95 protein-coding genes and 1 pseudogene (1 of these 96 cut by a window edge) are annotated in these 115,343 nt (G+C 63.9%); 50 read left to right on the forward strand and 46 right to left on the reverse strand.

The features are described from left to right. The 5 genes from QX034_RS23350 to QX034_RS23370 form a co-directional block, all read right to left on the reverse strand. Positions 1–1,104 carry the 5' portion of a bifunctional alpha/beta hydrolase/OsmC family protein gene (locus QX034_RS23350; RefSeq protein ID WP_315706283.1) on the reverse strand. It extends 123 nt beyond the left edge of the window, so 1,104 of the gene's 1,227 nt are visible here — the first part of the coding sequence; the start codon lies at positions 1,102–1,104; its stop codon lies off the left edge, out of view. Positions 1,105–1,192: 88 nt separating this feature from the next. Then, on the reverse strand, positions 1,193–1,555 hold the full coding sequence (locus QX034_RS23355) for a hypothetical protein (protein ID WP_315769526.1): 363 nt from the start codon (positions 1,553–1,555) through the stop codon (positions 1,193–1,195). A 43-nt stretch (positions 1,556–1,598) separates the two neighbouring features. Then, on the reverse strand, positions 1,599–2,261 hold the full coding sequence (locus QX034_RS23360; protein ID WP_315762225.1) for a sulfite oxidase-like oxidoreductase: 663 nt from the start codon (positions 2,259–2,261) through the stop codon (positions 1,599–1,601). Between the two features lie 9 nt (positions 2,262–2,270). After that, entirely contained in the window at positions 2,271–3,596 is a 1,326-nt protein-coding gene (locus QX034_RS23365; RefSeq protein WP_316173678.1) for an MFS transporter, read from the reverse strand. A gap of 167 nt (positions 3,597–3,763) precedes the next feature. Beyond that, positions 3,764–4,540 carry an SDR family oxidoreductase gene (locus tag QX034_RS23370; protein ID WP_316190666.1) on the reverse strand — a complete coding sequence of 259 codons (777 nt, stop codon included), beginning with the start codon at positions 4,538–4,540 and terminating at the stop codon, positions 3,764–3,766. A gap of 167 nt (positions 4,541–4,707) precedes the next feature. On the opposite strand from QX034_RS23370, the gene QX034_RS23375 reads away from it, so the two are divergent. Further along, the gene (locus QX034_RS23375) at positions 4,708–5,784 is read left to right on the forward strand and encodes a tartrate dehydrogenase (protein ID WP_316190665.1); all 1,077 of its coding nucleotides are present in this window, start codon (positions 4,708–4,710) and stop codon (positions 5,782–5,784) included. 125 nt (positions 5,785–5,909) lie between these two features. Here the strand turns inward: QX034_RS23375 and QX034_RS23380 are convergent, their stop codons facing one another. From QX034_RS23380 to QX034_RS23390, 3 genes are all read right to left on the reverse strand, one after another. Continuing rightward, positions 5,910–6,821: an NAD(P)-dependent oxidoreductase gene (locus QX034_RS23380; RefSeq protein WP_315706277.1), complete on the reverse strand. Its 912-nt coding sequence runs from the start codon at positions 6,819–6,821 to the stop codon at positions 5,910–5,912. Positions 6,822–7,035: 214 nt separating this feature from the next. After that, positions 7,036–8,286 carry a Zn-dependent hydrolase gene (locus tag QX034_RS23385; protein WP_315729752.1) on the reverse strand — a complete coding sequence of 417 codons (1,251 nt, stop codon included), beginning with the start codon at positions 8,284–8,286 and terminating at the stop codon, positions 7,036–7,038. A gap of 32 nt (positions 8,287–8,318) precedes the next feature. Continuing rightward, positions 8,319–9,248, reverse strand: coding sequence for a LysR family transcriptional regulator (locus tag QX034_RS23390; RefSeq protein WP_315706275.1), 930 nt, complete (start codon positions 9,246–9,248; stop codon positions 8,319–8,321). A 114-nt stretch (positions 9,249–9,362) separates the two neighbouring features. Here QX034_RS23390 and QX034_RS23395 point away from each other — a divergent pair. From QX034_RS23395 to QX034_RS23420, 6 genes and pseudogenes are all read left to right on the forward strand, one after another. Beyond that, a pseudogene (locus QX034_RS23395) lies at positions 9,363–10,182 on the forward strand (putative hydro-lyase). Between the two features lie 85 nt (positions 10,183–10,267). Beyond that, the gene (locus QX034_RS23400) at positions 10,268–11,512 is read left to right on the forward strand and encodes an ABC transporter substrate-binding protein (protein WP_315729750.1); all 1,245 of its coding nucleotides are present in this window, start codon (positions 10,268–10,270) and stop codon (positions 11,510–11,512) included. Between the two features lie 159 nt (positions 11,513–11,671). Beyond that, positions 11,672–12,550 (forward strand): branched-chain amino acid ABC transporter permease, encoded by an 879-nt coding sequence (locus QX034_RS23405; RefSeq protein WP_315706272.1) that lies wholly within the window; start codon positions 11,672–11,674, stop codon positions 12,548–12,550. Then, positions 12,550–13,554 (forward strand): branched-chain amino acid ABC transporter permease, encoded by a 1,005-nt coding sequence (locus QX034_RS23410; RefSeq protein WP_315706271.1) that lies wholly within the window; start codon positions 12,550–12,552, stop codon positions 13,552–13,554. Before QX034_RS23405 ends, QX034_RS23410 begins: the two co-directional genes overlap by 1 nt. Continuing rightward, positions 13,551–14,282: an ABC transporter ATP-binding protein gene (locus QX034_RS23415; RefSeq protein ID WP_315729748.1), complete on the forward strand. Its 732-nt coding sequence runs from the start codon at positions 13,551–13,553 to the stop codon at positions 14,280–14,282. Before QX034_RS23410 ends, QX034_RS23415 begins: the two co-directional genes overlap by 4 nt. Continuing rightward, positions 14,266–14,970, forward strand: a complete 705-nt coding sequence (locus QX034_RS23420) for an ABC transporter ATP-binding protein (protein ID WP_315751103.1) — start codon at positions 14,266–14,268, stop codon at positions 14,968–14,970. The genes QX034_RS23415 and QX034_RS23420 overlap by 17 nt, the downstream gene beginning before the upstream one ends. Before the next feature lie 201 nt (positions 14,971–15,171). On the opposite strand, the gene QX034_RS23425 is transcribed toward QX034_RS23420, so the two are convergent. The 5 genes from QX034_RS23425 to QX034_RS23445 form a co-directional block, all read right to left on the reverse strand. After that, on the reverse strand, positions 15,172–16,074 hold the full coding sequence (locus QX034_RS23425; RefSeq protein ID WP_315706268.1) for an ABC transporter permease: 903 nt from the start codon (positions 16,072–16,074) through the stop codon (positions 15,172–15,174). Continuing rightward, on the reverse strand, positions 16,075–16,998 hold the full coding sequence (locus tag QX034_RS23430) for an ABC transporter permease (protein WP_315706355.1): 924 nt from the start codon (positions 16,996–16,998) through the stop codon (positions 16,075–16,077). Positions 16,999–17,119: 121 nt separating this feature from the next. Continuing rightward, on the reverse strand, positions 17,120–18,412 hold the full coding sequence (locus QX034_RS23435) for a PotD/PotF family extracellular solute-binding protein (protein ID WP_315706267.1): 1,293 nt from the start codon (positions 18,410–18,412) through the stop codon (positions 17,120–17,122). Positions 18,413–18,432: 20 nt separating this feature from the next. After that, entirely contained in the window at positions 18,433–19,473 is a 1,041-nt protein-coding gene (locus tag QX034_RS23440; RefSeq protein ID WP_315706266.1) for an ABC transporter ATP-binding protein, read from the reverse strand. A 421-nt stretch (positions 19,474–19,894) separates the two neighbouring features. Beyond that, the gene (locus tag QX034_RS23445; protein WP_316167980.1) at positions 19,895–20,557 is read right to left on the reverse strand and encodes an aldolase; all 663 of its coding nucleotides are present in this window, start codon (positions 20,555–20,557) and stop codon (positions 19,895–19,897) included. Positions 20,558–20,779: 222 nt separating this feature from the next. On the opposite strand from QX034_RS23445, the gene ltnD reads away from it, so the two are divergent. The 5 genes from ltnD to QX034_RS23470 all read left to right on the forward strand — a co-directional run bounded on the left by ltnD (position 20,780) and on the right by QX034_RS23470 (position 28,168). After that, positions 20,780–21,793: an L-threonate dehydrogenase gene (gene ltnD / locus QX034_RS23450; protein ID WP_315706264.1), complete on the forward strand. Its 1,014-nt coding sequence runs from the start codon at positions 20,780–20,782 to the stop codon at positions 21,791–21,793. Positions 21,794–21,816: 23 nt separating this feature from the next. After that, a complete protein-coding gene (gene otnI, locus QX034_RS23455; protein WP_316167982.1) occupies positions 21,817–22,599 on the forward strand; it encodes a 2-oxo-tetronate isomerase in 783 nt (260 codons plus the stop codon). Continuing rightward, on the forward strand, positions 22,596–23,873 hold the full coding sequence (gene otnK, locus QX034_RS23460; RefSeq protein ID WP_316195849.1) for a 3-oxo-tetronate kinase: 1,278 nt from the start codon (positions 22,596–22,598) through the stop codon (positions 23,871–23,873). The genes otnI and otnK overlap by 4 nt, the downstream gene beginning before the upstream one ends. A gap of 287 nt (positions 23,874–24,160) precedes the next feature. Next, on the forward strand, positions 24,161–26,188 hold the full coding sequence (locus QX034_RS23465; RefSeq protein ID WP_316195850.1) for a HAMP domain-containing methyl-accepting chemotaxis protein: 2,028 nt from the start codon (positions 24,161–24,163) through the stop codon (positions 26,186–26,188). A 288-nt stretch (positions 26,189–26,476) separates the two neighbouring features. Continuing rightward, complete coding sequence (locus tag QX034_RS23470; RefSeq protein WP_315706260.1) at positions 26,477–28,168, forward strand: methyl-accepting chemotaxis protein; 1,692 nt, start codon at positions 26,477–26,479, stop codon at positions 28,166–28,168. A gap of 58 nt (positions 28,169–28,226) precedes the next feature. Here the strand turns inward: QX034_RS23470 and QX034_RS23475 are convergent, their stop codons facing one another. Genes QX034_RS23475 through QX034_RS23490 form a run of 4 tightly spaced genes read right to left on the reverse strand, consistent with a single transcriptional unit; the run spans position 28,227 to position 34,454 of the window. Continuing rightward, a complete protein-coding gene (locus tag QX034_RS23475; protein WP_315706259.1) occupies positions 28,227–30,143 on the reverse strand; it encodes a diguanylate cyclase domain-containing protein in 1,917 nt (638 codons plus the stop codon). Further along, the gene (locus QX034_RS23480; protein WP_315706258.1) at positions 30,140–31,252 is read right to left on the reverse strand and encodes a hypothetical protein; all 1,113 of its coding nucleotides are present in this window, start codon (positions 31,250–31,252) and stop codon (positions 30,140–30,142) included. Before QX034_RS23480 ends, QX034_RS23475 begins: the two co-directional genes overlap by 4 nt. 26 nt (positions 31,253–31,278) lie before the next feature. After that, positions 31,279–33,249 (reverse strand): glycosyltransferase, encoded by a 1,971-nt coding sequence (locus tag QX034_RS23485; protein ID WP_315706257.1) that lies wholly within the window; start codon positions 33,247–33,249, stop codon positions 31,279–31,281. Continuing rightward, the gene (locus QX034_RS23490; RefSeq protein WP_315706256.1) at positions 33,249–34,454 is read right to left on the reverse strand and encodes an HlyD family secretion protein; all 1,206 of its coding nucleotides are present in this window, start codon (positions 34,452–34,454) and stop codon (positions 33,249–33,251) included. Before QX034_RS23490 ends, QX034_RS23485 begins: the two co-directional genes overlap by 1 nt. Positions 34,455–34,928: 474 nt before the next feature. Between QX034_RS23490 and QX034_RS23495 the strand changes: the two genes are divergently transcribed. The 4 genes from QX034_RS23495 to QX034_RS23510 all read left to right on the forward strand — a co-directional run bounded on the left by QX034_RS23495 (position 34,929) and on the right by QX034_RS23510 (position 43,313). Then, on the forward strand, positions 34,929–36,620 hold the full coding sequence (locus tag QX034_RS23495) for a methyl-accepting chemotaxis protein (protein WP_315729080.1): 1,692 nt from the start codon (positions 34,929–34,931) through the stop codon (positions 36,618–36,620). Positions 36,621–37,039: 419 nt separating this feature from the next. Then, positions 37,040–38,725 carry a methyl-accepting chemotaxis protein gene (locus QX034_RS23500; RefSeq protein WP_315706254.1) on the forward strand — a complete coding sequence of 562 codons (1,686 nt, stop codon included), beginning with the start codon at positions 37,040–37,042 and terminating at the stop codon, positions 38,723–38,725. Positions 38,726–38,944: 219 nt separating this feature from the next. Continuing rightward, a complete protein-coding gene (locus QX034_RS23505) occupies positions 38,945–42,127 on the forward strand; it encodes an efflux RND transporter permease subunit (RefSeq protein WP_316195852.1) in 3,183 nt (1,060 codons plus the stop codon). After that, positions 42,117–43,313 (forward strand): efflux RND transporter periplasmic adaptor subunit, encoded by a 1,197-nt coding sequence (locus QX034_RS23510; protein ID WP_315769513.1) that lies wholly within the window; start codon positions 42,117–42,119, stop codon positions 43,311–43,313. Before QX034_RS23505 ends, QX034_RS23510 begins: the two co-directional genes overlap by 11 nt. Positions 43,314–43,403: 90 nt before the next feature. Here the strand turns inward: QX034_RS23510 and QX034_RS23515 are convergent, their stop codons facing one another. Then, complete coding sequence (locus tag QX034_RS23515; protein ID WP_315706251.1) at positions 43,404–44,099, reverse strand: alpha/beta hydrolase; 696 nt, start codon at positions 44,097–44,099, stop codon at positions 43,404–43,406. A 503-nt stretch (positions 44,100–44,602) separates the two neighbouring features. Here QX034_RS23515 and QX034_RS23520 point away from each other — a divergent pair. Both QX034_RS23520 and QX034_RS23525 read left to right on the forward strand, forming a co-directional pair. After that, positions 44,603–45,598, forward strand: coding sequence for an MBL fold metallo-hydrolase (locus QX034_RS23520; RefSeq protein ID WP_316195854.1), 996 nt, complete (start codon positions 44,603–44,605; stop codon positions 45,596–45,598). A gap of 33 nt (positions 45,599–45,631) precedes the next feature. Then, positions 45,632–46,765 (forward strand): J domain-containing protein, encoded by a 1,134-nt coding sequence (locus QX034_RS23525; protein ID WP_315769509.1) that lies wholly within the window; start codon positions 45,632–45,634, stop codon positions 46,763–46,765. A 48-nt stretch (positions 46,766–46,813) separates the two neighbouring features. On the opposite strand, the gene QX034_RS23530 is transcribed toward QX034_RS23525, so the two are convergent. Next, entirely contained in the window at positions 46,814–48,352 is a 1,539-nt protein-coding gene (locus QX034_RS23530) for an acetyl-CoA acetyltransferase (protein WP_316195855.1), read from the reverse strand. 177 nt (positions 48,353–48,529) lie between these two features. On the opposite strand from QX034_RS23530, the gene yghU reads away from it, so the two are divergent. Next, positions 48,530–49,405, forward strand: a complete 876-nt coding sequence (yghU, locus tag QX034_RS23535) for a glutathione-dependent disulfide-bond oxidoreductase (protein ID WP_315706247.1) — start codon at positions 48,530–48,532, stop codon at positions 49,403–49,405. Between the two features lie 377 nt (positions 49,406–49,782). On the opposite strand, the gene QX034_RS23540 is transcribed toward yghU, so the two are convergent. Continuing rightward, the gene (locus QX034_RS23540; RefSeq protein ID WP_315741525.1) at positions 49,783–50,394 is read right to left on the reverse strand and encodes a flavin reductase family protein; all 612 of its coding nucleotides are present in this window, start codon (positions 50,392–50,394) and stop codon (positions 49,783–49,785) included. A 175-nt stretch (positions 50,395–50,569) separates the two neighbouring features. Here QX034_RS23540 and QX034_RS23545 point away from each other — a divergent pair, with 175 nt between their 5' ends. Next, positions 50,570–50,857, forward strand: coding sequence for a hypothetical protein (locus QX034_RS23545; protein ID WP_315741524.1), 288 nt, complete (start codon positions 50,570–50,572; stop codon positions 50,855–50,857). Between the two features lie 69 nt (positions 50,858–50,926). Here QX034_RS23545 and QX034_RS23550 read toward each other — a convergent pair whose 3' ends face one another. The 4 genes from QX034_RS23550 to QX034_RS23565 all read right to left on the reverse strand — a co-directional run bounded on the left by QX034_RS23550 (position 50,927) and on the right by QX034_RS23565 (position 54,766). Then, positions 50,927–51,124, reverse strand: a complete 198-nt coding sequence (locus QX034_RS23550; RefSeq protein ID WP_315741523.1) for a hypothetical protein — start codon at positions 51,122–51,124, stop codon at positions 50,927–50,929. 420 nt (positions 51,125–51,544) lie between these two features. After that, positions 51,545–52,507, reverse strand: a complete 963-nt coding sequence (locus QX034_RS23555; RefSeq protein ID WP_315744806.1) for an IS110 family transposase — start codon at positions 52,505–52,507, stop codon at positions 51,545–51,547. A 408-nt stretch (positions 52,508–52,915) separates the two neighbouring features. After that, positions 52,916–53,758: an alpha/beta hydrolase gene (locus QX034_RS23560; protein ID WP_315741522.1), complete on the reverse strand. Its 843-nt coding sequence runs from the start codon at positions 53,756–53,758 to the stop codon at positions 52,916–52,918. A 228-nt stretch (positions 53,759–53,986) separates the two neighbouring features. Further along, the gene (locus QX034_RS23565) at positions 53,987–54,766 is read right to left on the reverse strand and encodes an SDR family oxidoreductase (RefSeq protein ID WP_315741521.1); all 780 of its coding nucleotides are present in this window, start codon (positions 54,764–54,766) and stop codon (positions 53,987–53,989) included. 171 nt (positions 54,767–54,937) lie between these two features. Between QX034_RS23565 and QX034_RS23570 the strand changes: the two genes are divergently transcribed. From QX034_RS23570 to QX034_RS23580, 3 genes are read left to right on the forward strand one after another with little or no spacing between them, the layout of a single operon-like run. Then, positions 54,938–55,729, forward strand: coding sequence for an enoyl-CoA hydratase/isomerase (locus QX034_RS23570; protein ID WP_315706241.1), 792 nt, complete (start codon positions 54,938–54,940; stop codon positions 55,727–55,729). Further along, a complete protein-coding gene (locus tag QX034_RS23575; RefSeq protein ID WP_315706240.1) occupies positions 55,726–56,712 on the forward strand; it encodes a phosphotransferase family protein in 987 nt (328 codons plus the stop codon). The genes QX034_RS23570 and QX034_RS23575 overlap by 4 nt, the downstream gene beginning before the upstream one ends. A 2-nt stretch (positions 56,713–56,714) precedes the next feature. Further along, positions 56,715–57,095 (forward strand): DUF6285 domain-containing protein, encoded by a 381-nt coding sequence (locus QX034_RS23580; protein ID WP_315706239.1) that lies wholly within the window; start codon positions 56,715–56,717, stop codon positions 57,093–57,095. Between the two features lie 127 nt (positions 57,096–57,222). Here the strand turns inward: QX034_RS23580 and QX034_RS23585 are convergent, their stop codons facing one another. Continuing rightward, complete coding sequence (locus tag QX034_RS23585) at positions 57,223–58,002, reverse strand: enoyl-CoA hydratase-related protein (RefSeq protein WP_315706238.1); 780 nt, start codon at positions 58,000–58,002, stop codon at positions 57,223–57,225. A gap of 181 nt (positions 58,003–58,183) precedes the next feature. On the opposite strand from QX034_RS23585, the gene QX034_RS23590 reads away from it, so the two are divergent. Beyond that, positions 58,184–59,458 (forward strand): acyl-CoA dehydrogenase family protein, encoded by a 1,275-nt coding sequence (locus QX034_RS23590; protein ID WP_315806679.1) that lies wholly within the window; start codon positions 58,184–58,186, stop codon positions 59,456–59,458. Positions 59,459–59,475: 17 nt separating this feature from the next. Here QX034_RS23590 and QX034_RS23595 read toward each other — a convergent pair whose 3' ends face one another. Next, on the reverse strand, positions 59,476–60,351 hold the full coding sequence (locus tag QX034_RS23595; protein WP_315706236.1) for an SDR family oxidoreductase: 876 nt from the start codon (positions 60,349–60,351) through the stop codon (positions 59,476–59,478). A gap of 101 nt (positions 60,352–60,452) precedes the next feature. Here QX034_RS23595 and QX034_RS23600 point away from each other — a divergent pair, with 101 nt between their 5' ends. Together QX034_RS23600 and ppc are read left to right on the forward strand one after the other, a co-directional pair. Beyond that, entirely contained in the window at positions 60,453–61,262 is an 810-nt protein-coding gene (locus tag QX034_RS23600) for a crotonase/enoyl-CoA hydratase family protein (protein ID WP_315762199.1), read from the forward strand. A gap of 99 nt (positions 61,263–61,361) precedes the next feature. After that, positions 61,362–64,166, forward strand: a complete 2,805-nt coding sequence (gene ppc, locus QX034_RS23605; RefSeq protein ID WP_315706234.1) for a phosphoenolpyruvate carboxylase — start codon at positions 61,362–61,364, stop codon at positions 64,164–64,166. 59 nt (positions 64,167–64,225) lie between these two features. Here the strand turns inward: ppc and QX034_RS23610 are convergent, their stop codons facing one another. From QX034_RS23610 to QX034_RS23625, 4 genes are all read right to left on the reverse strand, one after another. Beyond that, on the reverse strand, positions 64,226–65,338 hold the full coding sequence (locus QX034_RS23610) for an SMP-30/gluconolactonase/LRE family protein (protein ID WP_315706233.1): 1,113 nt from the start codon (positions 65,336–65,338) through the stop codon (positions 64,226–64,228). A gap of 131 nt (positions 65,339–65,469) precedes the next feature. Further along, positions 65,470–66,384 (reverse strand): SDR family oxidoreductase, encoded by a 915-nt coding sequence (locus QX034_RS23615; protein WP_315706232.1) that lies wholly within the window; start codon positions 66,382–66,384, stop codon positions 65,470–65,472. Positions 66,385–66,483: 99 nt separating this feature from the next. Next, positions 66,484–67,623 carry a thiolase C-terminal domain-containing protein gene (locus QX034_RS23620; RefSeq protein ID WP_315741516.1) on the reverse strand — a complete coding sequence of 380 codons (1,140 nt, stop codon included), beginning with the start codon at positions 67,621–67,623 and terminating at the stop codon, positions 66,484–66,486. Positions 67,624–67,627: 4 nt separating this feature from the next. Next, a complete protein-coding gene (locus tag QX034_RS23625) occupies positions 67,628–68,041 on the reverse strand; it encodes a Zn-ribbon domain-containing OB-fold protein (RefSeq protein WP_315706230.1) in 414 nt (137 codons plus the stop codon). Positions 68,042–68,266: 225 nt separating this feature from the next. Between QX034_RS23625 and QX034_RS23630 the strand changes: the two genes are divergently transcribed. The 8 genes from QX034_RS23630 (at position 68,267) to alkB (ending at position 75,863) form a co-directional block, all read left to right on the forward strand. Then, positions 68,267–69,514, forward strand: a complete 1,248-nt coding sequence (locus tag QX034_RS23630) for an ABC transporter substrate-binding protein (protein ID WP_315741515.1) — start codon at positions 68,267–68,269, stop codon at positions 69,512–69,514. A gap of 43 nt (positions 69,515–69,557) precedes the next feature. Beyond that, complete coding sequence (locus QX034_RS23635) at positions 69,558–70,484, forward strand: branched-chain amino acid ABC transporter permease (RefSeq protein ID WP_315706228.1); 927 nt, start codon at positions 69,558–69,560, stop codon at positions 70,482–70,484. Beyond that, on the forward strand, positions 70,477–71,397 hold the full coding sequence (locus QX034_RS23640) for a branched-chain amino acid ABC transporter permease (protein WP_315741514.1): 921 nt from the start codon (positions 70,477–70,479) through the stop codon (positions 71,395–71,397). Before QX034_RS23635 ends, QX034_RS23640 begins: the two co-directional genes overlap by 8 nt. Continuing rightward, complete coding sequence (locus QX034_RS23645) at positions 71,387–72,118, forward strand: ABC transporter ATP-binding protein (protein ID WP_315762193.1); 732 nt, start codon at positions 71,387–71,389, stop codon at positions 72,116–72,118. The genes QX034_RS23640 and QX034_RS23645 overlap by 11 nt, the downstream gene beginning before the upstream one ends. Beyond that, the gene (locus QX034_RS23650) at positions 72,108–72,818 is read left to right on the forward strand and encodes an ABC transporter ATP-binding protein (RefSeq protein WP_315741512.1); all 711 of its coding nucleotides are present in this window, start codon (positions 72,108–72,110) and stop codon (positions 72,816–72,818) included. The genes QX034_RS23645 and QX034_RS23650 overlap by 11 nt, the downstream gene beginning before the upstream one ends. A 125-nt stretch (positions 72,819–72,943) precedes the next feature. Continuing rightward, positions 72,944–74,296: an amidase gene (locus tag QX034_RS23655; protein ID WP_315706224.1), complete on the forward strand. Its 1,353-nt coding sequence runs from the start codon at positions 72,944–72,946 to the stop codon at positions 74,294–74,296. Between the two features lie 166 nt (positions 74,297–74,462). Continuing rightward, positions 74,463–75,203: a 2OG-Fe(II) oxygenase gene (locus QX034_RS23660; protein ID WP_316173710.1), complete on the forward strand. Its 741-nt coding sequence runs from the start codon at positions 74,463–74,465 to the stop codon at positions 75,201–75,203. 6 nt (positions 75,204–75,209) lie between these two features. Next, the gene (gene alkB / locus QX034_RS23665; protein WP_316173712.1) at positions 75,210–75,863 is read left to right on the forward strand and encodes a DNA oxidative demethylase AlkB; all 654 of its coding nucleotides are present in this window, start codon (positions 75,210–75,212) and stop codon (positions 75,861–75,863) included. 6 nt (positions 75,864–75,869) lie between these two features. Here alkB and QX034_RS23670 read toward each other — a convergent pair whose 3' ends face one another. From QX034_RS23670 to QX034_RS23695, 6 genes are all read right to left on the reverse strand, one after another. Then, positions 75,870–77,495 carry a thiamine pyrophosphate-dependent enzyme gene (locus tag QX034_RS23670; RefSeq protein ID WP_315769488.1) on the reverse strand — a complete coding sequence of 542 codons (1,626 nt, stop codon included), beginning with the start codon at positions 77,493–77,495 and terminating at the stop codon, positions 75,870–75,872. A gap of 23 nt (positions 77,496–77,518) precedes the next feature. After that, positions 77,519–78,394, reverse strand: a complete 876-nt coding sequence (locus tag QX034_RS23675; RefSeq protein ID WP_315741510.1) for a fumarylacetoacetate hydrolase family protein — start codon at positions 78,392–78,394, stop codon at positions 77,519–77,521. Positions 78,395–78,404: 10 nt separating this feature from the next. After that, positions 78,405–79,943, reverse strand: coding sequence for a 5-carboxymethyl-2-hydroxymuconate semialdehyde dehydrogenase (gene hpaE / locus QX034_RS23680; protein ID WP_316195858.1), 1,539 nt, complete (start codon positions 79,941–79,943; stop codon positions 78,405–78,407). Further along, positions 79,936–80,334, reverse strand: coding sequence for a 5-carboxymethyl-2-hydroxymuconate Delta-isomerase (locus QX034_RS23685; protein ID WP_315741508.1), 399 nt, complete (start codon positions 80,332–80,334; stop codon positions 79,936–79,938). The genes hpaE and QX034_RS23685 overlap by 8 nt, the downstream gene beginning before the upstream one ends. A gap of 38 nt (positions 80,335–80,372) precedes the next feature. Next, complete coding sequence (gene hpaH, locus QX034_RS23690) at positions 80,373–81,179, reverse strand: 2-oxo-hept-4-ene-1,7-dioate hydratase (protein WP_316195859.1); 807 nt, start codon at positions 81,177–81,179, stop codon at positions 80,373–80,375. A gap of 67 nt (positions 81,180–81,246) precedes the next feature. Continuing rightward, positions 81,247–81,411, reverse strand: a complete 165-nt coding sequence (locus tag QX034_RS23695) for a hypothetical protein (RefSeq protein WP_315730972.1) — start codon at positions 81,409–81,411, stop codon at positions 81,247–81,249. On the opposite strand from QX034_RS23695, the gene hpaR reads away from it, so the two are divergent. From hpaR to QX034_RS23715, 4 genes are all read left to right on the forward strand, one after another. Beyond that, a complete protein-coding gene (hpaR, locus tag QX034_RS23700) occupies positions 81,353–81,814 on the forward strand; it encodes a homoprotocatechuate degradation operon regulator HpaR (RefSeq protein ID WP_315741507.1) in 462 nt (153 codons plus the stop codon). The genes QX034_RS23695 and hpaR overlap by 59 nt on opposite strands. A 142-nt stretch (positions 81,815–81,956) precedes the next feature. Further along, entirely contained in the window at positions 81,957–83,042 is a 1,086-nt protein-coding gene (locus QX034_RS23705; protein WP_315706216.1) for a malate/lactate/ureidoglycolate dehydrogenase, read from the forward strand. Between the two features lie 73 nt (positions 83,043–83,115). After that, positions 83,116–83,895 carry an HpcH/HpaI aldolase family protein gene (locus QX034_RS23710; protein WP_315706215.1) on the forward strand — a complete coding sequence of 260 codons (780 nt, stop codon included), beginning with the start codon at positions 83,116–83,118 and terminating at the stop codon, positions 83,893–83,895. A gap of 111 nt (positions 83,896–84,006) precedes the next feature. Further along, a complete protein-coding gene (locus tag QX034_RS23715) occupies positions 84,007–85,530 on the forward strand; it encodes an altronate dehydratase family protein (RefSeq protein ID WP_315729741.1) in 1,524 nt (507 codons plus the stop codon). A 120-nt stretch (positions 85,531–85,650) separates the two neighbouring features. On the opposite strand, the gene QX034_RS23720 is transcribed toward QX034_RS23715, so the two are convergent. Then, positions 85,651–85,848 (reverse strand): hypothetical protein, encoded by a 198-nt coding sequence (locus tag QX034_RS23720; protein ID WP_315706213.1) that lies wholly within the window; start codon positions 85,846–85,848, stop codon positions 85,651–85,653. A gap of 751 nt (positions 85,849–86,599) precedes the next feature. Here QX034_RS23720 and QX034_RS23725 point away from each other — a divergent pair. The 4 genes from QX034_RS23725 (at position 86,600) to QX034_RS23740 (ending at position 93,848) form a co-directional block, all read left to right on the forward strand. Further along, entirely contained in the window at positions 86,600–89,908 is a 3,309-nt protein-coding gene (locus QX034_RS23725; RefSeq protein ID WP_315729740.1) for a transglutaminase family protein, read from the forward strand. Positions 89,909–89,938: 30 nt separating this feature from the next. After that, entirely contained in the window at positions 89,939–92,482 is a 2,544-nt protein-coding gene (locus tag QX034_RS23730) for a circularly permuted type 2 ATP-grasp protein (RefSeq protein WP_315706211.1), read from the forward strand. Then, the gene (locus QX034_RS23735) at positions 92,479–93,357 is read left to right on the forward strand and encodes a transglutaminase family protein (protein WP_315706210.1); all 879 of its coding nucleotides are present in this window, start codon (positions 92,479–92,481) and stop codon (positions 93,355–93,357) included. Before QX034_RS23730 ends, QX034_RS23735 begins: the two co-directional genes overlap by 4 nt. 110 nt (positions 93,358–93,467) lie before the next feature. Beyond that, positions 93,468–93,848, forward strand: a complete 381-nt coding sequence (locus QX034_RS23740) for a hypothetical protein (protein WP_315706209.1) — start codon at positions 93,468–93,470, stop codon at positions 93,846–93,848. Between the two features lie 915 nt (positions 93,849–94,763). On the opposite strand, the gene QX034_RS23745 is transcribed toward QX034_RS23740, so the two are convergent. The 8 genes from QX034_RS23745 to QX034_RS23780 all read right to left on the reverse strand — a co-directional run bounded on the left by QX034_RS23745 (position 94,764) and on the right by QX034_RS23780 (position 103,777). Next, on the reverse strand, positions 94,764–95,273 hold the full coding sequence (locus QX034_RS23745) for a methyltransferase family protein (RefSeq protein ID WP_315706208.1): 510 nt from the start codon (positions 95,271–95,273) through the stop codon (positions 94,764–94,766). Continuing rightward, positions 95,273–96,169, reverse strand: a complete 897-nt coding sequence (locus QX034_RS23750; RefSeq protein ID WP_315706353.1) for an SMP-30/gluconolactonase/LRE family protein — start codon at positions 96,167–96,169, stop codon at positions 95,273–95,275. The genes QX034_RS23745 and QX034_RS23750 overlap by 1 nt, the downstream gene beginning before the upstream one ends. 354 nt (positions 96,170–96,523) lie before the next feature. Next, positions 96,524–98,575 carry a PQQ-dependent sugar dehydrogenase gene (locus tag QX034_RS23755; protein ID WP_316195862.1) on the reverse strand — a complete coding sequence of 684 codons (2,052 nt, stop codon included), beginning with the start codon at positions 98,573–98,575 and terminating at the stop codon, positions 96,524–96,526. A 12-nt stretch (positions 98,576–98,587) separates the two neighbouring features. Beyond that, positions 98,588–99,868, reverse strand: coding sequence for a sodium:proton antiporter NhaD (nhaD, locus tag QX034_RS23760; RefSeq protein WP_315706206.1), 1,281 nt, complete (start codon positions 99,866–99,868; stop codon positions 98,588–98,590). An 88-nt stretch (positions 99,869–99,956) separates the two neighbouring features. Next, complete coding sequence (locus QX034_RS23765; protein ID WP_316195864.1) at positions 99,957–100,547, reverse strand: RNA polymerase sigma factor; 591 nt, start codon at positions 100,545–100,547, stop codon at positions 99,957–99,959. Positions 100,548–100,617: 70 nt separating this feature from the next. Next, positions 100,618–101,277, reverse strand: coding sequence for a ChrR family anti-sigma-E factor (locus QX034_RS23770; RefSeq protein WP_316195865.1), 660 nt, complete (start codon positions 101,275–101,277; stop codon positions 100,618–100,620). After that, complete coding sequence (locus QX034_RS23775; protein WP_315706352.1) at positions 101,274–101,819, reverse strand: sigma-70 family RNA polymerase sigma factor; 546 nt, start codon at positions 101,817–101,819, stop codon at positions 101,274–101,276. The genes QX034_RS23770 and QX034_RS23775 overlap by 4 nt, the downstream gene beginning before the upstream one ends. 230 nt (positions 101,820–102,049) lie before the next feature. After that, positions 102,050–103,777 carry a HAMP domain-containing methyl-accepting chemotaxis protein gene (locus tag QX034_RS23780; RefSeq protein WP_315807333.1) on the reverse strand — a complete coding sequence of 576 codons (1,728 nt, stop codon included), beginning with the start codon at positions 103,775–103,777 and terminating at the stop codon, positions 102,050–102,052. Positions 103,778–104,095: 318 nt separating this feature from the next. Here QX034_RS23780 and QX034_RS23785 point away from each other — a divergent pair, with 318 nt between their 5' ends. From QX034_RS23785 to QX034_RS23800, 4 genes are all read left to right on the forward strand, one after another. After that, a complete protein-coding gene (locus QX034_RS23785) occupies positions 104,096–105,478 on the forward strand; it encodes an ethanolamine ammonia-lyase subunit EutB (RefSeq protein WP_316195867.1) in 1,383 nt (460 codons plus the stop codon). Positions 105,479–105,657: 179 nt separating this feature from the next. Continuing rightward, positions 105,658–107,244, forward strand: coding sequence for a B12-binding domain-containing radical SAM protein (locus QX034_RS23790; protein ID WP_315706202.1), 1,587 nt, complete (start codon positions 105,658–105,660; stop codon positions 107,242–107,244). 7 nt (positions 107,245–107,251) lie between these two features. Further along, entirely contained in the window at positions 107,252–108,082 is an 831-nt protein-coding gene (gene eutC / locus QX034_RS23795; RefSeq protein ID WP_315706201.1) for an ethanolamine ammonia-lyase subunit EutC, read from the forward strand. Positions 108,083–108,325: 243 nt separating this feature from the next. Next, entirely contained in the window at positions 108,326–110,683 is a 2,358-nt protein-coding gene (locus tag QX034_RS23800; RefSeq protein WP_315706200.1) for an efflux RND transporter permease subunit, read from the forward strand. Between the two features lie 181 nt (positions 110,684–110,864). On the opposite strand, the gene QX034_RS23805 is transcribed toward QX034_RS23800, so the two are convergent. Beyond that, on the reverse strand, positions 110,865–111,362 hold the full coding sequence (locus QX034_RS23805) for a hypothetical protein (protein WP_315728559.1): 498 nt from the start codon (positions 111,360–111,362) through the stop codon (positions 110,865–110,867). A gap of 426 nt (positions 111,363–111,788) precedes the next feature. On the opposite strand from QX034_RS23805, the gene QX034_RS23810 reads away from it, so the two are divergent. From QX034_RS23810 to hpnE, 4 genes are all read left to right on the forward strand, one after another. Next, positions 111,789–112,031, forward strand: a complete 243-nt coding sequence (locus QX034_RS23810) for a hypothetical protein (RefSeq protein ID WP_315706198.1) — start codon at positions 111,789–111,791, stop codon at positions 112,029–112,031. A 187-nt stretch (positions 112,032–112,218) separates the two neighbouring features. Further along, positions 112,219–113,097, forward strand: coding sequence for a squalene synthase HpnC (hpnC, locus tag QX034_RS23815; RefSeq protein ID WP_315706197.1), 879 nt, complete (start codon positions 112,219–112,221; stop codon positions 113,095–113,097). After that, positions 113,094–113,933: a presqualene diphosphate synthase HpnD gene (gene hpnD, locus QX034_RS23820; RefSeq protein WP_315706196.1), complete on the forward strand. Its 840-nt coding sequence runs from the start codon at positions 113,094–113,096 to the stop codon at positions 113,931–113,933. The genes hpnC and hpnD overlap by 4 nt, the downstream gene beginning before the upstream one ends. After that, the gene (gene hpnE / locus QX034_RS23825; RefSeq protein WP_315706195.1) at positions 113,933–115,195 is read left to right on the forward strand and encodes a hydroxysqualene dehydroxylase HpnE; all 1,263 of its coding nucleotides are present in this window, start codon (positions 113,933–113,935) and stop codon (positions 115,193–115,195) included. Before hpnD ends, hpnE begins: the two co-directional genes overlap by 1 nt. Positions 115,196–115,343 lie beyond the last annotated feature (148 nt).

Below are 115,343 nucleotides of genomic sequence, written 5' to 3' on the forward strand. Positions count from 1 at the left end.
CACCCGTTCGATCTGATCGATCAGGCCGACCTTGGTCTCGCACTCCGCGCAATCTTCTGCGTGGATCTTGCTGTGCGTCAGCCGCACGGTGACGCGATCGAGCGGCAGGAATTTGCGTTCGGCATAAAGGCGCAACGTCATCGAGGTGCAGGCGCCAAGCGCGGTCAGCAGGAAGTCGTAAGGGCCGGGCCCCGAGTCCTGGCCGCCGGCCGCGATCGGCTCGTCGGCTGTGAGCTGGTGCGGGCCGACACTGATCGTCTGCTGGAATTTGCTGCTGCGGGTCTCGCGCACGACCACTTCGCGCGGGCCCTCATCCGCTGCCGCGGCCGTCGGCTGTGACACCGGCGGTTCGATGTAGCGGCTCGCCCAGCTCGCGACGACGTCTGCGATATAGGTGGCGTCCTGTTTGCTGCTGACGAGATGGTCGGCATGGTCGAGCGAGACGAAGCTCTTCGGGTGCTTGGCGGTGACGAAGATGCGCGTGGCGTTGTCGATACCCACGGTGTCATCGACAGGCGAATGCATGACGAGCAGCGCCTTGTGCAGGTGAACGACCTTGTCGAGCAGACGCTGCTCGGCGACGTCATCGAGAAAGGAGCGGCTGATGCGGAACGGCCGGCCGGCGAGCGAGACCTCGGCCGAGCCTTGGACGCGGATGTCCTCGATCTTGTCCTTGAACAAACCCGCGACATGGGCGGGATCGGAGGGCGCCGCGATCGTGACCACGGCTTTGGCCTCCGGGATCTCCGCGGCCGCGGCGAGCATGGCGGGGCCGCCGAGGCTGTGGCCGATCAGGAGCGCCGGCGCGGCCCGCGTCTCGCGCAGGTGGTCGGCCGCACGGATGAGGTCGGCAACGTTGGAGGAAAAGGCCGTGTTGGCGAAGTCGCCTTCGCTGGAGCCGAGCCCGGTGAAATCGAAACGCAGCACCGCGATGCCGTGGGCTGCGAGCGCCATTGCGATCCGTCGCGCCGCGTGGGTTTCCTTGCCGCAGGAGAAGCAATGCGCAAACAGCGCATAGGCGTGCGGCTGGCCATCCGGCAGATCGAGCGCAGCGGCCAGCTTCTCGCCATTTGCGCCGTCAAACTGGAAACGTTCGGTCGGCATCGTCTGGTCCCCAATCGTTGCGTCTCAACCACCGCTCAAGCCGAGGGCGCGGACGACCTCAGCAGTTTCACTCGCGACACAGCAATGGTCAGTCTCGAGGCGGCAAAAGTTGAATTTCCTGTTCGCCGTTCCGGATCACTGACCGCAGGTCTTGGGCGACGATATCGGAGATCCATCGGACGAGTGCTGGAAGGGCTTCGTCCTTCGCTCGCCGACGAAGTTCGGGCAAGTCCCGCTCCATCGCGGTGCCCACTTTGATGTGGAGACGTTCAAAAGGCACGTGGCCGTTTGGCGGCCAGTATCGTGCATCAAACAGCCGCCTGCCGTGGCTACGAACGAGTTGGACGTGAATTCCGATGTTTGCCTTCGTGAGTGCCTCGACGATGACGGAGGGCTTGAGGAGATAGCCATAGCCTTTCGGGATCTCGCCCGTCTCTGAGGTAAATTCCATGCTCTATCTCCGGCGCTTTTCTTCATGACGAGGCCGCCCCTTGTCACTCCGAATAGCGCTGCTCGGCCCAGGGATCGCCGCGATTATGATAGCCGCGCACCTCCCAATAGCCGGGCGCATCCTTGTCGAGAAATTCGATCCCCTTCAGCCATTTGGCGCTCTTCCAGAAATACAGATGCGGCACGACGACCCTGACGGGACCGCCATGCTCGCCGGTCAAGGGAACGCCGGACCAGCTGTGCGCGAGCAGCGCGTCCGCAGCCGCGAAATCCTCGAGCGAAAGATTTGTGGTGTAGCCATCATAGGAATGCAGCACGACGAAATCCGCCGCGTCGCGCGGCCGGCAGGCGGCGAGCAGGTCGCGTGTCGAAAGCCCTTCCCACTGGTTGTCGTAGCGCGACCAGGTGGTCACGCAATGGATGTCGGAGACGAACTGGCGCTGGTCCTGGGCGAGGAAGGTCGGAAAGTCCCAGTACAGCGGATTTTCCACCGTGCCGTAGACGTCGAGCCGCCAGCGTTCGCGCGAGATCCCGGGCGTGAGCCCGAGATCAAGCACGGGCCAGTCCCGCGTCAGGTGCTGTCCCGGCGGCAGCCGCTGATCCTCGGGCCGCACGATCTTGCCGGTGAGGAACTTGCCTTCGCTGGCCCAGCGCTGCTTGCTGCGGGTGAGCTTGCTCTCGGGCGGAACCTCGTCCCCGTCGGCCATTTCAACACCTCATTCGTGCCGATGCATGGCAGAAGCATGCTTGGTGTCGCGCATCGTCGCATAGATGATCAGCGACAGGAAGATGATGCCGGACAGATAATAATAGAACCAGGTCTCGTGTCCGATGCTCTTGAAATAGAGCGCGATGGCCGGCGCCGTGCCGCCGAAGATCGAGACCGTCAGCGCATAGGGGACGCCGACGCCGAGCGCGCGCACATTGGTCGGGAACAGTTCGGCCTTCACCACCGCGTTGATCGAGGTGTAGCCGGCGGTGAAGATCCAGGCGCCGCAGATCAGGAGGAAGGCGATGAACGGCTCCTTCGTCTCCTTCAGCAATGTCAGGATCGGAATGGTCGCAAGCGTGCCGGCGACGCCGAAGAAGATCAGAAGCGGCTTGCGGCCGATCTTATCGGAGATCGCGCCATAGATCGGCTGCAGGATGGTCGCGAACAACAGCGAGCCGAAGATCACGGTCGTGGTCTGGTCTGCGGTGAGGCCGACCGAAAGCTTCACGAACGTCTGCATGTAGGTGGTGAAGGTGTAGAACGCCGCGGTGCCGCCGGCCGTCAAGCCGACCACCAGCAACAGCTCCCGCGGATATTTGAACAGCTGGACGATCGAGCCGGAGGGACGGACCTTCTTCTTCGCTTCGACGAAGGCTTCGGTCTCTTGCAGGTTCCGTCGCATCACCGCGACGAAGATCGCGAGCCCCGCGCCGATCGCGAACGGAATGCGCCAGCCCCAGTCCTTCAGCTGATCGGGTGTCAGGAACACCTTCTGCAGCAGCAGAAGCACGATGATCGCGGTGAGCTGACCGCCGATCAGCGTCACATATTGGAAGCTCGAATAGAAGCCACGATGCTTGGCGTCCGCGACTTCGCTGAGATAGGTGGCGCTGGCGCCATATTCACCACCGAGGCTCAGGCCTTCGATCACGCGCGCCAGGGCCAGGATGATCGGTGCGGCGATTCCGATCGACGCATAGGTCGGCGTCACCGCGATGATCAGCGAGCCGAAGCACATGCAGAGCACCGAGACCGTCAGCGACAGCCTGCGGCCGAAATGGTCGGCGATATAGCCGAACAGCCAGCCGCCCAAGGGGCGCATCAGGAAGGTGGCCGCGAACACCACGGCGGCATTGAGCTGCTCGACGACCGGGTCCTTCGACGGAAAGAAGGCTGGTGCAAAATACAGCGCGAAAGCCGTGTAGGCGTAAAAATCGTACCATTCGACCAGGTTGCCGGCTGAGCCGATCAGGATCGCACGGATCCGGCGCTCTACATCGACGAACGTTGTCGTTTCTTGTCTTGCAGGCTGCAGCGCCTGGTCTGTCATTTCAAGTCTCCGGGAACGCGATTGTTGGGGCCCTTCTACGGCACGCGACCGGATTGTCAAAATGTCAAAAGTATATCGGTCTGGCCTGCGCCGGGTGCGCTTCGTCAGTCCCGGGTGGCGTCACGGTGCGCCACATCCTCGTCCGCAGCAGGGGCGGAGCAGGGCAGTTACGCCCAGCCGGCGGCTATGCCGCCGTCGACGGTAAAAATCACGCCAGACGTATAGCCGGAGCGGTCGGAGGCGAGAAACGTCATCAGATCGGCGATCTCGCGCGGATGCGCCGGCCGGCCCAGCGGCAGGCTCTTCTGGAATTCCCGGTAACGGCTTTCGTCGCCGAACAGGTCGCGGGCGCGGGTCTTGAGCAGCGTTACGTGGCGGTCGGTCCCGACCGGCCCGGGATTGATGCCGACGACGCGGATGTTGTCGGCAAGGCTCTTGGAGCCGAGCGCACGGGTGAACGCCATCAACGCTGCATTGCCGGCGCTGCCGCAGATGTAGTTGGCGTCGAACTTTTCACCGGCCGCGCCGATATCGTTGACGATCACGCCGTGGCCGCGGGCCTTCATCTGCGCATAGACGAGCCGGGTCAGATTGATGAAGCCGAACACCTTGAGGTCCCAGGCATGGCGCCAGGTCGCCTCGTCGATCTTGTCGAGCGAACCGCCGGGAATGTCGCCGGCATTGTTGACGAGGATGTCGATGTCTGCGGCTTCCTGCGCAAGCCTGGTGACATCTTCCGGCTTTCGCAGGTCGACGACGTGGGCTGCGGTATCGATCTGGTGTTGGGCACGAAGCCGGTCGGCAAGCGCTTTCAGTTGATCGCCGCTTCGCGCGGCGAGGCGGAGATGGCAGCCTTCCTCGGCGAAAGCCTCGGCCGCGGCGGCGCCGATACCTTTGGAAGCGCCGGTGATGAGGATGCGCTTGCCGGACAAATGCAGATCCATGGGATGACTCGGGGGCTGGTGGGGCGGAGAGGTCCGATGAATTTCAAGTGACGAGCCGGCGCGGTCAACATTGCAGTGCAGCGTTGCGCTTCACGTTGCTTTGAGCCATTGCATGGACCGCAGACAGCGGCCGTACCAACCGGCTCGAAGAACAAGGAATCTCATCGATGAGCGTCAAGAAACCCTACCGGATCGCAGTCATTCCCGGCGACGGCATCGGCAAGGAGGTGATGCCGGAGGGGATGCGCGTCATCGAGGCCGCCGCGAAGAAGCATGGCGTGGCTGTGCAGTTCGACCATTTCGATTTTGCCTCCTGGGACTATTACGAGAAGCATGGCGAGATGATGCCGGAGGACTGGAAGGAAAAAATCGGCAAGCACGACGCGATCTATTTCGGCGCAGTCGGCTGGCCGGCGAAGATTCCGGACCACGTCTCGCTCTGGGGCTCGCTGATCAAATTCCGCCGCGAGTTCGACCAATATGTGAATCTGCGGCCCGTGCGCTTGATGCCGGGCGTGCCGTCGCCGCTCGCGAACCGCAAGCCGGGCGATATCGACTTCTGGGTGGTGCGCGAGAACACCGAAGGCGAATATTCGTCGGTCGGCGGCCGAATGTTCCCGGGCACCGAGCGCGAATTCGTCACCCAGCAGACGGTGATGACCCGCACCGGCGTCGACCGCATCCTGAAATTCGCCTTCGAGCTCGCGCAGTCGCGGCCGAAGAAGCATCTGACCTCGGCGACCAAGTCGAATGGCATCTCGATCACGATGCCCTATTGGGACGAGCGGGTCGAGGCGATGGCGAAGAACTATCCGGGCGTGAAGTGGGACAAGTATCACATCGACATCTTGACCGCCAATTTCGTGCTGCATCCGGACTGGTTTGATGTCGTGGTCGGCTCCAACCTGTTCGGGGATATCCTCTCCGATCTCGGCCCGGCCTGCACCGGCACGATCGGCATCGCACCGTCGGGCAACATCAATCCGGAGCGGAATTTCCCGTCCGTATTCGAGCCGGTGCACGGCTCGGCGCCCGATATCGCGGGGCAGGGCATCGCCAACCCGATCGGCATGATCTGGTCGGGCGCGATGATGCTGGAGCATCTCGGAGAGAAGACCGCCGCCAACGCGATCGTCGGCGCGATCGAGCGCACGCTGGCCGAGCGCACTTTGCGGACCCGCGACCTCGGCGGCAATGCCGACACTGTGACGTGCGGGAGGGCGGTTGCGGATATGGTGGAGTAATCACCGCTGTTCGTGTGCTGTCGTAGGGTGGGCAAAGGCGCGCATGCGCCGTGCCCACCACTACATACGAACGCTGCCGGATGGTGGGCACGCTTCGCTTTGCCCACCCTACAAGAAATAACCGTCTATGCCTTCGCCACCCGCCGGCAATGCTCCCAGGCGGCGTCAATCAGGTTTTCGCTCGCTTCCGGCGTGCGGAACGCGGAGTGCGCTGACAGCGTCACATTGGGGATCGTCGTGAGGACATGATCCTTCGGCAGCGGCTCGATGTTGAAGACGTCGAGGCCGGCATGGCGGATGTGGCCTGATTTCAGCGCCTCGATCATCGCGGCCTCGTCGACGATGGCGCCGCGCGCGGTGTTGACCAGGATCACGCCCTTGCGCATCTGCGCGATGCGCTCGCGCGATAGGAAGCCGCGGGTCTCGTCGTTGAGCAGCAGGTGCAGTGAAACGACGTGGCTGCTTGCAAGCAGCTCGTCGAGGTTGACGAAAGTCACGCCCGGATGCGTCTTCGACGTCCGGTTCCAGGCGATCACTTTCATGCCGCTGCCGGATGCGATCCGGGCCACTTCCGCGGCAATACCGCCGAAGCCGATCAGGCCGAGCGTCTTGCCGGTGAGCTGCATGCCGTCATCGCGCAGCCAGTTGCCGGCGCGCATCTCGCGATCCATCTGCGCCAGCCCACGCGCGGACGCCCACATCAGCGCGATGGCGGCTTCGGCCACGGCCGTGTCGCCATAGCCCTTGATCAGGTGCACGGTGATGCCGAGCTCTGCCAGCTCTTCGGGGTTCATGTAGCTGCGCGCGCCTGTTCCGAGGAACACGACGTGCTTCAGCCCCTTGCAATGCTTTGCGACCTCGGTCGGCAGTGCGGTGTGATCGACGATGCCGATCTCGGCGCCGTCGAGAACGGCGGGCCAATCCTCGGGGGTGATGTTGGGATCGAGGTTGACCTTGACCGCGATGTCATCCGGCCTGCGCTGCCGTTCGAAAATCTCCGCAAGCGAGTCATTGGCGTCGATGAAAACTCCGCGCACGTGATATTCTCCTTCAAGAGTGGGCCCGAGCACTCGCGCCAACAAAGGTACGCTCCCTCCCCCCTTGTGGGGGAGGGCCGGGGAGGGGGGTACCCCGTGAAGACTGCCGCTGTGGACCCCCACCCCCGGCCCCTCCCCGCAAGGGGGGAGGGGAGCGCAGCGCGTTCTGCGGCGATCGGCTTGACAGACAATTAGTTCAGCAAGACGACGGAAGTCACGACGCGACGCCGGCGAGCGCCAGCACCGTGTGCATCAGGACATTGGCGCCGGCGGCGCAATCCGTCTGCGTGGCATCTTCCAGCTCATTGTGGCTGATGCCGTCTTTGCAGGGCACGAACACCATCGCGGTGGGCATGACCGTGTTGAGGTTGCAGGCATCGTGCCCGGCGCCGGAGGTGATGCGACGGTGCGAATAGCCGAGGCTTGCAGCGGCATGCTCCACCGCATCGACCAGCTTGGGATCGAAATGCGTCGGCGGCTTGCGCCAGACCAGATCGATGGCGATATCGACTTTGCGCCTGGTCGCGATCTCGGCAGCGGCTGCGCGCAAGCCCTTGTCGAGGGCTTCGAGCGTGTCGGCGTCCTTGCTGCGGCAGTCGATGGTGAAGGCGATCTCGCCGGGAATGACGTTGCGCGAGGGATTCAGGATCACGGCTTCGCCGATGGTGGCGACCGCATTCGGCCCGAGCCTGATTGCGATCTGCTCGAGCGCCAGTGCGAACTGCGACAGCGTCAACAGCGCGTCGCGGCGCAGCGGCATCGGCGTCGAGCCGGCGTGGCTTTCGAATCCCGTGATCCGGCCGTCGTACCAGAATACGCCCTGGCCGGAATCGACCACGCCGATGGTCTTGTTCTCGGCTTCGAGGATCGGGCCCTGCTCGATATGCAGCTCGACGAAGCTTCCGAATTTCTGGGTGCCGACCTTGGTCTCGCCGCGATAGCCTATTCTGTCGAGCGCCTCGCCGACCGTGACACCTTCGGCGTCCTTGCGCGACAGGATGTCCTCGACGGTGAAATCGCCGACATAGGCGGCCGAGGCCATCATCGCCGGCGCGAAGCGCGAGCCTTCCTCATTGGTCCAGTTGACGACGCAGATCGGCGCCTCGGTCTCGATATCAGCATCATTCAGCGTGCGGATCACTTCGAGCGCGCCCAGCGTGCCCAGGATGCCATCGAACTTGCCGCCCGTCGGCTGGGTATCGAGGTGCGAGCCGATCCCGACCGGCGGCTTCGACATGTCGCGACCTTTGCGCAGGCCGAACATGGAGCCGAGCGCATCGACATGCACTTCGAGGCCGGCATCCTCGCAAGCCTTGCGAAACCAGTCGCGCACCTGCCTGTCTTCCTCGCTCAAGGTCAGCCGGCGTACGCCGCCTTTTGCCGTGGCGCCGAACTTGGCGGTCTCGTGAATGGTACCCCAGAGGCGGGCGGAATCGATCTGCAGATTGGTGGTGGCTCGGCTCATTGCATCTTCCATTTCACCCGGCATCGAGGCCTTCAATGGCTCGGCACCAATTCCGCGTCAACCGATGCCGGCGCTTGGCTGCTCATCTGCGCCGTCTGGGCTGCAAGCTCGGCGACGCGCTCGATCGCGATCATCTCGGGCGAGGCGAGCCAGCTTGCGGTGAAGGTGAGCGGCGAGATCCGCATATCGGTTTTCAGCTCCTGCAGGCGGCCATCGGCGAGTTCGCGCGCGACAATCGCGGCCGGGATCACGGCGACGCCGAGCCCTTCGATCGCCATGTGAATCACGGTCGCCAGCGATGCGCTGGCATGCAGCCGGATCGGCGGCAGGTCGGGGCGGTTGAACAGCGAGCGAACGTTCTCATAGGGCTGGGTCTTGCGTGGGAAGGTGATGATGGGAAACTTCGCGATCTCCGCGATCGTCAGCAGCGCACCGCCGAGACCGAGCGCAGGGCTTGCCAGGAAGCTGATCGGGTAGTCACACAGCACGCGGTTACGAATACCGGGCGCCGATGGCGGGCCGAGGGCGAATGCGAGTTCGATCTCCTGCGCCAGCAGCCGGGCATGGAGGTTCGGCGTGACGTCGACCTCGATCTCCAGCGAGAGGTTCGGGTAGCTGTCGTTGACGTGCTTGATCAGCCGCGGCAGCCAGTCATGCACGATGGTTTCGGCGACGCCGAGCCGCAGCACCCCGCGCATGGCCGAGCGATCGCCGACCTCGGCGAGCATCTCGGTGCGCAAGCCGATCAGCTTCTCTGCATACACCAGCATCTGCCGTCCGCTCGGCGTTGGGGAGGCCGCGCGGTGATCGCGGTTGAGCAGCTTCACCCCGAGCTCGCGCTCCATCTGGGCGATGCGCTGGGAAATGGCAGGTTGGGTGGTGTTGAGCCGCTGGGCGGCGCCGCGAAAGCTGCCAAGCTTCACCACCCAGAGGAAAGTTTCGATCGATCGGAAATCCAGCATTGTCACTCGCGTTGGATCAATCAGATTTATCGTTTCCGATTAAAAACGAAGATTAGACTTTATAGCACGGCTGGGGTTGAGTGCGTTTGTCGAGATATTAGGCAAATGGCTCAAATGACTGTTTCGGCGGCAGTGCAGCATGGATGGTAATGAAGTAGGGATTTTGCCCAGCCATCAGGCGCGGCTCGACTATCGGGCAGGCAGGGGCTGGAGCACAGCCGGCGTCGCCAACGGCTTCGTGCAGGGCAATCTTGCGATTCTGCCGGAGCGTTATGCCGGCGCATTTCATCGTTTCTGTCAGCTCAATCCCAAGCCGTGTCCGATCATCGGCATCTCGGACGTCGGTGATCCGCACATTCCCTCGCTCGGCACCGATCTCGACATTCGTACCGATGTGCCGCGGTATCGCGTCTGGCGCGATGGCGAACTCGTCGAGGAGCCGACCGACATTCTCTCGCATTGGCGGGACGATCTCGTCGCCTTCGTGCTCGGCTGCTCCTTTTCATTTGAAGAAGCACTGATGGCGGACGGGCTGCCGATCCGGCACATCGAACGCAAGGTGCGCGTCCCGATGTACCGCACCAACATTGCCTGCCAGCCTTCGGCGCCGTTCGCTGGTCCCATGGTGGTCTCGATGCGCCCGTTCAAACCGGCCCAGGCGATCCGGGCGGTGCAGATCACCACGCGCTTTCCTGCCGTCCACGGCGCGCCGGTGCATCTCGGCCATCCGCATCTGATTGGCATCGCCGATATCAACAAGCCTGATTATGGTGATCCGGTGCCGGTTGCGGCCGACGAGATTCCGGTGTTCTGGGCTTGCGGCGTCACGCCCCAGGCGGTGATAGCAGCGGCAAGGTTGCCGTTCGCGATCACCCACGCGCCCGGGTTGATGTTGATCACCGATCTTAAAAACAAGGACCTTGCCGTGCTTTAATGGGCAGTGTCTGCCGCTTCTTGAGGCTTTACCGACCGCATTAATCGCTTCATCGATGCCAGCCGTTTGATAAGGGAATCTTGCAATGAGCATCACGCGCCGAAATGTCTTGCTGGGAGCTACTGCCGCCGCTGCGCTCGGGCCGATCGCGGCCCGCGCGCAAACGTCCGAGGTGAAGATCGGGATCATCTATCCGTTCTCCGGCGCCAGCGCCCAGATCGGCGTCGACGCGCAACGCGCCTTCGAGACCGCGGCCGAGATCATCAACAACAAGTATGATTTCGATCTGCCGCTCGCGCGCACCGAGGGCCTGCCGGGGCTCGGTGGCGCCAAGGTCAAGCTCATCTTCGCCGATCACCAGGCCGACCCGCAGAAGGGTCGCGCCGAGACCGAGCGCCTGATCACCCAGGAAAACGTCTGCGCCGTCATCGGCTCCTACCAGAGCGCGGTGGCCGTCACCGCGAGCCAGACCTGCGAGCGCTATCAGATCCCCTATATCTCGGCCGACAATTCCTCGCCGAGCCTGCATCGCCGCGGGCTGAAGTATTATTTCCGCGCCGCCCCGCATGACGAGATGTTCTCGCAGGCGATGTTCGACTTCTTCGATGCGATGAAGAAGAAGGGCACCAAGATCGAGACGCTGGCGCTGTTCCACGAGGATACGATCTTCGGCACCGATTCCGGCAACTCGCAGCTCAAGCTCGCCAAGGAGCGCGGCTACAAAGTAGTGGCCGACATCAAATACCGCGCCAACTCGCCATCGCTCTCGGCAGAAGTGCAGCAGCTGAAGGCGGCCAACGCAGACGTGCTGATGCCGTCGAGCTACACCACCGACGGCATCCTCCTGGTCAAGACCATGGCCGAGCTCGGCTACAAGCCGAACGCGATCGTGGCGCAGGATGCCGGCTTCTCGGAGAAGGCGCTTTATGATGCCGTCGGCGACAAGCTCGAAGGTGTCATCTCGCGCGGCTCGTTCTCGCTCGACCTCGCCGCCAAGCGGCCGATGGTCGGCAAGATCAACGACATGTTCAAGGCGAAGTCGGGCAAGGACCTGAACGATTTCTCCTCGCGCCAGTTCATGGGCCTGATCGTGATGGCCGACGCCATCAACCGTGCCAAGTCGACCGATGGCGAGAAGATCCGCGAGTCGCTGGTCGCGACCGACATGCCGGGCGAGCAGACCATCATGCCGTGGAAGCGGGTGAAGTTCGACGAGAGCGGCCAGAACAACGACGCCGATCCGGTGCTGCTGCAATATGTCGGCGGCAAGTTCGTCACGATCTTCCCGGAGCAGGCGGCGGTGGCTCAGGCCATCTGGCCGATGAAGTAAGGGCCGTCCGGCGCGACAGGCGGTGACGGTTGGGATGATGACGGAGCATCCATTTTGCTCCGTCATTGCGAGGAGCGCAGCGACGAAGCAATCCGGAGCATTTTGCGAAAACTGGATTGCTTCGCTTCGCTCGCAATGACGGGAATGGAGTGACTTGCTGTGACAGCCGAGACCATCATTCAAAGTCTCGCGTCGGGCCTGCTGATGGGTCTGCTCTACGGCCTGATCGCCGTGGGGCTTGCCCTCATCTTCGGGCTGATGGACGTGGTGAATTTCGCCCATGGCGAATTCCTGATGATCGCGATGTATGCGACCTTCTTCCTGTTCGCCTTCTTCGCGCTCGATCCCCTGTTGGCGGCGCCGCTGGTCGCCGCCGCGCTCTTCATCTTCGGGGCAGTGGTTTACTTGCTGGTCGTGAGATTTGCGGTCAGAGCCAAGGCCAATACCGGCATGGTGCAGATCTTTTCCACCTTCGGTCTCGCCGTGCTGATGCGCGGGCTGGCGCAGTATTTCTTCACGCCCGACTATCGCAGCATCACCCATTCCTGGCTTGGCGGTAAGACGATCTCGATCGCCGGCATCTATCTGCCCGAGCCGCAGCTGGTCGGGGCGCTGATCGCGATCGCGGCCTTTGCCGGGCTCTATTTCTTCATCCATCGCACCGATTTCGGCCGGGCGCTGGAAGCGACCCGCGAGGATGCGGGCGCGGTGGCGCTGGTCGGCATCGACAAGAACAAGGTGTTTGCGCTGGGTTGGGGCCTTGGTGCTGCGCTGGTCGGGCTCGCCGGCGCGGTGATGGCGATCTTCTTCTACGTCTTCCCGGATGTCGGCGCATCGTTTGCGACCATCGCCTATGTCACCGTGGCGCTCGGCGGCTTCGGCAGCGTGTTCGGCGCTTTCGCCGGCGGCATCATCGTCGGCCTGGTCGAGGCGGTCACAACGCTGATCTTGCCGGCTTCGCTGAAAACGGTCGGCATCTATGCCGTCTACCTGTTTGTCGTCTTCATCCGGCCGCGCGGCCTGTTCGGGTCGATCTGATGGACAAGGCTTTCGCTCAACGCCGCCGCCGCGACCTGATCATCGCTGCCTGCCTCGCAGGGCTTGCTGCGCTGGTGCCGCTGTTCGTCAAGGATGTCTATTATCAGAACATCATGGTCTTGACCCTGCTGTACGCGGCGCTCTCGCAGAGCTGGAACATCCTGTCGGGCTATTGCGGCCAGATCTCGCTGGGACATGCGCTCTATTTCGGGCTCGGCGCCTACACGACGGCGCTCCTTTATACCAAGTTCGGCGTGCTGCCCTGGTTCGGCATGCTCGCGGGCGGGGCCATTTCCTCGGGGGTCGCGATGGCGCTCGGCTATCCCTGCTTCCGGCTGCGCGGGCACTACTTCGTCATCGCCACTATCGTCATCGCCGAGATCGCGCTGCTCCTGATCCAGAATTGGGACTGGGCAGGGGCCGCGCTCGGCATCACGCTTCCGATGAAGCGCGACAGCTGGCTGACGTTCCAGTTCGCCCGCTCAAAGCTGCCTTACTTCTATTTTGCGCTGGCGCTGGCCTGCGTCGCCTGGTTCGTGACCTGGTGGCTGGAGGATTCCAAATGGGGCTATTGGTGGCGCGCGGTGAAGGACAATCCGGACGCCGCCGAGAGCCTCGGCGTGGTCGTGTTCGATTCCAAGGTGGGCGCGGCGGCCGTCTCGGCGTTCCTGGTGGCGATCGGCGGCAGCTTCTACGCCTTGTTCGTGTCCTACATCGATCCTGAAAGCGTGATGGGCTTCCAGTTCTCGCTGCTCATGGCGCTTCCCGCGGTGCTCGGCGGCATCGGCACGCTGTGGGGCCCGGCGCTGGGCGCCGTGATCCTGATTCCGCTGACCGAGTTGACTCGCTCCTATATCGGCGGCTCCGGACGCGGCGTCGACCTCATCGTCTATGGTGCGCTGATCGTCGTGATCTCGTTGGCGCGGCCGCAAGGCCTGGTCAGCCTGTTCACGCGCAAGCCAAAGCCGGCCGCAGGGGCCGTCCGAGAGGCGGTGACGCCATGACGATTCTGCTGGAAACCCGCAACATCACCCAGCGCTTTTCGGGATTGACCGCCAACAGCAATGTCTCGATCTCGGTGCAGCGGGGCGAAATCGTCGGCCTGATCGGTCCGAACGGCGCCGGCAAGTCGACGCTGTTCAACCTGATCGCTGGCGCGTTCCGCCCGACCGAAGGCACCATCGTCTTCGACGGCGAGGATGTCACGGCGCTGCCTGCTGCGGAAAGGTGCCAGCGCGGCATTGGCCGCACCTTCCAGGTGGTTAAGAGTTTCGAGAGCATGACGGTGATCGAGAACGTCATCGTCGGCGCCTTGGTGCGCACCACCGTGATGCGCGAAGCGCGCCGCAAGGCGCATGAGGTGCTGGCGTTCTGCGGGCTCGACGCCCGGGCTGATGTGCTGGCGAGCGATCTCGTGCCGTCGGAGAAGCGACGTCTGGAGGTGGCGCGTGCGCTGGCGACCGAGCCGAAGCTGTTGCTGCTGGACGAGGTGCTCACCGGTCTTACGCCGGTCGAGTCGCAGAAAGGTGTCGAGCTGGTGCGCCGGGTGCGCGACACCGGCGTCACCGTGCTGATGGTCGAACACGTCATGGAGATCGTGATGCCGCTGGTCGATCGCGCCATCGTGCTGGATCTCGGCAAGGTGCTGCTCGAAGGCAAGCCCACCGACGTGGTCCGCGATCCGAAAGTCATCACTGCCTATCTTGGGGACCGCCATGCTGTCGGTGCGTGACGTCACCACGGCCTATCAGGGCCTGGTCGCGATCTCGAATGTCTCGATCGATGTCGAGAAGGGCGAGATCGTCTGCGTCGCCGGCGCCAATGGCGCGGGCAAGTCGACGCTGTTGAAATCCATCGCCGGCGCCGAGCGGCCGCGCGCTGGTAGCATCACTTTCGATGGCAGCCGGATCGACGGCCTTGCGCAGCATCTGATTACCGCGCGCGGCATCGCCTACGTGCCGGAGAACCGGCGGCTGTTTCCGCGCCTGTCGGTGCGCGACAATTTGCGGCTCGGCAGCTATCTCTATCGGAGCGAGAGCAACCGCGAGGAGCCGCTTGAGTTCGTGTTCAAGCTGTTCCCGCGGCTGTCGGAGCGGCTGGAGCAGCGCGCCGAGACGCTCTCGGGCGGCGAGCAGCAGATGCTTGCGATCGGTCGGGCGCTGATGACGCGGCCGCGGCTGTTGATGCTGGACGAGCCGTCCCAGGGCATCATGCCGAAGCTGGTGGACGAGATCTTCCAGTCGGTCAAGCGCATCCGCGACGCCGGCATGACCGTGCTCATCGTCGAGCAGCGCATGGCCGAGTGCCTGGAGATCGCCGACCGCGCCTACATCCTGCAGACCGGCCGCGTCCTGATGAACGGCAAGGCCAGCGAGATCGCTGTGAATGCCGATGTCCGCAAGGCGTATCTGGGGCTGTAGGCACTCTCCATCGTCATTTGCGAGGAGCCGCAGGCGACGAAGATTTGTAGGGTGGGCAAAGGCGCGGAGCGCCGTGCCCACCGGCTGCGAGCGTTAAAGCGCAAGGTGGGCACGCTTCGCTTTGCCCACCCTACGGTTCTTCGCTCCTCGCAATGACGAAGAGCCTACTCGCAATGACGGAAGCTATTGGCGCGGGCAGCCCTACAACGTGCCCTTGCCGGCGTCGGAGCCGTGGCGGCGCTGGCGCGCCTGCAGCACCAGGATGACGGCGAGTGCGGCGAAGATCACCAGGAACGACACCGCTGACGTCAATGTTCCGAGCGCGTAGATGTCCGGCTTGGTCACCGTCGTGGTCAGGCCCTGCAATTCCAGCGGCAGGGTGTTGACCGAGCCGATCGCCTGGCTGGAGCGGGCCAGCTCGTCCCAGGACAGCGTGAAGCCGAACAGGCCGATGCCGACCACCGATGGCAGGATGATCGGCAGCACCACGTAGCGAAACGTCTGCCACGGCGTGGCGCCGAGGTCGCGCGCGGCTTCCTCGAGACGGCCGTCGAAGCGGTTGAAGATCGCGAACATGATCAGCAGGCCGAATGGCAACGTCCAGGTCAGATGCGCGCCGAGGCCTGAGGTGAACAGGCCCATGCCGGTGGTCCAGCCGTCGGCGAGCCATCCGAGCCCGACATCGGCGCCGTGTTTGTTGATGAAATCGTCGAGCAGGCGGAATTCCAAGGCGATGCCGAGCGAGGTGATGATCGAGGGCATGATCAGGCTGGCGATCGCGGTGTAGAACAGGATCGACGATCCGCGGAACGGCTTGCGGAACGCCATACCGGCGGCCACCGAGAGCACCACCGTGATCACCATCACGACCAGGCCGAGCGCGAGCGAGCGTTTGAACGCGGCGCCGATATCGACGATTCCGGCGCCGGAAAACACCTTGCCGAACCAGACGAGCGATACGCCGTTCATCGGGAAGGTGAGGCCGCCATCCGGCCCCTGGAAGGACAGGATGTAGATCGCGATCATCGGGCCGTACAGGAACAGCACATAGGCCGCGAAGAATGCGGCGAGGATGTAGAAGGAGCGTGGACGTCTGTCTCCCATTTACAGCTCCTTGCGCACGTCGACGATCCGCGTCAGCGCGGAGATGATCAGGATGGTGACGCCGAGCAGGATGACCGCGTTCGCCGCCGCGGCTGGAAACTGCAGCGCGGAGAGACGCGATTCGATGATCTTGCCGGCCGATGCGATCTGCTGGCCGCCCATCACGCCGACCGTGACGAAGTCGCCCATCACGATCGTGATCACGAAGATCGAGCCGATCACGATGCCCGGCTTCGATAAGGGAATGACGATGTTCACCAGGGTCTGCCAGCCGCTCGCGCCGGCGTCATAGGCGGCCTCGATCAGCCGCTTGTCGATGCGGACCATCGAGTTGAAGATCGGTACCACCATGAAGAAGGTGAAGAGGTGCACCAGCGCCAACACGACCGAGAATTCGGAGAACAGCAGCCATTCGATCGGTTGGCCGATCAGGCCGGTGCCGATCAGGCCCTGGTTGACGAGACCGTTGCGGCCGAGCAGGGGGATCCAGGCGATCATGCGGATCACGTTCGATGTCCAGAACGGAATCGTGCAGAGCAGCGACAGCACGATCTGCCAGGTCTTGCTGCGGACGTGAAATGCGAGGAAGTAGGCCACCCAGAAGCCGATGAAGAGCGTGAGGCTCCAGGTGAGCAGGCAAAGCTTCAACGTCTTCAGATAGGTTTTCAGGATGGTGCAGAGTTCGGGCAAGCCCGAGATGCAGCCTTCGAACGTATCGGTGTAGCCGCGCAGGCTGAACGCCGGGATCATCTCATATTCGTTGTAGTCCCAGGCGCTGACGATGATGACGAGAATGAGCGGCAAAAGGAAGAACAGCGCAAACACCAGCATCATCGGCCCGGCCTGCAGCCAGGCGATGGACCGCATCGCAGCTTTGCGCAGTCCGCTGCCGGATGTTGCCTGGTCCGAACCGGACGCGGCCATCGGCGCGAGCTGCGAGGTCAGATCGGCGGTGCCGGTATCCTGCGTCATGACAACGATCTTTGGAGAAGTCTATGGAAGGTGCGTGCCGCGCCATCCGGCGCGACACGCAATCAGGTGATCATCAGGCCGCGATGAACTCGTTCCACTTGCGGACCATGTAGTCGTTCTCGTCCATCACGGCGTTCCAGCAGGCCACCGCCCCCATGCGATCGTCGTAGGAGCCACCGTCACGCACCGCGCCGGCCTTCTCGAGCAGGGTGCCGTCCGGCGCCTTGATGTCGTTCTTCGCCGGCTTGCCTTCCATCCAATAGCCCCATTCGTCTTCGGTCATGTTGGCCTTGGCGGTGGAGAGCACGGCGGAATAGTAGCCCTGGCGGTTGAGATAGGCGCCGGCCCAGCCGGAGAGATACCAGTTGACGAACTCATAGGCCCAGTCGAGCTTGGGTCCGCCGGCCACGGCCTTGGAAACGCAGAAGCCCGAGGCCCAGGAGCGATAGCCTTCCTTGAGCGGCTGGAAGATGCAGGGGATGCCCATCGACCGCACCTTGGTCACGGCGGGCGACCACATCGACTGGATCACGGTCTCGCCTGAGGCCATCAGGTTGACGGACTCGTTGAAGTCCTTCCAGAAGGCGCGGAACTGGCCGGCCTTCTTGGCTTCGGTCAGCACTTTCATGGTGAGGTCGATCTCGGCCTTGGTCATGTTGCCCTTGTCGGCATATTTGTATTGGCCGGTCGCTTCGACCACCATCGCGGCGTCCATGATGCCGATCGAGGGGATGTTGAGGATCGAAGCCTTGCCCTTGAATTCGGGGTTGAGCAGCTCCGCCCAGGAGTCGATCGGGCGCTTGATCAGGTCGGGGCGGATGCCGAGCGTGTCGGCATTGTACACGGTCGGGATCAGCGTGATGTACTCGGTCGGCGTGGCCGAGAAGGTCTTCGAGTTCGCTCCGTCGAGGTAGAGCACCTTCCATGGCGCGGTGCCCTGGCCGCCGATCTTCTTGCCGTTCGGCAGCTCACCCTTGGTGAACACCGGCGTGATGTTGTCGAATTCCTTGATCTTCTTGGCGTCGAGCGGAAAGATGTTGCCCGAGGGCACCAGCTTTTTCAGCGAGAAATACTCGGTGTCAAGCACGTCGAACGAGTTCGGCTGGGTGATGACGCGCTTGGTCACGTCGTCGGTGGTCGCGGTGATGTATTCGATCTTGATGCCGGTATCGGCGAGGCACTTCTTCGAGATCTCGTCGCCTTCGTTCACGGCCGTGCCGAGGTAGCGCAGCACTTTCGCATCGGCTGACTTGACATAGGGAAAGCCGGTGATGGCGCCCGAACCCGCGGCGAGGCCAGCGATACCGGCGGCTCCCTTGAGCAGGCGTCGCCGGCTGATGGTGGTCTTCTTCGAACGATCGGTCATGGTGGTCTCCATGGAGGATATCAAGCGACAAGTTCAGGCGATGTGGCGGCTGCCGGGCTGCGCGGCGAGGTCAGCGGATCGGCGAGCGCTGGATTCCAGGTCGCGATCACTTGCTCGCCGATGCTGTAGCTCGTGGCGTCGAACTGATCGTCGGTGAGCTGAGCGGAGATCTCGCGGCCGCCATCGGCCGCGGCTATGGCGACGAGCACATAAGTGCCCTGATATTCGATCTTGCTGATCGTGCCCGAGACCTGCGGCCCGTCGATCGCCTGTCCCGGCTTCTTCAGGAGAATGCGGTCGACGCGCACCGCGTAGCTCGCATCGCCGAGGGTGATGACGTTATGGCCGCCGATGAATTTCGCGGCGAATTCGGTGCGCGGGTGGTTGAAGATCTCACGCGGGCTGCCCTGCTGCTCGATGCGGCCGGCATTCATCAGCACCACGAGGTCGGACAGCGCCATCGCCTCGTCCTGCCCGTGGGTCACGTGAATGAAAGTCAGCCCCAGCTCGCGCTGCAACCGCTTCAGCTCGGCGCGCATGCGCAGTCGCAGGAACGGGTCGAGCGCCGACAGCGGCTCGTCCAGCAGCAGGATCTGCGGCGAGGTGATCAGCGCGCGGGCCAGCGCGACGCGCTGCTGCTGGCCGCCGGAGAGCTGCGCCGGCAGCCGCGCCTCATAGGCCTGCATGTCGACGAGCTCGAGCAGCTTGCGGGCTTCGGCATGGCGCTCCGCTTTTGCGACGCCCTTCATCTTCAAGGCAAAGGCGACGTTGTCGATCACGGAGAGATGCGGGAACAGCGCATAGGACTGGAACATCATCGCGGTGCCGCGCCCGGCCGGCGGCAGATCGGTGACGTTCTTCGCGCCGACTATGATGTCGCCGGAGGACACCGATTCGTGCCCCGCGATCATCCGCAGGGTCGAGGTCTTGCCGCAGCCGGAGGGGCCGAGCAGGCAGCAATAGGAGCCGGCAGGAATCTTCAGATCGATCGCGTCGACGGCGGTGACGTGGCCGTACATTTTCGTGACCTGCACCAGTTCCAAGCTCGCGCCTGCCGCCATCCGAATTCCATCCCTCTCGTAAGGCTGGAAGCGCGGCTTGAGCTCCGGTCGGCGCCGCGTTCCAACCGCCAGACATCTGCAACGGATATGCCAGCTGCCGGGGTGGACGCGCTGGCGCGCTCCGTATTTGCACTCAGCTCGATCGTATCCAGCGATAGGGGCGCGCAGGCGCAAGACGGCGCACGCGCAAGTCGAGGAGCCGTGAGCGCCACCGGGAGCAACACTGGTGCTGGTGCTGAGCAGGCCCCGCCTCAGTGCCCAACGAGAGCTTCGCTCCACATGATCGCTGCCTTAATTCTGGGCAGTTTTCCTCATTTGAGGCACAGGCTCAAGGGGCTGCATGCAATGTATCAGCCGGGAACGCCAGCAGCCTCGGCTTTGCCGTGCCGCGAGCCAAAGGCTTACATCTCAGGCTGACGTCTCACGTGTGAACGTGCGGCTCAGGCAGCGTCAGCCCGAAGGTCTTGACGAGGTCGGCGATCTGCTGCGGCGAGAGATAGCGGGGATTCATCCCGCGCAGCAGGAGATAGAGCTTGGCCGTCTCCTCCAGCTCCTCCATAGCGAACACGGCCGCTTCCAGCGTGTCGCCGGATACGACGGGGCCATGATTGGCGAGCAGCACCGAGGAATAGCGTCCGGCCAGGCCTTTGATTGCGTCGGCCACCGCCGGATCGCCCGGCCGGTGATAGGGCACGAGCGCGGTCTGGCCGCAGCGCATCAGATAATAAGGAGTCAGCGGCGGCAGGGCGGCCCGCGGGTCGATCTCGGGCAGCATCGAGAGCGCCACGGAATGGGTGGAGTGCAGATGCACAACGGCACGGGCCGTGCTCCGGCTTTGGTACAGCGCGGTGTGCAGCGGCACCTCCTTGGTCGGCGCATCGCCGGAGACGAGCTTGCCACCGGCATCGAGCCGCGACAGCCGGGCCGGATCGAGGAAACCGAGCGAGGCATTGGTCGGCGTCACCAGCCAGCCGCCATCGTCGAGCCTGACGCTGATATTGCCGGACGAACCCGGGGTCAGCCCACGCTCGAACAGCGAGCGGCCGAACCGGCAGATGGCTTCGCGTAATCTCGTTTCTGCCATGGCGTGGAGTCCTCGCTGTTATCTAGACGATCAATGGACCTTTGCTTTTTGCCCTTGAAGCCAACCGACGGCGACGTAGGCGCCAAAGGCGTCGTCCATAGATCGCGACGATGGTCAACACGCTGCCGGCGATCATTGAGGGCAACCCGATCAGTACCCACAAAAAAATCAGAAATGTAGGGGGCATGCGGCTTCGCTCCGAGGGCCCGTCGGATTCTGGCGATGTTCTCTCATGCTTTGGCAGCGTGGCCAAGCCATGCTACCGAAAGGGGGAGCCGGGCCAACCGGCTGAGATCAGGAAACGCCTTGAGGATTTGCCGTATGTCATCGCCATCTCAAACGAAAGTCGCCGTGATCGGGCTCGGCTCGATGGGCTTTGGCATGGCCACTTCGCTGCGGCGCAGCGGTTTTGCGGTGACCGGTTGCGACGTCTCCGCGGATGCGGTTGCGCGCTTCGTGGCGGAGGGCGGGAAGGGAGCCAAGACGCCGGCCGAAGCGGCTGAAAGTGCCGACATCGTCGTCAGCGTCGTCGTCAATGCCGCGCAGACCGAGGCGATCCTGTTCGGCGCCGGCGGCGTGGCCGAGACGCTTCCCAAGGAGTCCGTGTTCATCTCCTCGGCGACCATGGACCCCGACGTCGCGCGTCGGCTCGCCAAGCAGCTGGAGGCGACGGGCCGGCATTATCTCGATGCGCCGATCTCCGGTGGCGCGCAGCGCGCCGCGCAAGGCGAATTGACGATCCTCGCCTCCGGCAGCGCCGCGGCCTTTGCCAAGGCCCGGCCGGCGCTGGATGCGATGGCGGCCAAGCTCTACGAATTGGGCGAGGCGGCAGGGCAGGGTGCTGCGTTCAAGATGATCAACCAGCTGCTCGCCGGCGTCCATATCGCCGCTGCGTGCGAGGCCATCGCGTTCGCCGCCAAGCAGGGTCTCGACATCAGGAAGGTCTATGAAGTGATCACGGCCTCAGCGGGCAATTCCTGGATGTTCGAGAATCGGATGCCGCACGTGCTCGACGGCGACTATGCGCCGCGCAGCGCGGTCGAGATCTTCGTGAAGGATCTCGGCATCATCCAGGACATGGCGCGATCGACGCGCTTCCCGGTGCCGGTCGCATCGGCCGCGTTGCAGATGTTCCTGATGACGGCAGCGGCCGGCATGGGCCGCGACGATGATGCCTCGGTGGCTCGGATGTATGCGCAGGTGACCGGCACGACGCTGCCGGGCTCATCCAAGTAACGACGTCACGACGAGTTCTCAGCATGCCCCGTTTTGCCGCCAATCTCACCATGATGTTCACCGAGCATCCGTTTCTCGACCGCTTCGCGGCGGCCGCGAAGGCCGGCTTCACCGCGGTGGAATTCCTGTTTCCCTATGCCTATCCGGCCGAGGAGGTCGGCAAGCGGTTGCATGACAACGGCCTGACCCAGGCGCTGTTCAACCTGCCGCCTGGGGATTGGGACGCCGGCGAGAAGGGCTTTGCGGCGCTGCCGGAGCGCTTCGATGATCTCAAGGCGAGCCTCGCGACGGCGTTGCCTTACGCGGAGGCGACCGGCGTGAAGCGCGTGCATCTGATGGCCGGCATCGCCGAGCGCAGTGACGCCAAGGCGGTCGAGGCCTTCATAAAATCGGTGACATGGGCCGCGGAGTTCTTGGCGCCTCACGGCCTCGACGTCGTGATCGAGCCGATCAACGCCCGCAACGTCCCCGGCTACTTCCTCAACGACTTTACTTTTGCGCGCGACCTGATCCGGGAGCTGAAGATCCCGAACCTGAAGCTGCAGTTCGACATCTATCATTGCCAGATCATCCATGGCGACGTGACGATGCGGTTGCGCGAGATGATCGACATCATCGGCCACATCCAGATCGCCAGCATCCCCTCGCGCCACGAGCCCGACGGCGAGGAGCTGAACTACCCCTTCCTGTTCGCCGAGCTCGACCGGCTCGGCTATGCCGGCTTTGTCGGCTGCGAATACAATCCGCGCGGCAAGACGGAAGAGGGCCTGGGATGGTTCGCGCCATATAGGAGAGTGAAGCCATGACCATCAAGCTTGGCTGCATCGCCGACGACTATACCGGAGCCTCCGATCTCGCCAACACGCTGACGCGCGCAGGGCTTCGCACCGTGCAGACCATCGGCGTGCCGGCCGAGGACCTTGCGCTGCCGGACGTCGACGCCGTCGTCGTGTCCCTGAAGAGCCGATCGATCGCGGCACCGCTGGCGGTGGCCCGCTCGCGCGAGGCGGAGACATGGCTGCGCGGCCGCGGTGCCGATCACGTACTGTTCAAGATCTGCTCGACCTTCGATTCCACCGACGCCGGCAATATTGGTCCGGTGATGGACGCGCTGCGCGACGATGCCGGCGAAACGATCGTGCTGGTGACGCCGGCCTTTCCCGAGACCGGTCGCACCGTCTATCAGGGGCATCTGTTCGTGGGCCACGTGCCGCTGAACGAGAGCCCGTTGAAGGATCATCCCCTCAATCCGATGCACGATGCCAACTTGGTGCGGGTGTTGTCGCGCCAGAGCCGTGCCAAGATCGGCCTGGTCGATCTCGCCACTGTTGTTCGCGGCCCCGAGGCGGTGCGTGCCCGCCTGGCAGACCTCGCCGGCCAAGGTATCGGCGCTGCCATCATTGATGCAGCGTTCGATGCCGATCTCACCACGATCGGGACGGTGGCGGTGCGCCATCGCGTATCGGTCGGTGCTTCGGGCATCGGGCTTGGGCTCGCGCGGGCGCTGGTCGAATCCGGCGGTGTCAAAGCTGCGGCTGCCGATGCCGCGAACGACGCTCCGGTCGGAGGCCCGGCGGCATGCCTGGCCGGCAGCTGCTCGCAGGCGACGCTGGCGCAGATCGCTCAGGCTGAAAAGATCATGCCGGTGCTCCACCTCGATCCCGAGCAGATCCTCGCGGGCAAGGACGAGGCACGCCGCGCGCTGGCCTGGGCGATCGAATGTCTTGCGGACGATCCGGTGCTGATCGCTGCGAGCGCCGCGCCTGAACAGGTGGCCGCCGTGCAGGCACGCCATGGCCGTGAGGTCGCCGGACACGCGATCGAGCAGACGATGGCTGAGATCGCCGAGGGGCTGGTGCAGGCAGGCGTGCGACGGCTCGTCGTCGCGGGAGGCGAGACGTCGGGGGCGGTGGTCGATCGGCTCAAGATTCCGGCCTTCCTGGTCGGACCCGAAATCGCACCCGGCGTGCCGGTGTTGCGCACTGTCGGCGCGCGATCTGCCGAAATGCTGCTGGCGCTCAAATCCGGCAATTTTGGCGGTCCCCAATTCTTCTTGGACGCGCTTGGGTTGATGCGCTGAGCCTGGTGTCGCCAATTTTATCCATGCAAAAATGCTTGGCGCGGTTGCGGCGGGAGGTGAGCCGCCACCTGTTAGTCCGAACGGTCTGAATGAGTTTTCATCAGATGCACATCTGATGAGCCGGAGTGCTGGGTCTCGCGCCGCTCTCTGGCTTGGGTCGGGCCACAGTTCGACGTGCGCTCGTGCTTAGCGATGCACGGTCATCCCGTAGATTAACGGTCTCTATGGACCTTATCCTTATACCCTGGAGCTGGACGCCGCTGATGCGTCCATCTGTAGGTGGGGCAATGAAACTGAATCGGATTGGCTACAAACTCGGACTCGCCGGCGCCATCGGCGCGACTCTCGCGATCGGCATGATCGCAAATCAGATGATCGCAGAGCATGCGGTCAACGCGGCAAACGAGCAGACCGAGCGTTCGCAGCGCGTCGTCGAAAGCGTGATGGCGGCGAGCATCGACATGCAGCAGAGCCAGCTTGCCGGTCGTACGGCGCGGTTGGCACGGGTGCCGGTCGAGGCCGAGAAGGCAGCGGCCGATATTCAGCAGTTCTCCACTGCGATGACCAGGGATATTGATGGAGCCCTGGCCAACGTGACGAGCGCCGAAGATCGCGCGCGGCTCAACCGGCTCAGGGAACTGATGACGAACTATTCCTCCGGTGCGGTCGAGCTGGCGCAAGCGCAGAAGTCCCTGCTGCGGGAGATCGACAAGCGCAGCGCAGTATCCGACGAATGGACCAAGAGTCTTCAGGCCGTGCTCACATCGCCGGCGTTGCCGAACCTTGCTTTCCGCGAGCGCGTTGAGCGGCAGCTTCATGCCGCGGATGCCAAGCTGAACTATATGCGCGCGATGGCCTGGCAATTCGGCATGACCGGCGATGCTAACGCGACCACGCTGCTCAAGCGGGCCATGCCGTTCTTGAAAAGCGCGCTGACCGATGCGCGCATGCTTGCCGACGATCGCGCGTTGCAAGCCGCGATCAACCGGCTGAACGGCATCGCATCCGATTTTACGGCCGCCAACGATGAGGTGGTCAAGATCGAGAGTCTCAAGGAGGTGCTGCTGCGCGATCGGACGCTCAAATATCTCGGCGAGGCCGGCGAATTAATGGATGCATCGATCAGCGATGCGCACGCGCAGCAGGCAAGTGCCAGACGGCACGCCGACGAAGTGGCGGCGCAGGCCGGCGAACTCACGCTAATCGCGGGCGTGGCGGTTCTTCTCTCCGTGGTGGCATCGGTCGTATTCTCCTTCCTCGGCATTGCCCGGCCGCTGATGCGATTGAATGCAGCGCTGGCCGAGATGGCGCAAGGCAGGCTCGACATCCGCATTCCCGGCGCCGGCCGCGGCGACGAGATTGGCGACCTCGCGAAGACCGTGACCGTGATCCAGGCCAACGCGGAACGGAAGGCTAATGCCGAGGCGGAGGCCAAGAGCGAGCAGGATGCCATGACGGCCCGTCATCGCAAGGCCGACATGCAGCGGCTCGCTTATCAGTTCGAGGAGGCGATCGGCGAGATCGTCAACACGGTGTCGTCGGCGTCGGCGCAGCTCGAGAGCTCGGCCGGCACTTTGACCGCGACGGCCGATCGCTCGAAGCAGCTGGCGACCGCGGTCTCGGCGGCCTCGGAGGAGGCGACCACCAACGTCCAGTCGGTGGCATCTGCGACCGAACAGATGGCCTCCTCGGTCACCGAGATCAGCCGGCAGGTGCAGGAATCCGCGCGCATCGCCGGCGAGGCGGTCGGCCAGGCCCGCACCACCACCGTCCGGGTCAGCGAACTCTCGAAGGCGGCGACCCGCATCGGCGACGTCGTCGAACTGATCAACACCATCGCGGGTCAGACCAACCTCCTGGCGCTGAACGCCACGATCGAAGCGGCGCGCGCCGGTGATGCCGGCCGCGGCTTTGCGGTGGTGGCGTCCGAAGTGAAGGCATTGGCCGAGCAGACCGCGAAGGCGACCGGCGAGATCGGCCAGCAGATCGCGGGTATCCAGGCCGCGACGCAGGAGTCCGTGGGCGCGATCCGCGACATCTCCTCCACGATCGAGAAGCTGGCGGAAATTTCGTCGACGATCGCCGCCGCTGTGGAGGAGCAGGGCGCGGCGACCCAGGAAATCTCGCGCAATGTGCAGCAGGCGGCGCACGGCACCCAGCAGGTCTCGTCCAACATCACCGATGTCGAGCGCGGCGCCACAGAGACCGGCTCGGCTTCGACCGAGGTGCTGGCGGCCGCCAAAGCCCTGTCCGCAGACAGCCAGCGGCTGCGGGTCGAGGTCGGCAAGTTTCTGGGTTCGGTTCGCGCGGCCTAGCTCACGCCGTTCGAAACGACGAATGGTCACGGAGCATCACGCGGCTTGCCGCGATATCGCAACGTCGTTCACTCCGGCGTGATCACATGGCGGCTGTACCGACGGTACGGCCGTACCTTAATGCGATCTCAATCATTTTTTCGTTCCGTGAAATTACGGAACGGTTCTCGATTCACCCTTCAAGGCTTGCATCAGGGCGTTCCCTGGACCTTCGGCCCGCGTAAGCCCGCCGGCGTCCGCATTCTGCTGCCCGCGCGCGCCGCGCCCGAAAGTAAAGAGACGACAGCCATGCTTGCCCAATATTCAATCCGCGCGAAGATCATCTCGGTCGTCGCCTTCCTGCTGCTTGCCGTCACCGGCACCGGACTATTGGCGGTCGTCAACGTGCGCGCGATCAACGCCAACACGGTCGAGATCGCGACTATCCGCCTCCCAAGCGTGCGCCTGCTGGGCGAGATACGGCAGGGGTTCATCCAGAATCGCAATGTCGTCCGTGCGCATCTGCTTGCCGAGACCATGGAAGACAAGCTGAGGATCGAGACCACCCTGGCGTCGAATGCGCAGGCGACAGAGCGCGCCATCGAAGCTTACCAGCGCTTGATCGCATCGCCGGAAGAACGGGCCAACTACGACGAGTGGTCGAAGGCCTGGACACAATACAAGCAGGACGTCAAGGACGTGCTTGCGCTTTCGCAGAGGGACGCCGGCAAGTTTGCGCGCGAGGCCAACGATCTGAACACCAGGAAGGCCTCCAAGCTTCTGATGGCAGCCGAGGAGGTTCTGAAGAACGGCATCGAACTCAACAACAGGCTTGCGGACAAGGCCAATAACGATGCCGCGCAGAGCTATTCATCGGTCCTCACCATGATGACGGCCATCCTGCTTCTCACCTTGATCGCCGGCGTCGCGCTCAGCGCCTATCTGGTTCGCGACGTCTCGAGCGGAATCGCCTCGATCGTGAAGCCGATGCAGTCGCTCAGCGACGGTGACCTCTCGGCGGAAGTGCCGCACCGGGGCGAGAAGACCGAGATCGGCACGATGGCCGATGCCTTGCAGCTGTTCAAGGAGGCCCTGATCGCCAAGAAGGCCGCGGATGAGGCCAACGCGCACGATGCCGAAGCCAAGATCGCCCGCGGCCGCCGTGTCGACGACATCACGCGCAATTTCGAGGCGATGATCGGCGAAATCGTCAACACGGTCTCCTCGGCCTCGACGCAGCTCGAGAGCTCGGCCGGCACCTTGACCTCGACGGCCGATCGCTCGAAGCAGCTGGCGACCGCGGTCTCGGCGGCCTCGGAGGAGGCGACCACCAACGTCCAGTCGGTGGCATCTGCGACCGAACAGATGGCCTCCTCGGTCACCGAGATCAGCCGGCAGGTGCAGGAATCCGCGCGCATCGCCGGCGAGGCGGTCGGCCAGGCCCGCACCACCACCGTCCGGGTCAGCGAACTCTCGAAGGCGGCGACCCGCATCGGCGACGTCGTCGAACTGATCAACACCATCGCGGGTCAGACCAACCTCCTGGCGCTGAACGCCACGATCGAAGCGGCGCGCGCCGGTGATGCCGGCCGCGGCTTTGCGGTGGTGGCGTCCGAAGTGAAGGCATTGGCCGAGCAGACCGCGAAGGCGACCGGCGAGATCGGCCAGCAGATTTCGGGTATTCAGGCCGCGACCCAGGAATCCGTGAGTGCGATCCGCGATATCTCCTCCACGATCGAGAAGCTGGCGGAGATTTCGTCGACGATTGCGGCCGCTGTCGAGGAGCAGGGCGCAGCGACCCAGGAGATTTCGCGCAACGTGCAGCAGGCGGCCCACGGCACTCAGCAGGTCTCGTCCAACATCACCGACGTCGAGCGCGGCGCCACAGAGACCGGCTCGGCCTCGACCGAGGTGCTCGCGGCCGCCAAAGCCCTGTCCGCAGACAGTCAGCGGCTGCGGGTCGAGGTCGGCAAGTTCCTGGGTTCGGTTCGCGCGGCCTGATGGCGCGGGTCTGACGCGACCCTGTCAGCAGCGCCGGCCGCAGTGCCGCTATTGTTGATCATGCCCGTGCGACATTGGGCAGAGGCACGACTTGTGCCGACATCATCAATCGGTCGCGGCCGGCCATCTTGGCGGCATAGAGCGCCTTGTCGGCTGCATCGACGAGGCGGTTGGGATCCATTTCGCCGATCGGGATCATCGTGGTGCCGCCGAGGCTCAGCGTGACCGTCCGCGACGGCGGGTTGAGATCGTGCGGAATGCCGAGCGCGCCGACGGCCGCGCGGATTCGCTCTCCGACCTGAATGCAGCCGTTGGCGTCGGTGCCCGGCAGCAGCAGCGCGAACTCCTCGCCACCGTAGCGCGCGGCCACGTCGGCCGGGCGCTGAGCCTGTTCGGCGAGCACACGGGCTACCGCTCGCAGACAGTCGTCGCCAGCCTGATGACCGTAATTGTCGTTGTATTTCTTGAACAGGTCGACATCGATCAGGAGCAGCGACAACGGCCCACCCTCGCGCCGCGCCCGTCCGCATTCTTCCTTCAGGTGCGCGTCGAAGTGACGACGATTGGCAAGTCCTGTGAGGCCGTCCGACAGCGCTAGCGCCGTCAGCTTCTCCGCCGCCGTCTTGAACTCGGTGATATCGCGCGAGATTGCCACCATGCCATCGATCTGTCCGCGTCGATTGCGGGTGACGCGCAGGGCGGTTTCGATCCAGATCTCGCCTTTCTCGCGGTGACGATTGCGGTAGACGATCCGGGCTTCCTCGATTTCGCCCGCCTGCAGCGCGTTGGCGGTACGCTGAATGCCGGGCAGATCTTCATTGTTGAGGCCGGCGAGAGCCGACGTGCCCACGAGCTGCTCCGGCCGCCAGCCGATCACCTGCAGGCTGGAGGGGGAGGCGTAGCGGATTTCTCCGTCGAAGCCGATTCGCGTAATCAGGTCGCCCGAATGTTCGGCGATGAGCCGGAAATCCGCTTCTCCTTCCGAGAGTGCCAACACCAGGCCCTCGCGCTGACGCAACTGGCGGACCACGATGATGCCGGCGGCCGCGATCATGCAGGTCAGCAGGAGCACCGTCCCCATCCGGATCAGCGCAGCATGACGCCAGGACGCGAGCAACTCGTCCTTCGCTTCGGTGGCGACCACCACGACCGGGTAACGCTTGGCGAACTGATAGAAGCTGACCCTTTCGCGGCCATCGAGCGGCGAGGTGAAGTGAAAGGTGCCGGACGACGGCCGCCCATCGAGTTGCTTGAACAGATCCAGGCTCGAGAGATTCCGGCCGACGTAGTGGCCGTCATCGGGGGCGCGGGCAAGAATGACTCCCTTTCTGCTCATCAGGAATATGGAGCCGTTCCTGCCCACGTTGAATTGACTATAGAAATTTTCAAGGTAGTTCGCGTCGACCGTGACAAGGGCGACGCCGCCGAAGGCGCCGTCGGGGCGGTTGAAGCGTCGCGACACGGTGATGACCCATTGCCCAGTGATGGCGCTTTTCACCGGCGGGCCGATGAGGGAGCTGCGATCGGTCGAGGTACGATGGTGCTCGAAATAGACCTGATCGGCGTCGTTGCGACCGGTGAGGTCGACGGTTTCGCTGGTGGCAAGCCAGCGGCCGTCTTCGCCAAGGACGACGACGCCGCCGATGCGGTTGTCCTTCTTCCGGCGATCGAGATAACGTTGGAGCTCGGCGAGCGCTGTGGGGCTTGTGCCGCGGAGTTCGAGTTGGTTGACGAGCATGTTGAGCACCGTATCAGCGAGCTCGAACGTGTCGTCGGCGTGCTGCGATAGCGAGACGGCGAGGTTCGCCATATCGGTTTCGGCGTTGCGCAGCTCGGATTGCCGCGCCGTCCACTCGCGCCAGCCGCTGAGGGCAATGATGGCGATGCAGGCGAGAGCGACCAGGCCCGCGACCTTCGGCGTCAGGCGCATTCGGTCGTGACCGTCGTCGCGGATTTTGTCGCGGGCACCGCTCATATGCCGCTTCCGCTGTCTTCCGGTGGGCTGCGCACTTTCCCCATCAGCTTCGACTGAAGCCTGACCAGGGCGTCGCGCAGCCGCGTCGCCTCGTCGTACCGGGTTTCCCGAGCCAGCATGCCGGAAAACGGATCTTTAACCATGGCCTCCGCAGCGTGGGCAAGACGGCGCAGCGGCGTCACCACCCATTGCGCGGCGAAATTGAGCAGGACCAGGATCGAGAACACGCCACCGGCAACATTGAACCAGAACGAGCGCACCAGCTCGCGCGTCGGCGCCATCGCGGCAACGGCGTCCTGCCGGATCAGGAGGGACCAGCCGAAGCTCGGCAGATCGGCGTACCCCACAGTGGGGATGGTGACGGTGAAATAGTCCTTGCCGTCGGGCCATCGCTCGATGAGAGCGACCGAAGCCCCGCGGCTTGCGGCTTGCGCCGAGCCGATCGTCAGCGGCTTGCCGACGAGATCCGGCGCGCCGAATAGCACGATGCCGTCGCGCGACAGCAACACCAGATCGATGTTGCGCGACGCCAGCGCCGCGACGGATTCGATGACCCATTTCCAGTCGATCTGGGCGCCGATGACACCGGCGGGGGCGCCGTCATGCATCAACGGAGCCGACATGGCGATGAAGCGGTACGGTCCCGATGCCGTCTGCAACAGCCGTTCCAGCGCCTCGGACTCGTGATCATCCACCGCCGTCGGCGCTCCGAGCCCCTGCCTGAACCAGCGCAGGTCCGCGACGCTTCGCCCTTCCGCCATTCCGTCCTTGCTCGCGATCACCTTGCCGCCGGGGTCGGCAATGCCGAGCCAGGCATAGCGCTGCTCGAGCTGGCTCACGAACTGGATCTGCCGCCGCGCCTCCGGGATGTCAGCGGGATCGATGATCGCGGCGAGGCGCGACACGTCGATCCACATGCTGTACATCTGCCGCGCCAGCAGGCTTGCGCTGAGCTCGCCACGCGTCCTCAGTTGCTCGATCGCGAGTTCCTCGCCGCGTCGCTGCAGCGACGCCGAATAGAGGACGGCTGCGGCCAGCGCCGTCACGACGATCAGCGTCGCGCCGCCGAGGAACACCGCAGTCTGCAAGCTCCACCGTCGCCTCGTCATCGGCTTCTCCTCAATCTGCCATGTCCTCAATCTGCCATGGCTCGCGCCAGCTCGTGCAGCATGCGGCCGAGATCGCCACTGTCGGCGCCGGGCACCCCGCTCGCCGTGTGCAGCCGCTCGATGATCTGGGCTCGCTGTTGTGGCGTCACCGCAAATATCAGCCGGTAACCATCGTCGGTCGGCGCCGCGACCCTGGTCTCGATGTCGCCGATCAGCGGCAGCGTGAGCGTGCCGGTGGCGCCCGTCGCAAGGCCGACCGGACCGCTGACGCGCGCGCCGCCGGGGCCCAGATTGACGATCCAGCCGCGTTGTGCTTCGCCGCCGACCGTCAGGGTGATCGGCTCGACGATCTGGCGTTGCGGCCGGTTGTAGCGCGGACGGTCGATGCACACGGCGATCGCCACCGACAGCACCAGAATGTTGTAGACCGTCCAGAACATCACGACGACGACGCCGTCTCCGGCGGTCGGCGCCGTATTGAAGACGAAGTCGGAGGTCAGCGAGACGATCAGGCCGCCCACCGAGAGTGCGAGCAACATTATGAAGGGACGCATCAAGGGCCACTGGACGATGATCTTCGCCCGATCGCCGCCTTTGGCCGTCACCGAGAACTTGTGCGGTCCTTTGGTCAGGAGGCCGAGAACGGTGGCCCTGAAGATCGGCCATGCGACCACGAGCTGCGTGACATCGTTAAGGATCGGCACGAACAGCCGCTTGGAGATCCAGTTCAGGGTCGCCATCAGCGCGAGATAATACGGCACATAGTAGCTGATGACGTCGGTGACGTTCGCATTGACCACCATGATGCCGGTCCACCAGTACAATAGTGGACAGATCACGCCGGCGAGGCGGAATGAAAAGGTTGTGCTCCAGTAGAGGAACGAGTCCAGGACGCTCAAGCGGTCGATCAGGCGGAGATTGTTATGTCCGAACGGGTTGTACACGTTGCGGACGATCTGCATCATGCCGAGGCACCAGCGGCTGCGCTGCGTCACATATTCCGGCAGGCCTTCGGCCGCGAGCCCTTCCGACAGGGCCTCGTTGAGGTAGACCGTTCGCCAGCCATGTTCGGACAGCCGCAGCGTCAGCAAGAAATCCTCGGTGACGCTCTCGGTCGGTACGCCGCCAATCTCCTCGACGGCGCGAGCCCGCAACATCGATGAGGTGCCGCTGCAGGCGGCGATGCCCCAGGCGTCGCGCGACGGTTGGACATTGTCGAAGAAGTGGCGCTGATCGTCGGGATAGGCCGTGCCGATGCCGAGATTGTGCTGGATCGGGTCCGAATTGAAGAAGTGCTGAGGCGTCTGCGCGAGGCCCACGGTCGGCTCATGAAACAGCGCCAGCGTCCGTTCGATGAAGTCGGCATGGGGCACGAAGTCGGCATCGAAAATGGCGACGAAGTCCGGCCGGTCCGCATCCAGCGCCCGCAGTCGCAAGGCATTGTTGATGTTGCCGGCCTTGGCATGCGACTTGTCGCTACGGGCGAAATAGCCGATGCCGTGCTCCGTGCAGAGATCCCGCAGCCAGGGCCGACTGCCGTCGTCGAGGATGAACACGCGTAACGACGGATAATCGATCGCCTTGGCGCCGACGATGGTTCGCTCCAGGACTTCGATTCGTTCGTCGTAGGTCGGAATGAAGATGTCGACCCGCGGCGGCGGTCCCGGAAGCCACCAGCCGGCATGGCGGTCGGCCTCGGTGGTCCGCTCCTTCGTACGGGCAAGGATGACGAAGGCCACGGACGAGGACAGAAGCGTCAGCGCCTCCAGGATGGCAAAGCCCCAGCTGAACGCCGCACTCGTCGTCCACCCCAGTGGCGCCAGCGTGACGGTGAATCGCCAAGCGATGTAACGCCAGCCCAGCAGGATGGAGCCGCCCAGGAGCAGGGCCCGCCAGTACCATATCTTCGGGTCGAGGAGGGGCAGCATCAGGAGGCGCAGTCCGACGATGATGGCAGCGCCTGCGAACGCGGACAGGAATGGCGACAGCGTCGGCATCAGTAGCCGTACCGTGTGACGAAGCGGCGGAATGCCGCGATTGGACCGCTGGTGAAGATCACTCGGCCGGTGCGCCCGATGGCGCAGGACAGATCCGGCTGCTTGGCGAGATCGGGCACCGCAACGGTGACGTCGAACCGCTGTAAGTGCTGCGGCGTCGGGCCGACGGCGAGATTGGCGTAGAGTTGCGACGCGCCCGAGCCTCCGAGACGGGTCACCGTCCCATCGAATATCCGGTCGTCGCCGAACAGGCGGAACTGCACCGGCACGCCGATCGTCAGGCTGTCATAGAGTGTTTCGGGAACGCTCGCGGTCACCACGAGACTGTTGCAGTCGACCAGCTTGACGAGATCCTGGCCGCGACGGGCATATTCGCCATCGTCGACGAGGAAGTCCCAGGCCATGCCCGGCACACGGGCCTTCAGCGTCGCCGATGTCAGCCGGTTGATCCGGACATGTTCGGCGTCGATCTGCTGCTCGTATTGGGCAAGGCGCGCTTGGATCTGCTGCTCGTCCACGGCCAGTTCGGCGAGGCGCAGGTCCAGCTCGCGGATGCGCTGCATCGAGAACGGCACGTCGTTGTAGGAGTCGCCGATGAAGACCCCCGACTGCGCGGAGCTGAGCTCTGTCTCGAAATAATTGGTGCGCTGCTTCGCGCTTTCCACATCCTGCTTGGCGACGTCGAGCGAGGAACTGGCCTGGTCAAGATTGGCGACCGTCTGGACCCCGCGCTCCTTCAGTTCGTTGGCGCGCGCGAAGGTGGCGTCCGCGAGCTTCAGCCGGGCGGCGGCGGCATCCTGCGCCGCCTTGGCCTCGGCGATGCGCGCTTCGATCTGGCGGACGCGGCCCGTCTTGTAGTCGGTCGACTGGGTTTTGAAGGCGGCCCGCGACTGCTCGAGCGCCGAACGTTGTGCCGGTATCCGCTTGAGCGCGATCTTCTGCTCGTCACGCTCGCGTTCGAGATTGAGCAGGCGTGTGGTATCGAACCTGTCATCGACGATCTCGGCGATGAGTTCCCCGGTGTTGACCCGGGCGCCGATATTCGTCACCGCCAGCGTCACGCGGCCTTCAATCGGCGCGCGCACGACGTAGAGCCGGGCATTGACGGTCGCGTCTCCCGAAGTTCCGGCGAAATGCTCGCCGATGAGGATGTAGAGGCCGCCGGCCAGCAGCAGGACGCCGATGATGATGCGACCCAGTTTCATGCGCCCATCCCGTGCAGCAGTCTTCTGCAGCACCCCCGGTTCGATCGCTGCGCGCAACGCAGCCGCTTGTTTCCAGGTAGCATGAACGAATTCCGCTACTTTGACGCTAGTCAAGGGAACCTGACGGCAGGAGCGGATTTGCGACAGGTCCCTGTCAGGCGCGCGAGGGAGCCTGGCGCGCTGACAAGTTCAGGATTCAAGTCGGGCTTGGTGCCTGACATTCGCTTAAGCGGCGCGCAGATCTCGTGATGCGAATGTCAGACACGCCACCCGGGGCCTGGGCTCGCCCCGGGCATCTTGCTCGGCCCGAAATGAATCGAGTCGATCGCTTCTCTTCATTCCGTACTGCTACGGTGCGGCCCGTTAACTCGGTTTAAGCTGCAGTGCGGTCTTACTCGAAGGAAATTTTCACTCTCGCAACTGTCCGCGCTGAAGCGGCAGTGCGCTGCGCCGCTGCAAGAAGAGATCTGCACCATGCTCGCCTCCATGTCGATCCGCGCGAAGATCATCACGGTCGTCGCGTTCCTGCTCGTTGCCATGACCGGCATGGGTCTGCTCTCGCTGAAGAACATGCGCTCGATCAACGCCAACACCGTCGATATCACCACCAATTGGCTGCCGAGCGTGCGGGTGCTCGGTGAGCTCCGCGCCAATGCGATCACCTTCCGCAACGTGATCCGCGAGCATATGCTGGCCGAGACTCTGGACGAGAAGGTTGCGCAGGAGAAGACTGCCGCCCTCGTCAACGACATGATCGCTAAAAGCCGGCTGACCTATGAGCCGCTGATCTCCTCACCGGAGGAGCGATCGATCTATAATGAGTGGGCCCGGCTCTGGGACGAGTACCGCAAGGGCACCGAGCAGGTGATGGCGCTGTCGCGCAAGGAGGCCGGGAAGGTCCCGCACGAGGCGCATGAGCTCAATCAGCAGACCGTCAACAAGATCGGATTGCAGGCCGACGAAGTCCTCAAGAAGGATATCGATCTCAACGATGCCGGCGCGGACAAGGCCTCGACGGACGCCGCCGACACCTATTCCTCGTCCTTCATGCTGCTGGTCGCCATCGTCGCCATCGCGGTGGTTGCAGGCATCGTGGTCAGCCTGTACCTGGTCCGGGACGTCTCCAGGGGAATCGCATCGATCGTGACCCCGATGCAGGCCTTGGGCCAGGGCGATCTTGCGGCCGAGGTGCCGCATCGCGGTCAGAAGACCGAAATGGGCGCCATGGCGGATGCGCTGCAGATCTTCAAGGAAGCGCTGATTGCCAAGAAGGCTGCCGACGAGGCGGCCGCGCGCGACGCCGAGGCGAAGATCGAACGTGGCCGGAGGGTCGACAGCATCACGCGCGAATTCGAGGCCATGATCGGCGAGATCGTCAGCACGGTCTCCGCAGCGTCCACGCAGCTGGAAGCCTCCGCGGGCACTTTGACCTCCACGGCTGCGCGGTCCCAGCAGCTCGCCACCACCGTGGCCTCGGCATCCGAAGAAGCATCCGCCAATGTTCAGTCGGTCGCGACCGCGACCGAAGAGATGGCCTCGTCGGTCAATGAGATCAGCCGGCAGGTGCAGGAATCGGCGCGGATCGCCAACGAGGCGGTCGACCAGGCGCGCAGCACGACCGGCCGCGTCAGCGAGCTGTCGCGGGCGGCGACACGGATCGGCGACGTCGTCGAGCTCATCAATACCATCGCAGGCCAGACCAATCTTCTGGCCCTGAACGCCACGATCGAGGCGGCGCGCGCCGGTGAAGCCGGTCGTGGGTTCGCCGTCGTCGCCACCGAGGTGAAGGCGCTCGCCGAGCAGACCGCAAAGGCGACCGGCGAGATCGGGCAGCAGATCTCCGGCATCCAGGCGGCCACGCAGGAATCGGTCAGTGCGATCCGCGATATTTCGTCGACGATCGAGAAGTTGTCGGAGATCGCCTCGACCATCGCCGCGGCAGTCGAAGAGCAGGGCGCCGCCACGCAGGAAATTTCGCGCAACGTGCAGCAGGCCGCGCGCGGCACGCAAGACGTGTCGTCCAATATCACCGACGTTCAGCGCGGCGCGACCGAGACCGGATCGGCATCGTCCCAGGTGTTGTCGGCCGCCCAGACATTGTCCGGCGACAGCAATCGCCTCCGCCAGGAAGTCAGCAAGTTCCTGACCTCGGTGCGCGCGGCGTAGAATCCTAAGTCTGGCAACGGACCATCGTCGAATGCTTCAGGGAGCCGCGGCGTACCGCCGCAGCTCCCTGTTTGCGTCGCTAGTGCGAGGCATTTGAAGTTTCGGCCGGTTTGTCCGCGCGCACGACACCGCGGAGCCCTATGAAATCAGATTGTTGCAAGTGCTCTTCGGCTCCGACGCTCGCAAACGCGATAGCCGCGAGATGATGTGAATTTCGGAATCGGAGCGCCAGAATCGCAGCCCTCGAGTCGGCTACGTAATTTCACGGTGCGGCAATTTAACGCGATCCTAGCCTTTTCGCTCGATCCTTAATCATTCGCTGCCACCTCAGGCGGCAGATGTTCGTGATTCAGTTCCTGATTCCTGGCGGTGCACGCAATTGTGCGGTTGCCGATCGTGATTGCCCTGAAAGATCTGCCATGCGTAAGAATTTGCCTGTCACCACCGTCGAATATCCGGTCACCGACGAAACCCTGATCGTGTCGCAGACCGACACCAAGGGAAAGCTGACATTCTTCAATGAGGATTTCATCGCCGCCTCGGGCTTTACGCCCGCGGAGCTGATGGGCCAGCCGCACAACATCATCCGCCATCCGGACATGCCGCCGGAAGCCTTCGAAAATCTCTGGAGCACGCTCAAATCCGGCAAGCCCTGGGTCGGCGCGGTGAAGAACCGGCGCAAGAACGGGGACTTCTATTGGGTGCTGGCAACCGCCTCGCCGATCCGCCAGAACGGGCAGGTGACCGGCTACACTTCGGTACGCACCAAGCTGCCTGCCGACCAGCGCGCCGAGGCCGAGCAGGTCTATGCGGCGATCCGCGAGAAGCGGTCGCATAACTACAAGATCGCGGCCGGCGTCATCCGTCGCCGTTCGGTTTTTGACATCTTTGCGATGTTCACGCGCACGCTCAACGCGCGGCTCCTGACGCTCCTCGCGGTGCAGACGGCGATGATACTTGGGATCGCGGCGAGCGCGCTGTTCGGCCTGCCCGGCATCGCGGTGTCGGCATTGGCGGTGCTTGACGCCGCCTTCGCGGGCCTGCTGGTGATGCAACTGCTCCAGGCGCTCGGCGCGCCGCTGCGGCACCTGAACGAGACCATGGGCAACATCGTGCAGGGCAAGCTCGACACCCGCGTGATGATCGAACGTGACGATGAGATCGGCGAGGCCTTACGCAATCTCCAGACTGTGCAGACCATCGTTCGCTTCAGCAAGGAGGAGCTGAAGGCCTCCGAGCACCGCGCTGCGCTCCAGCGCCGTAGTGAAATGACCAAGCTGGCCGACATGTTCGAGGGCGCGGTCGGAGAGATCGTAGAGACGGTCTCTTCGGCCTCGACCGAATTGGAAGCATCCGCCACGACGCTGTCCTCCACGGCCGACCGCAGCCAGGAACTGGCGAGCGTCGTCGCCTCCGCCTCCGAGGAAGCGTCCACCAATGTGCAGTCGGTGGCCTCCGCGAGCGAAGAGATGGCATCCTCGATCCAGGAGATCGGCCGGCAGGTCCAGGAATCGGCGAAGATGGCCGGCGAGGCGGTGCATCAGGCTCGCGCCACCAACGATCGCGTCGGCGAATTGTCCAAGGCCGCAACCCGGATCGGCGACGTGGTCGAGCTGATCAACACCATCGCCGGCCAGACCAACCTGTTGGCACTGAACGCGACGATCGAGGCGGCGCGTGCCGGCGAAGCCGGCCGCGGCTTCGCCGTGGTGGCCTCGGAAGTGAAGGCGCTGGCGGAGCAGACCGCGAAAGCCACCGGCGAGATCGGCCAGCAGATTTCCAGCATTCAGGCCGCAACACAGGAATCGGTCAGCGCCATCCAGGCCATCAGCGTCACCATCGAGCGGCTGTCCGAAATCTCTTCGGCGATTGCGGCTGCGGTGGAGCAGCAGGGTGCAGCGACGCAGGAGATTTCCCGCAGCGTCCAGCAAGCGGCGATCGGCACCCAGGAGGTCTCCTCCAACATCGCCGACGTCCAGAATGGCGCAACCGAGACCGGCTCGGCCTCCGTGCAGGTGCTTTCCGCCGCCAAATCGCTGTCGGACGAGAGCAACCGTCTGAAGCTCGAAGTGGACAAGTTCCTGGATTCGGTACGGGCCGCCTGAGGGCGTCAAAGAGCAGGATAGCGACGCAGGGAGCTGTTCGAGAACCGTCCGCCGCGGCGTAGGGCGCGCCGTGCGGACGGCCTCGTCCAGCATTGTCATGCAGAAGTGAGAGGGGAGCATTCCGCTCCCCTCTTTTCTATTTTGCTGCAGTTGCGCTAGATCAATGCGAATGCTTCCATATGACGTCCGCGCGGGGGCGGGCCTGGAAAAGCTTGATCCATGATTGCACTGGTCCGCATCGCCCTGAGCCGGCCGTACACCTTCGTCGTGCTCGCGCTGCTGCTTCTGATCGTCGGGCCGCTGGCCGCATTGCGGACGCCGACCGACATCTTTCCCGATATTCGCATTCCCGTGATCGGCGTCGTGTGGCAGTACACCGGACTACCGCCCGACCAGATGTCTGGCCGTATCACGACGCCGTTCCAGCGGGCGCTGACCACGACCGTCAACGACATCGAGCACATCGTCGCCAATTCCTATAACGGCTTCGGCATCATCAAGATCTTCTTCCAGCCCGGCGTCGACATCCGCACAGCGAACGCGCAGGTGACGGCGATCTCGCAGACGCTGCTGAAGCAGATGCCGCCGGGCGCGACGCCGCCCTTGATCCTGAATTACAGCGCCTCCACCGTGCCGATCATCCAGGTCGCGCTGTCCGGCGAGGGGCTGACCGAGCAGAACCTCGCCGATATCGGCATCAACCAATTGCGCACGCCTCTGGTGACGGTCCCGGGTGCGGCCATCCCGTATCCGTTCGGCGGCAAGCAGCGCCAGGTGCAGATCGATCTCGACCCGACAGCGCTGCAGGCCCGCGGCCTGTCCGGCCAGGACGTTGCCAATGCGCTGGCCGCGCAAAACCTGATCACGCCGGTCGGCACGCAGAAGATCGGCGGCTTCGAATACAACATCCAGCTCAACAACTCGCCTCTGAAGATGGAGGAACTCGGCAACCTGCCGATCAAGGCCGTGAACGGGGCGATGGTCTATATCCGCGACGTCGCATCGGTCCGCGACGGCAACCCGCCGCAGACCAACATCGTTCACGTCAACGGCAACCGCTCGGTCCTGATGATGGTGCTGAAGGCCGGCGCCACGTCGACGCTCGACATCATCTCCGGCATCAAGCAGAAGGTGATCGAGGTCCGCGACCAGCTGCCGGACGCGCTCAAGATCGGCTTCATCGGCGACCAGTCGGTGTTCGTGCGCTCGGCCATTTCGGGCGTCGCCTTCGAGGGCGTCATCGCCGCGCTGCTCACCAGCGTGATGATCCTCCTGTTCCTCGGCAGCTGGCGCTCGACCATCATCATCGCCGTCTCGATTCCGCTGTCGGTGCTGGGCGCGATCATCATGCTGGCCGCGATCGGCGAGACGCTGAACATCATGACGCTCGGCGGGCTGGCGCTCGCGGTCGGCATCCTGGTCGACGACGCCACGGTGACGATCGAGAACATCAACTGGCACCTGGAGCAGGGCAAGGACGTCGAGCCCGCGATCCTGGACGGCGCCAACCAGATCGTGACGCCGGCCTTCGTCTCGCTGCTCTGCATCTGCATCGTGTTCGTGCCGATGTTCTTCCTGACCGGCGTCGCCCGCTTCCTGTTCGTGCCGATGGCGGAAGCGGTGATGTTCGCGATGATCTGGTCGTTCATCCTGTCGCGCACGCTGGTGCCGACCATGGCGAAATATCTGCTGAAGCCGCATGTCGCCCATGGCGAGCATGGCCCGGCGCCGACCCGCAATCCGTTCGCGCTGTTCCAGCGCGGCTTCGAGGCGCGGTTCGAGCGCATCCGGTCCGGCTATCGCGGGCTTCTGACCCTGGCGATGCAGGGGAGGGCGGTGTTCCTGCTGGGCTTTCTCGCCTTTGTCGGGCTGTCGTTCCTGCTGGTGCCTTATCTGGGCCGCAACTTCTTTCCCGCAGTCGATGCCGGCTCGATCCTGATGCATGTGCGCACCCAGGTCGGCACCCGCATCGAGGAAAGCGCCAACCAGTTCGCCGAGGTCCAGAAGGCGATCCGCAAGATCATCCCGCCCGGTGAGATCGAGACGGTGGCCGACAACATCGGCATGCCGATCTCCGGCATCAACATGACCTACAACAACACCGGCGTGATCGGCGCGCAGGATGGCGACATCCAGATCAAGCTGAAGGAGGGCCATCGCCCGACCGAGACGTATGTGCAGGCCCTGCGCGAGCAGTTGCCGCGTCAGTTTCCGGGCATGAGCTTCGCATTCCTGCCGGCCGATATCGTCAGCCAGATCCTGAATTTCGGCGCGCCGGCGCCGATCGACCTGCAGGTGCGCGGCGCCAATGTCGCGGCCAACTTCGCCTATGCGGGCAAGCTGCTCGCCCGCATCCGGCATATCCCGGGCATTGCCGATGCGCGCATCCAGCAGTCGGCGAGCAACCCGACCTTCAACATCGATGTCGACCGCACCCGCGCGCAATATGTCGGCCTAACCGAGCGCGACGTCACCAACAGCCTGGTCGTCAACCTCGCCGGGTCATCGCAGGTCGCGCCGACCTATTATCTCAATCCCGATAACGGCGTGTCCTATTCGATCGTGATGCAGACGCCGCAATTCGCGATCGACTCCCTGAGCAAGCTGGAGACGCTGCCGATCTCCGCGACCAATTCGCCTTCGGCGCCGATCCTGGGCGGCATCGCCGACATCAAGCGCTCGAGCTCGAGCGCGGTGGTCTCGCAATACGACATCCAGTCGATGGTGCAGATCTATGCGACCACGCAGGGCCGCGACCTCGGCGCCGTGTCGAACGATGTGAGAGCCGCGATCGCCGACACGTCCAAGGAGGTGCCCAAGGGCTCCTCCGTGGTGCTGCTCGGCCAGGTGCAGACCATGAACAGCGCGTTCTCCGGCCTGCTGTTCGGCCTGCTCGGCGCCGTCGTGTTGATCTACCTCCTGATCGTCGTCAACTTCCAGTCATGGTCCGATCCGTTCGTGATCATCACCGCGCTGCCGGCGGCGCTCGCCGGCATCGTCTGGATGCTGTTCCTGAGCCACACCACGCTGTCGGTGCCGGCGCTGACCGGCGCCATCATGTGCATGGGCGTGGCGACCGCCAACAGCGTGCTCGTGATCAGCTTTGCCCGCGAGCGTTACGAGGAGCTTGGCGATCCCATTGCGGCGGCGATCGAGGCCGGCTTCGTCCGCTTCCGTCCGGTGCTGATGACCGCGCTCGCGATGATCATCGGCATGACGCCGATGGCGCTGGCCCTGGGTGAGGGCGGCGAGCAGAATGCACCGCTCGGCCGCGCCGTGATCGGCGGCCTGATTTTTGCTACCTTCGCCACCTTGATGTTCGTTCCCGTCGTGTTCAGCCTCGTGCATAAGAAGCGCGCCGACAAAGACGCCGCCGCATTGGAGACCGCGCATGCCCACTGAAACGCACAAGCCGGTCTCGCGCGCAAAGCTCGGGATGTTCGCGCTTGCCGCCGGTGCGGGGCTGGTGTTTGCGGTGGTCACCGGGATCCGCGCCCGTGAAGACAGCGACGCCAAGCTCAAGGAATGGACTGACGACCAGGCGATCCCGACGGTTGCGGTGATCAGTCCCGATGCGAAGGCGTTGAGCTCGACGTTGGATGTGCCGGGGCGGTTGGAAGCTTATTATCGCGCCCCGATCTTCGCCCGCGTCAGCGGTTACTTGAAGAGCTGGAGCGCCGACATCGGCGCGCCGGTGAAGGCGGGCCAGGTGATTGCGGAGATCGAGGCGCCCGACCTCGATCAGCAGCTGTTGCAGGCCCGCGCCGACCTGACCAGCGCGCAGGCCAGTGCTGCGCTGTCGGAAGCGACGCTGAACCGGCGTAAGACCCTGATCGCCTCGAACTTCGTCTCGATGCAGGAGATCGACGAGCGCACCGCCGACCTCAACAACAAGAAGGCCGCGGTGAAGTCCGGCCAGGCCAATGTCGAGCGGCTGGAGGCGCTGGCCGGCTACAAGAAGATCACCGCCCCATTCGACGGCGTCGTCACCGCGCGCGACACCGATGTCGGCGCGCTGATCAATGCCGGGGGCGGCGGGACGCCGATGTTCGTCATTTCGGACATCAAGAAGCTGCGCGTCTATGTCAACGTGCCGCAGAACTACGTGCCGGCGGTGAAGATCGGCGCCAAGGCCACGATATCGGTGCCGGAATATCCGATCCGAAGTTTCGAAGCGACGGTGGAAGCCTCGGCTCAGTCCGTCGACGTCGCTTCCGGCACCACGCGGATGCAGCTCGGGCTCGATAACAGCAAGAGCGAGCTGATGCCGGGCGGCTACGCCAGCGTGAAGCTGAACCTGCAGCGGGACAGCAAGCCGTTGTACATCCCGGCCAGCGCCGTTCTGTTCGATCAGAACGGCCTGCGCGTCGCCACGGTGGATGCGGACAACAAGGTCAAGTTCAGGTCGGTGACGATCGCGCGCGATCTCGGCCGCAACATCGAGCTCGGCTCCGGGTTGACGGTGGGGGATCGCGTCATCGTCGCGCCCCCGGACGGCTTGGCCGATGGCGATCCGGTCCGCATCGCCGGTCCCAAGAAGGATGCCAAGCCCGAGAAGCTCTCCGCCGCGCAGGACGGCAAGGGCTAGGGCGGCTGCAAACGTTAGCGGGAGCATGCTCTGCGAGCGTCGCCCAGCGTAGCGCGAGCTGTCTCGTCCGGATTAGCTGGACGTCTCCGACTAACTTTCGAGCAGTTCGTCCACGGCTTTCAGAATCGCCGATTTGTTCTCCTCACTATGAGTGGCCCAGCCGTGAAGATTGTGGGGCGCGCCGGGCAAGGTGAGCAGCCTGAACTGTCCATTTTTCCGGAGCTCTTCGCCGTAGATCTCGACGACCCGAGGCGGAATGATGCGGTCATCCTCGCCGATGATCAGGAGCGACTTACCGCAAAAGCGCGCCAGATTCCGCTTCAGTGAGCAGCGTTCGAAGCTGGACGGTTTCCTGATCGCCTCGGTGAAGCGGTCGTCGAATGGCAGGTCAGTGCTGTCATCGGCATACAGGGCAGGGCAGAATAGGACCAGAAATGCCGGAGCGGTGGCCGTGAGGATGCTGGTAGCGACATGGCCACCCATGCTCGTTCCGATCAGAATGGTCGGCCGCTCGTTCATCTCACGGAGCGCAGCAGCGGCTTGGGACGAGCGCCTCGAGAGACTGGAGTGCGCAAGATGCCCTGAGCTGTCGCCGTGGCCGGAGAAGTCAAAGCAGAACAGGCTCGATCCGCCCGAGACTAAATGTTCCGCTAGATACCTGATGCGCTCACGGCCCGCAGGACCCGCGCCATGCAACGAAAGCGCCACCTCGTGAGGGGCGTTCGGTGGGATATAGTGTGAATAGGCGAGGGTCTCGCCGTCGGCCTGAAAAATTCCGGTCAACATGTTCTAGATTTCGGAGTGTTAGGCGGCGGTCGATCCTCGCGGAAGCACCTTACCACTCGTTGCTCTGGTGCGCCATTGCCGGTCACGATGATCTCTAACCAGACCGGCGCGCGAACCATGCTCAGCGGATATGCGAGTGCGATCTTATGACCCGCTGGACTATGACGAAAACGTCAGCGCTCGACGCGCCGAAGGCAAGTTGATCGGCTGCGAACGTAATGAAGACCCCCACTACGCTATCGAGCGCCGTCCAAGTCTCGGAGGACCGACTACGTATACTCCTCACTAATCTCGCCGATTTGAAGGCAAAGCCGTGCTGATCGCGATCGCTACCGGTTGATCGCATCGATCGGCATGGACCTGCATAAGCGTGTGACGAGCACGCGGCCAACAACCTTCTCGTCGAAGGGCCGCCATGGCGCCATATTCCCGGTTACGTTGCGAGCTTGCCTCCCAAGTCGGGGCCTATTCGATTGACGGTCCAATATTCGTGGTAGTGGCTCATGACATATTGTCCTTCGCGCCGGAGGCTGCTGCTCTCGGCGGCCAGCGCTGCGGCCGCATTTGGCCTTGATGCCAAGCTGGCCGTCGTTGCGGCGCGGCCGCATCGTCGTACCGAGGATCCGGAGCCGGGTTATTTCCGCGCTCGGATCGGCGAGGCAGAGATCATTGCATTGTACGATGGCGTCTGGGAGAAGCCGCACGAAACGGGCTTCATCAGCAACGCGAGCGTGAGCGAGACCAAGCAGGCGCTCGCCGCGGCCGGCCTGCCATTCGCATTCGTCACGATCCCGATCACGACCTATGTCGTCAGGTTGAAGGGCAAGACCGTGCTGTGTGATGCCGGCGGCGGGGGCCAGGTGCAGGGCTTCAATCCCGATTCGGTGTTCGTGTCCGGCCGCATGCTCGGCAATCTGAAAGCGGCGGGCATCCAGCCCAGGGACATCGACACGATCCTGGTGTCGCATTTTCATCCCGATCATATTTTCGGTCTGCTCGGCGAGGACACCAACGCGCCGGTCTTTCCCGATGCCGAGATCGTCGTGGCTGCGGCGGAATACAAATGGTGGATCGATGCGTCACTCACTGGCCGGTTGCCGCCGGGCCGGCAGCCGCTGGCCCACCGCATCCAGACCGTGATGCCGAACTGGAAGAATATCTTGCCGGTCGAGGGAGAGGATGAGGTCGTTCCCGGCATTCGCTTCGTCAGCGTGCCCGGCCATACGCCTGGGCACACGGCCTTTCATCTCAGCTCCGGAAACGAGCAGCTGATGATCTCGAACGATACCGCCTACGTGCCGGCGCTGTGCGCGCGGCATCCCGGCTGGCACGGCGCATTCGATCAGGACGGCCCGATGGCGGAGGTCAGCCGCCGCAAGCTGCTCGACCGTGTGGTGGCGGAGCGGATGCTGATCTGCGGTTCGCATTTCCCTTGGCCCGGCTTCGGCCGGCTCACGCGCGACGGCGGCAGCTATGCGCTCGACATGCTCCACGCATGACCCCATGCGGGTCGTTGGAGCAGGGTGCCGCGCATGACGATGAAAACCCACTACGAGGTTCTCGGCGTCTCGCCATGTGCCGATATCGAGACCATCAAGCAGGCTTTCCGCAAGACCGTGAAGGCGCATCATCCGGACCTGCGCCGCGGCCATGACGCCGATGCCGATCGGCACGTCAAGATGATCATCGCCGCCTACAGGGTGCTGCGCGACGCTGGTCTGCGCGCGGAATACGACGGCCTGCTTGCCGAGGCGCGCGAGCGCGCGCGACTGGAGCGTTGGAACGCGATCGTCCAGTTCACGGCGATGGCAGCCGTCCTGAGCATCATCCTGATCGGATTGGAAGTTCTGTTCCTGCCCTCGATCCGGGACTGGGTCTCGATCGACTCGATCCGGTCAATGGCGTTGCGATTGCAGCTGCAGTCGCGGTCCGAGCCTGCGCATGAGCCGAGCGCCGACGCGGCGTCGGCCTGGAGCGCGCAGGAGACCGGTGCTGTGCCGCCGGCGGCGCACCGAGCGGAGACCGATGATCACGATCTTGCGCGAACGCCGAGGTTTCCGCTCGGTGTCGCACCGGCGCAAGACATGCTCATGAGCCTCAGTGTGGAGGAGCCTTCCACGGCTGCCGCCTTTCTCGAACGGGCTCTGGATTTCAGCCGCAAGGGTGAGCTCGATCGCGCCATCGCCGACTTCGACGCGGCGATCCGCCTCGCGCCCGCCAATGCGGAAGCCTATGGCGATCGCGCCCGCGGATGGAGCCGCAAGGGCGACCTCGATCGCGCGCTCGCCGATTACGATCAGGCGATCCGGCTCGATCCCAAGAATCCGGGGCTGTTTCACGATCGCGCCCTGATCCGGCAGCAGAGAGGGGAGTTCGACGAAGCTCTGCTCGATCTGGACCACGCCGTGCGAATGAGCTTCAGCGATGCCGACGTCTATAGCGATCGGGGCGCGGTGTGGCTCGCCAAGGGCCGCTACGATCGCGCGTTGGCCGATCTGGACCGGGCGCTCGCGCTCAACCCGCAGCTACCGAGTGCGCTGGCGCGTCGCAACGCGGCGCTCGCGCGCAAGCGCGAACTCGCGGGCAGTGGCCGCGAGCCGCCTCCGGCGCCCGGTACTGATATGACCAGCTCGGTGCCGAAGACGACACCGGGCGGAATGCGTTGAACCGACGGCGACCTGACACGGGAGACGTGAGGTAAACCGAAGCTGCAGCTACGACAGCTGCCACTCCGGCACGCCGTCCCCGGCGGTGGTGATCTCGCCGATCGACCCGACCGGCGTGCGATCGAGATCCATCAGCGCTGCGAGTGTCATCGTGTCTCGTCCCGGCACGCGGGCGAGCGTTCGTGCATTCGCTTCGGTGCGCAGCATGACGGCGCCATGCTCGATCTCGCCATCGCGATCATAGAGTACGGTGAAGCTTTCGACCTTGCCCTTGCCGCTCGCCTCGGTCACGAAGTCCGGCACCGCGCCGCGGCTGCGGTCGGCGATGGCCTGCACGCTCGTCTCCTGCGCAAGCGGCGCGCGCGGCGCCTCGCGCGACAGCACCAGCGCGTGGTGCTTGGTGACGAAGCCGCCCTGGCCGTAGAGCAGGCCGCGCCCGGCGCCGCCGCGCACTCGGCGCACCATCGCACAGGCGGCATGCGTCATGTAGGTGTTGAGCGGCGCGCCGAAGAAGGTCAGGCCGCCGGTCACGGTCGGCTCGACATCTGCCCCAAGGCCGAGCGTCCGCCGCGCCATCTTCGGCACGCAGGGAAAGCAGCTATAGAGTTCGATGACGTCGAACGCGCTGCCGTTATTGCCGCCTTGGCCATCGACCAGATCCAGTGCCGCGTGCAGCACAGCGTTTTGCGGATGGCTTTCCACGAACTGGTCGCGGGCGAGGTAGTCGCGCGGGTCTTCGGCGGCCGCGCCGCCGAGCGGATACACCATGCGGTTCTCGGCAATCCCGGCGGCACGTGCGCGGGCGAGGCTGGTCAGGATCAGCGCCGCGCCCATGTTGACCATGGGATTGGCCACCATGAGCTTGGTATAGGGCCAGGCGATCGGACGGTTGTCGGCGGAGGGCGTGATGATTTCGTCGGACGAAAAATGCCGCTTCAGCCAGGCATTCGGACTGTAGGCCGCCACCGCCGAGTAGCGCGACCACAAGTCGCCGGATTCCTGCAGCGCTTCGCGCGGAGTCTGGCCCCAGGCCGCCGAGGTCGCGACCTCGTAGAAGGGATAGACCGATACCGGGCGGAAGACGCCGAGCTTCACCGCAAGCGGCTTCTGGAATGCAGCGCCGCGCTTGGGCTCCTCGACATCATGCGCGAACGGGGTCCAGGGCAAAGTCACTCCGGCGCGCTCGGCCTTGGTCGCGGTCGATTGCGCTTCCGCGCCACAGACCACCGCCACCTCGCATTCGCCGCGCGCGATGCGCAAGGCGGCCTCGTGCAGGAAACGGATCGGACTCTCGCCGCCGACCGGGCCGTAATGGGAATGCGCGGGCGTCATACCCAACCGCTGCGCCAGGAGCTTGTCCGGATCGCGGTAGCGCCAGCTCAGGAAATTGACCACGTCGAGCGAGCCGGTGTCGCCGATCAGCTTTGCCCCGGCGTCGAGCTCGGCGCGCCGCACTGCCTGTTCGAGCAGGGCGAGCGGCTCGAGTCCCTCCAGGATGTCCTTGGGGCGGTCGACGATTTCGCCGACGCCGACGATGACGGGAATGCGCTCGGCAGGAAGCGAACCGGCGGCCGAAGTGGTCAACATGGCGTTTCCAAAGGTGCGGCCGATTGCGGCCGTCATGTTCTGTCGTTACATCGTTCTGTCATTGCGATGCGGCGCAGGCAATGCAGAAATGCGCAACGCAGACGCGCAAGCCGGACTTCCGCCCGGTCCGGTCAGCGCATAAAACGAGGCTCACGCCCGTGATGTCCGGAGGATGCCGTGTCGGAAGAGAACGTCTACATCCCGCCCAAGGTCTGGACCTGGAACAAGCCGAGCGGCGGCCGCTTCGCCAACATCAACCGGCCGATCGCAGGTCCGACGCAAGAGAAGGAATTGCCGGTCGGTCGTCATCCCTTGCAACTCTATTCCCTGGCGACGCCGAACGGCGTCAAGGTCACGGTGATGCTGGAGGAGCTGCTCGCCCTCGGCCACTCCGGCGCCGAGTACGACGCCTGGCTGATCCGCATCGGTGAGGGCGACCAGTTCGGCTCGGGCTTCGTGGCGGTCAATCCGAATTCGAAGATCCCGGCGCTGATGGACCGCAGCGGCGAGGTGCCGATCCGCGTCTTCGAAAGCGGCTCGATCCTGGTCTATCTCGCCGAGAAGTTCGGCGCCTTCCTGCCGACCGCGGCCGCGGAGCGGGCCGAATGCTTCAACTGGCTGTTCTGGCAGATGGGCGCCGCACCCTATCTCGGCGGCGGCTTCGGTCACTTCTATGCCTATGCGCCGACCAAGATCGAATATGCCATCGATCGTTTTGCGATGGAGGTGAAGCGCCAGCTCGACGTGCTCGATCGTCGCTTGGCGGAGAGCGAATATCTCGCCGGCAGCAACTACACGATCGCGGACATGGCGGTGTGGCCGTGGTACGGGGCGCTCGCCAAGGGGCTGCTTTATGACGCTGGCGAATTCCTCTCGGTTCATGAATACAAGAACGTGCAGCGCTGGACCGACCAGATCGCGCAGCGACCTGCGGTGAAGCGCGGCCGCATGGTCAATCGCGTCTCCGGCGACCCGAAGAGCCAGCTGCACGAGCGGCACGAGGCGAGCGACTTCGAGACCAAGACGCAGGACAAGATCGGGCAGGGCGGGTAGTCATTGCGTAGGGTGGGCAAAGCGCCGGCGTAAGGCGGCGCCTGCCCACCGACTTGCATCACGCCTGCAATGGTGGGCACGCTGCGCTTTGCCTCCCCTGCCGACCAGAGCGATCGCATATGGGGGAAAACTCGGCCGACGATCTCTCCCGCGGCCGTCCTTCGAGACGTTCGCCTCCGGCGAGCTCCTCAGGACGAGGGCTTGTTTGCGGCAAAATGGCAGACCCTCATGGTGAGGAGCGCCGCATGCGGCGCGTCTCCGGACGATGCTACGCATCGCCGGGAGAACCGTGAGGCCCCGGTCTAGTTTGCGCCATATGCGATCGCCCTGCCTACCGACCGGATCCCGCCTTCCCAGGGATGACAGCCCGTATGCTGCTATTCCATCCCCTTCGCCGGCGGGAAATCCATCCGGTCATTGGTGCGGCAATAGCGGTCGGCGAACATGCGCCCGACCGGGTGGAATAGCTCCATGTGCACCCGCATCTTGTCGCGATCCCATAATTCGTCACGAATGTAGAAATTGACGCCTTCGCCGAACACCAGCTGACGGTCGCCGTTGACGTCGATGATCTTCCAGGTCCGGCATTCCATTGCGAACGGGGCGTCGGCCAGCCGCGGCACCAGCACCGTGCTGGAGGGCGCGAGCTTCAGGCCGAGGTGATCGGGCTCGCTGATCTCGGGCGGGAAGTCGCCGCCGGTATCGTGCATCGCCTGCGCCAGCGGCTCGTCGGTGATGTGCACCACGAATTCCCCTGAGCGGCGGATGTTGACCAGCGTGTCCTTGACGCGGCCGTCCGGCCGCAGATTGATCGCGAATACGCAGAGCGGCGGGTCTTCGCCGAGCACATTGAAGAACGAGAACGGCGCCGCATTGACCACGCCGGTCTCACCCATGCTCGTCACCCAGGCGATCGGCCGCGGCAGCACGAAGGAGGTCAGGATCTTGTAGCGCTCGCGCGGGGACAGATCGGCGGGAAGATATTCCATGGTGGGTCCTGTTTGCTTGCGACGCCGGCGAGCGTAGTGCGCCGCAGCGTGGCGACCAAGCCGATAAAGCGGGCAGGAGCTGCGCGGAACGGAGCCGCTTAATTTGCCGCTTGCCGGAACGCTGCGGCGGCCGCGACGTTCGAAACTGCACAGAACACAGATCTGGAGGATCGCCATGAAAGCGATGGTGAGTGCAGTTGCGATTGCGTGTCTGCTGGCAGCAGGCGCGGCGTCGGCGCAGAGTGGATCGCAAAGCAATCCGCCGAGCGCGCAGAATTCCGGTGCCGGCATCCAGGGCGCGCCGGGGAACAAGAACGGGCCGCCGGCGGACAAGGGCACGGTCGGCTCCAGCACGTCGATGGATCGCCACAATCCTGACGTCAGCAACCAGGATCCGGCCAACGTCAAGGGCATGCCGGGCAACAAGAGCGGCCCGGCGGTCAAGTCGCCGTCGAAGCAGTGACCTGTCGGTCCGTCAGTCCGGGCGCGCGCGTTTGCTCGCGGCCGGACTGACAACAGGTAGGCGTCGCCATCAAACGCAAACGCTGCCTGTCAGGCAAATCACTTGCTCAGTCTCCTGCCGAGTGCGGGTGACCTTCGTGGCCGTGGCCCCGGCGATCGGAATGCGTGGAAAGCCGGATTTTGCCAATCGCTCCAAGCCGATCACCCATCCGAGCCTAGCCGTCACATCCGGCGGCGAAAATTCTTCTTTCGTTTTTTCAGAAATCATGTTTAACTCGCGCTGTCCCGCCTCATGCAGAGGGGCGTATCGCGATCGTCACGGCACGCAGGGCGCGGGATGCGATGGGCGTATCGGGCTGCAGCATGATCCGATCATGCGGACGAACAGCCTGGTGCGTAACGTGAAGTCGTGTGGTCCTGGCGTCCCGGTGCTGACGCCATGCGCAACGTGTTCAACGCGTTGCCGCAGACGCGATGATGCTCGCATCGTCGCGGATACGGGGGCAAGAAAGCCGGTCCCCGGGGAGCAACTGTGCTGAAGTAGACCGCCGATCGGCCGGCCTCAAGGCTGGCGCGAAGACGCGCCACCGCCTTCGGCGGCTGAAGGCCTTGACCCCGTCCGCTCGCCGGTCTGTCGGCTTGGCATGCGCTCGGTCATGGACCGAGCGCGGTAAGGCGCTCGATCAGCTCACCGCACCGCGTGGCGGCTGGAGTCCCATTTTTCGCCGCGTGCAATCATCGTGTTGAGGATGACGATCAGCTTGCGCATGCAGGCAATCACTGCGACCTTTTTCAGCTTTCCCTTGGCGATCAGCCGTTCATAGTAGGCCTTGAGTACCGGGTTGTTCTGGGTGGCTGCGCCGAGACAGGGCATGTAGAGGGCGTTACGGACCCAGCGGCGGCCACCCTTGATATGGCGCTCACCACGCCGTTTGCCGCTGTCGTCGTCATAAGGGGCGGCTCCCAACAATGCGGCAGCGATTTCCTCACGTACCGTCCCGAGCTCCGGAAGGCCCGCAATGAGGACCGCAGAGGCCACCTCGGCGAGACCCGGCACGCTTTCAATGATCTCGGCGCGTTCGGCAAATGCCGGTGTGGCCTTGATCGTGGCGGCGATGGCATGGTCGATCTTGGTGATCTCAGTGTCCAAGCCCTTCAAGACGCGGGCGTGGGCTTTCTGAACCGCTCCCGGCACGGCATGTTCGTTCTGGCTTTGCAAGCGGGTGCTCAGATCAATGAGAGCTTTGCGTGCTTTGACCAGTGCCGCCAGTTCCTCGCGTGCGGCATCGTGGGTCTGGCCCGACGCTTCGTCGAACGTCTCGGCGAACCAGGTGATCATCTCCGCGTCGATCGCATCGTTCTTGGCGAGCCGCCCGGCTGATCGGGCGAAGCTGCGCACCCGCTTGGGATCGACAATCCGTACCTCGATGTCAGCCTGGCGCAGCACCTTGGCCCAGTTCCGCTCATAGCCGCCGGACGCCTCCATCACCGCCTTGGCTGCTTTGTGCTTGCGCAGCCAGGCTACCAGCTTGCGGTGCCCCTCTGCGGTGCTCGGAAACGTTAGCCGCTGTGACAACGAGCGGATGCACGCATCCACCTTGTCCTTGGCCACATCGATACCGACGACAACGCGATCGTTTTGTGCCATCATCCACTCCCTTCCTTGCTCGTCCGGGCTCGAAGCCCATGCAACTGTTCGGGTTGAGGAAGACACACCGGATCTGTCCCTAGCTCCCCGTCAGGCTCTCCGGCCTTTGAGCACGTTCGGGCTCAGATCCAGCGACGGGCGGTTGGTGAGAACCGCCCGTTCGCACATTCTGGCACATTCGGAAGACACAAGATCACGTATAAACGTTCAAACCATCGCGCAGGGAAGGCCGGTCGATCCCGGTTGGACCTGTGGTGACTGCCGCCTGCTTTTTTTCTGCAGGCGGGCCGCAGGGCGTCAACCGGCGCCCGGCCTTCCCTGCGCCCTCTCGCTCCCGAGTGGGTCTTGATCAGAACAACTCGGGCGCTCGAGCCGCGCCGCGGGGAGGTGGACGCGCGTCCGCGCCTTGCATCATGGCAGCGCGGCTGCAGCGTTGCTGACGAGCAGGTTGCTCGGGTCGGTCGGCGCGGGTGCGAGATCGCTGGATGTGTCGCCGCCCAAGAAGTTGTCGAGCGTCGCCTGGATGCGCTCCTTGACGGTGGTGGGGCCACGGTCGCTCATCCAGGTGTGCTGGAACTCGGTTCTGACGATGTCAATTCCGTCCTTCTTTGCCACCTGGGGGGCCGGCAGCACACCCGGGTCGGTCTTGAACACGGGGTCATCGGAGCGGAACGACAGGATCTTGAGCTTGTCGCGGATGACGAAGGGAACCCGCAGATTATCGAGCGTCACGATCTGAGAGACGATGTCCGGATGTTCCTTGGCGAAATACATCGCAGTGTCGCCGCCATTGGAATGGCCGACCAGGGTCAGATGCTTGTAGTCGGCATTGGGGTGTCTTTTCTTCAGCTCGTCCAGCACGAACAGGATGTTGGCTTCACCCTTCTTGTAGACAGGGAGCCGTCCGACATAGGGCAGGCCGATCTTGGTCACGAGCGGCGGATCGGTCGGCAGATCCTGCTGGATGCTGGCGACGAGATAGCCTCGCGCGGCAAATACGTTGGCCAGGAAGGAATATTCCGTGTTTCTGACAGTATTGCCATTACTGATGACGGCGACCGGCAGCCGCCAGACGCCGGCATCGGCCTTCATCTGGTAGTCCTTGCGCACGGCGACATCGACCGTGACCGGCCGTTGTCGTGCTGCGTCATAAAGGTCGAGGCTCTCATGCTCGATCCCCAATTTGCTCATCGCGACATAGCCCGCAACCGCCAGGGCAGAGACGCACGCCAGAACCGTTATTCCCCGTCTCATCGCTTCCGTCCCGATCAAATCTTCTTCTTATCTAAGAGGAGAAAACGCGGAGATCACGGAGCCGTCACACCGCGATGTTCATTAAATTTACGAAACGTGACGGAACGTCGCAGGAACTGCCGGCTGTTCCGAGAATGTCGATATGAACGCCCGGGGATATCGGAAAGGAGTGCGCGCGACCAGCCCGGCGGGGCTGGCTGCGTTCCTGCTCGTGTTTCAAGTTCGGGGTCAAAAGGCGGTGTAGCCGCCGTCGATCACGAAACAATCGGCTGTGTGATAGGACGAAGCCTTGCTCATCAGGTAGACGGCGATACCGCCGAAATCCGAAGGCTCGCCGAAGCGGCGCATCGGAATCCGCGGCATGACATTGGCGACGAATTTGTCGTTTGCCATGAGGCCCGCGGTCATGTCGCTCTTGATCCAGCCGGGCAGGATCGCATTGGCGGTGATGCCGTAGCGCGCGAGCTCGACCGCCAACGCACGGCAGAGCGCGTTGATCGCGGCTTTGGTGGCGGCATAGTGCTCGTTACGCGCCGTGCCGAACAGCGAGGCGAGGCTGGAGGTCGCAACCAGCCGGCCGAATGCGTCGCCTTTTTCTGCGCGCTCGGTCATGTGCTTGGCCGCGGCCTGGAACGCATGGAAGACGCCATCCAGATTGGTGGCGAACATCGTGCGCCATTCCTCCTCGCTGCGCTCGATGAAGGGTTTTCGGCCACCGCCGCCGATGCCGGCATTGGCAAAGCAGCCGTCGACGCGACCGAACCTGTCGAGCGTCGCTTTCATGGCCTCGTTCACGGACACAGGATCGGTGACGTCGCAGACGCGGGTATCGACCTGGCCCGGAGCTGCCGCCATCGAGGCCGCCGCCGCCCGGTTCTTCTCGGCATTGCGGCCCCAGATCGAGACATTGCAGCCACTCGACGCAAGTGCCTGCGCGATGCCGAGGCCTATGCCACCATTGCCGCCGGTGACGACGGCCACGCGGCCGGTGAGATCGAATATGCTCATGGGCGATCCTCCGAATTGATGGCGCGTCTCAGCTGCGCGCTTTCGCAACTCTCTTCCGATAGTCCGACCATGGACAAGGTGCGTACAAAAATCAAATATGCAGAAGGATCAGGCTGACCTTGGAATTCCACCACGGAGAATGCAGCCTTGGAAATGCTTTGAGAGGAAACCATGCAGTTCAAGCACGTCACGCTCGATTTCGACGGTTCGGTCGCCGTTCTGACGCTCGACCATCAGGAGGTCATGAACGCGGTCTCGATCGACATGCTCGGCGGCCTCGTCGAGGCGCTTGAGGAGATCGAGGACAGGAAAGCGGAGGTTCGTTGCCTGGTTTTGACCGGCGCCGGCCGTGCCTTCTGCACCGGCGCCAATCTGCAAGGGCGCAATCAGCAGAAGCCCGGCCGCAGCAATGCCGGTGCGGCGCTGGAGACCGCGTTTCATCCGTTCCTGCGTCGCTTGCGCAACCTGCATTGCCCGATCGTCGCCGCGGTGAACGGCCCCGCCGCGGGCGCCGGGATGAGCTTCGCGCTGATGGGCGACATGATCCTGTGCGCGAAGTCAGCCTATTTCCTGCAGGCGTTCCGCCGCATCGGTCTGGTGCCCGATTGCGGCTCGACCTGGCTGTTGCCGCGCCTGGTCGGCAAGGCGCGCGCGATCGAGCTGTCGCTGATGGGCGAGAAGCTGCCGGCGGAGAAGGCGCTCGAATGGGGCCTCGTCAATCGCGTCTTTGAGGACAGCGTGCTGATGGACGAAGCCATGAAGCTCGCCCGTGAACTCGCCAATGGTCCCACGGTGGCGCTCGCACTGATCCGCAGGCTCTATTGGGACAGCCCGGAGAATTCCTTCGAGGATCAGCTCAACCTCGAATATCAGCTGCAGCGCGTGGCTGGCGCGACCGGCGATTTCAAGGAGGGCGTCAGCGCCTTTCTGGAAAAGCGTCCTGCCAAGTTTCAGGGCCAATGATCGAGGCGGCGCTGTCCCTCTGCGTGGCGCGCTTCATGCCGGCGGCGACCGGCGTGAGGGGCGCTGTGAAGCTGTCGGGCGGCGCCAGCCAGGAGACCTGGCGCTTCGACATTCTTGGTCCCGGCGGCGATGTCGGCGCGATCCTGCGCCGCGCGCCGAAGGGCTATGGCGCCGCGCCGGGACGTGCGGCGGGCCTCGCCAATGAAGCGGCGCTGATGCAGCTGGCTTATGAAGCCGGTGTGCCGTCGCCGCGTGTATTGCACGTGCTGACGCCGGAGGACGATCTCGGCACCGGATTCATCATGCTGCGGGTCGAAGGCGAGACCATCGCGCGCAGGATCCTGCGTGATGCCGAATTCGCGGCCGTGCGCCCGCGACTTGCGCGCCAGCTCGGCGGCATCGCGGCCGGCATTCACGGCATCCCCCGCGACAAACTGCCGAGCCCGCGCGAAATGACGTCCGCGAGAGAGCTTGCCGAGCTGAGACGCGAATACCAGAGCTTCGGCTGGCCGCGTCCGGTGTTCGAGCTGGCCCTGCGCTGGCTCGCCGACCACGATCCCGGACCGCCTGACGAGGTGACGTTGGTGCATGGCGATTTTCGCCACGGCAACCTGATCATCGGGCCCGGTGGTGTTCGTGCCGTGCTCGACTGGGAGCTCGCTCATCTCGGCGATCCCATGGAGGATCTCGGTTGGATCTGCGTCAACTCCTGGCGCTTCGGCGAAATCGACAAGCCGGTTGGCGGCTTCGGCTCGCGTGAGGATCTTTTTGCCGGCTACGAGGCTGCGGGCCGCAAGGTCGACCCTGCGCGTGTGATGTTCTGGGAAGTGATGGGGACCCTGCGCTGGGGCGTGATGTGCTGCGGCATGATGCAGCGCTTCCGGGAAGCGCCTGATCATTCGATGGAGCGCGCGATGATCGGTCGCCGCGCTTCGGAGACGGAGATCGATCTGCTGCGGCTGATAGCGCCGAGGGGAGCCTGATCATGCAGGATGAACCGACACCGGCTGAACTCGCCAAGGCGGTCGCCGACTTCCTGCGCAGCGACATCATCCCGCTGATCTCCGGCCATGAGGCGTTCAAGCTGCGCGTCGGCATCAACGCGCTTGATCTTATCGTGCGGCAATTGGCAAAGGCCGGGCAGGACGAGGTCATGGAGCTGGAGCGGCTCAAGGCTTTGCTGGGTTCGGACGGCTCACTGTTCGAATTGAACCGTTCGCTCGCCGGGAAGATCGCCACTGGCGCGATCGATCTTTCGACCCCCGGGCTGAAAGAGCATCTCTGGCAGACCACGCTCGACAAGCTCGCCGTCGATCAGCCGAACTATGCGTCGTATAAGCGGGAGACAGAGAGGGAGAATGGCTAGCGCATCTCTCTCGCCTGTCATTCCGGGGCGCCGCGCAGCGGTGAGCCCGGAATCCATAACCACGATCGCGAGTATGGATTCCGGGCTCGCCCTCCGGGCGCCCCGGAATGACGAGATCCTGGAGAGCTTACCTCCCCAGCCATTTCGGCGGACGCTTCTCGGCGAAGGCCTTCGGACCCTCGACGTAATCCTGCGAATGGATCATCGCTTGCACCGCCGGATAATCGCGCTGCTCGGTGATGGCCTGCTCCAGCGATACGGCAAGGCCTTTTTCGATCGCCTGCTTCGACGCGCGGATCGACATCGGCGAGTTCTTGCAAATCGTCTCGGCCCAGCGTTCTGCGGCCGCCAGCGCCTCGCCTTGTGGCACGACCTCGTTGACGAAGCCGAGCTCGAAGCCTTCGCGCGCGCTGACATGGCGCGCGGTCAGGATCATGCCCATCGCGCGCTTGAGCCCGATCTGTCGGGGCAATCGCTGCAGTCCGCCGGCAAGCGCGGCGAGACCGACCCGCGGCTCGGGCAGGGCGAAGGTCGCATTCTCCGAGGCAATGATCAGGTCGCAAGCGAGTGCGATCTCGAAACCGCCACCCATCGCGACGCCATTGACGGCGGCGATCAGCGGCTTGTCGCAGTCGAACCGCGAAGTCAGCCCGGCGAAGCCGCCCTTGTCCCAGCCGCGCGCGCCGCCGGCGGCTTGCCATTTCAGGTCGTTGCCGGCGCAGAAGGCCTTGTCGCCTTCGCCGGTGACGATCGCGACCCATTGCTCGGGATCGGCGGCAAAGTCGTCGAACACCCTGTTGAGCTCGTAATGGGCCTCGATATGCAGCGCATTGTACACCTCAGGACGCGCCAAGGTGACGATCGTGATCGGGCCCTTGCGGGTTACTTTCGAATATTTCAGCTCCATCGGCGGTCCCTCCAGTTTTTTGATGATGCGAAACGATTACACGCGACACTAGCGCAAGCGTGGCTCGTGTGGAGCTGCAAATACGCAAGGACGTCGCGCGTCACGAGCAGACCGCCGCTGATCACCTTAAGATGCGCCGACCGCGCGGCGAAGCGAACAACAAAATGCCGGGAGATACGCCATGGACTTTTCCTTGCCTCAGGATCTCGTCGCCTATCTCGATGAGCTCGACCGTTTCATAGCGGCCGAGATCAAGCCGCTGGAAGAGTCCGATGACAACATCCGTTTCTTCGATCACCGTCGCGAATGGGCGCGCACCGATTTCGACAATGGCGGCCTACCGCGGCACGAGTGGGAGGTGCTCTTGCGTCAGGCCAAGGACCGTGCCGACGGAGCCGGTCACCTTCGCTTCGCGATCCCAAAACGCTATGGCGGCAAGGACGGCTCCAATTTGTGGATGGCCGTGATTCGTGAGCACTTCGCCTCGAAGGGGCTCGGCCTGCACAACGATCTGCAGAACGAGCATTCCATCGTCGGCAATTTTCCGATCGTGACCATGCTCGACCGCTACGGCACCGATGCCCAGAAGGAGATGATCGATGGCGCGATCACCGGCAGATATCGCATCACCTTTGGGCTCACCGAGCCGCATCACGGCTCCGACGCCACCCATATGGAAACCCGGGCGGTGCCGGCTGTGCGCGACAGCGTCAAAGGCTGGCTGATCAATGGCGAGAAGATGTGGACCACCGGCATGCATGTCGCGACGCATTGCGCGCTGTTCGCCCGCACCTCCGGCCATGACGGCGACGCCCGCGGCATCACCTGTTTCCTGGTGCCGGCAAAAGCGGAGGGGGTGAAGGTCGAAGAATATCTCTGGACCTTCAACATGCCGACCGACCATCCGCGTGTCTCTTTCACCGATGTGTTCGTGCCGGAAGACGCTGTGTTCGGCGAGGTCGGCCGCGGCCTGTCGCTAGCGCAGTGTTTCGTTCACGAGAACCGCATCCGCCAGGCCGCCAGCTCGCTGGGGGCCGCGGTCTATTGCATCAATGAGAGCGTGAGTTACGCGCGCGAGCGTAAACCGTTCGGCAAGGCGCTGGCCGAGAACCAGGCGATCCAGTGGCCATTGGTAGAGCTCGCCACCCAGGCTGAGATGCTGAGACTTCTGATCCGCAAGACGGCCTGGGAGATGGACTGGATGACGCAGGCGGAGGTGGAGCACTCGCTGTCTGACAAGGTCTCGATGTGTAATTACTGGGCCAACCGTCTCTGCTGCGAGGCCGCCGATCGCGCCATTCAGGTCCACGGCGGCATGGGCTATTCGCGCCACAAGCCGTTCGAGCACATCTATCGCCATCACCGCCGCTACCGCATCACCGAGGGCAGCGAGGAGATTCAGATGCGCAAGGTCGCGGGCTTCCTGTTCGGCTACATGGGAGCGGCAAAACGGTGAAGTCGGGCGCGGTCACCTCAACCGTTTCGCGCCGCGCGGTCCTTCTCATTCTGCGCCTTGATCGATTCCTTGGCCTTGGTCCAGTCGTCGTCGGTCCAGTCGCGCAGCTGATAGAAATTGCCGCCCATCGCGAGTGCCTGGCCGCCATCCATCGCGATCGTCTCGCCATTGATCCAGTCGCAGCCGCCGGAGATCAGGAACACGGCAAGGTTCTGCAATTCCTCCATCGTGCCGACCCGGCCCATCGGGTTCATCGCCTTGGTGCGCGCGCCGGCCTCGTCACCGGGCTTGATGCGCTTGCTCATGCCCTCGGTCGGAATCTCGCCCGGAGCGATCGTGTTGAGGCGGATGCCGTAGCGGCCCCATTCGGTCGCCAACGACATCGTCATCGCGTGAATAGCCGATTTGCTCATCGCCGACGGCACCACATAGGGCGAGCCGTTGCGCACCCAGGTCACGGTGATCGAAACGACATTGCCCGGCTGCTTGGCCGCGATCCAGCGCCGGCCGACCGCATGCGTGACGTAGAAGGTGCCGTGCATCACGATGTTCGCGACCGCGTCAAAGCCGCGTGGACTGAGATCCTCGGTGCGGGAAATGAAATTGCCGGCGGCGTTGTTGATGAGATCGGTGAGGCCGCCTTCCTGGAAGATGTTTTCGATCATCTCCTCGACGGCCTGAGCGTTCCGGATGTCCACGCCATGGCTGGTGACGCGGCCGCCATGGAGGTCCATCAGTTCGGTCGCCGTCTCGTCGCAAACGATTTTCCGTCGCCCGCAAATATGCACTTCGGCGCCGAGCTGCAGGAAACGCGCGGCCATGGCCTTGCCGAGCCCGGTGCCGCCACCCGTCACAAGAATCCGTCGACCTGCGAGGAGATTGTCCTTGAACATCGTTCCTGCCTCAAAATCCCATCGTTAATTGGTTGATTGACTAAATCGCTCTGCCGGTTTCCTGTAAAGCCGGAAAGAAGATGAACAGGGAGAGCCGTTCGATGGAACGAGTCGCGATCGAGATCAAGGACGGCGTCGCCGACGTCCGGTTGGTCAGGGTCGACAAGATGAATGCGCTGGACATGGCGATGTTCGAGGCGCTGGTGAAGGCGACCGAGCGGCTGTCCAAGGAGAAGGGCCTGCGCGCGGTCGTGCTCTCGGGCGAAGGGCGGGCGTTCTGCGCCGGCCTGGACATGGGGCGCTTTGCGGCGATGAACGAGAACGGCGGCAACGGCATTGCCGGCGGCGAGACGCGCGATCTCACCGTCCGCACCCATGGTCAGGCCAATTTCGCCCAGCAGGCGGTGTGGGGCTGGCGCCAATTGCCGGTACCGGTGATTGCTGCGGTGCATGGCGTGGCGTTTGGCGGCGGCTTCCAGCTCGCGCTCGGCGCCGATATGCGCTACGTCGCGCCCGACACCAGGATGTCGATCATGGAGATCAAATGGGGCCTGGTGCCTGATATGGCGGGTACGCCGATCCTGGCGACGCTCATGCGCGACGATATCCTGCGTGAGCTGACCTATACGGGACGTGTGTTTTCCGCAGAGGAGGGGCAGTCCTACGGCCTGGTGACGCGCATCTGCGACGATCCGCGCGGCGCCGCGCTCGCGACGGCGCTTGAGATCGCGGGCAGGAGCCCGGATGCGATCCGCGCCGCCAAGCGCATGTTCAACAGCCTCTCGGTCGATCCCGGTCCGGCGCTGCTGGCCGAGTCGGTCGAGCAGCAGAAGCTGATTGGCAGCCCGAACCAGCTCGAGGCCGTTCGCGCCAATATCGAGAAGCGGGCGCCAAGGTTCGTTGACGTCTGATGCCCCTAGGCCTTCCCGAGCGGCCTCCATCTTCATCTTGCGCTGCGGCAAAAAAGTTGCAGACTGAGTGTTGCCGGGCCGCTTCTGGGGAGAAGAGCCATGTCGCCGCAGCCCATGCCTTCAGACGTTGATCCTTCCGACGCCGAGATCAGGCGCGATCGGGCCCAAGAGGCTCAGGCGATGGAGGACGATGCGAGGCTGCGGGAGGATATCCGGTTGCTGGGACGGATCCTCGGCGACACCGTCCGCGACCAGGAAGGTGCCGACGTGTTCGATCTGGTCGAGCGTATCCGGCAGACGTCGGTACGCTTCCACCGCGATGAGGACCGCCAGGCTAGGCGCGAGCTGGAGCAGATCCTCGACAGCATGACGATCGCCGAGACCGTGCGCATCGTCCGCGCGTTCAGCTATTTCTCCCATCTCGCCAACATTGCCGAGGATCAGAACAACATCCGCCGCATGCGCGCCCGCGCCGATTCCAATGGCGGGGGCGGCATGCTCGCCGAGACCTTGTCGCATGCGAAGGCAGCCGGCTTTGGCGCGGCCGATTTGCGCAAGTTCTTTGCGACCGCCTTGGTCAGCCCGGTGCTGACTGCGCATCCGACCGAAGTGCGCCGCAGGAGCACGATGGATCGCGAGATGGAGGTCGCCACGCTGCTCGATCGCCGCGAGCGGGTCCAGCTCACGCCCGACGAGCGCGAGGCCAATGACGAAGCGCTGCGGCGCGCGGTGCTGACCCTGTGGCAGACCAACCTGTTGCGCCGGACCAAGCTCACGGTGCTCGACGAGGTCACCAACGGCCTGTCGTTCTACGACTATACGTTTCTCCGCGAGGTGCCGGCACTGTTGTGCTCGCTCGAGGATCGCCTCAACGACGGCGAGGCCCTGGCCGGCGATCTCGCCTCGTTCTTGCGGATGGGCAGCTGGATCGGCGGCGATCGCGACGGCAACCCGTTCGTGACCGCCGAGGTCATGCGGGGGACCTTGAAGCTGCAGTCCAGTCTGGTGCTGCATTACTATCTTGAAGAGCTGCATTTGCTCGGCGGCGAGCTGTCGATCGCCGCGCATCTGGCGGAGATCTCCGAGGATCTGCGGGCGCTTGCCGAGCGTTCGCCGGATATCTCGCCGCATCGCAGCGGCGAGCCCTACCGGCTGGCGGTCTCCGGCATCTATGCGCGGCTGGCCGCGACCGCGAACAAGCTCGGCATTCAGATCAGCCGGCCGCCTGTCGGCGAAGGCGCGCCCTACAAGAGCGTCCGGGAATTCCAGGATGACCTCGATGTGCTGCATCGCTCACTGATCGCCAACAACGCCCGGGTGATCGCGCGCGGCCGCCTGAGGATGCTACGCCGCGCGGTCGATTGCTTCGGTTTCCATCTGGCCCGGCTGGATATCCGGCAGAACTCGGCCGTCCATGAACGCACCGTCGCCGAGCTGTTCGACACCGCGATGCCCGGGATGTCATATCTTGCACTGAGCGAAGAGGCTCGCATCGCGCTGTTGACGAGCGAGCTGCGCAATGCACGGCCGCTGGTGTCGCAATTCATCAAATACAGCGACGAGACGGTCAGTGAGCTTGCGGTGTTCCGTGCCGCCGCCGAGGCACATGCTACGTTCGGCGCGGACGTAATACCGCAATGCATCATCTCGATGTGCAAGGGCATGTCGGACATGCTGGAAGTCGCGCTGCTCTTGAAGGAGGTCGGGTTGATCGACCCCGCGGGGCGCAGCGCCGTCAACATCGTGCCGTTGTTCGAAACGATCGATGATCTGCAGGCCTCCAGCGGCATCATGGACCGAATGCTGGCGCTCCATGATTATCGCCGGCTGGTCGACAGCCGCGGCGCCGTGCAGGAGGTCATGCTCGGCTATTCCGACAGCAACAAGGACGGCGGTTTCGTCACCTCAGGCTGGGAGCTCTACAAGGCCGAGATAGGTCTGGTCGAGATCTTCGAACGCCATCATGTGCGGCTGCGTCTGTTTCATGGCCGCGGCGGCTCGGTCGGCCGAGGTGGTGGACCGAGTTATGATGCGATCATCGCGCAGCCCGGCGGCGCGGTGAATGGTCAGATCCGGATCACCGAGCAGGGCGAGATCATCTCCAGCAAATATTCCAACGCCGAGGTCGGCCGCAGCAATCTGGAAATCCTTGCGGCGGCCACCTTGGAGGCGAGCTTGCTGCACCCGCGGCAGCCGGCGCCGAAACGCGAATATCTGACCGCGATGGATCGATTGTCGGAACTCGCCTTCAAGGCCTATCGCGGCCTCGTTTATGAGACCGACGGCTTTGTCGAATATTTCTGGGCCTCGACCGTCATCAACGAGATCGCGACGCTCAACATCGGCAGCCGGCCGGCCTCGCGCAAGAAGACCCGCGCCATCGAGGATTTGCGTGCCATTCCTTGGGTGTTCTCCTGGGCGCAGTGCCGCTTGATGCTTCCCGGCTGGTACGGGTTCGGCAGCGCGGTCGAGGCCTGGATCGCGGAGCATCCGGACCAGGGGATGCCGTTCCTGAAGGAGCTCTATCGCGAGTGGCCGTTCTTCCGCATGCTGCTGTCGAACATGGACATGGTGCTGGCCAAGAGTTCGATCGCGATCGCCTCGCGCTATGCCGAGCTGGTGGCGGACGAGGACCTGCGCGAAAAGATCTTCGGCCGCATCCGCCGCGAATACCATCTGGCGATCGAGACGTTGCTCGACATCATGGGGCAGGACCGGCTCTTGCAGGGCAATTCGCTGCTTGAGCGCTCCGTGCGCAACCGCTTTCCTTATCTCGACCCGCTCAACCACGTGCAGGTCGAACTTCTCAAGGAGCACCGCGCGCAGAATCCCGATGAGCAGATTCTGCGTGGGATACAGCTCACGATCAACGGCATTTCGGCGGGCTTGAGGAACACGGGATAGTCGCGAAGGGCGAGTAGCGAATGGATCGTCCGCTATTCGCTCTTCTCGTTCGCTATTCGCTAACAGAAATGCGCGCCCATCGTCTCCACATAGACCGCGTAGAGTGACTGGCTCGCAGCCATGAACAGGCGATTGCGCTTCTTGCCGCCGAAGCAGAGATTGGCGCAGGTTTCCGGCAGGCGGATCTGGCCGATCCGTACGCCGTCCGTCGGCGCAAACACCTGTACGCCGTCATAACCCTCGCCGACCCAGCCGGAACCGACCCAGATGTTGCCGTCGATGTCGACGCGTACGCCGTCGCCAAGCCCTGACTTGCCGTCGAGCGTCATGTCGATGAACTGCTTCGGATTGGAGAGTTTATCGCCATCAATGTCGTACGACCACACAACGTTCTTCGCTTGCGGATAATGCGTGCTGCCGGTATCGCAGACATAGAGCTTCTTGTAGTCATTGCTGAAGGCAATGCCGTTGGGCTTGAAGGGATCGTCGGCGACCTTGCTGATCTGGCCGGATTGCGCGTCTATGCGATAGACCGCTTCCTTCTGGTAAGGTTGCACGGAACCCATGTTCACGCGCTGACCTTCGTAGATGCTGAGCGCGCCATAACCCGGATCGGTGAACCAGATCGACTTGTCGTTCGGGTGCACGACCATGTCGTTCGGCCCGTTGAGTGGCTTGCCGTTGGCCTGCTCGGCCAAGGTCGTGACGGAGCCGTTATGCTCGTAGCGGACCAGGCGGGTGCGCTCGGCGGTAATCTGCCGGAACTCGGTATCGAAGGTGCTCCCATTGGCTTCGTTCGACGGCTTGTGGAACTGTTCGGAGATGTGGCCGTCGTCATCGAGATAGCGCAGTTGTCGATTGGCCGGGATGTCGCTCCAGACCAGATATTGCCCCTGCGCATTCCACGCCGGCCCTTCAGCCCATAGGCAGCCGGTATAGAGCCGGTGAATCGCGGTGTTGCCGACCTTCGCCTTGAAGCGCTTTTCGTCGATCACAACGATGTCAGGATCAGGATAGCGCTGCGGCTGCGTGCCTCTCCCGTAGTCGCGCGCGGTGGCGGGCGAGACCGCCGCGGCCGCGGCGGCAAAAGCCGCTGCGCCCTTCAGCAGGGCACGGCGGTCGAAGTGATCTGCTTCGCCCGCCGCGTCGGAGTCGTGTCGTGGATTTGTCATATGTGTCCTCCCACGTTCTTGTTGGGAGGAGATCATACGCCATAATTCGGCACAAAGCGGGCAGTGTGAGAATAAAACAACTTATGATAGTTTGCGCTGCAAGGAGCCGTCGACGGCGCATCGGGCGCCAATCAGATCGGATCCCAGCTGAAGATGTCGGCGGAGCGGTCGAGCTTGTAGAAGGACGGCCTCAGGGCCGGCATCGCGTGTTCCGCGACGGTCTGCGGTGTCCACCCTTCGCCGCGGTGGACAGAGCGGATCGGGCGCGACTGGCTCATCAGGAAGATCTCGTTCATGCGCACCGCAAAAACCTGTCCGGTGACATCCTTCGCTTCCTCGCTCAGCAGATAGGCGACGACGGGTGCGATCTTCTCCGGTCCCATCCGCTTCATCCGCTCCACGCGCTCCTGTTCGGCGTCTGTTTCGGTCGGAATGGTGCCGATCATCCGGCTCCAGGCGAAAGGTGAGACGCAGTTCGACCGCACATTGAAGCGGTGCATGTCGAGCGCGATCGATTTGGACAGTCCCACGATGCCGAGCTTGGCGGCAGCGTAATTGGCCTGTCCGTAATTGCCGACCAGGCCGGAGGTGGACGTGAAGTGCACGAAGGAACCGCTTTCCTGCTCCCGGAAGAGCCGCGCAGCGGCATGGGCCACGTAGAAGGAGCCCAACAGATGTACCTTGATGACGGCCTCGAAGGCTTCGACGCTCATCTTGTGGAAGATCATGTCGCGCAGGATGCCGGCATTGTTGACCACGCCGTCGAGCCGGCCGAAGTGATCGGTCGCGGTCTTGACGATCCGGCTCGCCGGAATGGCTTCGGCGACCGACTCGAAATTGGCGACCGCCGTACCGCCGCGCTTACGGATCTCCTCGACCACTTCCTCGGCCGGCGCGGCGCTGGTGCCGGAACCGTCGGAGGCGACTCCAGGATCATTGACGACCACCTTGGCGCCCTCGGCGGCGCAAAGCAGGGCGATCGCACGACCAATGCCGCGGCCAGCGCCGGTGACGATGATGACTTTGTCTTGAAGTAGTTTGGTCAATGCTGCCTCCTGCTGTCGTTCCGGGGCAAGCGAAGCGTGAACCCGGAATCTCGAGATTCCGGGTTCGGTCCTGCGGACCGCCCCGGAATGACGAGCGTGCTACTTCTCATTCGCAAAGATGATCGTTCCCGACGCGGCGAACATGCCGCCGACACCGTGGCAAACCGAGATCTTCGCGTTCGGGACTTGGGCCGGGGCAATGCCGCGCATCTGTCGCACGCTCTCCTGCAACGCGTACATGCCGTACATTCCGGAATGCATGTAGGAGAGGCCACCTCCGTTGGTATTGAGCGGCAGCTTGCCGCCGGGGCGCGTATGGCCCGCCGCGATGAATGGCCCGGTTTCCTCATGCGGCATGAAGCCGAGATCGCCAAGCCCGAACAAGGGCAGATGCGCGAAGGCGTCATAGATCATCAGGTGATCGACGTCGCGATGCGTGATCCCGGCCTCCTTGAAGGCGAGGGGACCTGCGACCTTGAACGCGCGCGAGGAGGTGAAGGTCTCCATCTGGCTCACCATCGGCGTCTCCACGCTCTCGCCGGTGCCGAGAATATACACCGGCTTCTGCGGGAAGTCCTTGGCGCGGTCAGCGGAGGTCAGGATCAGCGCGCCGCCGCCGTCGGTAACGAGACAGCACTGCAAGAGCCGAAACGGATAGGCGATCATCCGCGAATTGAGCACGTCCTCGACGGTGATCGGCTCCTTCATCATGGCGCGCGGATTTTTCGCCGCCCATTCCCGCTGCACGACCGCAACCATCGCCAGCTGCTCATGGGTAATGCCGTAGGTCTTCATGTAGCGCAGTACGGGAATCGGAAACATGCTGGGCGGCCCGAATATGCCGAACGGCGCCTCGAATTGCCCCTGTAGGCTGTCGGCCGGAATCGACCGCGGCGGCTTGCCGATCATCGACCTGCCGCTCTCGGCATGCGTGATCAGCACGGTCTTGCACAGACCGGCTTCGATCGCGGCTGCGGCATGACGGACATGCAGCATGAACGAGCAGCCGCCGACCGAAGTGCCGTCGACCCAGGTCGGGGTGATGCCGAGATAATGGCAGATCTGCTGCGGCGTTTCGACGGCGGTGGCGAAACCGTCGATGTCGGACAGCTTCAGGCCGGCATCGGCCAGCGCGTTCAGCGCCGCGTCCGCATGCAACTGGATCTGCGACATGTCGGGGATCACGCCGAGCTTGGTGGTCTCTGCCGCGCCCACCACGGCAACCTGGTTTCTGCGCATGCGCTTACCCCTTGGCCGGTCGGAACAAGGGCAGGGTGATCTGCTCGTCGAGCTTTTCGAAGGTCACCTCGAGCGGCATGTCGAGTTCAAGTGCCTCCGGCGTTTGCGGGCAGCCGGTGATGTTGCTCATCATGCGCGGGCCTTCATCCAGTGCGACGACAGCGATCGCATAAGGCGGCGTGAAGCCGGGTGCGGTCGGGCGATGATTGATGACATAGCTGTAAAGCGTGCCCCTCCCGGAGGCCTTGAACACGCTGACCTCGCGGCTGGCACAAGACGGACAGAACGGCCGCGGCGGGAAGTAGACATGGGCGCAGGCGTCGCAGCGCTGCAGCCGCAATTCGCCAAGCCTCGTGCCGTCCCAAAAGTGCTGCGTCTCGGGTGTCGGTTTCGGGCGCGCACGCGCAGCTTCGGCCATCTGTCTCGTCCTCCCGAAAGGCGGGCTCGGCCACCCGCTTGTTTGCAAAGGTGATGCGCCATTTGACTATTGGGCGTCAACGGTCCATCACTGCATGCATGCCGGCCAACGGCATGCGCATAAGCGGACGACACGGCGCGCCTGTCACCTGACAAGCGCACGCTCAATTGCCGCCATGCGAAAAAAGACCAAAAGGTCATACAAAAAAGATCAAGGGAGGAACGGATGTTCAAGCTGATCGGTGCGGGCTTGGCCGCGTGCATCGCGTTCGCGGGTTCGGCTTTCGCTGCGGATGCTCCGGCCGAAATCAAGATCGGCACGCTCTATGCTTCATCCGGCCGTTATGCCTCGATCTCGATGCCCGTCCATAGCGCACTGAAGCTCTGGGCCGACCAGAAGAATGCCGAGGGCGGCGTCTACGTGAAGGCCTTCGACAAGAAGATCCCGGTCAAGCTGGTCGCCTATGACGATCAGAGCAACACGGCCACGGCGTCGACGCTCTATAATCAGCTCGTCACCCAGGACAAGGTCGACCTTCTGGTCGCCGATTCCGGCTCGGTCCTGACGGCACCGGCGGTGACGATCGCCCGCGACCACAAGATGTTCCTGTTCGATCAGACCGGCACCGGCGCGAGCTTCTTCTCCAAGGACAATCCCTATATCGCGCTGATCGCAGACCCCGTCTCGACCGTCTGGCCGAAGCCGGTCGCCGATTTCATCACCCATGACGGGCCCGGGCTCGGCATCAAGAAGATCGCGATCCTCTACGCCACCAACGAGTTTACGGGAACGCAGGCCAACGCATTCCGCAAGTTCGTCAAGGACTCCGGTGCGCCGATCGAGATCGTCTATGATCAGGGCGTGCCGACCGAGACCACCAACTACACGGTGATCATCAACAACATCAACAACGCCAATCCGGATGCCGTGATCCATTTTGGCTACGCCCCCAACGACATCGCATTCCTGCGCAATGTCCAGGACGTCGGCGTCAATTTCAAGATGCTGTTTGCAATCTATGCCGGACTGGAAACGGAGCTGTTGGAGAAGAACATCGGCGCCAAGGGACTCGAGCACATCTGGACCTATGTGCCGCCTTCCGAGATCGACTATCCTGTCAATTTCGGAATGACGATGAAGGAGTACAAGGCGGCCTGGAACAAAAAATATCCCGACGGCAAGATCGAGTTCGGCTTCAACGCGGTCGCCGGCTACACCACCGGCCTTGTGATCGAGAAGACGCTTTCGGTTGCCACCTCGCTCGATCAGATGGAGTTGCGGCGGGCGGTGTTCTCGCTCTCCAATCAATTGAAGACGCTCGACGGCACCTTTGCGCTCGACGAGATGGGCGGCCAGATCGGCGAGTTGACGCCGCTGGGCCAGCTTGCGCTGGACGAGCATGGGCACATCAAGTTCGTGTCCATCTATCCGCACGAGACCGCCACCGGCAAGCCGGTCTACCCGGCGCCGTAACGCCGCAAGAGCGGAGAAAGGACGCCGGGGGGCTGGGCTGGAGATGCTGAGTTACGCGCTGATCGCCGGCGTTCTGTTCGGCCTTTATTTCAGCCTGGTTGGTATAGGCCTCAATCTGGTGTTCGGCGTCATGCGCATCGTCAATCTCGCGCATGGCGATACCATCATGCTGGGCGCCTTCATCGCGCTCGGCGTGGTGACGCTCGCCGGCATCGACCCACTGTTCGCGGTGCCGCTCGCCTTCGTCGTATTCCTGCTCGCAGGCGTGCTGCTCTATTGGGTGCTGGTGCCGCGGCTGCAGGGCTCGGCCAATCCGGAGATGCTGTCGATCATCCTGTTCTTTGGCCTGTCGCAGGTCATCGAAGCCATCACCACGATCTTCGCCGGCACCAGCGAGCGTTCGATCCAGAGCCGGCTGCTCGGCACCGTCTTCACCACCATCAAGGTCAAATGGTTCGGCGGCACGCCGGGCCGCGGCGGGCCGATCCAGATTTTCGGCCAGGGGTTTCCGGCGCCATGGGTGATTGCGGCCGTCACCAGTCTGGTCGCGATCGGCCTCGTCTATCTCTATCTCTATCGGACCCGGCTCGGGACGTTGACCCGCGCGGTGATGTCCCGGCGTGACGAGGCCTTTGCAACCGGTATCGATGTCGACCGTGTTTCGGCCGTTGCGTTCGGCATCGGGCTGGGACTTGCGGCTATTGCCGGCGTGTTCGCGCCGTTCATGTTCGGCTCGATCACGCCGGCGTTCGGAGCGGATGCGACCGTGACATCGTTTGCGATCGTCGTGCTCGGCTCACTCGGAAATCCGCTCGGTACCGCCCTCGGCGGTGTCGTGTACGGCGTCTGCTACATGCTGGTGCAGACATATTTGAGCTCTTGGGCCGACCTTCTGCCCTATGTGCTCCTGATCCTCATTCTTCTCTTGCGCCCGAGTGGACTGCTCGGAAGGCGGGTGCGCGTTGCATAGCGGCCTCAAGCACACGTTGACCATTCTGGTGCCGCTCTTGATCGTGTTCGCGATCGCGCCCGGGGTCTATCAGAACCATTTGTTGCTGTTCAACTTCGTGATCTTCCTGATCCTCGCTCAGGGCGTGAACATCATCTATGGCTTCACCGGTTATCTGCCGTTCGGCTATGTCGGCTTCTTCGGGGCGGGTGCCTATGGCTTTGCCATCATGGTGATGCATTTCCAGGCGCCTGCGGTTGCGGCTGTGCTCGCCGCAGGTCTGGTCGGCGTGGCGCTTGGGCTTGTGCTGACGCCGCTATTGCGGCTGACCGGGGCTTATTTCGCGATCGCCAATCTTGCAGCCTCCTTGGCGGTGCTGCATCTCGTAGCCAATCCGGCGCTGGAGAGCATCACCAAGGGGCCTTACGGCGTCTCGTTGAGCGGCACGTTCGATCCCGCCTTCGCCTATGATGCCGCGCTGGCCGTGCTCGCACTGACCGTCGGCGTCGTCATCTATTTGCGCAATTCGAGCTTCGGCCTCGCGCTGCAGGCGGTGCGCGAGGACTCCGTCAGCGCCGCGATGGCCGGGGTCGATGTCGTGAAGATGCGGGTGATCGCCTGGCTTGCCTCGGCGCTGGTGGCGGGTCTCGCCGGCGGCGTTTACGCCTGGTATGTCTCGGTATTCTATCCCGACAACGTGTTCTCCGGCGAGTTCTCCATCTTCGCCATCGTGTTCGCGCTGTTCGGTGGGGTCGCTACCATCCTTGGCCCCATCGTCGGCGTTCTCATTCTCTATGGCATCTACAATCTGATCGGCTTCACCACGCCGCAATATTTCCAGCTCGTCTACGGGCTCTTGATCATGGGACTCGTGCTGTTCCTGCCGGCTGGCCTGATGTCGCTGGCAACGCGGAGGGGATGGCATGTCCCCTGAGGCCAAGCCGATCCTCGAGGTCAGCAAGCTTGTGAAGCGCTTCGGTGGCTTCACGGCGCTCGACGGTCTCAGCTTTCATGTCGTGGCCGGCGAGATCCTCGGGCTCGTCGGTCCCAATGGTTCCGGCAAGACGACCGCAATCAACGTGATCTCCGGCCTCTACGCGCCCGATGGCGGCGAGCTCACTTTCGTCGGTGGCGCGATTGGCGGCGTCGCTTCGCACAAGCTGGTCCATCGCGGCATCAACCGCACCTTCCAGGTGCCGAAACCGTTCATGTCGCTCTCGGTGCGCGAGAATGTCGAGGTGGCGCTCGCTTATGGCCGCGCGGACGGCACGCCGCCGTCGCTGGATGCGCTGCTCAAGGAATACCGGCTCGCCGATGTCGCCAACCGACCGGCGGCCGATCTCAACAGCGCTCAGCAGAAGATGCTGGATCTGACCCGGGCGCTCGCCACCGCGCCGCGCCTGCTGCTGCTCGACGAGCTCGCAGCTGGCCTCAACCCGGCCGAGCTCGATTGGATCGCGGGCCGCATCAAGGCGCTCGCCGCCAACGGCGTGGCGATCATCGTGGTCGAGCATCTGATGGGTTTCATCGAGCACATCACCGACCGCGTCATCGTGATGAATGCCGGCAAGGAGATCTTCGAAGGTAAGCTCGCCGCGGCGGTGAAACAGCCGCAGGTGATCGAGGTGTTCCTGGGAGGCGAGCATGCCGCCTGATACGCCATTGCTCCAGGCTTCCGGGATCGACGCCGGCTACGGTACCATGCAGGTGCTGTGGGGCGTCGACCTCGACGTGCGGGCCGGTGAGACGGTGCTGCTGCTGGGCGCCAACGGCGCCGGCAAGACCACCTTCTTGAAATCGCTGGTCGGTCTGATCGAGGCGCGTCATGGCAGCATCCGGCTCGGGGGCGACGACATCACGCGCATGCGCTCCAGCGACCGGATGCGTCGCGGCATGACCTATATGTCGGAACTTGCGGTTTTCCCGGATCTCTCGATCGAGGAGAACATTCGCATCGGGGCGCAGGCGCTGGGACACCGCGCTGCGGATGTGGAGCTGCTCTATGCGCAATTCCCGGTCTTGCGCGACAAGCGAAAGGATCCGGCGTCCAGCCTGTCGGGTGGCCAGCGCAAGATGCTCGGCATGGCCAAGGCGCTCGCCGCCGAACCGAAGCTGCTGGTGCTGGATGAGCCGTCCGCCGGCCTGTCGCCGCTATTCGTCAAGGAGGTGATCCGGATCCTGAAAGAGCTGCAGAGCCGCGGCATCGCGCTCCTGGTGGCGGAGCAGAACATCGGCTTTCTCGAGGTCGCGACGCGGGTGTTTGTGCTGGAGGGCGGACATATCCGCTTTTCCGGCACGGTGGCGGAGATGACCGACAACGAGGCGCTCCGGCGGGCCTATTTCGGGCTGAAGTGATCCGCCCCGGTCAGGCGAGGGTTCCGCGGGGCTAGGTCCCATCTACCGGCATTGTCGCGGGCAAACCGGTCCGCTATGAGCAGCCGAACGTTGCGGCGCAGCCGCGGATTGGGACGATGGGAATCATGACCGCAGCAAATCCGACCCTTGTTTCGTTGGCCGACGACCTCGAAGCTGGCCGCACCACATCCCGCAAGCTGGTCGAGGAGTGCCTGGCCCGGATCGCCGATCCGGCGGGGGAGGGGGCGCGTGCCTTCGTCCATGTCGACAAGGACGCGGCCCTTGCCGCTGCCGACGCCATGGACGGCCTGCGCAAAGCCAATGCGGTGCCGTCGCGCTTTGCCGGCATTCCTGTCTCGGTCAAAGACCTGTTCGATATCAAGGGGCAGGTGACCCGCGCCGGCTCGCGCGCGCTGGAGGATTCCGCACCGGCAGACGCCGATGCGCCCGTTGTCGCGCGGCTGCGCCGCGCCGGCTTTGTGGTGATCGGCCGCACCAACATGACCGAGTTTGCTTATTCCGGCATCGGCATCAATCCGCATTATGGCACGCCGAAGAGCGCCTGGAAGCGCGAGATCGGCTTTGTTCCGGGCGGCTCGTCCTCGGGTGCGGCGGTCTCGGTCGTTGACCGCATGGCTTACGGCGCGCTCGGCACCGACACTGGTGGCTCCTGCCGCATTCCGGCGGCCTTCAACGGCATTGTCGGCTACAAGCCGACGCAGCGTCGCGTGCCCCTGGAAGGCGGCGTACCGCTCTCGACCTCGCTCGACAGCTTCGGGCCGCTTGCCAACACGGTCGAATGCTGCGCGATCCTCGATGCGGTGCTTGCGGATGAGCCGATCAGGCCGTTGCCGCGGCGACCGGTGAAGGGACTGCGGCTGGCGGTTCCCACCACGGTCGTGCTCGATCAGCTTGATGCGGAGGTCGCGCAGACCTTCGAGCGTGCGCTGCAAGCGCTCTCCAGGCAGGGCGCGCTGGTTGAGCGCATCGAATTTCCCGAGTTCCTCGACGTCGGCATCATCGGCATGAAGGGAGGCTTCGCGGCCGCCGAGAGCTACGCCTGGCATCGTTTCCTCATCACCAGCAAGGGGGATGTGTACGATCCGCGTGTCTCGGTCCGCATCATGCGCGGCGAAGCCATCACCGTGCCGGAATATATCGAGATGCAGGCCGGCCGGCGCTCGCTGGTGGCGCGTGCCGCTGCGCGCATCGCCCCCTATGACGCATTGGTGCTGCCGACCACCGCCAATGCACCGCCGAAGATCGCCGACCTCGAAAGCGACGAGGCGTTTGGCCGCGAGAACATCCGCGCCTTGCGGAACTGCACCATGATCAACATGATGGACGGTTGCGCGATCTCGCTGCCGGCGCATCGCGCCGGCGAGGTGCCGGTCGGCTTGATGCTGGCGCAGTCTGGAGGCAACGATCGCAAGCTGTTCGAGGTGGCCGCGGCGATCGAGGGCGTGATCCGGGGCTGACCTGCGCTGGTTCTGTGATCGCGAGCGAAGCAACCCTGCTTAGGATGAAGGGACTGGACCGGTCGCCTTTGGCGTCTCCCGGTGAGGGAGGGGGGCGCGGACCTGCAGGCTCAATTTTGCCGGAAATCGGGTGGCGCCGCGTTCTTGCCGGTGCCATCTTGTCGGTATGAGAGCCGCAACGAAGACAGTTAGTCCGACTCCAGATGCTTTCTCCCGCATCGACACGCTCGACTGGGCGCAGGTCGAACGTGATCTCGACGCACAAGGCTGCGCGGTCCTGGCGAGCCTGCTCTCGCCGGACGAATGTCAGGCACTGGCTGCGCTCTATCCCGATGACTCCCGTTTCCGTAGCCGTATCGTCATGGCGCGGCATGGCTTCGGCCGCGGCGAATACAAGTATTTCTGCTATCCCTTGCCGGAGCCGATCACGAGTTTGCGCCCACGGCTCTATGCGCGCCTGGTGGGGATCGCCAACCGCTGGAACCGGACGATGGGGATCGAGATCGAGTACCCTCGGGATCACGAGGCATTCCTCGCTCGCTGCCATGCGGCAGGGCAGACGCGGCCGACCCCATTGCTGCTGCAATATGTGGAAGGCGACTACAACTGCCTGCATCAGGATATCTATGGCGAGCACGTGTTCCCGATCCAGGTCGCGATCCTGCTCTCCGAGCCCGGACGCGATTTCGAGGGCGGCGAGTTCGTGCTGACCGAGCAGCGCCCGCGCATGCAGTCGCGTGCCGAGGTGGTGCCGCTCAGGCGGGGCGATGCGGTCGCCTTCGCCGTGCATGTCCGCCCCGTGCAGGGCACGCGCGGCAGCTACCGCGTCAACATGCGCCATGGCGTCAGTCGGCTCAGGTCTGGGCGGCGTCACACACTCGGCGTGATCTTCCATGATGCGAAGTGATCCGCATTGACCGCCGATCTGTTTGAAAACCTCGATGCCTCGGCGCCGATCCGCGAGCAACTCGCGGTCGGCGCGGTGCTGCTGCGTGGTTTCGCCCGTCCGCGCCAGCATGAGTTGGTTGCGGCAATCCAGACCATCACTGCGCAGGCGCCGTTCAGGCGCATGTTCACGCCTGGCGGCCACCAGATGTCGGTCGCGATGACCAATTGCGGAGAGGTCGGCTGGATCACCGATCGCAGCGGCTACCGTTATGACGCGATCGATCCTGACAGCGGCCGGCCCTGGCCATCGATGCCGCCGCTGCTTCGTGACCTCGCTGAGCAAGCCGCAGCCGAGGCCGGCTTTGCCGGTTTCGCGCCCGACGCCTGCCTCATCAATTGCTATGAGCCGGGCGCGAAGATGTCGCTGCACCAGGATCGTGACGAGCGCAACATGAGCGCGCCGATCGTGTCGGTCTCGCTGGGCCTGCCGGCCACGTTCCTGTTCGGCGGGCTGAAGCGCAGCGACAAGTCGCAGCGCTATCGGCTGGCGCATGGCGATGTCGTGGTGTGGGGCGGACCGGCGCGGCTGGCCTTCCATGGTGTTGCGCCGCTCGCCGATGGCGAGCACGGGTTGCTCGGCCGCAGGCGGATCAACCTGACCTTCCGCCGCGCGCGTTGATCCCGGTCACGGCTTCGCCGGGTGAATGAACGCCCACGGCGAGACTTCGCTGTCTTTGGGAACCTCGATATCGATAAGATACGGTCCGCCATGCTCCAAGGCCTTCTCCAATGCCGGGCGGAACTGATCGGGCGCAGTGACCCGGCTCGCGGCGACGCCGAAGGACTCGGCGAGCTTGACGAAGTCGGGATTGACGAGGTCGGAGGCGACGACGCGGCCATCGAAGCGTTCGCGCTGGTCGCGTCGGACATTGCCATAGGCATTGTTGTTGAACACCAGCGTCACTACGCCGATGTTGTATTGCACGGCGGTCGCGAGTTCTTGTACGGCGAACATGAAGCCGCCATCGCCGGTGATGGCGACGACCGGCTTGTCGGGGCAGGCGACCTTGGCGCCGAGTGCAGTCGGAAAGCCCGCGCCGAGCGTGCCCTGATAGCCTGAGGTGATGAAGGTGCGGGGCTCATAGACCGGGAAGCCGTACCACGAGGCGAAACCGACCTGCGACAGCTCGTCGGTGACGATGGCATCGTGCGGCAGCACCTCGCGCAACACATTCAGGTAGGCCATCTGCGGCTGTACCTTCTGGATCTCCTGCTGGGTCATAACGGTGGCCTCGCGAATTGTTGCGCGTCGGCCGGCGGTCTTCTTATGACCCGCCTTACTGACGGCGCTGACGAGCGCAGCCGTCCCGGCCTTGGCATCGCTGACGATGCCGACGTCGACGGTGACTCGCCGCATTTCGGCCGGATCGATATCGATGCGGATGGACTTCAGCCCGTCGGGCCGGAACGGCCAGCGGAAGGTGGTCGGCAGCTCCATGCGACTGCCGATGCCGATCATCAGGTCGGTCTGCGGCCAGAGTCTATAGGCCGCCGCCATCGTCAGGCCGAGCTCATGCGCGTTGGAGACGATGCCACGGCCGGAGCGGAAGGCGACCACCGGCGCGTCGATCATCTCGGCCAGTTCGAGGATCTCCTCGCGCGCATCGATCGCGCCGGCGCCAACGAAGATCATCGGCGCCTTCGCGCTGGCAATCAGGGCTGCTGCCTTTGTGATGCGATCCGGATCGGGCATCGGTGCCGGGAACGGCGCAAATGGCCTGGCTGCTGCCGTCTCGGCCCGCTGCGTGAATACGTCCCACGGCATTTCCAGCGCGGCCGGTCCGCGCCGGCCGGAGAGCATCTCCTGAAAAGCGCGTGCCACCAGCGTCGGCGCGGCATCCGGATATTCGATCCGCTCGGCCCATTTCACGAAGGTGCGCAAGGTCGCGAGCTGATCCGGCATCTCGTGAAGGTGGCCGCGGCCCTTGCCGAGATAATCGGTCGGCACCTGGCCGGTCAGGCACAGCACCGGCTCGTTGCAGCCGAACGCGGTGAGCAGCGCAGCGCCGGCGTTGAGCACACCGGGGCCAGGCACCACGCTGAACACGCCGGGGCGGCCGCTCGCACGCGCATAGCCGAACGCCATATAGCCGCAGGCCTGCTCGTGACGGGCGCCGATCACCTTCAACTGGGCCTGGTGAAAGGCATCGAAGAGGCCATAGACCTGCGCGCCCGGCAGGCCGAATACGGTGTCGACGCCGTGGACGAGGAGGCCGCTGACGATCGCTTCGCCGCCGGTCATTGTGGTCATGGGCAGTTCCAATTCGAAGGGGGTTACAGAGGTTCGTCGATGACGCCGTTGCGCAGGATGCCCATGCCTTCGGCTTCGATCTCGACGATGTCGCCGGGCTTCAGATAACGCGGCGGATCGAAGCGCGCGCCGGCTCCGGTCGGCGTGCCCGTCACGATGACGTCCCCCGGCACCAGCGTGGTGAAGGTCGAGATGTAGTTGATGAGATAACGGAAGCCGAAGATCAGCCGCGAGGTGCGGTCATCCTGGCGCAGTTCGCCATTCACGCGGGTGGTGAGCCTGATGTCCGCGATCTGCGCCTCATCCGTATAGGGCACGATCCATGGCCCGAGGCTGCCGGTCGAATCGAAATTCTTGCCTTGGGTGACGTTGAATTTGGCATGTCGGACCCAGTCGCGGATCGTGCCTTCGTTGCACAGCGTCAGCGCGGCGATGTGGTCGAGCGCATCCTTCTCGGCGATATGGCGGCCGGCCTTGCCGATGACGATGACGAGCTCGCCTTCATAATCGAGCTGCAGCGAGGCGTGTGGGCGCACCAGGGGCGTGTTGTGGCCGACGAACGAGCGCGGCGTGCGCATGAACATCGATGGATATTTCGGGGCGTCCTGGCCGTCCTTGTACTCCGCATTGCGATCGGGATAGTTGACGCCGATGCAGATGATCTTTTCGGGCGACGGGATCGGCGGCAGAAAGGTGATCGCCTCGAGCGGGTGATCCGGCGCGCGGCCAGCCGCGGCCTCAGCCAGCTGCTGCAGGGTGCCGGCGGCGATCACCTCGCGCAGGCTCGGATAGTCCTTGGCAAAGCGCGAGGAGAGGTCGACGATGCCGCCGTCCGTAACGGCCCCGTAATGAACGGTCCCATCGATGGCGTAGGTTGTGAAGCGGGCAGGGGCGGGCATGGGTTTCTCCTTACACGCCGAGCCGCTGGATCTTGTGGGTGCCGCGCGCCAGCGAGACGTGCTTGGTCTCCATATAGAAGTCGAAGGAGTAGTCGCCGCCGTCGCGGCCGATGCCGGACGCCTTCATGCCGCCGAACGGTGTCGGCAGATGGCGCACATTCTCGGAATTCAGCCAGATCATGCCGGCCTCCAGCGCGTCCGCCACGCGCAACGCGCGGCCCATGTCATTGGTCCAGACATATCCAGTCAGGCCATATTTGATATCATTCGCGATCTCGATCGCATCCGCCTCGTCGCGGAACGGGATGACGGTGAGAAACGGGCCGAACACCTCTTCCTGCGCGACGCGCATCTTGCTGTCGGCGCCGGTGACTAGGGTCGGCTGCACATAATGTCCGCCACCCGGTCCATCATGCGAGCGACCGCCGACGGCGATGGTCGCACCATCCTGCCGCGCGATCTCGAAATAGGAGCACACCTTCGCAAGATGCCGCTCGTGGATCAGCGGCCCAATTTCGGTAGCAGGGTCGAGCGGATGGCCGACCTTCAGCGCCTTCACGCGTGACGCAAGCTTATCGATGAAAACATCGGCGATGCCTTGCTGGATCAAGAGGCGGCTCGACGACGTGCAGCGCTCGCCATTCAGCGAGTAGATCATGAACATCACGGCGTCCAGTGCGCGATCCAGGTCAGCGTCGTCGAACACGATGACCGGGTTCTTGCCACCGAGCTCGAAATGTACGCGCTTCAGGGTCGGCGCGCCTTGCGCCATGATGGCCGAGCCCGTCGCGCTCTCGCCGACAAAGCCGATCGCCTTGATCGCGCTGTGTTGTGTCAGCGCCTTGCCGGCCTCTTCGCCGAAGCCGTGCACGGTGTTCAGGACACCATCGGGAATATCGGCCTCTTTCACGATCTTCGCCAGCCAATACGCTGTGATCGGCGACCATTCCGCCGGCTTGTGCACGACCGTGCAGCCGGCCGCCAGGGCCGGGGCGATCTTCCAGGTCGATAGCATGAACGGTGTATTCCAGGGCGTGATCACCCCGACGGGGCCGATCGGGACGCGTGTCGAGACATTCCAATGTTCCTCGCTCGGCATGTTGCGGCCGTCGCGGGCCTCCGTACATTTGTCGGCGAAGAAGCGGAAGTTCTCGGCGGCGCGGATCGCAGCCTTGGCCATGAAGCGGTAGGCTTGTCCCGTGTCGATGCATTCGAGCACCGCGATGTCTTCGGCGTGATTCTCGATCCCGTCGGCAACGCGGTGCAGGAGCTTGCGTCGAAGCGATGGTGTCATTTCGCGCCAGCTTCTGAAGGCCAGTGCGGCGGCTGTCGCGGCGCGATCGACGTCCTCGGTATTGCCGCGTGCCACGGTCGTGAGCAATGCGCCGTCGATCGGAGAGCGCGTCTCAAAGGTCGCGCCGGAGACCGAAGGCATGATCTTGCCGTCGATGAAATGGCCGATGCCGTCGGCGTTCAGCTTGGCGAGCAGGGGAGCCGCGCGGTCCAGATTGGCCTTGAAGATGTCTTGTTTGGGCGTGGCTTTATCCATGGGCTGCGTCCGCTTTCAGGGCGTCGTGGATGTTGTTGCGCTTCCAGCTCGTCGCAGCATCGTTGATCTGCATGTCGAATGAGAGCGCGAATTTGCTGCTTGCAAAGATGGGCTCGAGATGGCTCGAGAGAGCCTGGAAGACGTGTTCGCCGGCCTTCTGGCGGGCGGGGAGATCGCGGCCTTCGCCGAGCCGCAACAGCATCGCAAGGAAGCCGTAGTCCGGCTTGCCGTCGGCGATCGCATAATGCTCGCAGCGGATGGCGCGGACGCGGATGCCGCCGACCGGAAAGATGCCGGTTTCTGCTGCCGCTTTGCGGACGACCTCGCAGAGGTTTTGCATGTCGACGCGCGGCTCGAGATTGGCGGAATATTCGATGCTGAAATGCGGCATGATTGGATCGCTCCAGGAAACCTCTCAAGCGAAAACGCTCAAGCGAAGTAACAGCTCACAGTCCCATACGCTCCATAGTCGGCCTGGATCGTGTCACCTTTCCGCGCCTCGATCGCGCGGATGAACGAGCCCGCCAGCACCACCTGGCCCGGCTCCAGCGCGAGCCCCTGGGCGGCAATCCTGTTGGCGAGCCAAGCCACGGCGATGGCGGGATGATTGAGCACGCCGGCGGCAAGCCCGGTCTCTTCGATCTGGCCATTCTTGGAACACAGCGCGCCCACCCAGCGCAGATCCGCGTCCAGGGGCCGCAGCGGGCGGCCGCCGAGCACGATGCCGGCATTGGCGGCGTTGTCGGCGATCGTGTCGAAGATCTTGCGCGTGGTCTTGGTCTCCGGGTCGACCCGCTGAATTCTCGTATCGAGGATCTCCAGCGCCGGCACCACGAAATCGGTCGCATTCAGGACGTCGAACAAGGTGCAGTCCGGACCCGAGAGCCGCTGCTTCATGACGAAGGCCAGCTCGGCTTCTATCCTGGTGGCGATGAAGCGATCGGAGGGAACAATCCCGCCATCCGCAAAGAACATGTCATCGAGCAGGACGCCAGAATCCGGCTCGTCGATGCCGAGCGCGCTCTGCATCGCTTTCGAGGTCAGTCCGATCTTGTGGCCTTTGACGGTCCGGCCTTCGGCAACTTTGATCTCGATCCACGCCTTCTGGATGGCGTAGGCGTCTTCGATCGTGATCTGCGGATATTCCTGCGACAGCTGGCGGATTTGGATGCAGCTTTTCTCCGCTGCGTCCAAGCGTTTGGCAGAGAGCGCGATATCGTGAGATGCGAGTGCCATGTGCGGATATTTTTGCTGGCTGAACTTGACCGGTCGGAGCTGCGGGCACATGATTAACATGTTAAGTTTATTGAGGCAAACCGACCGTTTGTTGTGCGGTGCAAACTCTTGTGATGGCGAAGAAATCAAAAAACATAAAAGCCGCGATTGCAAAGGACGCGCATCCGGTTCCAATGCGGGACTTTTCGCGCTCGCTGCCGATGGCGCTGTTGCGGGCGAGGGAAGCCGTCATGCGGCAGTTTCGTCCCAATTTGCGCAGACACGATCTCACCGAGCAGCAATGGCGGATTCTGCGCGCGCTGGCGGCCGTCGATGCGATCGAGGCGACCGAGCTGGCTCGCGTTGCCTTTCTGCTCGGACCGAGCCTGTCCCGCATTTTGCGCGACCTCGAAGGTCGCGGCCTGATCGCGCGGACGGTTGACGAGAACGATCTGCGCCGCCGGTTGCTGACCATTTCACCGAGAGGGCTCAAGCTGATAGCGAAGGTCGCGCCGGACTCCGAGGCCGTCTATGGCGCCATCGCCAGCCGCTACGGCGCGCGCAGGCTTGCCGCGTTGCACAAAATGCTTGAGGCGCTGGAACGGAGCGTTGAGGGGTTCGATGATGCAAGGGACGACGCAAAGAATGAGGACTGAGCGGCATTGCCGTTGCTGCGCTTGGCAGGTTCTTGACCAGTTTGATAAGAAGCAATGCAACTGAGCGGAGACCGGCTGCGTCGCCTGCATGGGCATTCATGCTAACCGTGTTCTGTCTGCCCGATCGTCTCAGCGAGTTCTCATGGTCACCATCAAGGTCGCAAACCTCATCGATTTCGTCGCCGACATTTTTGAGCATGCCGAATCCTCGTCGGATGAAGCGCGTCGGATCGCAACCTACCTCACCACCGCGAACCTCACAGGACATGACAGTCACGGCGTCATCCGCGTGCCCGTCTACATCCGATGGAAGAAGATGGGCTCGATCGTGCCCAACCAGACGCCCGAGATCGTGGTTGATACGCCCTCGCTCGTGGTCGTCGATGGCAAGTTCGGCTACGGGCAGACGGTGACGCCGCAGGCCGTGAAACTCGGCATCGCGAAGTGTAAGAAGGCAGGGTTGGCCGCGCTCGCGCTACGCAATTCCGGCCATCTCGGCCGGGTTGGCGATTGGGCCGAGATGGCTGCGGCCGAGGGGCTGGTGTCCGTGCATTTCGTGACCGCCGCCGGCTCGCTTCTGGTCGCGCCGTTTGGCGGCGTCGAGAAGCGGTTTTCCACCGCGCCTTATTGCGTCGGGATCCCGCGCCCCGGGCAGGACCCGATCGTGCTGGATTTCGCGACTTCGGTCGTCGCCGAAGGCAAGGTGCTGGTCGCAAGCCGTGGCGGCAAGAAGCTGCCGGAAGGCGCGCTGATCGATGCGGACGGCAGCTTGAGCGAAGATCCAGCCGTGCTTTATGGACCCTATGAGGCGGAAGGACCGCGCGACCATACCAAGGGGACCGGCGCGATCCGCGCCTTCGGCGAGCACAAGGGCTCGGGGCTGGCGTTCATCTGCGAATTGTTGGGCGGCGCGCTGACTGGTACTGGAGCAACCTCCGCCAATCGACGTTTCGCCAACGGCATGCTGGCGTTCTATATCGACCCCAAGGTGGTCGACCCGTCCAGCTTCTTCGACGAGGAGGTCACGCGCTACACGGATTTCATTCGGGCGACCAAGCCGATCGCAGGCGTCGATCAGGTGCTCGTTCCCGGCGATCCCGAGCGGAAGATGCGCGCAGAGCGTACCGCGAACGGCGTGCCCTTGCCGGATGACACCTGGGCGGCGATAGTGAATGCGGCGCGCGAGGTCGGCGTCAGCGAAGCGAGCATCCAGCGGGCAACCGCGTAGCGCCTCCATTATGCACGGATCGAAGTCATCTGCGCAGTGACCGCGGAGACGATAGGGGAAGGAAATACGGAAAGTGGCAAATAACAACGTCAAGCAACTCTGGGCGCAGGGCAAAGCCGTCGTGAACGCATGGCTTGCAATTCCCTCGGGCTTCTCCGCAGAGGTCGTGGCGCAATGCGGCTTCGATAGCGTCACAGTGGACATGCAGCACGGGGTGCAGGACTATCTGTCCATGGTGCAGTGTTTCCAGGCCATGCACGGCCACCCGGTGACGCCGATGGTGCGTGTGCCCTGGAACGAGCCCGGCATCATCGGCAAGGTGCTGGATGGCGGCGCCTATGGGGTGATTTGCCCGATGGTGAACACGCCGCAGGAAGCCAAGAATCTCGTCTCGTACTCAAAATATCCGCCGCATGGCGTGCGCTCGAACGGACCGATCCGCTCCGGCATGTATGGTGCGGCCGGCGCGTATCAGAAGACGGCGAATGACGAGATCGTACTGCTGCCGATGATGGAGACCAAGACGGCGGTCGAGAACATGGAAGCCATCCTCGACGTCGAGGGCATCGACGGCGTCTATATCGGTCCGTCCGATCTTGGCTTCTCCTATGGCTTGGTGCCGAAGCTCGATCGTGAGGAGCCGGAAATCCTCAAGATCTACGAGAAGATCGTGAAGGAATGCGGCAAACGCGGGCTCAATCCTGGGATTCACTGCAGCGGGGCTGAGGGCGCGGTGCGCGCGATCAACATGGGCTTCAAGCTTGTCACCCTGTCGAACGAGGTCGGGCTGATGGCGACCTACGCGAAGATGCAGGTCGCGCAGACGCGGAATGATTCCGGCGGCAAGGCTTGAGAGGCGAATTGCGAATAGGCGGTAGCGAATAGGGAGGCTCTTCCATTCGCTACTCGCTACTCACCATTCGTCGGCGTTCGGCGATCTATGTATCTACTGAGAGATCTCTCCATGGCACCCGTTCCCGTTATCCATCTGCATCCCGACGACAGCGTGCTGATCGCGCGCGCGAGCCTGCCACCCGGCACGGTCCTTGCCGATGGAATCGTGGCCTCAGAGCGGATTCCGGCCGGCCACAAGGTTGCGATCCGGCCGATTGCGCAGGGCGAGCCGATCCGTCGCTACGGCCAGATCATCGGCTTCGCAAGCGCGCCGATTGGGCCGGGGCAGCACGTCCATACCCAGAATTGCAGCATGGGGGATTTTGCCAAGGACTACGCGTTCGGTGTTGACGTTAAGCCGACACCGAATTTCGATCTGCCGGCAACCTTCGATGGCATTCGTCGGCCGGACGGCCGTGTCGCGACCCGCAACTATATCGGCATTCTCACTTCGGTGAACTGCAGCGCTCATGTCGCGGGTCTGGTCGCAGACGTGTTCAAGAAGAACCCCTTCACCGGCGACAATCCATTGGCGGACTATCCAAATGTCGACGGTGTCGTGGCGCTGACCCACAAGACCGGCTGCGGCATGACACTCGACGAGCCCTTGCGGCTGTTGCGACGAACGCTCGGCGGCTACGCGCGTCACGCGAATTTCGCTGCCGTGATCGTGCTGGGGTTGGGCTGCGAGGCCAATCAGATTGGCGGGCTGATGGAGGAGCAGAAGCTTGCGGGTCGGCTTCGTGCGATGGACATCCAGGAGGTCGGTGGTACCCGCAAGACGGTGGAATCCGGCATCGCCTTCGTGAAGGAGGCGCTGACTGACGCCAATAAGGTCAGGCGCGAGCCGGTCCCCGCGAGCGAGTTGACCGTAGCCCTGCAATGTGGCGGCTCCGACGGATATTCCGGTATCTCAGCCAATCCCGCGCTCGGCGCGGCGAGCGATCTTTTGGTCCGCCACGGTGGCACCGTGATTCTGTCGGAAACGCCTGAAACCTATGGCGCCGAGCATCTCCTGACCCGGCGCGCGGTGAGCCGCGAGGTCGGCGAGAAGCTGGTCTCATTGATGCGCTGGTGGGAAGAATATACCGCGCGCGAGGGCGCGGAAATGAACGCCAATCCGAGCCCGGGAAACAAGGCAGGCGGGCTCACGACCATTCTGGAGAAGTCACTGGGGGCCATGGCCAAGGCCGGCAGCACCAACCTGGTCGATGTCCTGCATTACGCCGAGCCCGTCACCAAGAAGGGCTTCGTGTTCATGGATACGCCCGGCTACGATCCCGTCGCAGCCACCGGTCAGGTTGCGGGTGGCGCCAATCTGGTCTGCTTTACCACCGGACGCGGCAGCGTTTTCGGCTGCAAGCCTGCGCCGTCGATCAAGCTTGCCACCAACACGCCGATGTATACGCGGATGGAAGACGACATGGACGTCAACTGCGGCACCATCCTCGATGGTGAGGAGACGGTGCAGGAGTGCGGCCAGCGCATCTTCGACTTGATGCTGAAAACCGCCTCCGGTCAGCCGACCAAGAGCGAAAGCTTCGATTTTGGCGGCGCCGAATTCGCTCCCTGGGTGCTGGGAGCGACGATGTAACCGAGAGCCATGTAACTCAGGCCCGATGTAACTTCGGCGTGGCCCGGTAGCTGCCGCGTAGCTTAGTAAGGAGCGGCGCAGCCCGGCGCAATGTCCGGGCTGCCGCGCGCCCCCAAAGCTTCAGCGCTGGTGACCGAGGCCGATTCCGAGCGCCAGGGCCTTCTGCCGCAGCGAGCCTTCGGTCCGCTTCATCTGCTTGGCGATCTTCGAGACCGGGGTCTTTGATTTCGAATGCTGCTTCAACAGCTTGATGTCGGCTGCCGTGTAGGGTTTACGCGCCAGCTTCTTCTTCGCTGCCTTCTTGGTTGCCTTGGCCACCTGATTCTCCTTTGATGGTTCGCTCTAAATAACACGCCTTTGCCGGCTATCAAGCAACTGAGGCGCGTGAAATCGCTATTAGTCGCTGTTAGTTGGTGTCATGGTTGTTGATATAACACCAGAGGACGAGGTCAATCTTATGTGAGGGGCGGTCTCCGCCTGTGGACAACTCGCCTTCGGCCGGGACACTGGTAATTCCATCTTCGAACCAGATCAACTCCAATATGTTACCATAGGCCGTGCCGTAACCTGCGATGGCATGCGCTCATTTCCGGTCTAATTAGATGGAACCGGCGCGGCAGGTCGGCAATTTCGGCTGTGCTTTAACCATCCATCTCGCCGGCCAGTGAGTTACGAACTACACTGTTACTCGATCTTCCGGGTATGAGGATGGCGGCCGGGAATTAGCTTCGGTTCCTCGAGCCAAGCTCCTGCAAGCTACCGGCGAGCTAACGTCTGAAACAAATCAGCCCGGATTTGAGGACTTCTAAGGCCGCCGTTCGATCCAGGAGCGCGCTTCCGAGGTCGCTGCGAGGTCGGCGAATCCCGAATTCCGGATCCCGGCAAACTTATGATTTTAGTAACGCTTTTCGATCTGACCTCCTGGAAAGCCAGGGAAGCTCTTCGCGGAGCGGAGTTGGGAGCGGCGGTACCGGAGCGGGTAGTTCGTAGGCAGGATTGCCCGTTGTTAATGCTTGATCCTGCGGCACGGCAATGTTCTGCTTAAAAAAGCTGCTGGAGCAATCAGTCCGTGTCAATCTACGTCGCGTTACATCACGTTACTCATTATAAGTATGACCGTTCAATCGACGTTGGCCCACAGACCATCCGATTGAGGCCGGCGCCGCACACCCGTACGCCGATCCTGAGCTACTCGCTCAAGGTGACCCCGCCGAACCATTTCGTGAATTGGCAGCAGGACCCTCAGGGCAACTGGCTGGCCCGCTATATCTTTCCGGAAAAGGTGAATGAACTCAAAATCGAGGTCGATTTCACGGCCCAGATGACCGTGATCAATCCCTTCGACTTTTTCGTCGAGCCTTATGCGGACAGCTATCCTTTCAACTACCCGGATGGGCTCAAGGCGGAGCTCGCCCCCTATCTCGAGACCACCGAGCCTGGTCCCTTGCTTGCGGACTATCTGAGATCGATTCCGCGCGAGGCGAGTAACACGGTCAGCTTCCTGGTCGATCTCAATGCCGAGCTGCAGAAGAAGATTCGTTACATCATTCGGATGGAGCCGGGCGTTCAGACTCCGGAGGAGACGCTGTCGACCTCGGCCGGATCCTGCCGCGATTCCGCCTGGCTCCTGATCCAGATCTTGCGGCACCTTGGATTGGCGGCGCGCTTCGTGTCCGGCTATCTGATTCAGCTCCGCCCCGACATCGACCCGGTCGAGGGACCGCGCGAGGTCGAGAGCGACTTCACCGACCTGCATGCCTGGGCCGAGGTCTACCTGCCCGGCGCCGGCTGGATCGGCTTCGACGTGACCTCCGGCATGCTGGCGGGCGAGGGCCATATCCCGGTGGCTGCCACGCCGCACTACCGATCGGCCGCACCAATCTCGGGCAGTGCCGGCATCGCCGAGGTCGAATTCAGCTTCGAGATGAATGTGAGACGCATCCGCGAAGCGCCGCGGATCACCAAGCCGTTCTCCGACGAGGCCTGGACCAAGCTCGATCGGCTTGGCGAAGCCGTCGATGCCGATCTTGCTGCGCATGACGTGCGCCTCACCATGGGCGGCGAGCCGACCTTCATCTCGATCGACGATATGGAATCGGCGGAATGGAACACGGCGGCGGTCGGCCCGGCCAAACGCGGGCTGGCCGACGATCTCATCAGGCGGTTGCGGACACGCTTCGCGCCCGGCGGCCTGCTGCATTACGGCCAGGGCAAATGGTATCCGGGCGAGAGCCTGCCGCGCTGGGCGTTCGGGCTCTATTGGCGCAAGGACGGACAGCCGATCTGGCGGAATGGCGATCTGATCGCAAGCGTGGACGGCCCGCGCAATGTCACGATCGAAGACGCCGAGCAATTCCTCGATATGGCCGCCGAGACGCTCGGGCTCAGTCCTGATTACGTGCAGCCGGCCTTCGAGGATCCCGCACATTGGCTGCAGAAGGAAGCCGCGCTGCCGGAGAATGTCGACGTCCTCGATTCCAAGCTCGCCGATGCTGAGGAGCGCGCGCGCATGGCGCGGGTGTTCGACGAAGGCTTGCATATTCCGCGCGGCTTTGTGCTGCCGATCCAGCGCTGGAATGCGGACGCCCGCCGCTGGCGCAGCGAGCGCTGGAAGCTGCGGCGCGGCCGGCTGTTCCTGGTGCCGGGCGACTCGCCGCTCGGCCTGCGGCTGCCGATCGGCTCGCTGATGTACATCCCGCCGGAGGATTATCCCTACGTCCACCAGCAGGATCCGCTCGAGGCGCGCGGTCCCTTGCCGGAGTTTATGTCTGGGCGCACGGCGATCGCCCCCTCGATCCCGCCGCTGGAAAGAGTAGACCGTCCGCCGCAGCAGGACGTGCAGTATCAATCGTGGACCGGGCCAGGGGTGCGCACCGCGATGTCGGTCGAAATTCGCGATGGCGTCCTCTGCGTGTTCATGCCTCCGGTCGAAAATATCCAAGATTACTTGGAGTTGATCGCAACTGTCGAAGCGACGGCAGAGGCGATGCAGATCAAGGTTCATGTGGAAGGTTATGCGCCGCCTTACGATCCTCGCATCGAAGTGATCAAGGTCACGCCCGATCCCGGCGTGATCGAAGTCAACATCCAGCCGGCGCAAAACTGGCGGCAGGCGGTCGGCATTACGTTTGGCCTTTATGAGGACGCGGCCAAAGTCAGGCTCGGCGCCAACCGCTTCCTGATCGACGGCCGCCACACCGGCACCGGTGGCGGCAATCACGTCGTGGTCGGCGGGAGCAGTCCGCCGGACTCGCCGTTCCTGCGCCGGCCCGACCTGTTGAAGAGCCTGGTGTTGTATTGGCAGCGCCACCCGTCGCTGTCCTACCTGTTCTCCGGCATGTTCATCGGACCCACCAGCCAGGCGCCCCGGATCGACGAGGCCCGGCATGACAGCCTGTACGAGCTCGAGATCGCGCTCGCCCAGGTGCCGCCGGCCGGTCAGAGCGTGCCGCTGTGGCTGGTCGACCGTCTGTTCCGGCATCTGCTGGTCGATATCACCGGCAACACCCATCGCGCCGAGATCTGCATCGATAAGCTCTATTCTCCGGAAGGCCCGACCGGCCGGCTCGGCCTGGTCGAATTCCGCGCGCTCGAGATGCCGCCGGATCCCCGCATGTCGCTGGCGCAGCAGCTTCTGATCCGGGCGTTGATCGCAAAGCTGTGGCGCGAGCCGCAGGAGGGCAAATTCGTGCGCTGGGGCACGGCGCTGCATGACCGATTCATGCTTCCGCATTTCATCTGGGAAGATTTTCTTGATGTGTTGGATGAACTGCGGCAGTCCGGCTACGAGTTCTCGCCGGAATGGTATCTGGCGCAGCTGGAGTTCCGTTTTCCGACCTTCGGCCGGGTGCAGCATGGCGGCGTGACGTTGGAACTGCGCCAGGCGCTCGAGCCCTGGCACGTGCTGGGCGAGGAGGGCGCGGCCGGTGGCACTGTCCGCTATGTCGATTCGTCGGTCGAACGGCTGCAGGTGAAGGCGGAAGGTTTCGTCGAGGGGCGCCACGTCGTGACCTGCAATGGCCGGCGGCTGCCGATGACCCCGACCGGCCGTTCGGCGGAAGCGGTGGCAGGCGTCCGCTTCAAGGCCTGGCAGCCGGCTTCGGGCCTCCATCCGACGGTCCCGGTGCATTCGCCGCTGACATTCGACCTCATCGATACCTGGAACGGCCGCTCGCTCGGGGGCTGCGTCTACTACGTCGCCCATCCCGGCGGTCGCAACTATGACACCAAGCCGGTCAATTCCTACGAGGCGGAGGCCCGCCGACTGGCGCGCTTCCAGGATCACGGCCACACGCCCGGCAAGGTCGATTCGCCGCGCGAGGAACGCACAATTGAATTTCCGATGACCCTCGACTTGCGACGGCCGCTCCGTCATTGAGATGAGACAGCTTTGTGCAGGAGAGCAGGCATGGTCGATGCGACCGGCCCGAAGCAGCAGGGGAACCGTCAGGCCGCCAACAGCCTGGCTGCCGAGGCGCGTCCGGCCTCGCGGCGGGTGGCGCAATGGTTGCGCGACTATCATCCGCTGCCTGGAATCCCCGACGAGTTCATCGCCGGCGATGGCAGGGCACGCCCGGTGTGGTCCCGCTTCATCGATAGCTTTGCTGCGCTCGCGCCTGCCGACATCGAGCGGCGCTTCGCTTCCGCCGACCGCCATCTGCGCGAGGCCGGCGTCACCTATCGCGCGCCGGGCGAGGGCACCGAGCGGCTGTGGCCGCTCAGCCATCTGCCGCTCCTGATCGACGAGGCGGAGTGGGCTCAGCTCTCCGCCGGCATCATCCAGCGCGCCGAACTGCTCGAACGCATCCTGCAGGACCTCTATGGCGAGGGGCGGCTGGTGGCGGAAGGCGCCATTCCCGCGGCCGCCGTTGCCGGCTCCAGCGAATATCTGCGTCCGATTGCGGGCATGAAGCCGCCCGGCGGGCGGTTTCTCGGCGTTTACGCCGCCGATATCGGTCGCGGGCCCGACGGGCGCTGGTGGGTGTTGAGCGACCGCACGCAGGCCCCGTCGGGAGCCGGCTATGCGCTGGAGAACCGCTTGGTGCTGTCGCGCGCTTTCTCCTCGCTCTACAAGTCCATGAACGTCGCTCGGCTGGCGCCGTTCTTCGAAGCCTTCCGCGATTCCTTGCGCGCCAGCGCCGACCGGGACGAGCCGCGCATCGGTCTGCTGACGCCGGGTGCGTTCAGCGAGACCTATTTCGAGCACGCGACCCTGGCGCGTTATCTCGGTTTCCTGCTGGTCGAGGGTGACGATCTTACCGTCAGTGGCGATCGCGTTCATATCCGCACCGTTGCCGGTCTGAAGCGCGTCGATGTGCTGCTGCGGAGGGTCGATTCCAACTCGCTCGATCCGCTCGAGCTCGACGCAGCCTCGCGGCTCGGCGTGCCCGGGCTGGTCGACGTGCTGCGCAAGGGCGGGGTGGTGGTCGCCAACATGCCTGGCTCCGGCGTGCTGGAGGCGCGGGCGCTGCTCGGTTTCCTGCCTAGCTTGTGCCGGCGCGTCCTCGGCGAGGAGCTGAAGGTGCCGCATATCGCGACCTGGTGGTGCGGCCAGAAGGCCGCGCGCGAGGAGGTGTTGGCGCGGCTCGATGACTTCGCCATTGCTGGCGCGTACGGGCGCGGCGTGCCGGGCTTCGCCACGGACGGTCCAGTGCTTCCGGGCGAATTGTCGGCTGCTGACCGTGAGCGGCTGCGGGCCGCCATCGCCGAGCGGGGCGTCGACTATGTCGGCCAGGAGGTGGTGCGATTGTCGACGACGCCGGTCTGGGAGCAGGGCAAGATCACGCCGCGGCCGTTCGTGCTCCGCGTGTTCGCTGCCGCTACCGCCGACGGCTGGGCGATCATGCCGGGCGGCTTCTGCCGGATCGCCGACAAGTCCGATGCGCGCGCGGTCACGATGGGGGACGGCGCCCGCGCCGCGGATGTCTGGGTCGTCGCTGACAAGGCGGTAGCGGCGCATACGCTTTTGCCTGGTTCGGACAGCGTGCACATCCGGCGCATTGCCGGCGTGCTGCCGAGCCGTGCCGCCGATAATCTGTTCTGGCTCGGCCGCTATCTCGAACGCGCGGAAGCCACGTTGCGGCTGATCCGCGCACTCGGCGCGCAGCAGCGCGATCCCGGCAGGGGCTCGCCCGCAACGCTCGCGGCCGCCGAACGCATCCGCCGGCTGCTGCTCGCCTGGGGCGCGATCGCGCAAGGCTCGCGCGGGCAGGATCCGCGCGCCGCCGCCGAGGCGCTGCAAGCCGAGGCGCAATTCGGCTCGGCGCTGTCGCTGTTGCGCGCGGCCCAGCGGACCGCGACCTCCTTGCGGGAGCGGCTGTCGCCGGATGCCTGGCAGGTGATCGCCGAGATGCCGACGCTGCTCACGCAGGAGATCGTCGATGATGACGGCCTCGTCAGCGCGACCGAGGCGACCCTCAGCGCGCTCGCGAGCTTTGCGGGGCTTGCGCAGGAGAACATGAATCGCGCTGCCGGCTGGCGCTTTCTCGAGATCGGCCGCCGCGTCGAGCGCGGCATCAACACGCTGCGCTTCGCCCGCCAATTCGGCTATGACGAGGCCACGCCCGAGGATCTTGACGTCCTGCTCACGCTGGTGGATTGCCAGATCACTTATCGTTCGCGCTACCTGATCGGACCATTGCTCGCGCCGATCAGGGATCTCGTCGTGCTCGATCCCTATAATCCACGCTCCGTCGCGTTCCAGGTCGAAGCTTTGAACGAGCACATCGCGAGCCTGCCGGTCCTGAAGGAGAACGGACTGATCGAGCGCCCGCAGCGGCTCGCCGTTTCGGTTCAAGCGGCGCTGACCACGGCGGAGGCCGCGCATCTCGATACCAGGATCATGTTCGCGCTGGAGCAGGATCTGCTCGCGCTCTCTGACGCGATCGGGCAGCACTACTTTCCGCATGGGGCTCATGCCAGTCGCCCGGAAAAGCTGACGGGACTGGCGTGATCTACGACATCCGGCATGTCACGACCTATGAGTACGAAAGCGCGGTGAGCTTCGCGCGCTGCACGCTGCGGCTGGAGCCCTCGAGCGGCAGCGGCCAGGAGCTGATCTCGCATAGCGTCGACATCCGCCCACGCCCGGTCGAGCGCACCGCGCGGCGCGATTTCTTCGGCACGCTGACCGAAAGCATCGTGATCGACAAGTCGCATCGCAATTTGCGCATCGATTCTCGTTCGCGCGTGAAATTGTCGCGCACGCCGCCTGAACGCAGCGCCCCGAGCCCCGCTTGGGAGACCGTGCGCGACGCCGCGTTCGCCGCGACCAGCCTCGGCCCGTCGTCGCCGATCGGATACGTCTTCGCCAGCGCGCTGGTGCCGATCCAAAAGCCGGTCACCGACTACGCGGCTGTGAGCTTCCCTGTGGGCGCCGGCATCATTGCCGGAGCTGCCGAATTGATGCACCGCATCCGCAGCGAGTTCAGATACGATCCCAAGGCGACCGTGATCTCGACGCCGCTTCGCGAGGTGTTCGCCAACCGCCACGGCGTTTGCCAGGATTTCGCTCACGTGATGATCGCCGGCCTGCGCGGGCTCGGTCTGCCGGCCGCCTATGTCAGCGGTTACCTGCGCACGACTGCGCCGGAAGGACAGCCGCGCCTGCAGGGCGCCGACGCGACGCATGCCTGGGTGTCGCTCTGGTGCGGCGAAGAGCTCGGTTGGCTCGGCTTCGATCCGACCAATGACCTCATCGTTGCCAACGATCACATCATCCTCGGCACGGGTCGCGACTTTGCCGACATTTCACCGGTGGACGGCGTCATCGTCGGCTCGCCCAAGCAGAAGCTCGGCGTTGCCGTCGACGTGATTCCCGTGGCGTAGGCGCGCCGCAAAGTCGGTTTCGATCGCCGGAACCGGCGGAACGAATTGCTGCAGTCGCGCTTGATCAGGCCGAGGGCGGGGGACCGCCAGGTTCCATTCCGAACAATGGAGTGATCGTCATGACACGTGTATCGGTTGTAGTTGGCTTGTTGGCCGCCTGTGTTGCCGGCAGTGCGTCCGCGCAACCTCTTCCCAATCTCACCGGCACCTACCGCTGCATCCAGATGTGCCGCGACGGCATGATCGGTGCGCCGGCCTTCGTGACCCAGAACGGAGATGCTGTGAATCTCACCACCGAGACCGGTGAATCCTATCAGGCTTGGCCCGACTGGAATGCTCCGGACAGCCGGCTGTGGATCGATGCCCGCGACGAGGGCGCCGTCTATTCGCCCGATGGCGTGCGCATCCAGTTCGATGACGGCCGCGTCTGGCAGCGCGACCTGCCGCCGCCAATGATCGTGCGGCGCGCGCCGGTCGTGTACGGCCGGTAGATCATACATGTCGGCGTCATTATGAACGAAGCGAAGCAATCCGGGCTCGATTAGCCTGGATTGCTTCGGCGCTTTGCGCCTCGCAATGACGGCCGAGCCTGATAGAGACGGCACGAATTGAGTCGACACGACGAGTACCTGCGTTCTCGCGACGCGACGCGTCCGAGTGATGCTGATCGGCTCGCCCCTCTTGTCAGGAAGAGGGTGCAGGGAATGCCGGGTGATGGCCTCACCCATGGCCCGCCTGCGAAAAAAATGCAGGCGGCAGGTACCACAGGTGCAGCCGGATCAACCCGGCATTCCCTGCGCGATGGTCTGACGGCTTATACGTGGTCTCCCTGGTGCGCCGGGCTTTCTGGTCACCATGTCCGCGCGGAGCGAAGCTCCGTCGCGTCAGCGACAACGCGCCGAGAGCGCGTTGCGCTGGATACCAGCGTCGGGGTATCAGGACATCACGATTTCACCGTGCGCGTCGTGCTGTTCGTCCGCGTGCATGATCACGCTGCAGCCAGATGCGCCCACCGCTCCCCGCACTCAACGTTCGTGACGATCGCGATACGCCCCCTCAATGAGCGCGGGATGCCGAATAAGAACACGATTTCTGAAAAAAAGAAATCTAAAAATTTTGGCCGATCGGCTTGACTGCCACAATCAAATTGATCGGCTTGAATAAATGAGTTTTTCGGCGCGGGAAAAATGAAGCCTCGGCGACGTGTTTACAGGGCGGTTTTACGCGTCGTTCGCAGGAATCCCCAGCATCGATTTGGCCGACGGGCAATCGCAGAACAGGTGTTGTGCCGCGCTTGTTCCTCTCGCTTGTCGGGCGGCAGCAGAACGAGCCCCATGGGGCCGCGACGTATCGTCATAGTACGAACGGCAGCAGCATCTTTGTCCGCTGCATGTAAGCCGGGGGAATTATTCGGACATCAGCGCCTCCTCGCGGCGGGCGCTATAGATGCAATAGGGGGCCGACAGCAACAGTGGCAGCAGCCACACCAGACCGTATCCGATCGCCGAGCCGAGCAGGGCCAGGAGAATGCCGGCGTAGATCGGATGCCGGACGATCGCGTAGGGGCCGCCGCTCACCAGTTCGGGATCTTCCTTCCGCGACATCGGCATGCCCCAGTTGTGCCCGATATAGATCCGCGCCGCAATCGCAAAGCCGATGCCAAGTCCGGCCAGCAATGTTCCGATCGCTTGCACCAGCATGCTGCGCGGATATTCGCGCAGTGCCGCCTGAAGGGCATGGCGAATGGTAGGGACCTGGACTGCGATGATGATCAGCACTGCGGCCGCCAGCCGAACGGCCAAGTGTCGCCACCAGATCGTGCCGCCGACGCTGCGCTTGGCGCCCAAGGCCGCTATCGCCCAATAGACGATGAACACGAGCCAGAGCGCGAGGATGATCCAATGAAAGATCGGCATCAGCACGCGCCTCTCTGCAGGCAATGTTCACGGCCCTCGACGTCGGTACGGAAGGATTCGATGAAGCCGCCCTGGCGCTGACTGACGAACACGGTCTTGCCGTCCTCGCCGCCGAAGGCGAGATTGGTCGGCTCTTTTGCCGTCAAATGAATCTCGCGCAGCGGGTGGCCGTCCGGCGTCAGCACGGCGATGGCGCCCTTGAGGATGCGGGCCACGAACAGACGGCCGCTGAGATCGGTGCGCAGGCCATCGATCGTGTTCGGCTCGAACGTCTTGATCAGCTGCGGGTTGAGCAACGCGTTGCCGGCCAAGGTGTAGGACCAGATCTCGCCGCTGTTGGATTCCCCGACATAGAGCGTGCGTCCGTCCGGACTGAGATCGATGCCGTTGGTCGTGCCCATCGCACGCGGCGCGGTCATGACCATGCCTTGCATGGCGCCGTCTGCATCTCTCGCGATGCGCCAGATCTGGCCGCTACGGCCCTTCCAGTTCGGATCGCTCGCATAGATCGCGCCGTCATGGCCGAGCGTGATGTCGTTGGGTTGGCTCATCTGGTCGGAATGAAACACGACCCGAGGCTCGGTGCTGCCCTTCTCGATCGCAAAGATGTTGTGCTTCTTGTAGTCGGCGATGAACATCGTGCCGCTGCGATCAAACCGGATCGCATTGCCGATGCTGCCCTCGGGCAGCGCGGTGAAGCTCTGCGAGACCGTGGCTCCCGGCGCCAACTTTCCGATCGTGCCGGGCTTGCCGAGATTCACGACGAAGAGATTGCCGTCGCTGTCGACCGCCGGGCCTTCGATGCCGAAGGTGTATTCGCCCGACGGGGTGAGTTGCTTGCTCTCGAACAATTTCGGTGCGGCTGTCGCGGGAATGGCTGCTAGCACGAGGACCATGAGCAACGTAAAGCGCGGGATGCGCAGCGTGGGCAAAGGCGCGATGCGATGCTGCGTTCGCTTGAAGGCGGTGCGTGGATGGCTGTCGCGCATCGGGGCCTCATGGTTCTCCCGGCGATGCGCAGATCGTCCGGATACGCGCGGCTTGGCCGCGCCCTCACCATGAGGCTCTGTCATGTTACCGCAAAACAGGCCCTCGTCCTGAGGAGCTCGCCGGAGGCGAGAGTCTCGGAGGACGGTTGCGGGAGAGATCATTGGCCGAGTTTTTCCCATATGCGAAGGCCCTGTCCGCAAGGGGGAGGGGAGCGCGACGCGCTTGTGGATGGTGCGTGCCTGATGGGATCGCCGAGTCCGTCACAATGGCACCAGAAATTGCTGCTGGATGTAGTAGCCATCGTCGTCCGTGCAGGTGCCGTTCAGGTAAGTGTCGGCCGGCCGGAAGAACCGGCTGAACCCGGGCTTACCGTCAGCGCTTCTTTGTGTCACCACGACGACCTTCCCGAAGGGAATCTCGCCGCACTCCTTGCCGTCGCGCGCGAAGAATTTGCGGTGTGGCGGGCCGCCGGATTTCACCCGCATCCGGACGCCCGGCACCATCGTCGCGATCAGCTCATCGGCGACATCAAGCAGCTTGGTGTAGCCGGGTTCCGTCCTGGGGAGATTTTCGCCACCCGGCGGCATCAGCCGTTCCGCGCCGAGCCCGCGCAGTCGCTGGCGTAGGCGGCCGGCGTCGGGATCGCCAGGATAGATCCAGCCGTCCTGGGCCAGCATGAAGCGCAGCACGGTCTGATCCTTGTCCTGATCGGACTGGCCGGGCTTCAGGCCGAACTCGGAATGGCAGCCCGCACAATGTGTCTCGATCAGGCCCTTGCGGATGGATGTGAGCCGGGCACGGTTTGCCACGTCATCGGCAACGAAGCGCGCAAGCTGATCGATCAGCGCGGCGCTCCTGGTGTCGCAGGGCAGGGCGGGCGGCGGATCATCGCTGGTGCGGTCGATGCGGATCACGGTCTGGTTCTTGTCCTCGACCAGCCAGATCGCGCCGTCATCGGCGACCGTCATGCCGACCGGTGCGCCTTGCGGCCTGATGCCGTTGACACGGTGCCAGCCCGAGATGATCTCGTCGAAGGCGGCCGCAGGGACGAGACCGGAGACGGTCTGGAAGGCGCGTGTCGGCTCGGCGGCGCAGCTGACGTGATAGCGCACTGGGGCTGGGCTCAGTTTCGGAAAGCCGTGGTCATCGACCTCGTAGGCGAGCAGCCGGCTGCCGGTCGGCCGATAGCCGTGGAGGCCGACGAGCAGCCTGCCGTCGAGCTCGGGGAATTTGCCTCCTTTGTAGTACAGCATGCCGAGCGGCGCGCCATGTGGCGGCAGCAGCGAGAAAGGCCGTTTGTACACGGCGCTGGTGCTGCAGAAATTTTTGTAAGGTCCGGCCTGCAGCACGCGCTTGAACTCCGGGCTCGGCGTGGTCAGGTCGTAGCAATAGGGCCAGCCATAGTGCCGGCCGGGCTCTATCGCGTTGATCTCCTCGTTGGGGGCGAAGATGTCCTGCAGGTCGCGGGCGTTCTCCGCTTGCAGAAAGGCGTAGCCGTCGTCGGGAAAGCGCGGATGCAGCGCCAGCGCCATCGAGTTGCGCAAGCCCCGCGCGTAGACCTCGTGCGGCGGATTGGGATCGGTCGGCTTGAGTGCAGGGAAGATGCCGCCCGCGGGCGGTGTGAACATCCAGATCGCGGCGAGTGGCGCGTTACCTTCGGTCACCGCGCAAGGCTGCGTGATCGGTGCCGGCGTGAGGCAATTGTCGCTGTGCGAGCCGACATTGACGAACAGCCGTCCGGTCCTGTCGAACACGAACTGCTTCAACGGGTGCGCGCTCTCCTCGATCTGGGTGCCGTCAGGCAGGGTCAGCCGCCGGCCGGGGAGATCGTGGACGATGGTCTCGATCGTGGTCTTCGGCTGCGCAGCCAGCGGATCGAAGCGGAAGATGCTGGTGTCGGTCGAAGCATAGACCCTCCCGTCCGGCCCGGTCGCCAGGCCGAAGGGGTAGGCGATGCGCGTGATCAGCTCCTTGAGGCGCTGGCCTTCCGCTGCGGTCGGATCGAGCAGCAGCAGACGGCCGTCCTCATGGCCCCAGCCACCCATGTCCGCGACCACGAACAGCTTCTGTCCTGGAACCTGGAGGATGGCGCGCGGGAATTTCAAGCCGTCGTCGCGGCTCGCGACGAGGCCGGCGCAGAAGCCGGCCTTCATATCGAGCTGGAGCCGTGGGAAGGCCAGGGCGGCGCTGCCGCATTGCGCCGGGCCGAGCGCATAGCCGTTCTTGGCCGGCTGTGCAGAGGCGAGACCGCTCGCTGTCGCGAGCAAGGCGAGCGCGCCGCCGAACACCAGCTGCTGCCATGTCCGGCTCATCGGCCATCGCCCTCAATGGATGAGATGGTATTGCAGGATATAGGCGCCGGCGCCCGCGAGATAGCCGAGCAGCGCCAGGGCGCTGATCCGCCTGACGTACCAGAAGAAGTGAATGTTCTCGAGACCCATCGCCGCGACGCCTGCCGCCGAGCCGATGATCAGGATCGAGCCGCCGGTGCCGGCGCAATAGGCGACGAACTCCCAGATGAAGCTGTCGGGCGGATACTGGGCCAGGCTGTACATGCCCATCGAGGCCGCGACCAGCGGCACGTTGTCGATCACGGCGCTGGCCAGGCCCAGCACGATGACGATCAGATCAAGCCGCCCCACGGTCTTGTTGAGCCAGGCCGCGAGGGCCTCGAGGATGCCGGTGTGTTCGAGCGCAGCCACCGCCAGCAGGATGCCGACGAAGAACACGATCGAGGGCATGTCGATCCGGGTCAGCGCATGGGCGAGCGTCAGCCGGTGCTTGTGTTCGTGCGGCTTTTCGCGATGCACGATCTCGCCGACCATCCAGAGGATACCCAGCCCGAACAGAATGCCCATGAAGGGCGGCAGATGGGTGAGCGCCTTGAACAACGGGACCAGGACCAGAATGCCGAGACCGAGGAAGAACATCAGGTTACGCTCGAACAGGGCGATCGGACTGGTCGTCGGCCGCTCCGCGGCGGGCGGAGCGAGATGCTTGCCGCGCAGCGCGAAGCTCACCACCAGGAGCGGGACCAGCAGATTGAACAGCGACGCAATGAACACGCCCTTCATGATCGCCAAGGGCGTGATCTGGCCGCCGATCCACAGCATGGTGGTGGTGACGTCGCCGATCGGTGACCAGGCACCGCCGGCATTGGCCGCGATGACGATGATGGCCGCAAAGAACAGCCTGTCCTCGTCGCGCCCCGACAGCTTCTTCATCAGCGAGATCATCACGATCGCGGTCGCGAGATTGTCCAGCATCGCGCTCAGGAAAAACGTCACGATGCCGATCATCCAGACCAGCGTGACCTGTCTGGAGGTGCTGACCAGCGAGGTCACGACCTCGAAGCCGTTATGGGCGTCGATGACCTCGACGATGGTCATGGCGCCGATCAGGAAGAAGATGACCTGGGCCGTCGCGGCGACGGAGTCGTTGAGCTGACCCGTGACGTCATGCGTATCGCCGCCCAGGACCGCGTAGATCGTCCACATCAGGCCGGCGCCGACCAGCGCCGTGGCGGCCTTGTTGACGTTCAGCGGATGTTCCAGCGCCACCACGGCGTAGGCGAGCACAAAGACGAGGACGACGGCTGCGGTCATGGCCTGGCGGGTTGGAGGGACGCTCGCCGCAGGTATGACCGATCAGGGTGCGAGCAGCAAGCGGCGCAGGGCGTCCTGCGTGTGCCGCTCAGGCTGCCGCAAGCTCGGGCGCGCTGGAAAGGCAGTCCTGGCGCACCGCGCGCAGGCTGCGATGCAGCCAGGTCTTGATGGTGCCGACCGGGACGCCGAAGCGCTGCGACAGCCGGGTCCGGCTTTCGCCTTCGAGATAGGCCGCCGCCAGGAGCTGCCGCCGCTCTTCGGGAAGCCGCAGCAAGGCCTGGTGCGCGATCGGCTCGGCCCGCGCGTAGTCGAAGTCGTCGTCGTTCTCATCCGCAGGATCGGGCACCGACAACGCCTCGTCGAGCTCGGAGGTCGGAACGCCCCCACTGCGCATCGCATCGATCGCGGTGTTTCGCATGATCGTGCACATCCAGGTGATCGGGGAGGCGCGGGCCGGATCGAAGCTCCTGGCGTGGCGCCAGATCTTCAAATAGCCGTCCTGCAGGACGTCATCGATATCGGCCAAGGCGGGCAGCAATGCGCGTACCGTCTTGCGCATCTTGGTCTTGGTGAGCGCGTGGAGCTCGGCGAAGGCCGCGTCGTCACCGGCCGCTACGGCCTTCAGCAACGCACCCAGATGTGCCACGCCTCCGGGCGGCGCCAACAGCTCCGATCGCATCGTCCGTCTCCCTCATTTCTCGATACGAAACGAGCGGGGCGGCACCGTGGATCACTACGGCGCGGACTGGTCAGAGCCGGACGAAGGGGCTGATCAACCGCCCGAGCAGGCCGTGAATGCGCAAATCGCCGGTCATGGCCACCAGGCACAGACACGGCCCTTCGTCGCCCACGATGGGACGATGATCGACCTCGTCATCGCCATAATCGAAATCACCCGGACCGTAGCGGCGGCCGGTGTGACTGAAGCTGCCCCGCAGCACGCAGGTGAGCTCGGTGCCGGAATGGGTATGGTCGAGCATCCGCGTGCCCGGTTCGGCCCGCAGCAGGAACGCGCGCGAGTTGGCCGCGCCGGAGAGCAGGATCGGCCGCATGCTGAGGCCCGGCGCGACGCGCCTGCGCTTGCCGATCGTGCAGCGCCGAACCAGTTCCGGCAGATCGGCCAGCTCGGGATCGAGGCTCGCGGGCTCGCTGATCCGCGGTGCGGCTTTCGGCGCTTTCGGCCTGTTCTCGATGCGGGCCATGACCGCATCGAATGCGCCGTTTGCCATCGCGACCGGCAGGGCGGCCTCGAGCGAAGCGCCGGCGAGCTGTTCGATGGCGCGCACGAAACGCCGGCATCGCGGACAGCCCGCGACATGGACGCCGACCACGAGCTGCTCGGCTTGGTCGAGCTTGCCGGCCGCGAAGTCGGCGAGCAGGTCTTCCGGCGGGTGATGGCTGATCGTCATGTCGGCTCGTCCAACAGTTCTCTCAGGCGATTCATCGCCAATCTGATCCTCGACTTGACGGTCCCCAGCGGCAGGCCGAGCACCGTTGCAATTTCCGAATGGGGCCGCTCCTCGACGAACGACAGGCGGATCACCGTGGATTGCTCGGTGGACAATCTTTCGATCGCTGCGGCAACGTGCCTCGCGTCTTCAGCCCGCGACATGATCAGATCCGCCGCCAGGGCCGGGTCGGCCTCATCGTCCAACGCTTCTGCGTCGACGAGTCGGCCAGCGCGCGCCGCGCGCCTTGCCGCATCGATCCGCAGGTTGCGGGCGATGGTGAAGATCCAGGCGGATGCCCCGGCGCTCGCCGGATCGAACTGGGCGGCCTTGGTCCAGACCGCGACCATCGCGGACTGCGCAATCTCCTCGGCGTCGTCGGCGTTCGAGCCGGTCTTGATCAAAAACCCTCTGATCCGCGGCGCAAAGTACTCGAACAGGGTTTTGAACGCCTCGCGGTCTCCGCGCGTTGCGACGCGTCCAATCAATTCCGCCCAGTCCACCTTAGCCTTCGGCCTTCTGCTCACGTCGCGCAACCGTGCGCCTAGAGGCGAACGTGGCGCTCTCCGCCGGGGGGATGCGATGTTCCATCCCGCAAGTTTAGCAGCTCGAACTCCGGTGGTCATCGTCCTGGCGCGCCTGGTTCCATCTGCCCAGAACGCGTGAATGCGTGGGTTGGATCACCGAAGCCGGGATTTTGTCGGGCCTCGGTCGGGCACCCAGGCCAGGGGGTCTAGCTGGCCTTGCGGACGTCCTGCGGACCGGACCGGAGGTTCTGGAAGAACTTCTCCACCTCGCGTGCCAGGCTTTCGGCGGTGGCGTCGAGGTCGCCGGACGCGGTCAGTACCGAGACCGCGGCGCTGCTGGTCTCGCCGATCGCATCGCGCAGCGAACCGATATTGACGACGAGGGTCTGGTTTCCTTGCGCGGTCGACTGTGCATTGACCGAAATCTCGCGCGTGGCGGTGTCCTGCTGCGCCACCGCATTGGCGATGTTGGACGTGATCTCGTTGATGCCGCGCACGGCGTGACCGATCTCGCGCACGGCGTCGACGGCGGTCTTGGTCGAGGTCTGGATCTGGCCGATATTGGCGCTGATTTCCTCGGTGGCCTTGGCGGTCTGGCCGGCCAGCGCCTTCACCTCGTGGGCGACGACGGCAAAGCCGCGCCCGGCCTCGCCGGCCCGCGCCGCCTCGATGGTTGCATTCAGCGCCAAGAGATTGGTCTGCTCGGCGATGGTCTGGATCAGGGTCAGGACGCCATCGATGCGCTGGGTCGCGGCGGCGAGCCCCTCGATCTCCGAGATCGACCGCTCGGTGCGCTGGCCGGTCTGCTCGACCGCACTGGCAGACTGCCGGATCTGCCGTCCGATCTCCTCGACCGAGGCCGACAGCTCTTCGGCAGCGCTGGCAACGGCCGAGACGTTGCTGGAGGCTTGCGTGGTGGCGCCAGCGGCCGCTGCCGCGCGCTCATTGGCATTGGTGGTGAGCTGGTTGATGGTCTCGGCGGTGCGGCGCATCGCAGCCGCGTTCTGGTTGACCGTCTGCATCACGGTGCCGATCGCCTGCCTGAACTCCTCCACTGCCTGCTCGATGTGACGGGCACGGGCCTCGCGAATCTTGGCGTCATCGGAGACTTGCGCGTTGAGGTCGCGGTTGTGCGCCATCGCCTCCTGGAACACGCGGATCGCGCGGGCGAGCTCGCCGATCTCGTCGGCGCGCTCGGCGTGCGGCACGACGATGTTCTTTGCCCCGGTTGCAACCTGACGGATCGTGGTGGTGATCACCGACAGCGGCTTGGCAATCGAGCGTGCGATGATGACGACGCCGGCCACGACCAGCAGCATGGCGAGCCCGCCGAGGCCGGTCAGCAGCAGGGAGAATTTCCGATTGGTCTCGGTGTCGTCGGCGATGCGGCGGCCGCGTTCGGCATAGACCTTGGAGAGCGCCTCGAGATCCTTGTTCAGCGCGGAACGCACCGAACGATTGGCGTCGTTGTCGCCCCATTCGCGACCTGCCGCCGGGCTGATCTCGTTGGCACGGCGCACCAGCTCCTTGCGGAACTCCACGAACTGCTCGATGCGCTTCTTGAAGGTGGCGAACTGCTCGGCGTCATCTGTCTGAACGATCGCCTCCCATTTGCCGACGACGTCGAGAATTTCCTTGTTGAACTTCAGCAGACCCTCGCCGTACTTGCGGACCACGGCAGGGTCGGTCGACATGTAGACGCCGCGCGATTCCATCACCACGGCATAGACCAGCGAATTCACGCGCTCGACATTGAGCGCGGCGAGATTGGCGGTCTGGATCGCGTGCGTCAGTTCGCCGGCGCGGCGCGAATTGTAGTCGGACAGCCAGGTGATCGCGGCAGTGAGCAGTGCAAACAAGGCGAAGATCGCATAGAGCTTCACCGCAAGCGAGTGACGGGGCGGGATTGCTGAGGTCGACGGACTGGACATCATGGGCTCGGTCATGCGGGCTCGCTTCCGGGGCCGGGCAAGCTCGGTCGTCAAGACCTTATGCATCGGTGGTCATGGACAAAGCGTTAAGGTGAGTGCTCCACTACCATGCAACCATAAGATCTTTTTGGAAGCAGTTTCAGTCGCTTCGGCGGGGCGCGAAGGCGTAGGGATGAGCCCCGGCCTGGCCTGTTCGGAAAGCCGGCAATGCAGCTTGTGGAGGCCGCCATCGCATCGCATCGCTGCGCTGCGGTCATGACCAGATGATAGGCTGCGGCCTTGATCCGTCGCGCGACGCCTTTCGAAGATGGATGAGAACCCATGGTCTATCGCCACGTCATCGCCTCCACGGTCCATGTCTTCGACGATCTTCGCGATCTGTTGGCCAAGGCGACGCCGCCGCGTTCCGGCGACCGGCTCGCCGGCGTCGCGGCCGATAGCGCCGAACAGATGATCGCGGCGCGGATGGCGCTGGCAGACTTACCGCTCGCGCAATTTCTGCAGGAGCAGGTGATCCCTTACGAGCGCGACGAAGTGACCCGGCTGATCGTCGATTGTCATGATGCGACGGCGTTCGCGCCGCTGGCGTCGATGACGGTCGGCAGCTTTCGCGACTTCCTGCTCTCGGACGCCGCGACATCGGAGACGCTGGCGCGGCTTGCGCCCGGCATCACGCCGGAAATGGCGGCGGCGGTGTCCAAGTTGATGCGAAACCAGGATCTGATCCTGGCCGCGAAGAAGTGCCGGGTGACCACCGCCTTCCGCAACACCATCGGTCTGGCGGGTCGCATGAGCGTGAGGCTGCAGCCCAACCATCCATTCGACGATGCCAAGGGCATCACGGCCTCGATCGTCGACGGCCTCGTGCTGGGGGCGGGCGACGCCTGCATCGGCATCAATCCGGCCAGCGACGATCCCGCCGTGATCGGCGGTCTGCTGCGCCTGCTGGACGAGATCATCGCGCGCGGCGCGATTCCGACCCAGGCGTGCGTGCTCACGCATGTGACCACGACCTTGCGGCTGATCGAGCAGGGCATGCCTGTCGATCTGGTATTCCAGTCGATCGCCGGCACGGAAGCTGCGAATGCGAGCTTCGGCGTCAGTCTCGCGCTGCTGCGCGAGGGGCTGGATGCGGCGCACGCGCTGCGCCGCGGCACGGTCGGTGACAACGCGATGTATTTCGAGACCGGGCAGGGCTCGGCGCTGTCGGCCAATGGACATCACGGCGTCGACCAGCAGACCTGCGAGGCGCGGGCTTATGCAGTTGCACGCGCCTATCAGCCGCTGCTCGTTAACAGCGTGGTCGGCTTCATCGGGCCGGAATATCTCTATGACGGCAAGGAGATCATCCGCGCGGGGCTGGAGGACCATTTCTGCGGCAAACTGCTCGGCCTGCCGCTCGGCGTCGACATCTGCTACACCAACCATGCTGAGGCCGATCAGGACGACATGGACGTGCTCCTGACCTTGCTCGCGGCCGCTGGCGTCACGTTCATCATGGGGGTTCCCGGCGCCGATGACGTGATGCTGAACTACCAATCGACCTCGTTCCAGGACGCGCTCTATGTGCGCGATTTGTTCGGCCTCAAGCGCGCCCCTGAGTTCGAGGAATGGCTGGTGCGGGTCGGCCTCTGCGACGGCAACGGCCGGCCTGCCGCGGGCAACGGCCTGTTGCCTGATTTCGCCGCGCGCCTGATCACCTGATCCGCGGGGGGCAGGTCTTAGTTCCGAACGGCAATGAACATAGGCTATTCGTCGTGCGTCAAAGCGTCGCCGAGCCGCTGTCGAATCTCCCGCAATTCAAATCTCAAGGAAGTGGTGGCGCGTCGGGCGTGACGGCCTTATGCTGGCGTTGCTTTGCATGATGTCGCAAGGGACGATCGATGAGATTCGAATGCATCGAGACCGTACGTCGCATTCTTTGCGTGTTCCCGCGCTATACGTCCTCATTCGGCACATTCGAATACGCCTATCCACTCACCGACGGTGTGCAGGCCTTCATGCCCCCGCAGGGGCTGCTCCTGATCGCGGCCTATCTGCCGAGAGAATGGCAAGTCCGTTTCATCGATGAGAACATCCAGCCCACGAGCAGGGATGATTTCGAATGGGCGGACGTCGTGTTCGTCAGCGGCATGCATATTCAACGGCAGCAGATCAACGATGTCTGCAGCCGTGCCCACGATTTCAATCTGCCGGTCGCGCTCGGCGGGCCCTCGGTGAGCGCCTGTCCGGATTATTATCCCGATTTCGACTATCTGCATGTCGGCGAACTCGGCGACGCGACGGACGAACTGATCAGACTGTTGTCGCACGACGTGTCGCGGCCGGCGCAACAGGTCGTGCTGCAGACCAAAGAGCGCGTGGCCATGACCGATTTCCCGGTCCCTGCCTACGAGCTTGCCGAGGTGACGAAATATTTCCTCGGTAGCATCCAATATTCCAGCGGGTGCCCATACCAGTGCGAGTTCTGCGACATCCCGGGCCTTTACGGCCGCAATCCCCGCATCAAGACGCCGCAACAGATCATCGCCGAGCTCGACAAGCTCAGGGAGTGTGGTGTCACCGGCTCTGTCTATTTCGTCGACGATAATTTCATCGGCAACCGCAAGGCGACGTTGGAGCTGCTGCCGCATCTGATCGAGTGGCAGAAGCGCACGGGTTATGTGATGCGGCTCGCCTGCGAGGCCACGCTCAACATCGCCAAGCGACCCGAGATCCTGGAGAAGATGAAGGAGGCTTATTTCATCACCATCTTCTGCGGCATCGAGACGCCTGATCCCGACGCGCTGACGGCGATGCAGAAGGACCACAACATGATGGTCCCGATCATGGAGGGCATCAAGACCATCAACAGCTACGGCATGGAGGTGGTGTCCGGGATCATCATGGGATTGGACACCGACACGCCGCAAACTACGGACGCGCTGTTGCAGTTCATCGGGCAATCGCAGATCCCGCTGCTCACGATCAACCTCTTGCAGGCGCTGCCGAAGACACCGCTGTGGGACCGCCTGGAGCGTGAAGGCCGTCTGGTTCACGACGACGGCCGCGATTCCAATGTCAAATTCCTGATGCCCTATGAGCAGGTGCTCGACTCCTGGCGCCGCTGCATGGAGGAGGCCTACGAGCCGGAAAAACTGTTCGCACGTTTCCAGTATCAATGCGATCACACCTATGCCAACCGGATCAAAGTCCCGGTCAGCGACGAGATGAAGAGCTGGCCGAACGTCAGGCGCGGCCTCATCATGATCGCAAAGATCGTTTGGAAGGTCGGCGTGCTCGGCGACTATAGGCGGCCGTTCTGGAAGTTCGCTCTCGGCCAGCTCAAGCGCGGCGAGATCGAGAATTTCATCGCGGTGTCGCTGATTTCCCATCATTTGATCATGTTCGCGCGCGCCGCCTCCCGCGGTCACCAGAACGCCTCGAACTACTCGCTTCGGCTACGCGAGGCCGCCGTTCCCGCCGAATGAGCCGCCGGTGAAAGACACACCCGCATCATCGACGTCGGACGGGCCGGAACCGGTCGCCCAGGCCCCTAAGGCAGCATCGGTCAAGCCGCTCTCCTTGGCGGATCTGCGTCACCTGACGCCGGCACGCCTTGCGCTGGGACGCGCCGGCGCCAGCCTGCCGACCCGGCCCTTGCTCGCGTTCACGCTCGATCACGCGCGCGCTCGCGATGCGGTGCATGCGCACTTCGATGCTGCTGCGGTTGCTGAAGATCTGGCGCAGCTCGATCTGACCGCGTTCACCGTTGCAAGCCGTGCCGCGAACCGCAGGGATTATCTCAGCCGCCCTGATCTCGGCCGCCGGCTCGATCCTGCTTCGGCTCAGGCGCTTTCAAGTCAAGCCCTGACCGGGGGACGAGCAGGGGATGTCGTGATCGTGATCGGCGACGGGCTGTCCCCGAAAGCGGTCCAGGGGCACGCCGTCGCCCTGATCCGGGCGCTGGCGCCCCGGCTGGCTGCCGCCAAGCTCACGCTCGGGCCGATCGTGATCGCCACGGGCGCGCGCGTCGCGCTGGGCGATGAAATTGGCGAGCTGCTGGGGGCGCGGCTGGTCGCGATGCTAATCGGCGAGCGGCCGGGCCTGTCGGCGCCGGACAGTCTCGGTGCGTACATCACCTTCGCCCCTCGAATCGGCCGCAGCGACGCCGAGCGGAACTGCGTCTCCAACATCCATCGCGCCGGGCTCAGCTATGACGAGGCTGCAGCCAAGATCGCCTGGCTGATCCGCGAGGGCTTGGCACGCCAGCTGACCGGCATTGCATTGAAGGACGAGAGCGACGGTACGCCGCAACTATCGGCTTAAATCCGCAGTGGCCGAATCGCGACGTAGGCGGAAATTATGGCCTCTCTCCGACTTGTGTCGCGGTGTGCGCTTGCGAGCAGCGCGAGAGACCTGCTAAACGGGCCGAAGAATTTTCGTATGTTTTCAAGGGTTAAGATCGGCTTCGGGCCATAATGCGGCCAATCATTCTGCGCTGAGCGGCCCTATTTTCGCCCTCTCTGCTCAGGCTTGAGCCAGGACCGAGCTTCAACGACTGGACAGGGCATGCTCGAAGTCAGACGCGACAATGAAGTCCATGTCGAAAAGGTCGAGACGCGGCCGCTTGGCAGCATCGCCTTCGGCCTGGAGCGGATTGGCTTGCTCGCGGTCAAGGCGCCGGTCATCTCCTGCATCGTGCTCTTGGTCCTGATCGTCGGCGCCGTGTTCGGCATCCACCGAATCAAGATCGATGATTCGCTCAGCCAGTTGTTCCGGTCCGACACCCAGGAATTCCACCAGTACGAAGAGGTGACGAAGAAATTCCCGGCGGAGGAGTTCGACGTCCTGGTCGTGGTCGAAGGCAAGAACCTGCTGTCGCGCGACAATCTGCAGAAGCTGCGCGACTTCGTCACCGACCTGCAATTGGTCGATGGCACGCGCGGCCTTGTCTCGCTGTTCTCGGCCCGCCAGGCGCCGGCGCCCGGCAAGCTGCCGGCAGCGCTGTTTCCCTCCGACCTTCCTGAAGGGGAGGCCTACGACAAGTTCATCGAGACGGTGAAGTCCAACGAGATCATCCGCGGCAAGCTGCTCTCCGAGGACGGTACGCTCGCGCTGGTCGTGCTGTCGCTCGATCCCAAGGTGGTTGCCAGCAGCGAACTTGGCAAGGTCGTCGGCGACATCCGCAAGCTGATGACGGAGGATCTGGCCGATACCGGCCTCAATGCGGATCTCTCCGGCGTTCCGGTCATGCAGCTGGAAATCCGCAACGCGGTCGAGCGCGACGGGCTCACCTACAACGTGCTCGGGATCCTCGCCGGCTGCATCATCGCGATCATCTTCTTCCGCAAGATTTCCTTCATGATCGTGGCGGCGTTTCCGCCGCTGATCGCGATTCTGCTGGCGCTCGGCGCGCTCGGCTGGGCCGGTTTCAATCTCAACATGTTCCTGAACGTGATGACGCCGCTCATCATGGTGATCAGCTTCTCCGATTCGATGCAGCTGACTTTCGCGGCGCGCGACCGGCTGATCGCGGGGCAGGACAAATATACCGCGTTCAAGAATGCGGTCCTGGTCGTCGGCCCGGCCTGCGTGCTGACCCATGCGACGGCCGGCATTTCCTTCATCGCGCTGCAATTCTCCGATTCCGACCTGATCCGGAAATTCGGCGAGGCGGGGCTCGCCGCGACGATCATCGCGCTGCTCGCGGTGTTGTCGCTGGTGCCGGTGTTCGGCGTGCTGCTGGTCCGCAATGAGCGGATCTTTGCCGTCAAGTTCCAGAGCGCGGACGCCGGCGTGCAGGGGCTGCGCAATTTCTGCTACTGGATCGCGGTCCGCATGGTCGGCCGGCCGGGGCTGTTCAGCTTGATCGCGGTGCTGTTCGTAGGTTCGCTCGCCGTGATCTATGCCAATCTCCAGCCGCGCTATCGGCTGGCCGACCAGGTGCCGGACAAGCGGCAGGCGGTCGCCGCGAGCAACCGGCTCGACGCAAAGCTGACCGGCGCCAATCCCGTCAACGTGCTGATCCAGTTTCCGAAGGGCGCTTCGCTCTATGCGCCGGAGACATTGCAGACGATCGCCGACGTCCACGCCACCGTGGAGAAGGCGGCCGGGGTCGGCAATGTGTGGTCGGTCGAGACGCTGCGACGCTGGCTCGCCGAGAAGGCGGGAAGCGACGACGTCGCGACGCTCAAGGAATATGTCAACCTGATCCCCGAGCATCTGGTACGCCGTTTCATCGACGCCCAGCAGGATGCGGTCGTGGTGGCGGGCCGGGTGCCCGACCTTGACTCCAGTCAGCTCCTGCCCGTGGTCGATAAGCTCGACCATGAGCTCGACGCGGTCAGGAAGAAGCATCCGGGTTACGAGGTCGCAGTCACCGGGCTGGCTGCGATTGCCGCACGCAACTCCGCCAGCATGATCGAGAAGCTCAACCATGGCCTGACCATCGAGTTCGCGCTGGTGGCGATGTTCATCGGGCTTGCCTTCCGCTCCTGGGTGGTGATGCTCGCCTGCATCCTGCCCGGCATCTTCCCGGTGGTGATGTCCGGTACCCTGCTGTGGGCGATGGGGGAGGGCCTGCAGTTCGCCAGCGTCGTGGCCTTGACCGTGTCGTTCGGCCTCGGGCTGTCGGCGACCATCCATTTCCTCAACCGCCTCCGGCTGGAGGGCAGGCCGGATGTCAGCGCGGCGGTCGCGGTAGAACGCGCCACCGTGCTGGTCGGACCCGCGCTGATCCTGACCACGGTGGTGCTGGCCTGCGGCTTGGTCGTGACGGTGTTTTCCGATCTGCCCTCGCTGCGCCTGTTCGGCTGGCTCAGCGCCTTCTCGATGGTCGCGGCACTGTTCGCCGACCTCTTCATCCTGCGCCCGACGGCGATGTTCCTGATCAACATCGCGCAGAAGTTCGGACGCAAGGCAGTGTGATCGCGGCCGCTCGAATGACGGGGCCGATGGGGGATATCGGCGGCGTACGCCCGCGCAGATGTGACAGGTTGAACGAAGCGCTTGGCCGCAGGCGTTGAGCAAACCACCGCTAAAAACGAACGGCCCTGACGAGGTCAGGGCCGTTGGCGAATTCGGATGTGTCGGATCGCGTCCGGGACCATCAGGTCTTCGACATCGTGATATTGACGCCGCGGATTTCGCCCTTCGAGCTGATGCTCACGGTCTGCTTGTTGCCGCTCGTCCGCAGCGACAGGCTGGCGGCAAAGCCGGCGGCCTGCACGAACACCTCGATCTGGCCGCGGCCGGCGGTGCCCTGCAATTCGCCGTTCAAGTTGCGGCTGGCCTCGCTCCAGTTGCCGGAAATGCGGTCGCCCTCGCTGGTCACGTCGCTCGACAGGATGAACTTGTAGCTGTCGCTGGCGCATTGCAGGCTCTGCTTGAGGGTCACGCCGGCCACTCGGTAGTTGGCCTTGCAGCGGATACGCTCGGTGGTCCCATCCGACAGCGCGACCGTCCCGGTGCCCGACCAGTTGCCGTCGAAGCCGGCAAACGGGCCGCCGGATTGGGCGTAGCTTGCGGACACGGACAGCATCAACGCAGCGGACAGACCTGCGGCCTTGATCACGCGTCCAGAGAGACTTGAGCCAAACAGTTTCATATCGAGTTTCCCATCCAAATTGACGCTCTTCCGCAAGACACGTCTCGCCGCATCGACCACTTAGTGTCTCCGCACCCAGTGAGGTTCAAATGACGGACGAGCGGCGCGGTTCGAAGGCTGCGGTTGGCGAAGCCGCAAACCGCTCCTCGTGGTTTCGGCGGCGGCGCATCTAACGGTGTGCGCGGCATGCATGCAACAGCCAAATGCGAAAAACCGCGACTGTAAAATAATGCCCTAGTATCAAAAGCTTGTTTATGCGAAATGATCGACCCCGAGCCGGTTCGGTTCGGAACTTTTGGACGCAAATCTGGCCGCATTTGGCAGCGTTTCGGGCGCTGGGAGGGCGTGCGGCTCTTGCAAACCGAACGGTCGTTTCCTGACGCCATCGGTCGTCGGGAATGTCCGGCTGTCGAATGAAGGAACAAGATGCGTAAGATCTTTCTTGCACTTTCCCTGCTGTCGCTCTCCGTCTCCACCGGTGCTTACGCACAGCAGGCCGCTGGGCGCAGCGGTACTCCCGAGGAACAGGCGGCTTGTACGCGTGACGTGCAGAAATACTGCCGGCCCGTGATGGATCAGGGCGATTTCACCGTCTTGGCCTGCCTGAAGGAGAATCGCACCAAGATCAGCCAGGCTTGCGATCAAGTCCTGAAGACCCACAACCAATAAGCCCTCGTCTTCCGAAGTTGGGTTAACGGCCCGCCCGCACCGTTTGAGGCGCCGGCGGGCCGGATTGTGCAGTTTGCATTGGTTTTGGCTGCATCTTCGCCTATATGAGACCGGCAATCCTTCGCGATCGGCGAGGGACGGGCATTGTTCGCCACTGCGCCTGTCAACCTGATAGTTTGTTTTCCCTATGACCACCGCGAGCGATTTGCGATCCGGCAAGACACACCGGGACGAGAACTTTCCAGTGGCCTCCTGGATCATCCGCCCAGAGCACCGGCCGCTGATCCTCTCCTTTTACAACTTCGTCCGAACCGCAGACGACATCGCCGACCATCCGACGCTCGCGGCCGATGAGAAACTGCGGCTGCTCGATCTGCTCGAGGCCGAACTGACCGGCACGGGCGACACGCAGGACGTCGCGGTCAATTTGCGTCGCGCCTTCGCCGAACGGGCGATGTCGCCGCGCCATGCGCTCGATCTGTTGGCCGCCTTTCGCATGGACGTGACCAAGCTGCGCTACGAAAACTGGGACGAACTCATTCACTACTGCCGTTATTCCGCCATGCCGGTCGGGCGCTTCCTGCTCGATGTCCACGGCGAGAGCACCGCGACCTGGCCGGCCTCGGACGCGATCTGCGCGGGCTTGCAGATCAACAACCATCTTCAGGACTGCGGCAAGGATTATAGGGCGCTCAACCGCATCTATCTTCCGCAAGACGTGCTGGCCGACCATGGCGCCACCGTCGAGATGCTGGGCGAGCCGAAGGCGCCGGCGCCGCTGCTCGCCTGTCTGCACAAGCTTGCCGAACGCAATGAAGCGCTGCTCGACGAGGGCAGGGATTTGAACAGCGGCGTGAAGGATTTCCGGCTCGGGCTCGAGATCGCCCTGATTCAGGCCTTTGCGGATCGTATCGTGCGCATGTTGAAGGAGCGCGACCCCTTGAGCGAACGCGTCCATCTCAGCCCGCTCGAACTACTTGGCTGCAGCGTCGGCGCCGTCACCGGCGAAATCGGCCGTCGCCTGGCCGGACGTCATCCGGCCTCGAAAACGGCGGCCGGCGCATGACGTTCGAAGCCACCGCCGAGACTCCCGATTACGAGGCTGCCGCGTCCGGCAGCTCGTTCTACGCGGCCATGCGGATCCTGCCGCGCGCGCAGCGCGAGGCGATGCTGCAGATCTACAGCTTCTGCCGCCAGGTCGACGACATCGCCGACTCCGAGGGGCCACGCGACGAGCGGCTCGCCGCCCTGCAGCGCTGGCGGGAGGATATCGACGCATTGTATCAGGGCCATCCGCCGGCGCGGCTGCGCGATTACGTCCGCACGGTCAAGACGTTCGGCCTGAAGCGCGAGGACTTCCTTGCGGTCATCGACGGCATGGAGATGGATGTGCCGCAGGACATCCGCGCGCCCGATTTCGCGACCCTCGATCTCTATTGCGATCGGGTGGCGAGCGCCGTCGGACGCCTCTCTGTTCGTGTGTTCGGCATGCCGGAGCAGGACGGCATTCTGCTTGCGCATCATCTCGGCCGCGCGCTGCAGTTCACCAACATCCTGCGCGATATCGACGAGGACGCGCAGCTCGGAAGGCTTTATCTGCCGCGCGAAGCGCTCCTGCATGCCGGCATCACCGGCGACGATCCGGCCAAGGTGACCGCAGAGCGCGCCTTGCCGAAGGTCTGCAACTCGCTCGCCGTTCACGCCAAGGCACATTTCGAAAAATCCGACGAGATCATGCAGCGCAATCGCCGCCGGGCGGTGCGCGCGCCGCGGATCATGTCCAAATACTATCGTGCCGTGCTCGATCTGCTGCTCGCGCGCGGCTTCAATGCCCCTCGCGAGCCGGTGCATGTGAGCAAGCTCACCAAGCTCGGCATCATCCTCCGTTACGCCCTCATCTGATGCAGAAAACCGCTCACATCATCGGTGCCGGGATCTCCGGTCTTTCGGCCGGCGTGCGGCTCGCCAATGCCGGCTATGTCGTGCATGTCCACGAGGCGACGCAGCAGATCGGCGGTCGCTGCCGCTCCTATTATGATGCCGCGACCGATCTGGTGATCGACAACGGCAATCACCTTTTGCTGTCGGCCAACCATCATGCGCTGGCTTACGCGCGCACCATTGGTTCGGAGGCGGGCCTGGTCGGGCCCAAACAGGCGCAATTCGCCTTCGTCGACATCAGGACGGGTCAGCGCTGGCTGCTCGATCTCGGCGATGGCCGGTTGCCGCTGTGGGTGTTCGATGCGAGCCGGCGCGTGCCGGATACGGCCTTGCGCGACTATCTCGCGCTGTCGCCGCTGATTTGGGCCGGCACGAACAAGACGATCGGCAGCACCATTCCCTGCAAGGGCACTTTATACGATCGCCTGGTTCAGCCGCTGCTGCTGGCGGCGCTGAACTGCGACCCGCCGGAAGGCTCGGCCGGACTTGCCGGCGCGATCGTGCGGGAGACCTTGCTCGCCGGCGGGCAGGCATGCCGGCCGCTGATCGCGCGCGACGGTCTCTCCGGCGTGCTGATCGATCCTGCGGTCAAATTCCTGGAAAGCAGAGGCGGCAGCGTGCGCACCGGGCGCGAGCTGCGCAGCTTGGAAACCTCCGGCGGCCGCGTGTCGGGGCTGGCCTTCGGCGGGGGCGAGACCATCGCAGTGGGTCCGAACGATGTGGTCGTGCTGGCAGTGCCGCCGAGGGCGGCGCAGGCGCTGCTGCCGGGCCTGCCGGCGCCGACCAAATTCCGCGCGATCGTCAATGCGCATTTCCGCGTCGACCCGCCGCGCGACGCCGCGCCTATCCTGGGCGTGGTCGGCGGCCTGGTCGAATGGCTGTTTGCTTTTCCGCAGCGGTTGTCGGTGACGATCAGCAATGGCGACCGCCTGGTCGACCAGCCGCGCGAGGAGCTCGCCGCGGCGATCTGGGCCGATATCCGCAAGGCCGCCGGGATTTCGGCCGACCTGCCGGCGCAATTGCCCCCTTGGCAGATCGTCCGCGAGCGGCGGGCCACCTTCGAGGCGACCCCGGAACAGAACGCGCTCCGGCCGGGCCCGAAGACCGCGTTCCAGAATCTGGCGCTTGCCGGTGATTGGACCGATACCGGGTTGCCAGCCACCATCGAAGGCTCGGTGCGCTCCGGGGACCGCGCGGCGGATCTCATGCTGGCGAGCGGTTGAGCTCGGCTACCCTCGGGCCGGTATTGGCGACGCCTGAGTCGATTTTGCGGCTCGGTTCTGCTGGAATGGCATGAATTTTGCTATATAACGGGCCGGGCGCTGATGAAGGCATGCCCTCCATCGCTTTCGCACAGCACGCAGGACCAAA

This window comes from Bradyrhizobium sp. SZCCHNR3119, from assembly GCF_032487775.1.
Lineage (GTDB): Bacteria > Pseudomonadota > Alphaproteobacteria > Rhizobiales > Xanthobacteraceae > Bradyrhizobium.

Bases quoted from the DNA above. Each gene is read 5' to 3' on its own strand.
- QX034_RS23355 (WP_315769526.1), bottom strand. From the start codon at position 1,555: ATGGAATTTACCTCAGAGACGGGCGAGATCCCGAAAGGCTATGGCTAT.
- QX034_RS23360 (WP_315762225.1), bottom strand. From the start codon at position 2,261: ATGGCCGACGGGGACGAGGTTCCGCCCGAGAGCAAGCTCACCCGCAGC.
- QX034_RS23365 (WP_316173678.1), bottom strand. From the start codon at position 3,596: ATGACAGACCAGGCGCTGCAGCCTGCAAGACAAGAAACGACAACGTTC.
- QX034_RS23370 (WP_316190666.1), bottom strand. From the start codon at position 4,540: ATGGATCTGCATTTGTCCGGCAAGCGCATCCTCATCACCGGCGCTTCC.
- QX034_RS23375 (WP_316190665.1), top strand. From the start codon at position 4,708: ATGAGCGTCAAGAAACCCTACCGGATCGCAGTCATTCCCGGCGACGGC.
- QX034_RS23385 (WP_315729752.1), bottom strand. From the start codon at position 8,286: ATGAGCCGAGCCACCACCAATCTGCAGATCGATTCCGCCCGCCTCTGG.
- QX034_RS23390 (WP_315706275.1), bottom strand. From the start codon at position 9,248: ATGCTGGATTTCCGATCGATCGAAACTTTCCTCTGGGTGGTGAAGCTT.
- QX034_RS23400 (WP_315729750.1), top strand. From the start codon at position 10,268: ATGAGCATCACGCGCCGAAATGTCTTGCTGGGAGCTACTGCCGCCGCT.
- QX034_RS23410 (WP_315706271.1), top strand. From the start codon at position 12,550: ATGGACAAGGCTTTCGCTCAACGCCGCCGCCGCGACCTGATCATCGCT.
- QX034_RS23415 (WP_315729748.1), top strand. From the start codon at position 13,551: ATGACGATTCTGCTGGAAACCCGCAACATCACCCAGCGCTTTTCGGGA.
- QX034_RS23420 (WP_315751103.1), top strand. From the start codon at position 14,266: ATGCTGTCGGTGCGTGACGTCACCACGGCCTATCAGGGCCTGGTCGCG.
- QX034_RS23425 (WP_315706268.1), bottom strand. From the start codon at position 16,074: ATGGGAGACAGACGTCCACGCTCCTTCTACATCCTCGCCGCATTCTTC.
- QX034_RS23430 (WP_315706355.1), bottom strand. From the start codon at position 16,998: ATGGCCGCGTCCGGTTCGGACCAGGCAACATCCGGCAGCGGACTGCGC.
- QX034_RS23435 (WP_315706267.1), bottom strand. From the start codon at position 18,412: ATGACCGATCGTTCGAAGAAGACCACCATCAGCCGGCGACGCCTGCTC.
- QX034_RS23440 (WP_315706266.1), bottom strand. From the start codon at position 19,473: ATGGCGGCAGGCGCGAGCTTGGAACTGGTGCAGGTCACGAAAATGTAC.
- QX034_RS23445 (WP_316167980.1), bottom strand. From the start codon at position 20,557: ATGGCAGAAACGAGATTACGCGAAGCCATCTGCCGGTTCGGCCGCTCG.
- ltnD (WP_315706264.1), top strand. From the start codon at position 20,780: ATGTTCTCTCATGCTTTGGCAGCGTGGCCAAGCCATGCTACCGAAAGG.
- otnI (WP_316167982.1), top strand. From the start codon at position 21,817: ATGCCCCGTTTTGCCGCCAATCTCACCATGATGTTCACCGAGCATCCG.
- otnK (WP_316195849.1), top strand. From the start codon at position 22,596: ATGACCATCAAGCTTGGCTGCATCGCCGACGACTATACCGGAGCCTCC.
- QX034_RS23465 (WP_316195850.1), top strand. From the start codon at position 24,161: ATGAAACTGAATCGGATTGGCTACAAACTCGGACTCGCCGGCGCCATC.
- QX034_RS23470 (WP_315706260.1), top strand. From the start codon at position 26,477: ATGCTTGCCCAATATTCAATCCGCGCGAAGATCATCTCGGTCGTCGCC.
- QX034_RS23475 (WP_315706259.1), bottom strand. From the start codon at position 30,143: ATGAGCGGTGCCCGCGACAAAATCCGCGACGACGGTCACGACCGAATG.
- QX034_RS23480 (WP_315706258.1), bottom strand. From the start codon at position 31,252: ATGACGAGGCGACGGTGGAGCTTGCAGACTGCGGTGTTCCTCGGCGGC.
- QX034_RS23485 (WP_315706257.1), bottom strand. From the start codon at position 33,249: ATGCCGACGCTGTCGCCATTCCTGTCCGCGTTCGCAGGCGCTGCCATC.
- QX034_RS23490 (WP_315706256.1), bottom strand. From the start codon at position 34,454: ATGAAACTGGGTCGCATCATCATCGGCGTCCTGCTGCTGGCCGGCGGC.
- QX034_RS23495 (WP_315729080.1), top strand. From the start codon at position 34,929: ATGCTCGCCTCCATGTCGATCCGCGCGAAGATCATCACGGTCGTCGCG.
- QX034_RS23500 (WP_315706254.1), top strand. From the start codon at position 37,040: ATGCGTAAGAATTTGCCTGTCACCACCGTCGAATATCCGGTCACCGAC.
- QX034_RS23505 (WP_316195852.1), top strand. From the start codon at position 38,945: ATGATTGCACTGGTCCGCATCGCCCTGAGCCGGCCGTACACCTTCGTC.
- QX034_RS23510 (WP_315769513.1), top strand. From the start codon at position 42,117: ATGCCCACTGAAACGCACAAGCCGGTCTCGCGCGCAAAGCTCGGGATG.
- QX034_RS23515 (WP_315706251.1), bottom strand. From the start codon at position 44,099: ATGTTGACCGGAATTTTTCAGGCCGACGGCGAGACCCTCGCCTATTCA.
- QX034_RS23520 (WP_316195854.1), top strand. From the start codon at position 44,603: ATGACATATTGTCCTTCGCGCCGGAGGCTGCTGCTCTCGGCGGCCAGC.
- QX034_RS23525 (WP_315769509.1), top strand. From the start codon at position 45,632: ATGACGATGAAAACCCACTACGAGGTTCTCGGCGTCTCGCCATGTGCC.
- QX034_RS23530 (WP_316195855.1), bottom strand. From the start codon at position 48,352: ATGTTGACCACTTCGGCCGCCGGTTCGCTTCCTGCCGAGCGCATTCCC.
- QX034_RS23540 (WP_315741525.1), bottom strand. From the start codon at position 50,394: ATGGAATATCTTCCCGCCGATCTGTCCCCGCGCGAGCGCTACAAGATC.
- QX034_RS23545 (WP_315741524.1), top strand. From the start codon at position 50,570: ATGAAAGCGATGGTGAGTGCAGTTGCGATTGCGTGTCTGCTGGCAGCA.
- QX034_RS23550 (WP_315741523.1), bottom strand. From the start codon at position 51,124: ATGATTTCTGAAAAAACGAAAGAAGAATTTTCGCCGCCGGATGTGACG.
- QX034_RS23555 (WP_315744806.1), bottom strand. From the start codon at position 52,507: ATGATGGCACAAAACGATCGCGTTGTCGTCGGTATCGATGTGGCCAAG.
- QX034_RS23560 (WP_315741522.1), bottom strand. From the start codon at position 53,758: ATGAGACGGGGAATAACGGTTCTGGCGTGCGTCTCTGCCCTGGCGGTT.
- QX034_RS23565 (WP_315741521.1), bottom strand. From the start codon at position 54,766: ATGAGCATATTCGATCTCACCGGCCGCGTGGCCGTCGTCACCGGCGGC.
- QX034_RS23570 (WP_315706241.1), top strand. From the start codon at position 54,938: ATGCAGTTCAAGCACGTCACGCTCGATTTCGACGGTTCGGTCGCCGTT.
- QX034_RS23575 (WP_315706240.1), top strand. From the start codon at position 55,726: ATGATCGAGGCGGCGCTGTCCCTCTGCGTGGCGCGCTTCATGCCGGCG.
- QX034_RS23580 (WP_315706239.1), top strand. From the start codon at position 56,715: ATGCAGGATGAACCGACACCGGCTGAACTCGCCAAGGCGGTCGCCGAC.
- QX034_RS23585 (WP_315706238.1), bottom strand. From the start codon at position 58,002: ATGGAGCTGAAATATTCGAAAGTAACCCGCAAGGGCCCGATCACGATC.
- QX034_RS23590 (WP_315806679.1), top strand. From the start codon at position 58,184: ATGGACTTTTCCTTGCCTCAGGATCTCGTCGCCTATCTCGATGAGCTC.
- QX034_RS23595 (WP_315706236.1), bottom strand. From the start codon at position 60,351: ATGTTCAAGGACAATCTCCTCGCAGGTCGACGGATTCTTGTGACGGGT.
- QX034_RS23600 (WP_315762199.1), top strand. From the start codon at position 60,453: ATGGAACGAGTCGCGATCGAGATCAAGGACGGCGTCGCCGACGTCCGG.
- ppc (WP_315706234.1), top strand. From the start codon at position 61,362: ATGTCGCCGCAGCCCATGCCTTCAGACGTTGATCCTTCCGACGCCGAG.
- QX034_RS23610 (WP_315706233.1), bottom strand. From the start codon at position 65,338: ATGACAAATCCACGACACGACTCCGACGCGGCGGGCGAAGCAGATCAC.
- QX034_RS23620 (WP_315741516.1), bottom strand. From the start codon at position 67,623: ATGCGCAGAAACCAGGTTGCCGTGGTGGGCGCGGCAGAGACCACCAAG.
- QX034_RS23625 (WP_315706230.1), bottom strand. From the start codon at position 68,041: ATGGCCGAAGCTGCGCGTGCGCGCCCGAAACCGACACCCGAGACGCAG.
- QX034_RS23630 (WP_315741515.1), top strand. From the start codon at position 68,267: ATGTTCAAGCTGATCGGTGCGGGCTTGGCCGCGTGCATCGCGTTCGCG.
- QX034_RS23635 (WP_315706228.1), top strand. From the start codon at position 69,558: ATGCTGAGTTACGCGCTGATCGCCGGCGTTCTGTTCGGCCTTTATTTC.
- QX034_RS23645 (WP_315762193.1), top strand. From the start codon at position 71,387: ATGTCCCCTGAGGCCAAGCCGATCCTCGAGGTCAGCAAGCTTGTGAAG.
- QX034_RS23650 (WP_315741512.1), top strand. From the start codon at position 72,108: ATGCCGCCTGATACGCCATTGCTCCAGGCTTCCGGGATCGACGCCGGC.
- QX034_RS23655 (WP_315706224.1), top strand. From the start codon at position 72,944: ATGACCGCAGCAAATCCGACCCTTGTTTCGTTGGCCGACGACCTCGAA.
- QX034_RS23660 (WP_316173710.1), top strand. From the start codon at position 74,463: ATGAGAGCCGCAACGAAGACAGTTAGTCCGACTCCAGATGCTTTCTCC.
- QX034_RS23670 (WP_315769488.1), bottom strand. From the start codon at position 77,495: ATGACCACAATGACCGGCGGCGAAGCGATCGTCAGCGGCCTCCTCGTC.
- QX034_RS23675 (WP_315741510.1), bottom strand. From the start codon at position 78,394: ATGCCCGCCCCTGCCCGCTTCACAACCTACGCCATCGATGGGACCGTT.
- hpaE (WP_316195858.1), bottom strand. From the start codon at position 79,943: ATGGATAAAGCCACGCCCAAACAAGACATCTTCAAGGCCAATCTGGAC.
- QX034_RS23685 (WP_315741508.1), bottom strand. From the start codon at position 80,334: ATGCCGCATTTCAGCATCGAATATTCCGCCAATCTCGAGCCGCGCGTC.
- hpaH (WP_316195859.1), bottom strand. From the start codon at position 81,179: ATGGCACTCGCATCTCACGATATCGCGCTCTCTGCCAAACGCTTGGAC.
- hpaR (WP_315741507.1), top strand. From the start codon at position 81,353: ATGCGGGACTTTTCGCGCTCGCTGCCGATGGCGCTGTTGCGGGCGAGG.
- QX034_RS23695 (WP_315730972.1), bottom strand. From the start codon at position 81,411: ATGACGGCTTCCCTCGCCCGCAACAGCGCCATCGGCAGCGAGCGCGAA.
- QX034_RS23705 (WP_315706216.1), top strand. From the start codon at position 81,957: ATGGTCACCATCAAGGTCGCAAACCTCATCGATTTCGTCGCCGACATT.
- QX034_RS23715 (WP_315729741.1), top strand. From the start codon at position 84,007: ATGGCACCCGTTCCCGTTATCCATCTGCATCCCGACGACAGCGTGCTG.
- QX034_RS23730 (WP_315706211.1), top strand. From the start codon at position 89,939: ATGGTCGATGCGACCGGCCCGAAGCAGCAGGGGAACCGTCAGGCCGCC.
- QX034_RS23745 (WP_315706208.1), bottom strand. From the start codon at position 95,273: ATGCCGATCTTTCATTGGATCATCCTCGCGCTCTGGCTCGTGTTCATC.
- QX034_RS23750 (WP_315706353.1), bottom strand. From the start codon at position 96,169: ATGGTCCTCGTGCTAGCAGCCATTCCCGCGACAGCCGCACCGAAATTG.
- QX034_RS23755 (WP_316195862.1), bottom strand. From the start codon at position 98,575: ATGAGCCGGACATGGCAGCAGCTGGTGTTCGGCGGCGCGCTCGCCTTG.
- nhaD (WP_315706206.1), bottom strand. From the start codon at position 99,868: ATGACCGCAGCCGTCGTCCTCGTCTTTGTGCTCGCCTACGCCGTGGTG.
- QX034_RS23765 (WP_316195864.1), bottom strand. From the start codon at position 100,547: ATGCGATCGGAGCTGTTGGCGCCGCCCGGAGGCGTGGCACATCTGGGT.
- QX034_RS23770 (WP_316195865.1), bottom strand. From the start codon at position 101,277: ATGACGATCAGCCATCACCCGCCGGAAGACCTGCTCGCCGACTTCGCG.
- QX034_RS23780 (WP_315807333.1), bottom strand. From the start codon at position 103,777: ATGATGTCCAGTCCGTCGACCTCAGCAATCCCGCCCCGTCACTCGCTT.
- QX034_RS23785 (WP_316195867.1), top strand. From the start codon at position 104,096: ATGGTCTATCGCCACGTCATCGCCTCCACGGTCCATGTCTTCGACGAT.
- QX034_RS23790 (WP_315706202.1), top strand. From the start codon at position 105,658: ATGAGATTCGAATGCATCGAGACCGTACGTCGCATTCTTTGCGTGTTC.
- QX034_RS23800 (WP_315706200.1), top strand. From the start codon at position 108,326: ATGCTCGAAGTCAGACGCGACAATGAAGTCCATGTCGAAAAGGTCGAG.
- QX034_RS23805 (WP_315728559.1), bottom strand. From the start codon at position 111,362: ATGAAACTGTTTGGCTCAAGTCTCTCTGGACGCGTGATCAAGGCCGCA.
- QX034_RS23810 (WP_315706198.1), top strand. From the start codon at position 111,789: ATGCGTAAGATCTTTCTTGCACTTTCCCTGCTGTCGCTCTCCGTCTCC.
- hpnC (WP_315706197.1), top strand. From the start codon at position 112,219: ATGACCACCGCGAGCGATTTGCGATCCGGCAAGACACACCGGGACGAG.
- hpnD (WP_315706196.1), top strand. From the start codon at position 113,094: ATGACGTTCGAAGCCACCGCCGAGACTCCCGATTACGAGGCTGCCGCG.
- hpnE (WP_315706195.1), top strand. From the start codon at position 113,933: ATGCAGAAAACCGCTCACATCATCGGTGCCGGGATCTCCGGTCTTTCG.